100 protein-coding genes and 3 pseudogenes (2 of these 103 cut by a window edge) are annotated in these 113,894 nt (G+C 65.9%); 42 read left to right on the top strand and 61 right to left on the bottom strand.

All coding sequences use genetic code 11. The annotated features are described in order from the left end of the window. Nucleotides 1-1,310, top strand: the 3' end of a protein-coding gene (locus OU995_RS02935; RefSeq protein ID WP_267833867.1) for an indolepyruvate ferredoxin oxidoreductase family protein. Its footprint begins 2,248 nt before the window's first position; only the last 1,310 of its 3,558 coding nucleotides appear in the window; the start codon falls outside the window, past its left edge; it ends in the stop codon at nucleotides 1,308-1,310. A 275-nt stretch (nucleotides 1,311-1,585) separates the two neighbouring features. Continuing rightward, a complete protein-coding gene (locus tag OU995_RS02940) occupies nucleotides 1,586-2,515 on the top strand; it encodes a DUF2167 domain-containing protein (RefSeq protein WP_267836158.1) in 930 nt (309 codons plus the stop codon). A gap of 53 nt (nucleotides 2,516-2,568) precedes the next feature. Here OU995_RS02940 and OU995_RS02945 read toward each other — a convergent pair whose 3' ends face one another. From OU995_RS02945 to OU995_RS02970, 6 genes are all read right to left on the bottom strand, one after another. After that, a complete protein-coding gene (locus tag OU995_RS02945) occupies nucleotides 2,569-4,284 on the bottom strand; it encodes an inorganic triphosphatase (RefSeq protein WP_267833869.1) in 1,716 nt (571 codons plus the stop codon). Then, on the bottom strand, nucleotides 4,281-6,050 hold the full coding sequence (locus OU995_RS02950; RefSeq protein WP_267833870.1) for an alkaline phosphatase D family protein: 1,770 nt from the start codon (nucleotides 6,048-6,050) through the stop codon (nucleotides 4,281-4,283). Before OU995_RS02950 ends, OU995_RS02945 begins: the two co-directional genes overlap by 4 nt. Then, nucleotides 6,047-10,120, bottom strand: a complete 4,074-nt coding sequence (locus tag OU995_RS02955; RefSeq protein WP_267833872.1) for an alpha/beta fold hydrolase — start codon at nucleotides 10,118-10,120, stop codon at nucleotides 6,047-6,049. Before OU995_RS02955 ends, OU995_RS02950 begins: the two co-directional genes overlap by 4 nt. Then, nucleotides 10,080-11,879 carry a hybrid sensor histidine kinase/response regulator gene (locus OU995_RS02960; RefSeq protein WP_267833873.1) on the bottom strand — a complete coding sequence of 600 codons (1,800 nt, stop codon included), beginning with the start codon at nucleotides 11,877-11,879 and terminating at the stop codon, nucleotides 10,080-10,082. The genes OU995_RS02955 and OU995_RS02960 overlap by 41 nt, the downstream gene beginning before the upstream one ends. Before the next feature lie 145 nt (nucleotides 11,880-12,024). Next, nucleotides 12,025-14,451 carry a GGDEF domain-containing response regulator gene (locus OU995_RS02965; RefSeq protein ID WP_267833875.1) on the bottom strand — a complete coding sequence of 809 codons (2,427 nt, stop codon included), beginning with the start codon at nucleotides 14,449-14,451 and terminating at the stop codon, nucleotides 12,025-12,027. After that, nucleotides 14,444-16,054 carry a sensor histidine kinase gene (locus tag OU995_RS02970; protein WP_267833876.1) on the bottom strand — a complete coding sequence of 537 codons (1,611 nt, stop codon included), beginning with the start codon at nucleotides 16,052-16,054 and terminating at the stop codon, nucleotides 14,444-14,446. Before OU995_RS02970 ends, OU995_RS02965 begins: the two co-directional genes overlap by 8 nt. A gap of 1,097 nt (nucleotides 16,055-17,151) precedes the next feature. Here OU995_RS02970 and OU995_RS02975 point away from each other — a divergent pair. The 6 genes from OU995_RS02975 (at nucleotide 17,152) to OU995_RS03000 (ending at nucleotide 22,302) form a co-directional block, all read left to right on the top strand. Next, on the top strand, nucleotides 17,152-17,712 hold the full coding sequence (locus OU995_RS02975; RefSeq protein WP_267833877.1) for a cytochrome b: 561 nt from the start codon (nucleotides 17,152-17,154) through the stop codon (nucleotides 17,710-17,712). A gap of 207 nt (nucleotides 17,713-17,919) precedes the next feature. Then, nucleotides 17,920-18,498 carry a YceI family protein gene (locus OU995_RS02980; RefSeq protein ID WP_420714866.1) on the top strand — a complete coding sequence of 193 codons (579 nt, stop codon included), beginning with the start codon at nucleotides 17,920-17,922 and terminating at the stop codon, nucleotides 18,496-18,498. An 83-nt stretch (nucleotides 18,499-18,581) separates the two neighbouring features. Continuing rightward, nucleotides 18,582-19,151: a YceI family protein gene (locus OU995_RS02985; protein ID WP_267833879.1), complete on the top strand. Its 570-nt coding sequence runs from the start codon at nucleotides 18,582-18,584 to the stop codon at nucleotides 19,149-19,151. Nucleotides 19,152-19,431: 280 nt separating this feature from the next. Then, the gene (locus tag OU995_RS02990) at nucleotides 19,432-20,967 is read left to right on the top strand and encodes a histidine kinase (protein ID WP_267833880.1); all 1,536 of its coding nucleotides are present in this window, start codon (nucleotides 19,432-19,434) and stop codon (nucleotides 20,965-20,967) included. Beyond that, a complete protein-coding gene (locus OU995_RS02995) occupies nucleotides 20,964-21,407 on the top strand; it encodes a hypothetical protein (protein ID WP_267833881.1) in 444 nt (147 codons plus the stop codon). The genes OU995_RS02990 and OU995_RS02995 overlap by 4 nt, the downstream gene beginning before the upstream one ends. A gap of 73 nt (nucleotides 21,408-21,480) precedes the next feature. Further along, nucleotides 21,481-22,302, top strand: a complete 822-nt coding sequence (locus OU995_RS03000; RefSeq protein WP_267833882.1) for a LytR/AlgR family response regulator transcription factor — start codon at nucleotides 21,481-21,483, stop codon at nucleotides 22,300-22,302. A gap of 70 nt (nucleotides 22,303-22,372) precedes the next feature. On the opposite strand, the gene OU995_RS03005 is transcribed toward OU995_RS03000, so the two are convergent. The 3 genes from OU995_RS03005 to OU995_RS03015 form a co-directional block, all read right to left on the bottom strand. Continuing rightward, complete coding sequence (locus OU995_RS03005) at nucleotides 22,373-25,039, bottom strand: hypothetical protein (protein ID WP_267833883.1); 2,667 nt, start codon at nucleotides 25,037-25,039, stop codon at nucleotides 22,373-22,375. Beyond that, nucleotides 25,036-25,734, bottom strand: a complete 699-nt coding sequence (locus tag OU995_RS03010) for a lysoplasmalogenase (RefSeq protein WP_267833885.1) — start codon at nucleotides 25,732-25,734, stop codon at nucleotides 25,036-25,038. Before OU995_RS03010 ends, OU995_RS03005 begins: the two co-directional genes overlap by 4 nt. 328 nt (nucleotides 25,735-26,062) lie before the next feature. Next, nucleotides 26,063-28,120, bottom strand: coding sequence for an ATP-dependent helicase (locus OU995_RS03015; RefSeq protein WP_267833886.1), 2,058 nt, complete (start codon nucleotides 28,118-28,120; stop codon nucleotides 26,063-26,065). A gap of 71 nt (nucleotides 28,121-28,191) precedes the next feature. Between OU995_RS03015 and OU995_RS03020 the strand changes: the two genes are divergently transcribed. After that, nucleotides 28,192-28,566 (top strand): DUF1304 domain-containing protein, encoded by a 375-nt coding sequence (locus OU995_RS03020; RefSeq protein WP_420714800.1) that lies wholly within the window; start codon nucleotides 28,192-28,194, stop codon nucleotides 28,564-28,566. Nucleotides 28,567-28,618: 52 nt separating this feature from the next. On the opposite strand, the gene OU995_RS03025 is transcribed toward OU995_RS03020, so the two are convergent. The 3 genes from OU995_RS03025 to OU995_RS03035 all read right to left on the bottom strand — a co-directional run bounded on the left by OU995_RS03025 (nucleotide 28,619) and on the right by OU995_RS03035 (nucleotide 31,291). After that, nucleotides 28,619-29,458, bottom strand: coding sequence for a substrate-binding periplasmic protein (locus OU995_RS03025; protein ID WP_267833888.1), 840 nt, complete (start codon nucleotides 29,456-29,458; stop codon nucleotides 28,619-28,621). 29 nt (nucleotides 29,459-29,487) lie between these two features. After that, nucleotides 29,488-29,937 carry a hypothetical protein gene (locus OU995_RS03030; RefSeq protein ID WP_267833890.1) on the bottom strand — a complete coding sequence of 150 codons (450 nt, stop codon included), beginning with the start codon at nucleotides 29,935-29,937 and terminating at the stop codon, nucleotides 29,488-29,490. A gap of 259 nt (nucleotides 29,938-30,196) precedes the next feature. Further along, a complete protein-coding gene (locus OU995_RS03035) occupies nucleotides 30,197-31,291 on the bottom strand; it encodes a hypothetical protein (protein WP_267833892.1) in 1,095 nt (364 codons plus the stop codon). Nucleotides 31,292-31,325: 34 nt separating this feature from the next. On the opposite strand from OU995_RS03035, the gene OU995_RS03040 reads away from it, so the two are divergent. Further along, nucleotides 31,326-33,983, top strand: coding sequence for an alpha/beta hydrolase family protein (locus OU995_RS03040; protein WP_267833893.1), 2,658 nt, complete (start codon nucleotides 31,326-31,328; stop codon nucleotides 33,981-33,983). A 17-nt stretch (nucleotides 33,984-34,000) separates the two neighbouring features. Here the strand turns inward: OU995_RS03040 and OU995_RS03045 are convergent, their stop codons facing one another. Beyond that, the gene (locus OU995_RS03045) at nucleotides 34,001-34,918 is read right to left on the bottom strand and encodes a neutral zinc metallopeptidase (RefSeq protein ID WP_267833894.1); all 918 of its coding nucleotides are present in this window, start codon (nucleotides 34,916-34,918) and stop codon (nucleotides 34,001-34,003) included. An 81-nt stretch (nucleotides 34,919-34,999) separates the two neighbouring features. Further along, complete coding sequence (locus OU995_RS03050) at nucleotides 35,000-37,168, bottom strand: sensor histidine kinase (RefSeq protein ID WP_267833895.1); 2,169 nt, start codon at nucleotides 37,166-37,168, stop codon at nucleotides 35,000-35,002. A gap of 139 nt (nucleotides 37,169-37,307) precedes the next feature. Here OU995_RS03050 and OU995_RS03055 point away from each other — a divergent pair, with 139 nt between their 5' ends. Together OU995_RS03055 and OU995_RS03060 are read left to right on the top strand one after the other, a co-directional pair. Next, on the top strand, nucleotides 37,308-37,949 hold the full coding sequence (locus OU995_RS03055; protein WP_267833896.1) for a helix-turn-helix domain-containing protein: 642 nt from the start codon (nucleotides 37,308-37,310) through the stop codon (nucleotides 37,947-37,949). Between the two features lie 14 nt (nucleotides 37,950-37,963). Beyond that, nucleotides 37,964-38,707 carry a response regulator gene (locus OU995_RS03060; RefSeq protein ID WP_267833898.1) on the top strand — a complete coding sequence of 248 codons (744 nt, stop codon included), beginning with the start codon at nucleotides 37,964-37,966 and terminating at the stop codon, nucleotides 38,705-38,707. 128 nt (nucleotides 38,708-38,835) lie between these two features. Here the strand turns inward: OU995_RS03060 and OU995_RS03065 are convergent, their stop codons facing one another. Beyond that, nucleotides 38,836-39,171, bottom strand: a complete 336-nt coding sequence (locus OU995_RS03065; RefSeq protein ID WP_267833899.1) for a YrhB domain-containing protein — start codon at nucleotides 39,169-39,171, stop codon at nucleotides 38,836-38,838. Between the two features lie 192 nt (nucleotides 39,172-39,363). Between OU995_RS03065 and OU995_RS03070 the strand changes: the two genes are divergently transcribed. From OU995_RS03070 to OU995_RS03135, 14 genes are all read left to right on the top strand, one after another. Continuing rightward, entirely contained in the window at nucleotides 39,364-39,738 is a 375-nt protein-coding gene (locus OU995_RS03070) for a hypothetical protein (RefSeq protein ID WP_267833900.1), read from the top strand. Nucleotides 39,739-40,307: 569 nt separating this feature from the next. Beyond that, a complete protein-coding gene (locus OU995_RS03075; protein WP_267833902.1) occupies nucleotides 40,308-40,595 on the top strand; it encodes a DUF2695 domain-containing protein in 288 nt (95 codons plus the stop codon). Between the two features lie 786 nt (nucleotides 40,596-41,381). After that, entirely contained in the window at nucleotides 41,382-41,726 is a 345-nt protein-coding gene (locus OU995_RS03080) for a hypothetical protein (protein WP_267833903.1), read from the top strand. A gap of 267 nt (nucleotides 41,727-41,993) precedes the next feature. Beyond that, on the top strand, nucleotides 41,994-42,920 hold the full coding sequence (locus tag OU995_RS03085; protein WP_267833904.1) for a LysR family transcriptional regulator: 927 nt from the start codon (nucleotides 41,994-41,996) through the stop codon (nucleotides 42,918-42,920). 117 nt (nucleotides 42,921-43,037) lie between these two features. Next, nucleotides 43,038-44,048, top strand: coding sequence for a TRAP transporter substrate-binding protein DctP (gene dctP / locus OU995_RS03090; RefSeq protein WP_267833905.1), 1,011 nt, complete (start codon nucleotides 43,038-43,040; stop codon nucleotides 44,046-44,048). Nucleotides 44,049-44,055: 7 nt separating this feature from the next. Next, on the top strand, nucleotides 44,056-44,625 hold the full coding sequence (locus OU995_RS03095; RefSeq protein WP_267833907.1) for a TRAP transporter small permease: 570 nt from the start codon (nucleotides 44,056-44,058) through the stop codon (nucleotides 44,623-44,625). Next, nucleotides 44,622-45,983, top strand: coding sequence for a TRAP transporter large permease (locus OU995_RS03100; protein ID WP_267833909.1), 1,362 nt, complete (start codon nucleotides 44,622-44,624; stop codon nucleotides 45,981-45,983). The genes OU995_RS03095 and OU995_RS03100 overlap by 4 nt, the downstream gene beginning before the upstream one ends. Before the next feature lie 10 nt (nucleotides 45,984-45,993). Then, nucleotides 45,994-47,664, top strand: a complete 1,671-nt coding sequence (gene mdcA, locus OU995_RS03105; protein WP_267833910.1) for a malonate decarboxylase subunit alpha — start codon at nucleotides 45,994-45,996, stop codon at nucleotides 47,662-47,664. Between the two features lie 11 nt (nucleotides 47,665-47,675). Further along, on the top strand, nucleotides 47,676-47,990 hold the full coding sequence (mdcC, locus tag OU995_RS03110; protein WP_267833911.1) for a malonate decarboxylase acyl carrier protein: 315 nt from the start codon (nucleotides 47,676-47,678) through the stop codon (nucleotides 47,988-47,990). Further along, nucleotides 47,987-48,847, top strand: coding sequence for a biotin-independent malonate decarboxylase subunit beta (locus OU995_RS03115; RefSeq protein WP_267833913.1), 861 nt, complete (start codon nucleotides 47,987-47,989; stop codon nucleotides 48,845-48,847). The genes mdcC and OU995_RS03115 overlap by 4 nt, the downstream gene beginning before the upstream one ends. Continuing rightward, the gene (locus OU995_RS03120; protein WP_267833914.1) at nucleotides 48,847-49,548 is read left to right on the top strand and encodes a biotin-independent malonate decarboxylase subunit gamma; all 702 of its coding nucleotides are present in this window, start codon (nucleotides 48,847-48,849) and stop codon (nucleotides 49,546-49,548) included. Before OU995_RS03115 ends, OU995_RS03120 begins: the two co-directional genes overlap by 1 nt. 3 nt (nucleotides 49,549-49,551) lie before the next feature. Beyond that, entirely contained in the window at nucleotides 49,552-50,220 is a 669-nt protein-coding gene (gene mdcG / locus OU995_RS03125) for a malonate decarboxylase holo-[acyl-carrier-protein] synthase (protein WP_267833915.1), read from the top strand. Further along, a complete protein-coding gene (locus OU995_RS03130; protein WP_267833917.1) occupies nucleotides 50,217-51,053 on the top strand; it encodes a triphosphoribosyl-dephospho-CoA synthase in 837 nt (278 codons plus the stop codon). Before mdcG ends, OU995_RS03130 begins: the two co-directional genes overlap by 4 nt. Then, entirely contained in the window at nucleotides 51,054-51,965 is a 912-nt protein-coding gene (locus OU995_RS03135) for an acyltransferase domain-containing protein (RefSeq protein ID WP_267833918.1), read from the top strand. It begins immediately after the preceding gene. 90 nt (nucleotides 51,966-52,055) lie between these two features. On the opposite strand, the pseudogene OU995_RS27415 reads toward OU995_RS03135, so the two are convergent. Next, nucleotides 52,056-52,115: pseudogene (locus OU995_RS27415) on the bottom strand (hypothetical protein); the annotation flags it as partial. A gap of 123 nt (nucleotides 52,116-52,238) precedes the next feature. On the opposite strand from OU995_RS27415, the gene OU995_RS03145 reads away from it, so the two are divergent. Continuing rightward, complete coding sequence (locus OU995_RS03145; RefSeq protein ID WP_267836159.1) at nucleotides 52,239-52,826, top strand: peroxiredoxin-like family protein; 588 nt, start codon at nucleotides 52,239-52,241, stop codon at nucleotides 52,824-52,826. 889 nt (nucleotides 52,827-53,715) lie between these two features. Here the strand turns inward: OU995_RS03145 and OU995_RS03150 are convergent. Beyond that, nucleotides 53,716-54,799 (bottom strand): annotated as a pseudogene (locus OU995_RS03150) (integron integrase). Nucleotides 54,800-55,021: 222 nt separating this feature from the next. On the opposite strand from OU995_RS03150, the gene OU995_RS03155 reads away from it, so the two are divergent. Further along, nucleotides 55,022-55,423: a hypothetical protein gene (locus OU995_RS03155; protein ID WP_267833920.1), complete on the top strand. Its 402-nt coding sequence runs from the start codon at nucleotides 55,022-55,024 to the stop codon at nucleotides 55,421-55,423. Nucleotides 55,424-56,050: 627 nt separating this feature from the next. On the opposite strand, the gene OU995_RS03160 is transcribed toward OU995_RS03155, so the two are convergent. Continuing rightward, complete coding sequence (locus OU995_RS03160) at nucleotides 56,051-56,386, bottom strand: hypothetical protein (RefSeq protein WP_267833921.1); 336 nt, start codon at nucleotides 56,384-56,386, stop codon at nucleotides 56,051-56,053. A gap of 85 nt (nucleotides 56,387-56,471) precedes the next feature. Continuing rightward, nucleotides 56,472-56,762 carry a hypothetical protein gene (locus OU995_RS03165; protein ID WP_267833923.1) on the bottom strand — a complete coding sequence of 97 codons (291 nt, stop codon included), beginning with the start codon at nucleotides 56,760-56,762 and terminating at the stop codon, nucleotides 56,472-56,474. Between the two features lie 229 nt (nucleotides 56,763-56,991). Between OU995_RS03165 and OU995_RS03170 the strand changes: the two genes are divergently transcribed. Continuing rightward, complete coding sequence (locus OU995_RS03170; protein WP_267833925.1) at nucleotides 56,992-57,240, top strand: hypothetical protein; 249 nt, start codon at nucleotides 56,992-56,994, stop codon at nucleotides 57,238-57,240. A gap of 127 nt (nucleotides 57,241-57,367) precedes the next feature. Here OU995_RS03170 and OU995_RS03175 read toward each other — a convergent pair whose 3' ends face one another. Then, a complete protein-coding gene (locus tag OU995_RS03175; RefSeq protein ID WP_324288695.1) occupies nucleotides 57,368-58,924 on the bottom strand; it encodes a DUF4124 domain-containing protein in 1,557 nt (518 codons plus the stop codon). Between the two features lie 181 nt (nucleotides 58,925-59,105). Beyond that, nucleotides 59,106-60,135 (bottom strand): annotated as a pseudogene (locus tag OU995_RS03180) (integron integrase). A gap of 180 nt (nucleotides 60,136-60,315) precedes the next feature. Between OU995_RS03180 and OU995_RS03185 the strand changes: the two are divergent. The 3 genes from OU995_RS03185 (at nucleotide 60,316) to OU995_RS03195 (ending at nucleotide 62,566) form a co-directional block, all read left to right on the top strand. Then, nucleotides 60,316-60,813 (top strand): YfbM family protein, encoded by a 498-nt coding sequence (locus OU995_RS03185; protein WP_267833926.1) that lies wholly within the window; start codon nucleotides 60,316-60,318, stop codon nucleotides 60,811-60,813. A 522-nt stretch (nucleotides 60,814-61,335) separates the two neighbouring features. Beyond that, on the top strand, nucleotides 61,336-61,689 hold the full coding sequence (locus tag OU995_RS03190; protein WP_267833927.1) for a DUF6794 domain-containing protein: 354 nt from the start codon (nucleotides 61,336-61,338) through the stop codon (nucleotides 61,687-61,689). Between the two features lie 508 nt (nucleotides 61,690-62,197). Next, nucleotides 62,198-62,566 (top strand): DUF2199 domain-containing protein, encoded by a 369-nt coding sequence (locus OU995_RS03195; RefSeq protein ID WP_267833928.1) that lies wholly within the window; start codon nucleotides 62,198-62,200, stop codon nucleotides 62,564-62,566. Between the two features lie 110 nt (nucleotides 62,567-62,676). Here the strand turns inward: OU995_RS03195 and istB are convergent, their stop codons facing one another. Together istB and istA are read right to left on the bottom strand one after the other, a co-directional pair. Continuing rightward, a complete protein-coding gene (gene istB / locus OU995_RS03200; protein WP_267830737.1) occupies nucleotides 62,677-63,414 on the bottom strand; it encodes an IS21-like element helper ATPase IstB in 738 nt (245 codons plus the stop codon). Between the two features lie 14 nt (nucleotides 63,415-63,428). Next, nucleotides 63,429-64,979 (bottom strand): IS21 family transposase, encoded by a 1,551-nt coding sequence (istA, locus tag OU995_RS03205; RefSeq protein ID WP_267836161.1) that lies wholly within the window; start codon nucleotides 64,977-64,979, stop codon nucleotides 63,429-63,431. Between the two features lie 122 nt (nucleotides 64,980-65,101). Here istA and OU995_RS27535 point away from each other — a divergent pair, with 122 nt between their 5' ends. Then, complete coding sequence (locus tag OU995_RS27535; RefSeq protein ID WP_420714867.1) at nucleotides 65,102-65,326, top strand: DUF2199 domain-containing protein; 225 nt, start codon at nucleotides 65,102-65,104, stop codon at nucleotides 65,324-65,326. 110 nt (nucleotides 65,327-65,436) lie between these two features. Here OU995_RS27535 and OU995_RS03210 read toward each other — a convergent pair whose 3' ends face one another. The 3 genes from OU995_RS03210 to hemE form a co-directional block, all read right to left on the bottom strand. Then, complete coding sequence (locus OU995_RS03210) at nucleotides 65,437-65,883, bottom strand: DMP19 family protein (RefSeq protein WP_267833929.1); 447 nt, start codon at nucleotides 65,881-65,883, stop codon at nucleotides 65,437-65,439. A gap of 241 nt (nucleotides 65,884-66,124) precedes the next feature. Beyond that, on the bottom strand, nucleotides 66,125-68,227 hold the full coding sequence (locus OU995_RS03215) for a primosomal protein N' (RefSeq protein ID WP_267833930.1): 2,103 nt from the start codon (nucleotides 68,225-68,227) through the stop codon (nucleotides 66,125-66,127). Between the two features lie 409 nt (nucleotides 68,228-68,636). Next, entirely contained in the window at nucleotides 68,637-69,728 is a 1,092-nt protein-coding gene (hemE, locus tag OU995_RS03220) for a uroporphyrinogen decarboxylase (protein ID WP_267833932.1), read from the bottom strand. 273 nt (nucleotides 69,729-70,001) lie between these two features. On the opposite strand from hemE, the gene OU995_RS03225 reads away from it, so the two are divergent. From OU995_RS03225 to OU995_RS03235, 3 genes are read left to right on the top strand one after another with little or no spacing between them, the layout of a single operon-like run. Then, nucleotides 70,002-70,685, top strand: coding sequence for a LemA family protein (locus tag OU995_RS03225; RefSeq protein ID WP_267836162.1), 684 nt, complete (start codon nucleotides 70,002-70,004; stop codon nucleotides 70,683-70,685). A 10-nt stretch (nucleotides 70,686-70,695) separates the two neighbouring features. After that, complete coding sequence (locus tag OU995_RS03230) at nucleotides 70,696-71,817, top strand: TPM domain-containing protein (protein ID WP_267833933.1); 1,122 nt, start codon at nucleotides 70,696-70,698, stop codon at nucleotides 71,815-71,817. Then, nucleotides 71,717-72,208, top strand: coding sequence for a TPM domain-containing protein (locus tag OU995_RS03235; RefSeq protein ID WP_267833935.1), 492 nt, complete (start codon nucleotides 71,717-71,719; stop codon nucleotides 72,206-72,208). The genes OU995_RS03230 and OU995_RS03235 overlap by 101 nt, the downstream gene beginning before the upstream one ends. 49 nt (nucleotides 72,209-72,257) lie before the next feature. On the opposite strand, the gene ppk2 is transcribed toward OU995_RS03235, so the two are convergent. From ppk2 to OU995_RS03340, 21 genes are all read right to left on the bottom strand, one after another. Continuing rightward, entirely contained in the window at nucleotides 72,258-73,256 is a 999-nt protein-coding gene (gene ppk2, locus OU995_RS03240) for a polyphosphate kinase 2 (RefSeq protein ID WP_267833936.1), read from the bottom strand. Between the two features lie 62 nt (nucleotides 73,257-73,318). Continuing rightward, nucleotides 73,319-74,164, bottom strand: coding sequence for a D-hexose-6-phosphate mutarotase (locus OU995_RS03245; RefSeq protein WP_267833937.1), 846 nt, complete (start codon nucleotides 74,162-74,164; stop codon nucleotides 73,319-73,321). Nucleotides 74,165-74,233: 69 nt separating this feature from the next. Continuing rightward, nucleotides 74,234-74,929 (bottom strand): DUF799 domain-containing protein, encoded by a 696-nt coding sequence (locus OU995_RS03250; protein ID WP_267833941.1) that lies wholly within the window; start codon nucleotides 74,927-74,929, stop codon nucleotides 74,234-74,236. Nucleotides 74,930-74,955: 26 nt separating this feature from the next. Beyond that, nucleotides 74,956-75,417, bottom strand: coding sequence for a DUF4810 domain-containing protein (locus OU995_RS03255; protein WP_267833942.1), 462 nt, complete (start codon nucleotides 75,415-75,417; stop codon nucleotides 74,956-74,958). A gap of 10 nt (nucleotides 75,418-75,427) precedes the next feature. Beyond that, nucleotides 75,428-76,108: a CsgG/HfaB family protein gene (locus OU995_RS03260; protein ID WP_267833943.1), complete on the bottom strand. Its 681-nt coding sequence runs from the start codon at nucleotides 76,106-76,108 to the stop codon at nucleotides 75,428-75,430. Between the two features lie 267 nt (nucleotides 76,109-76,375). Then, complete coding sequence (locus OU995_RS03265) at nucleotides 76,376-76,804, bottom strand: F0F1 ATP synthase subunit epsilon (RefSeq protein WP_267833944.1); 429 nt, start codon at nucleotides 76,802-76,804, stop codon at nucleotides 76,376-76,378. Between the two features lie 183 nt (nucleotides 76,805-76,987). Then, nucleotides 76,988-78,400, bottom strand: coding sequence for a F0F1 ATP synthase subunit beta (gene atpD / locus OU995_RS03270; protein ID WP_058933484.1), 1,413 nt, complete (start codon nucleotides 78,398-78,400; stop codon nucleotides 76,988-76,990). A 51-nt stretch (nucleotides 78,401-78,451) separates the two neighbouring features. After that, nucleotides 78,452-79,327, bottom strand: coding sequence for a F0F1 ATP synthase subunit gamma (atpG, locus tag OU995_RS03275; protein WP_267833945.1), 876 nt, complete (start codon nucleotides 79,325-79,327; stop codon nucleotides 78,452-78,454). A 154-nt stretch (nucleotides 79,328-79,481) separates the two neighbouring features. Further along, nucleotides 79,482-81,035 carry a F0F1 ATP synthase subunit alpha gene (gene atpA / locus OU995_RS03280; RefSeq protein ID WP_267833946.1) on the bottom strand — a complete coding sequence of 518 codons (1,554 nt, stop codon included), beginning with the start codon at nucleotides 81,033-81,035 and terminating at the stop codon, nucleotides 79,482-79,484. A gap of 91 nt (nucleotides 81,036-81,126) precedes the next feature. Next, nucleotides 81,127-81,660 (bottom strand): F0F1 ATP synthase subunit delta, encoded by a 534-nt coding sequence (locus OU995_RS03285; RefSeq protein ID WP_267833947.1) that lies wholly within the window; start codon nucleotides 81,658-81,660, stop codon nucleotides 81,127-81,129. 2 nt (nucleotides 81,661-81,662) lie between these two features. Then, nucleotides 81,663-82,133, bottom strand: coding sequence for a F0F1 ATP synthase subunit B (locus tag OU995_RS03290; RefSeq protein WP_267833948.1), 471 nt, complete (start codon nucleotides 82,131-82,133; stop codon nucleotides 81,663-81,665). 37 nt (nucleotides 82,134-82,170) lie between these two features. Beyond that, nucleotides 82,171-82,419: a F0F1 ATP synthase subunit C gene (gene atpE, locus OU995_RS03295; RefSeq protein WP_058933479.1), complete on the bottom strand. Its 249-nt coding sequence runs from the start codon at nucleotides 82,417-82,419 to the stop codon at nucleotides 82,171-82,173. A gap of 83 nt (nucleotides 82,420-82,502) precedes the next feature. Continuing rightward, the gene (atpB, locus tag OU995_RS03300) at nucleotides 82,503-83,381 is read right to left on the bottom strand and encodes a F0F1 ATP synthase subunit A (protein ID WP_267833952.1); all 879 of its coding nucleotides are present in this window, start codon (nucleotides 83,379-83,381) and stop codon (nucleotides 82,503-82,505) included. Nucleotides 83,382-83,397: 16 nt separating this feature from the next. Next, nucleotides 83,398-83,907, bottom strand: a complete 510-nt coding sequence (locus OU995_RS03305) for an ATP synthase subunit I (protein WP_267833953.1) — start codon at nucleotides 83,905-83,907, stop codon at nucleotides 83,398-83,400. Nucleotides 83,908-84,297: 390 nt separating this feature from the next. Continuing rightward, entirely contained in the window at nucleotides 84,298-85,236 is a 939-nt protein-coding gene (locus OU995_RS03310; protein WP_267833954.1) for an SMP-30/gluconolactonase/LRE family protein, read from the bottom strand. 85 nt (nucleotides 85,237-85,321) lie between these two features. Then, nucleotides 85,322-85,813, bottom strand: a complete 492-nt coding sequence (locus tag OU995_RS03315) for a GNAT family N-acetyltransferase (RefSeq protein ID WP_267833955.1) — start codon at nucleotides 85,811-85,813, stop codon at nucleotides 85,322-85,324. Between the two features lie 93 nt (nucleotides 85,814-85,906). Continuing rightward, nucleotides 85,907-86,554, bottom strand: a complete 648-nt coding sequence (locus tag OU995_RS03320; protein ID WP_267833957.1) for a glutathione S-transferase family protein — start codon at nucleotides 86,552-86,554, stop codon at nucleotides 85,907-85,909. A 7-nt stretch (nucleotides 86,555-86,561) separates the two neighbouring features. Further along, a complete protein-coding gene (locus tag OU995_RS03325) occupies nucleotides 86,562-87,161 on the bottom strand; it encodes a VOC family protein (RefSeq protein WP_267833959.1) in 600 nt (199 codons plus the stop codon). A 4-nt stretch (nucleotides 87,162-87,165) separates the two neighbouring features. Further along, the gene (locus OU995_RS03330) at nucleotides 87,166-88,008 is read right to left on the bottom strand and encodes a PhzF family phenazine biosynthesis protein (protein ID WP_267833960.1); all 843 of its coding nucleotides are present in this window, start codon (nucleotides 88,006-88,008) and stop codon (nucleotides 87,166-87,168) included. A 4-nt stretch (nucleotides 88,009-88,012) separates the two neighbouring features. Then, nucleotides 88,013-88,516 carry a GNAT family N-acetyltransferase gene (locus tag OU995_RS03335; protein ID WP_267833961.1) on the bottom strand — a complete coding sequence of 168 codons (504 nt, stop codon included), beginning with the start codon at nucleotides 88,514-88,516 and terminating at the stop codon, nucleotides 88,013-88,015. Then, nucleotides 88,513-89,724, bottom strand: a complete 1,212-nt coding sequence (locus tag OU995_RS03340) for a PLP-dependent aminotransferase family protein (RefSeq protein WP_267833963.1) — start codon at nucleotides 89,722-89,724, stop codon at nucleotides 88,513-88,515. Before OU995_RS03340 ends, OU995_RS03335 begins: the two co-directional genes overlap by 4 nt. 115 nt (nucleotides 89,725-89,839) lie before the next feature. Between OU995_RS03340 and OU995_RS03345 the strand changes: the two genes are divergently transcribed. Both OU995_RS03345 and OU995_RS03350 read left to right on the top strand, forming a co-directional pair. After that, a complete protein-coding gene (locus tag OU995_RS03345) occupies nucleotides 89,840-91,294 on the top strand; it encodes a PLP-dependent aminotransferase family protein (protein ID WP_267833964.1) in 1,455 nt (484 codons plus the stop codon). 63 nt (nucleotides 91,295-91,357) lie between these two features. After that, nucleotides 91,358-92,143, top strand: a complete 786-nt coding sequence (locus OU995_RS03350) for a fumarylacetoacetate hydrolase family protein (protein ID WP_267833966.1) — start codon at nucleotides 91,358-91,360, stop codon at nucleotides 92,141-92,143. A gap of 61 nt (nucleotides 92,144-92,204) precedes the next feature. Here the strand turns inward: OU995_RS03350 and OU995_RS03355 are convergent, their stop codons facing one another. Genes OU995_RS03355 through OU995_RS03365 form a run of 3 tightly spaced genes read right to left on the bottom strand, consistent with a single transcriptional unit; the run spans nucleotide 92,205 to nucleotide 95,863 of the window. Then, nucleotides 92,205-94,079, bottom strand: coding sequence for an ATP-binding cassette domain-containing protein (locus tag OU995_RS03355; RefSeq protein WP_267833969.1), 1,875 nt, complete (start codon nucleotides 94,077-94,079; stop codon nucleotides 92,205-92,207). A gap of 45 nt (nucleotides 94,080-94,124) precedes the next feature. Continuing rightward, on the bottom strand, nucleotides 94,125-95,138 hold the full coding sequence (locus OU995_RS03360) for a Bug family tripartite tricarboxylate transporter substrate binding protein (RefSeq protein WP_267833970.1): 1,014 nt from the start codon (nucleotides 95,136-95,138) through the stop codon (nucleotides 94,125-94,127). Nucleotides 95,139-95,185: 47 nt separating this feature from the next. Then, nucleotides 95,186-95,863, bottom strand: a complete 678-nt coding sequence (locus OU995_RS03365) for a MarR family winged helix-turn-helix transcriptional regulator (RefSeq protein WP_267833972.1) — start codon at nucleotides 95,861-95,863, stop codon at nucleotides 95,186-95,188. Between the two features lie 75 nt (nucleotides 95,864-95,938). Here OU995_RS03365 and OU995_RS03370 point away from each other — a divergent pair, with 75 nt between their 5' ends. Further along, a complete protein-coding gene (locus OU995_RS03370; RefSeq protein WP_267833973.1) occupies nucleotides 95,939-97,300 on the top strand; it encodes a flavin-dependent oxidoreductase in 1,362 nt (453 codons plus the stop codon). 42 nt (nucleotides 97,301-97,342) lie between these two features. On the opposite strand, the gene fghA is transcribed toward OU995_RS03370, so the two are convergent. From fghA to OU995_RS03390, 4 genes are all read right to left on the bottom strand, one after another. Then, on the bottom strand, nucleotides 97,343-98,203 hold the full coding sequence (gene fghA / locus OU995_RS03375; protein ID WP_267833974.1) for an S-formylglutathione hydrolase: 861 nt from the start codon (nucleotides 98,201-98,203) through the stop codon (nucleotides 97,343-97,345). A gap of 19 nt (nucleotides 98,204-98,222) precedes the next feature. Then, a complete protein-coding gene (gene gshB, locus OU995_RS03380) occupies nucleotides 98,223-99,212 on the bottom strand; it encodes a glutathione synthase (RefSeq protein ID WP_267833975.1) in 990 nt (329 codons plus the stop codon). A gap of 17 nt (nucleotides 99,213-99,229) precedes the next feature. Further along, nucleotides 99,230-100,393: a benzoate/H(+) symporter BenE family transporter gene (locus OU995_RS03385; protein WP_267836163.1), complete on the bottom strand. Its 1,164-nt coding sequence runs from the start codon at nucleotides 100,391-100,393 to the stop codon at nucleotides 99,230-99,232. 82 nt (nucleotides 100,394-100,475) lie between these two features. Continuing rightward, nucleotides 100,476-102,344, bottom strand: coding sequence for a potassium transporter Kup (locus OU995_RS03390; RefSeq protein ID WP_267836164.1), 1,869 nt, complete (start codon nucleotides 102,342-102,344; stop codon nucleotides 100,476-100,478). A 262-nt stretch (nucleotides 102,345-102,606) separates the two neighbouring features. On the opposite strand from OU995_RS03390, the gene OU995_RS03395 reads away from it, so the two are divergent. The 3 genes from OU995_RS03395 to OU995_RS03405 all read left to right on the top strand — a co-directional run bounded on the left by OU995_RS03395 (nucleotide 102,607) and on the right by OU995_RS03405 (nucleotide 105,816). Continuing rightward, nucleotides 102,607-103,590: a LysR substrate-binding domain-containing protein gene (locus tag OU995_RS03395; RefSeq protein ID WP_267833976.1), complete on the top strand. Its 984-nt coding sequence runs from the start codon at nucleotides 102,607-102,609 to the stop codon at nucleotides 103,588-103,590. Nucleotides 103,591-103,656: 66 nt separating this feature from the next. After that, nucleotides 103,657-104,706 carry a hypothetical protein gene (locus OU995_RS03400; protein WP_267833977.1) on the top strand — a complete coding sequence of 350 codons (1,050 nt, stop codon included), beginning with the start codon at nucleotides 103,657-103,659 and terminating at the stop codon, nucleotides 104,704-104,706. A gap of 66 nt (nucleotides 104,707-104,772) precedes the next feature. Beyond that, complete coding sequence (locus tag OU995_RS03405; protein ID WP_267833978.1) at nucleotides 104,773-105,816, top strand: hypothetical protein; 1,044 nt, start codon at nucleotides 104,773-104,775, stop codon at nucleotides 105,814-105,816. Here OU995_RS03405 and gshA read toward each other — a convergent pair. From gshA to OU995_RS03440, 7 genes are all read right to left on the bottom strand, one after another. After that, a complete protein-coding gene (gene gshA / locus OU995_RS03410; protein WP_267833979.1) occupies nucleotides 105,807-107,102 on the bottom strand; it encodes a glutamate--cysteine ligase in 1,296 nt (431 codons plus the stop codon). The genes OU995_RS03405 and gshA overlap by 10 nt on opposite strands. A gap of 292 nt (nucleotides 107,103-107,394) precedes the next feature. Continuing rightward, entirely contained in the window at nucleotides 107,395-108,939 is a 1,545-nt protein-coding gene (locus OU995_RS03415; protein WP_267833980.1) for an ammonium transporter, read from the bottom strand. 81 nt (nucleotides 108,940-109,020) lie between these two features. Continuing rightward, entirely contained in the window at nucleotides 109,021-109,359 is a 339-nt protein-coding gene (gene glnK, locus OU995_RS03420; protein WP_267833982.1) for a P-II family nitrogen regulator, read from the bottom strand. Between the two features lie 38 nt (nucleotides 109,360-109,397). Beyond that, nucleotides 109,398-110,105 (bottom strand): TorF family putative porin, encoded by a 708-nt coding sequence (locus OU995_RS03425; RefSeq protein ID WP_267833983.1) that lies wholly within the window; start codon nucleotides 110,103-110,105, stop codon nucleotides 109,398-109,400. 345 nt (nucleotides 110,106-110,450) lie between these two features. Continuing rightward, on the bottom strand, nucleotides 110,451-110,759 hold the full coding sequence (locus tag OU995_RS03430; protein WP_257720738.1) for an HU family DNA-binding protein: 309 nt from the start codon (nucleotides 110,757-110,759) through the stop codon (nucleotides 110,451-110,453). Nucleotides 110,760-110,955: 196 nt separating this feature from the next. Then, nucleotides 110,956-112,143, bottom strand: a complete 1,188-nt coding sequence (locus OU995_RS03435; protein WP_267833984.1) for a vWA domain-containing protein — start codon at nucleotides 112,141-112,143, stop codon at nucleotides 110,956-110,958. After that, nucleotides 112,140-113,894, bottom strand: partial view of a DUF5682 family protein gene (locus OU995_RS03440; protein WP_267833985.1) — the 3' portion only. It continues 627 nt past the right edge of the window; 1,755 of the gene's 2,382 nt are visible here — the last part of the coding sequence; its start codon lies off the right edge, out of view; it ends in the stop codon at nucleotides 112,140-112,142. The genes OU995_RS03435 and OU995_RS03440 overlap by 4 nt, the downstream gene beginning before the upstream one ends.

Genomic DNA, 113,894 nt, shown 5'->3' on the forward strand with positions numbered 1-113,894 from the left:
CCAATGCCGAGAAGGCCTGGGGCATTGTGGTGGCCGGGGTGGGGGGCACCGGTGTGATCACCATCGGCCAGTTGCTGGGCATGGCGGCGCATCTGGAAGGCAAGGGCGTCATCACGCAGGATGCGGCCGGCCTGGCGCAGAAGGGCGGTGCCACCTGGAGCCACATCCAGATCGCCAACAGCCCGTCGGCCATCTACTGCACCAAGGTCGGCACGGCCGAAGCGGACCTGGTGATCGCCTGCGACTCCATCGTCGCAGCCAACAAGAGCACGCTGGCGGTGATGCGCGAAGGCCGCAGCTACGTGGCGCTCAACACCCACGGCTCGCCCACCGCCACCCTGGTCAACAACCCGGACTGGAGCTTCCCCGGCGGCGCCTGCGAAGCCGCAATCGCCAAGGCGGTTGGCCAGGAGCATCTGGGCATGTTCGACGCCGAAGAAGTGGCCGTGAAGCTGCTGGGCGATTCGCTCTACACCAACCCGCTGATGCTGGGCTATGCCTGGCAGAAGGGCCGTGTGCCGCTGAGCCATGCCGCACTGATGCGTGCCATCGAGCTGAACGGCGTGCAGATCGACAACAACAAGGCCGCGTTTGAATGGGGCCGTCGCTGCGCGCATGACCTGGCCGCCGTGCGTTCGCTCTATGCCACGCAGCAGGTCATCCAGATCGTCAAGCGTCAGGGCGTGGAAGAGCTGCTGAACCGCCGGGTGGAGTTCCTGACGGACTATCAGAACGCCGCTTATGCTGCGGACTATCGCGCCTTCGTCGAGCGGGTGCGCGCGGTGGAAGCACCGCTGGGCAGCACCCGGCTGACCGAAGCGGTGGCGCGCTACCTTTTCAAACTGATGGCCTACAAGGACGAATACGAGGTCGCCCGTCTGCACACCGACCCGAAATTCCTGCAAAAGATCCAGGCCCAGTTCGAAGGTGATTACAAGGTGGTGCATCACCTGGCCCCGCCCCTGTTCGCCAAGAAGGACGCACAGGGCCAGCCGGTGAAGTCCGCATTTGGCGGCTGGGTCCGCCCCGCCATGCGGGTGCTGGCCCGGTTGAAGGGCCTGCGGGGCACCGCCTTCGATCCGTTTGGCCGCACCGAAGAGCGCCGCACCGAGCGCCAGTTGATCCAGGACTACCGCGCCAGCATCGAGGCCATCCTGGCCAAGGGGCTGACTGCAGAACGCCTGCCGCTGGCGGTGGACATTGCCCGGCTGCCGGAAGACATCCGCGGGTATGGCCACGTCAAGGACCGCCACCTGGCCGCCGTGCGCACCCGCTGGGCGCAGCTCAGCGCGCAGTGGAGGGCTCAGTAAGCCCCAAGCCCGGATCGCTCCACAGGCCCCAGCGCCGGCATCACCCTTCCACTGGAGCTTCGGCTCCACCCTGGACCGTGGCGCCGCCGCTGCACCTGTGCGATTGCCCCCACCTGCGCATCCCTCTCAAGGGGGGCGGTGCGGAAGTTCCTCAGAGAACTTCAGGCTGCACTCACTAGACTCTCGCCCTTCGGCCCGCTAGAGAGGCCGGTTTTCGGGAGGGATTCATGAGTCACCACATCTGGCGCGGCATCACCCGCGCGCTTCAGCAGCACATGGGCCTGGGCCAGCACCTTGGCCTCCATGCCGGCCGCATCGCTTCGGCTGCCCTGCTCGGCGCCTGCCTGCTCGGCACGTCGGCCCAGGTCCGGGCCCAAACGCCGGAGTCGCCCGCCCAGACAGAGGCCAAGACCGCTTGGGAAGAGGCCGGCAAGGCAGCGGTCAACGGTCCGCATGATGTGAAGCTGGCCAACCAGGCCACCCTGCATCTGTCCGAAGGCAAGGTGTTCATTCCCCAGCAGCAGGCGGCACGGTTGCTGCGGGTCATGGGCAACCCCGGCGACTATGCCGACCTGCAAGGTCTGGTGATGCCGCGTGGCGATGAAAACTGGATGGCCATCGTGCGGTACGAGAAGTCCGGCTACATCAAGGACGACGACGCCAAGAACTGGAACGCTGACGACCTGCTCAAGAGCTACCGCGAGGGCACCGAAGAGGCCAACCAGGAGCGCAGCAAGATGGGTGTGACGCCGATTGAAATCGTCGGCTGGGCCGAGCAGCCGCACTACACCGCCAGCAAGCATCAACTGGTCTGGGCCATGAGCACCCGCGACAAGGGCGCCCCCGCCGACCAGCCGCAAGGTGTCAACTACAACACCTACGCGCTGGGCCGTGAAGGGTATGTCAGCCTGAATCTGGTGACGGGTCTGAAGGATCTGCCCAAGGACAAGGTCGAGGCACAGAACATGCTGTCGGCCCTGGAATTCGACGAGGGCAAGCGCTACCAGGACTTCAACGCCTCGACCGACCATGTGGCGGAATACGGCCTGGCAGCGCTGGTGCTGGGCGCAGGCGCGAAGAAGCTGGGCCTGCTGGCGATCATCGGCGCCTTTGTTGTCAAGTTCGCCAAGCTGTTCATCCTGGCTGCGGTGGGTTTTGGCGCCGCCATCCTGAAGTTCTTCCGGCGCGACAAGTCAGGCGCCTGAGCGTTTGAGGCCCGAGGCGCACAGGCCGTGCATCGGCCTGTGGGTGGTGGATCTCAGCGCTTCAGGCGCTTCACGCGCCGACGCATCCGCGTCAGCGCCTCATTGCGCAAGGGGGTGAGCCAGCCCAGCTCGAACGCGGCGCGGGCCGCTTCACCGGCGGCCCCGGCCGCCACGGCGCGCACCAGCGAGGCGCGGGCCTGCGCCAGGCCCACTTCCAGGTCATTCAGTTCCCCGAGCGGTTTCTGCACCTCCTGCACCCGGGCCAATTGCCTGGCCACCCGTCGGGGAAGCTCCACCCGCGCAGCCTGGGCCTTGCTGCTCTTGTGGCCCTTGCCGCTGTGGGGAGCCGCTGACCGCGCCTCGCTCTCACGGCCTCCGCCCTGCAACTGGGCCGTCATCTCCAGCGCCATCTTCCAGCGACGCAAACGGCGCCGCAGGTGGTGGCGCCCTTCCACATCCAGCTTGTCGAAACGGCGGGCAAGATGCAAGGCCTTGTCGCCCATCTGTTCCACCACGCTCAGCACCGCTTCAGCGGGCGCCTGCGACGGCCAGCCGCGCACCAGCCAGGCGACGATGGAGAGCATCCAGTCCTGCCAGAGCGGCTCGGCCAGCAGTTGCCCCGGGGTGGGGCCGTCGACGGCAGCGGGGAGGACCGGTGTGGCGTCGGGCCGCGTTGGCATCGGCGCCTGCTGCCAGGCCCGCTCCAGATCCCTTCGCCAGCCGGCCAGTGCCTGGGCATCGGCATCACGCGCGGCAGTGAGCAGACGGCCCAGCTGCCGTGCGCCTTCACCGAGGCTGCGCAGGGCCAGGAGGTCCTCGTCCGTCACCGTCACCGCAACCGCCTCCACCTCCGCACCGGGCCCGCCCACGACGGCGTGATCCGGTTCACCGTGGGGAGCGGCCCCGCCACGGTCCGTCTGCACGGCCGCCACCAGCAGGTCCGCACCGACGCGCAGCCGGCGAAGCGCCACCCGCAGTTGATGCAGGTGCTCGGGCTGATGGATGCCGGTGATGATCTGCGAGGCATTGCCCAGCAGCGGCTCCACCACCGACTGCAGCAGCGTGGTCAGGGCCTGCGCCTGGGTCTGACCGGCACGCCAGGACGCCGGGCCACTGGCCTGCGCCGGGGCTGCGGCCTCACCACGGGCCAGCAGATCACCGCGCAGCGCCTTGGTACGCAGTTCCAGCGTGAGACCGAACCGATGCAAGGCCCATTCGCGGGCCACTTCCAGCACGGCCCGGGGATCGCCCTGCTTCAGCTCGATCTCCAGTTCCGACACCGGGGTGCGCCGTTCTTCCGGAAATTCCCCCGCCAGCAGCGCCCCCTGGTCCAGCGCCAGTTCCACGTCGCCAAACGGGGTGGAGAACGCGCGGCTGAGCCGTTCGATGTCGGTGCGGAACAGCGCCTGCAAGGTGGGGGATCCGAGCCGGTCCAGCAAAACCTGCAACGCCTGGCCGGCCGGATGGTCGGCATGGCGGCCCAGATCCAGCACCGGCGCATCCCCCGCCACCGGCACGTTGTGCTCCAGGCGGGTCATGCCGTCCGGCGCCGCCCCCTTGAGCGTTTGCACCCAGGTGTCGCCTTCCAGACGCAGCCGCAGCGCAAAGCCAGCGCGGGCCAGGTCGCGGGTGGGGGTGTCGAAATAACTGGCGCGCAGCCGCTCGCGGTGAGCCCCAGCACCCGGGGCGTCCTCCTCCCCGTTCACCCAGCGGTGCACGGCGGCCCATTGCGACGGAGGGATCTGGAAGCGGAGTTCGATTTCTTTCATGGCGACGGCAGTGTCGCATGGCCGCTCTGGAGGTCTTTGGCGAGCCCCAGCCGCAGCCGCGCGCACGGGCTTGGCCGGTCCGCCCCGGCCCCCGCTTCATGGAGAGGGTGATGCGCCCGATCAAACCAGAGATGCAGCTCGCCACCCACCACCGACATCACGGCGGTGCCATCCCCCGGATGGTCCTGCCAGGCGCTGACTTCACAGCGCAAGCGGCGCCCTTGGGGGCCGTTGAACTCGAACACCTCGGGCGCGGCCAGCTCTTCCATCGCCGTCACGGCAAACGGCCAGGGTGCATACAGCGCCGAGCTGTGGATGGAATGCACCTCCACCACGTCGTTCTGCTCGCCGTGCCGGCCCGAGGGGTCACCACGGCCGCCGTCGCTGTCCACGGGTGAGATCCGTGCGCTGATCCAGCCGGAACGGTGCTCATCACCAGACAGAAAGACCAGTCCATCCGCCCGCTGCGCCCAGATCGCACCGAGCAGTTCATGCAGGCTGTGCGGATATCCGTCCCACGCGTCGGAGCGCAGGCAGCTCGCCGCATGCTCGGCCGTGGTGCGGCGGCGCGGCAGCGGCAGCGAGCCACACAGCATGAAGCGCGGACGGCCCCGGCTGCGGTCCAGCCATTCGGCAAACGCATCCCGTTGCGCCTCACTCCACAAACGGGCCTGAGACCAGTTGGCCGCACGCCGGGCCTGCCGTTCGCAACGAGCATCCGCCACAAAGAAGGCGCCGCCCAACCACTCGAACTCATGCCAGAGGCAGCGCGGTCCGCCGGTCCGGGGGCCGGCCTCCCATCGGTGGTCCCAGGCCGCCTGCCGGGCAGCTTCGAACCAGGGCCCCACCCCGTCACGGTCCGGCTCCCAGTTGTCGACAATCTCGTGGTCATCCACGCTGTGCACCACACGCCCGACCGAAGGGGGCAAGTGCTTCACCGGCCCGGCCTTGAACTCGCCATAGGCACCGGCATACCGTTCAACACCACTGCGGGAATCGGCGATGCCGCCGCTGGCATCGGCGTAGATCTGGTCCCCCGCCAGCAGCAGCAGGGAGAGCTCCCGCCCGTCCGGATGGTGACGGGCCCAGCGATGCAGACGGGCCATGGACGCCAGGGCCGGGGCGGCCTGTGAAGGGTCGATGTCGCAGCCAGGGCTCACATCCAGCAGGCCGGGTGGGTATTGGCAGGCGGCCAGGGCCAGTGTCAGGTTCTGATGGGCAGCGGGCCGGGGGCTGGCCACGAAGGCCTGCCGCCATCGCTGGTACGGCAGGTCCAGCAGCTGCAGCAGCGCGCCTTCCAGCTGTGCCATCAGCTCGTCGCCGATCAGGGCGTGCATACAGCCTTGATGGAAGCCTTCGAGGGCCACCACTCGGGGCTCCAGGTACACGGCCAGCAGCAGCAGGCCCGGCCAGGGCGCTGGCAGCGCAGGATCAGCGTTGTGCGTGGCCACCGGGAACTGGTCCAGCGCCACACTGGTCCGCCAGGGATCACCCGGCCGGCCCCGGCCCGGCGGCACCCAGGGCTCCACCTGCAAGGCGCCCGGCAAGCGCTCATAGACATCCCCGCCATGCCAGGCCATCGGCACCCGCAGCAACCAATGCGGCCATCCCAGGTCCGGACGGAAGGCCGTGAGCAGCGGTACCCGGCCGGCCTGCGGAACGCCCTGCTCCACCCGGTGCCACGGGGCCTCGGCGCTGATCAGCAGTTGGGTCGTCGGCAGGCCAGGGCCGGCTTTTGATGGGGGCGCGCAAACATCCTGGCTCATGCGGTCTCCTCGGACATCGGATGGCTCACTGCAGCGGCCTGGGCCGGATGCACGGCGGGCGACGTCGGTTGGGCCAGAAACTCCAGCACCGCCGGAAACACACGGGTCTCGATGTCCCGGCCAATCAGGCAGTCCTGATGGCCATGGCCGGCGATGATGCGGTAGTGATAGCGCCCAGGCATGGCCTGGTCGTAATAGTCCTTGAGCAGCTCGGCACTTTCGGCGCTGCACAGACCGTTGTCCTCGCCATGCAGCGACAGCACGGGGAAGGCGCTCAGCAGGGCCAGGCTCTTGGCCAGGCTGTCGAGATAGAGGCTGGCGCCCTGCCAGTCGGTAATCTCATGGCAGCGGGCGAAATGCACCGCCTGCGCCACTGTGTCCATGTTGAGCGGGCCGAAGTGGTCATCGATGAAATCCAGCACCGGCTGCCCCACATTGGCCAGCGCGAAGTCCCGCCCGTAGAGCAGGTCCATCCGGTGGCGCGTGGCCGTCCAGGGCGTGCGGCGGATGCTGGGCGGCGGCGGATTCTCAAGATCAAATTCCGCGTCGGGATAGGGCAGGCTGGCCAGCAGCCGGTCCATCACCTGATCCATCAGCGTGGGCGGCCCTTCGGGACGGAAGGCAAACTCCTGCAGCGGCAGATAGGGCCTCAGGTACTGCATCAGGACGCCCCGCAGGCTGTTGGTGGGGGACATCACCATCAACGGGGTCACCTGGGAGATCACCAGCTTGCTGATGCGCGACACCAGTTGCCGACGCAGCCCGTAGAAGTGCTCCCACGGCTGCTCCCGCTCTTCCAGCAAGGCCATGTGCAGCATGACCGAGCCCATGCAGTGCGCAAAGAGGCAGAGCTGCTCCCGCCCGGTCTCACGCAGCACCCGGTCGACCGCCAGGGGGATGTCGTTGAACGCGGCCTCCTCGAAGGTCCAGGGCAGACGCGCGGTGGCCATGCCGGCGCTGGTGCGCATGTCCGCGATCCACACGTCATACCCCGCATCCCACAGGATCTTCGCCGGGCCCGGCTGCACCGCGTGGTGGGCAAAGGTGTTGCCGCTGGCACTGTAGCCATGCAGCATCAGGATCGGCATGCCACCGGGCCGGGCATATCGGGTCAGGCGCACCAGCACCGGCCGGTCATCGTCCGGCCCCGGCCGATGCCGCAGGTCCTCCCGCTGGCGGCCGGCATCGGCCCAGCGGCCGGTGGTCATCTCCAGCACGGCCGGGGTGGGCAAGCCTGGCACCGCCCCAGGCAGGCGGTCGATGTGCCGGTCCGGCGCCACATCCGGCTTGCGGAAGGTCCAGGCATGCAGGCCGATGGTCATGCGCGCGATGTAGGCCATCAAGGCACCCACATCTCGAATGGCGCTGGGGGAGTCCTGCGCCTGGCGGATGCGAAGCAGCGGCATGCGTTCGCGCGCCAGGTAGTGCAGGTCCAGCGACAGCACGATCTGCGACTGCCCGGGCGGGGGCAGCAGCCCCGCCACCGGCTCCATCACCAGGCGGCTCAGTTGCGTCCAGGGGTTGCCGCGCCGCGTGTAGCTGATGCGCTTGCGGCCGCGCAGTCTTGCACCGGCCAGACGGGCCGCCCAGTCCGGGAGCGGGAGATCATCCGCCACCTGCACGTCATACCGCATCAAGCGCACCTCGCCCGCATGGCCGGACAGGTGCCAGGCGTTGACGATGCGGGCCCACAACCCGGCCTTGGGATCGCCGGGTTTCTTGGGGGCACTGCGAGAGGACATCCAGTCCAAGCCGCCCTGCACCGCATCCCGAAAACCCCGGTTCATGAACCAGGCCGCGAGGCCGCGGGCATGGCGACGCAGCGAGCTGGAGGCCTCGCGCTGGAAGGGAACGAGGGTGGCTTCGGCCAGTGGCATGGACAGAATGGCGGCGCGCTCGCCTCGTTCCTGGTGCCACCACAACCGGCCGTCGCCGTCGCTCGGGCCGACCACTTCATAGTGGCCCGGTGAGGTTTCGCGGGCTTCATACAGGCGCAGGAAGCTGCCAGGTGCGGCCACCAGCTGACGCTGCGGCCCCGGGCGCAGCAGTTCCGTCAGCACCTTGGGCTGGTAGATGAAGCCCAGCTCCAGGTATTTCACCGCCGAGCCCGGCGCCCCCGGCCATTGCACGAAACCGCCCAGCCGTTCGCGCACCTCCACCACGGTGGGTGTTTCGGTCTGCGGTGATGGCGACGGCACCGCGCGGAACCGGGGCCGGAGGGGTTCCTGCCGGCACGGGCCGGCATCCGCATCCAGGCCCCACAGGCCGATCAAGCGGTCCAGCGCGCGCACTGCCAGGGCGGTGATGGTGAGCGCCGGATTGATGGCCAGCGAGCCGGGCACGATGGCGCCATCCAGCACCACCAGATCCTCGAACACGCCCTCGCCATGGCCATGAAACACCTGCCCCAGGTGGTTCACGACGCCGTCCGTGCCCCGGTCCCCCATGGCGCAGCCGCCCAGCGGATGGACGCTGATCATGGGGCCACGCGCATCGTTGAGCAGAAAGGCCATTTCCGGCGGCAGCAATTGCCACAGCGGATTGCGCAGCAGGCGTGCCTGGTCGCGCTGCAGCCGCCGCTCCACCCATTCGTGGCGCCGGGCAATGTCGGGCTCGGACTTCAGGCCGGGCCACACCACGCCCAGCACACCGGGCTCCTGACTGTGGGCCGGCAGTTGCAGCGTGCCGGTGCCGCTGTCCTTGCCAATGATCGCCAGCGGGAGATACCGCTCGGTCACCGTCGGACGCACCGCAAACGGGTCATCAAAATCGGCGCGTTCTTCATGGTCACCCGGATGGGCCCGACCCAGCGCATCCAGCGTGGCCGCCAAGGCAAAACTCTCTTCAAAGAGCGTGCGCAGAGCCCCGGGCACCGCCAGGTCTTCCACCACAAAGTCCGGCTCGCCTTGCATGACGGCGGTGATGGTGGGCCCCACCTGGCGGGCCGCATGGGGCTGCTGCTCATCGGCGACGGCATGCACCGGAGTGGACAGGCCCTGACCGACCGCAATCACATCCCCATTGCCGGAGAAGCGTTGCCCCAGCAGCCGCGACAAGCGCAGGCCGCGGCGCTGGGAGCGCATCAGGATTTCGGTGGACCCCAGGCTGCCAGCGGCCAGAATCACGCGCCGGGCCCGCACCACAAACGGGTCGCCCTGACGACGGCGCAGCAGCTCGTCGGTGTGCTGCACAAACACCTGCCAGCCGTCGCCGGGCACCTGCTCCAGATGCTCGACGCTGGCGCCACAGACCATCTCGGCGCCCGCGCGCCAGGCCTGCAGCAGCAGGCTGGTGTCCAGCGACTGCTTGGCTTCATGGTTGCAGCCGGTGGCGCAGTCTCCGCAGGCCACGCAGGCGCGGTGTTGCCAGTGGGCGGCGCCCTGCGGGCGCTCATCCATGGCCACCTGCAGACGAGCGGGCCGGGTGGCCGCACCGCCCAGCGCCTGAAGCGTCTGCAGCCGACGGGGCTGGTGGCCGTGCAGACGGAGGATGGTGTTGTCCCCGGCGCCATCCCGCACGCCCAGCAGCCGCTCGGCCCGGTCGAACCAGGGGCTCAGGTCTTCCTCCAGGAAAGGGCGCGGCCAGCCCGGCTCACGGAAGCGGCTGGCGTCCGGACGTTCCATGACGCCCGCATTGATGAGGGAGCCGCCACCCAGTCCGTTGGCGAGGGCCACACAGACATCCGGCCCCAGGCGCAGATCAAACAGGCCCTCACGTCGTCCGGTGGGTTCGCTGGCACCGGCCGTGGCCATGCGCACATGGCCCGCCAGGTCGGCAAAACGGCTGGGGAAGGCACCGGGCAGATATTCACGCCCCCGCTCCAGCACGACCACCGACAGCCGACGCCCCCGGGCATCACATCGACCGGCCAGCGCATGAGCGGCTGCCGCGCCGCCATAACCACTGCCGACGACCAGCACGTCCACCGTCGGAACCGTCCCCGCCTCTCCCGAAGTGACCCAGTCCTCCAGCGGACGGGACAGCCAGCGGGTGCCCAAGGGGCGGCCGGCCGGCGTGTGGGAATGATCTTCAGACTGGGTTGGCGGTGCCTCCCCGGACAGTGTGGCCATCTGCTACCTCCCTGCGCTGCCCGGCCAGTGCGGCCTGCATTGCGCTGATCAATTGTTCTTCGCTCACAGGCTTGTGCAACAGGGTCAGCCCGGCCTCATGCGCTTCCCGCAACCGCTCCGGCGCGGTGTCGCCGCTCACCAGCAGGGCGGGCAGCCCGGGGAACGCGCTGCGCAGCGAGCGTACGGCGGAGATGCCGTCTTCGCCACCCCTTAAACGGAAATCCGTCAACAACAGGTCGGGCGGATGGCCCATGCTCTTCAGCAGGCCTTCCCGGGTGGAGCCGGCCACCAGCACCTGGCAGCCATGGGCCATCAGCAGCGCATGCATGGCCACCCGCACCGGTTCTTCGTCGTCGATGACCAGCACCCGGATCGGCGGCAGCGACCCGCCCTTGCGGGCTTCCTGGCCCGGCTGGATCTCGGCCGGGTCGGCCGCCGTCACATTCAGCATGAAGCTGGACCCTTGGCCGGGCACGGAGCGCAGCGCCAGATGCAGGTCCAGCAGGTCCACCAGACGGGTGACGATGGACAAGCCCAGGCCCAGTCCCTTGGCGCGGTCCCGTTCGGGGTTGCCGACCTGGTAGAACTCTTCAAAGATGCGCGACTGCTCGTGATCCGGAATGCCCATGCCGGTGTCACGCACCGACAGGCGCCACAGCCCTTCGTCCTGGCCCCGGCTCACCTCCACCGACACTTCGCCACGCTGGGTGTATTTGATGGCGTTGTCGATCAGGTTGCGCACCACCCGTTCCAGCAACACCGGGTCGCTTTCGACGCAGGCATCCGGCGGGCAGTCCAGGCGCAGCATCAGGTGCTTGCGCTGAGCGGCCGGCTGGAATTCGCGCTGCAGGCGGGACAGCCAGGGCTGCAGGGCAAACACCTGGTTGTTCACCGGCACCACCTGGGCATCCAGCTTGGAGATGTCCAGCAGCGCATCCATCTGGGAGGACAGCGACTGCAGCGCCAGATTCATCTGCGTGACGATGACCGTCCCCTCGTCATCCAGCGGCCGTTTGGCCAGCGCCGCGCCGAAAAGCGACAGGGTGTGCATCGGCTGGCGCAGGTCATGGCTGGCAGATGCGAGGAAGCGGGTCTTGGCCGCCATGGCCGATTCGGCCTGCGAAAGCGCCTGACGCAACTGCTGGTTGTTCTTGATCTGCTGCTGACGGATGAGCACCGATTCCGCAAAGACGCGGTAGGTGTCCTTGGCCAGACTGATCAGGATGACGGCGTAAAAGACGATCAGCGCGGCCAGCAGCACATTCAGCCAGCGGTCCTCGGCCGCCACGCCGCCCAGCCCCCAGGCCAGCGCATTGGCGACCGTCACCGGCCAGAGGAAAGCCTGGAACACCAACCGGTGACCGGCCGTGGTGGCCACGGCGCCGGCACACAGGCCCAGCAGCACGATGGTCTGCACGGTGCGCTGGAAGTCGGTCAGCCAGGGGGCCACACCCAGGGACGTGGCAAACACCGTCCCGTTGAGCAGGCTCAGGCCCACCGCCCAGTTCAGCCGGTGCTGCAGCGGCTCCTCATGCATGTCCGGCAAACGGCCGAGCATCCACCAGCGCAGCGCCAGCACCGCATACACCGCCGCCAGCCAGCCAAAGGCCAGCCCGGCGGGCACCACCGAGGTGCTCATCGCCGCCAGCGCCAGCGCGGCCAGACCCACCGGGTAGGGCACCCGGCGCCCCTGCTTGGCGATCAGCCGCAGCAGTTCCAGGTCGACGCTGGACTGCGCGCCGCTACGTTCGGCCGGCATGGTGGAGATGGGCAGTTCCTGGCCACTGCCTCACATAAATTTTCATACCGACTGCAATTTTTGGTAATGCTTGTCTAGGGCCGGCAATATATCGTGTGCTTGAGTTGGACCCAAGGACATTCCCGACCAATCTACGTTGCCGGCCTCACGGCGGCGCACCGGAGCGTGACAGGAGCACGGCGAATGCGTCGGCGGACATGGGCTGGTGGAAGAAATACCCCTGGGCATCCATGTCGGCCAGGGACAACAACCATTGCTGCTGATCAAGGGTTTCCACCCCCTCGGCCGTGATGCCCAGGTTCAGACCGCTGGCCAGGGCCACGATGCTGCGCACCACCGCCTGGGCCGACCCTTCCGGCGCCTGGCCATTGATGAAGCTGCGGTCGATTTTCAGCCGGTCCATCGGCAAGGCAATCAGCTGGGCCAGGGAGGAAAAACCCGTGCCGAAGTCATCCAGTGACAGGCGCACGCCCAGCGCCCGCAGCCGGTGCAGCGCCTGTTCGGTGGACACTTCCTGCGCGATCAGGGATTCGGTCAGCTCCAGTTCCAGCAGCCCGGCCGGGAATCGATGGCGCATGAGTGTCTGCGCCACGCGGTTGGGCATGTCGTCCTGATCGAACTGGCGGACCGACACATTCACCGCCACCCGCAGCTCCTCCAGCCCCTGGGCCCGCCAGGCCGCCGCCTGGGCCACCGCCTCGTCCAGGACCCATGCGCCAATGGCCGTGATCAGGCCCGTGTCCTCAGCCACCGGAATAAAACGCGACGGCGGCACGTCTCCCATCTCCGGATGGATCCAGCGCAGCAGCACCTCGGCCCCGACCATGCGTCCGCTGCGCAGGTCCACCACCGGCTGCCAGGCCAGGCAGAACTGCTTCTGCTCCAGCGCCACCCGCAGGCCCTGCTCCAGCTTCAGCCGATGGCTGGCCACATCCGCCATGGCCGATTCAAACACCACCGCACGGCAGCGGCCACGCGCCTTGGCCTGGTACATGGCCGCATCCGCCGCCCGCAGCAGGGTGTGAGGGTTGTCTACATGGAGCGGATACAGCGCCACCCCCATGCTGGCGGTGATCAACACCGATTGAAGGATCGGACCTTGGGGCCCGCTCAGTTCCAGCGTGACCGGCCGGGCGACGGCCGCCAGCAGCTTCCCTGCGATCTGCAGGGCGATGTCCTCCCGGGCCGTCTGCCGCAACAGCACCACGAATTCGTCGCCGCCCAGCCGCACCGCCACGTCGTCCTTGCGCAGCAGGCTGCGGACGCGGGTGGACACCTGCTTGAGCAGATCGTCACCCGCATCATGGCCCAGCGTGTCGTTGATCGTTTTGAAGCCGTCCAGGTCCATGAAGAACAGCGCCACCGGCCCGTCGATCCCCTGCAAGGCCTGCTGAAGAAGCGCCCGGTTGCCCAGGCCGGTCAGCGCGTCATGCATGGCCTGGTGATGCAGCGCATGCTGCGCCTGGCGGATCTCGCTGATGTCGGCAAAGCTCAGCACGTGATGGCTGGCCCGCCCGTCCTCATCCACCACCGCCGCAAAATGCTGCAAGGCCGGAAAATAGCTGCCATCGCGGCGGCGGCAGGTGACTTCACCGTGCCATTGGCGTGTGTCAGCTTCCCGCACCGCATCGCCCTGGCGGCGGGCAAACAGGAACTCGTCGGGTTGATGGCCGATGACCTCCTGCACGCTCCAGCCGGTGAGCTGGGCAAAAGCGCTGTTGCAGCTCAGCACCCGCTGGTCCCCGTCCAGGAAAAGAATGGCCTCGTCGGTGGCATCAAAAGCCACCGACGCCTGGCGCAGGCGGTTTTCTCGCTCCACCCGCTCACTGACATCCCGCACCATGCCGATGACCAGGCCCTCCGGTTCGAAATGCCGGGCATGGATCTCCAGCCACCGGGCGGGCTCGCCGTCGGAGGTCCAGGCGCAGGTGATGTCCACCGGTGTGCCCACCTGCAGCAGCGCCTGCAGCGCGGCCTGGCCCCGGGCATCCAGCCCGAGGCTCAACTCCATCAGGCTTGCGGCGCGGGTGAGCGACAGCAGTTCCGGCACCGCTTCCTGGCCCACCCAGCGCAGGTGGTGGCCGGACTGATCCGCCCGCAGCTCCAGCACGGCCAGCCGGGCCGATTCCAGCGCGAGGCGCAGGCGCCGCTCGCCCTCCTCCGTCTTGCGTTCCACCGCCCGCCGCACCATCGCCATCCGGACGGTGGCGTTGAGTTCGCGCAGTTCGTAGGGTTTGAGCAAATAGCCGTAGGGGGCCGCCTCAGCGGCTCGTTTCAGGGTTTCCGGCTCGCCATAGGCGCTGAGGAAGATGACAGGGACTGCCAGCATCTCCCGCAGCTTGCGCGCGGCACTGATGCCGTCGCTGCCACGGTCCAGGTGAATGTCCATCAGCACCAGGTCCGGCTCGGTATGCCGCGCCAGCCTCAGCGCGTCCGGCTCGTTGGAGGCGATGCCCACCACCTCATAACCCAGTTCTTCCAACCCGGCTCGCAGGTCCAGGGCCACGATTCGTTCGTCTTCCACGATCTGGATACGCACCGATCGTTCAGCCTTGATCGCTGATTCATGCATGAGGGTCTCCCGTGCCGTCGTCCAGCCCGTCCCGGGGCCAGCTCAGGCGGGCACAGGTGCCGCCACACCGCTCGATCGAAAACCGCGCGCCACATTGACCCGCCAACAGCGGCAGCAGCTGGAACCCCAGGCTGCGGGCTGCGGAGACATCGATGCCGTCCGGCAGCCCCACACCGTCATCGGCCACCTCCAACCAGGGCAGCGGCTCACGCGGGCCGGTGGTGCCGCCATCCAACAGGCCTTCGGTACGACCGCCCAGCCGCACGCTGATGGAGCCGTTGCGCCCGTCCGGAAACGCATGCTTGATGGCATTGGTCACCAGCTCGGTCACCACCAGGCCGCAGGGAATGGCGTGGGAGAGGTCCATGCGCCAGGGATGCCCGGCCGGCACCTCCACCGCCAGTTGGATCTGCTCGCTGGCCCCCAGGAAGGTGTGGCGCAGCAGGTGCACCAGCTGCCGCAGGTAAGGTCCCATGTCGAGCGCATTGAAATCCGAGCGCTCGTACAGCAGTTGGTGCATCAGCGCCATGGAATGCACGCGGCTCTGGCTGTCCCGCAAGGCGTCCTTCACCTGCTCGTCGGCATGTCGGGCCTGCAGGTTCAGCAGGCTGGAAATGACCTGGAGGTTGTTCTTGACGCGGTGGTGGACCTCATTGAGCAGCGCGGTTTTTTCTGTCAGGGCCCGTTCGATCTGGTCCTGGGTGGCTCGCCGTTCGGTCACATCGTTGATGGTGACCAGCACCTGCTGGCCGTCCGAATCCGGCAGGGGATTCAGGCCGATCTCCACCGAGAACTCGCTACCGTCGCGGCGCAGGGCATACAGCTCCTGGCGCTCGGCCATGTAGCGCAGCGACGGCTGCCGCATGAAGCTGCGCACCAGCCCGTGATGGCCGGTGCGCTGCCGCTGCGGCACCAGTTCATGCACGGACAGCCCGGTCAGTTCGTCCTTGGTGTAGCCGAACATGCGGGCCATGCTTTCATTGGCCAGGGCAATACGCCCATCGGCATCGATCAGGCCCATGCCCACGGTGGCGCCTTCAAAGGCGCGGCGGAAGCGGTCTTCACTGCGGGCCAGCGCCCGCTCGCTATTGCGCCGCGCGCTGATGTCCATGCCCGAGGCGATGAGATGGGTGACCAGGCCCTGGTCGTCCACCAGCGGCGCGAGCATGAAGTCCACATCCATGCGGCTGTCGCCAGCCATGCGGGCCACGACGTCGCGCCGCACGGTGTCCCCGCTGGCCACGCGCAGGACCGCGTCCTCCATCCAGTGGACCAGCAAGGGATCGTGAGTCCACCAGGCGGTCTGCCAGAAGGGGCGGCCGATGACATCGTCCTTGCTGAGGCCCCCGGCCTCCAGCGGTGCACGGTTGGTTTCGATGACACGGCCATCCGGCAGCAGCACCCCGACAAACACAAACAGGTTGTCCAACACCTGCCGCAAGCGCGACGCGTTGTCCTGTTCCAGCTCCTGGATGGCCGACAACGCGGACACGGCGGTCAGGGTGACCGAACTTGCATGGCCAGACATCGGACCTCCCTGGCTGGCCAGCGATGCGCCGGCCGGTGAGCCTGTCTTCTCGAATCCATCGATTCTCAGCATCATCTGCAATGCAGGGCTGCTTTGCAATGGCTCTTGAATCCATCATCCAGTGCCACTCATTGCATTGGAATTGCAATGCCATCCACTTCATGACAGTGACGGAAGCTTCACTGGTGCCGGGCCCACCAGAAAGGCTGGGATGGCTGGCCCGTTATACAAGCCGCAGACTCCCCTGTCATCGCTTGAATCAACGACAGAAAGCAGCGGAATTCCCGACGGGCCGCCGAAGATGAACACGGGATGAATACAGGGTGAGAGGGGACCGGGGCCGGCTCGGCATCGTCAGCCGCGTCTCCCGAGGCAGCTGATAGAAGCGATAAGACCGAATCGGCAATGTAGATAAAACTATGCCGACCCCCTCGGCCCCAACGGGCTCCGGCAGGTCGGCATAGCACTCCTCCCCTTGATCACAACGCTGAGGTCCAGGCAGCGCGCGATCGGAATTCAGTATGCGCAGCCAATTCGAGACGAACCATCCCCCTCAAGGGGGAATGAAATGAAATGGCCTTTGCGGCGGTCACCCGCCATTGGTGCAAGTGTGGTGTGAGTGTGGTGCGAGTGAATCCATACGGGGTCGCGTGAGCGGCGAATCAGGGCATGGAAGGCACCGGGGAGCGCGCAAGGATTGAACCGGCGGGAAGCATCACCCCGGACAAAGCTGCCCGGCGGCTGGGGTCAGGCCGTGCCTGGACACCCGTCGCCCTGGCCACCGTCCAAGCCCGTCAGGCTCCACCCCGATGCAGCCCGGCCCCTCCGGCCGGCCGCAGAAGGTCCCCAAGACCTCCCGCTGCAAGTCAATCGGGACAGCGCTATGCTTCGCGCCAATGTGTCCGGCCCTCGGAAGGCAAGGATTGCTGCGCGCACTTTCATGGCTTCAACCGTCTCCGTCCGTCCCCTTCATGTCGGCCCTCTGAAGCAGCCGAGCCCGTGGCATTCAAATCCACTGAACAATGGCCTCAGTTCCGATGAACCGAAGCGGCCCGCCCAGGCAGGACACTGCGGGTCATGCACCCAGGAGGGCAGCCCGATGTCAATGACGACCATCAACATTGCATCCAGCCTCAGCCCCACCCTCGCACTTCACTTCAAGACATCCAGCCATGACCACCGCCCGCCCTTCCTACCGGCCCGCCAAGCTCCGCTATGACGGCTTTGCCATGCTGCTGCACTGGGTGCTGGCCGTGGCCATCATCGGTGCCTTCAGCGTCGGGTTGTACATGACCGATCTACCGTTCTCGCCCACCCGGCTCAAGCTGTACAACTGGCACAAGTGGGCCGGGGTGACCATTCTGGCGCTGTCCGCCCTGCGCCTGCTGTGGCGCCTGATCAACCGCCCGCCGGCCGACCTGCCGATGCCGGCCTGGCAGGCCCGTGCGGCCCATCTGGTGCACGGCCTCCTGTATGTGGCTTTCTTCGCCGTGCCGCTGAGCGGCTGGGCCTACAGCTCGGCCGCCGGCTTCCCGGTGGTGTGGTTCGGTGTGTTGCCGCTGCCCAATCTGGTGGAAGCGGACAAGGCGCTGGCCCACACGCTCAAGGAAGTCCATGAACTGCTGGCCTATGGCCTGGCGGCCCTGGTGCTGGCCCACCTGGGCGCGGTGGTCAAGCATGTGGTGCTGGACCGCGACGGCCTGCTCAAGCGCATGTTGCCAGGCCGTGGCTGACCCCGTCCGGCCAAGTTCCCAGCCAGCTTCCCAGCCACGTCCCCCAGCCTTCTCCCAAGACACCCCAACATTCCCAAGAGGTCTTTCATGAATGCACAACTGAATTCGGGTCTGTCCGCCCGTGTGGCGTCCCGCCTGACCACTTCCCTGTCCGTCACGGCCCTGTCGCTGGTCAGCGCCGCCCTGATGTTGTCCGCCGCCCCGGTGATGGCCCAGTCCAAGCCGGCCGCCAAGGCCGCTGCCAGCGCCGCAGCGCCCAGCACGGCTCCGGCCACTGCACCGGCCGCCGCCAAGCTGGTGCCGACCGGCAGCGACATCACCTTCACCTTCAAGCAGATGGGTGTGCCGGTGGACGGCCACTTCAAGCGCTTTGATGCCCAGTTGGCCTTTGACCCGAAGAAGCCGGAAACCGGCAAGGTGTCGCTGGCCATCGACCTGTCGGCCGCCACGCTGGGAGATCCGGCCTTTGACGCCGAACTGTTGAAGCCGGAATGGTTCAACACCAAGAAGGTGCCGCAGGCCACCTTCCAGTCCACCTCCATCAAGGCGCTGGGCGGCGGCAAGTTCGAAGCCGCTGGCAAGCTGAGCATCAAGGGCCAGGTCCGTGATGTCGTGGTGCCGGTGACGCTGGCCCAGGCCGGCGGCACCACCACCGCCACCGGCGTGGTCGCCATCAAGCGGCTGGACTACAACATCGGCGACGGCGAATGGAAGGACACCTCCATGGTCGCCAACGACGTGCAGGTGAAGTTCAAGCTGGCCTTCACCGGCGTGGCACCGCTCTGAGTCCGCAGCCCCTGCGCTGAGGCCTCAACGGTCCCCTCCCCCCGATTTCATTTCCCCACCAACCCGTTCAACAACGACGCATCATGAAAAAAGCACTGATCCTCGCTTCCCTGCTGGCCCTGGGCGCTGCTGCTCACGCAGAAACCGCCACCTACCAGATCGACCCGACCCACACCTACGCCACCTTCGAAATCCTGCACTTCGGCACCTCGACCAACCGTGCCCGTTTTGAGAAGAAGGAAGGCACCGTGCAGTTCGACCGCGCGGGCAAGACCGGCAAGGTGGACATCACCTTTGACATGACCGGCATCAGCAGCGGTTCCACCGCCTTCGACAAGCACCTGTCGGGCAAGGACTTCTTCGACGTGGCCAGCTTCCCGAGCGCCAAGTTCGTCGGCGACAAGTTCAGCTTCAACGGCGACAAGGTCACCACCGTGGGCGGCACGCTGACCCTGAAGGGCAAGACCGCTCCGGTGACCCTGAAGGCCACCAACTTCAACTGCTACCAGAACCCCATGCTCAAGCGTGAAGTCTGCGGTGGCGACTTCGAAACCGTGATCGACCGCACGCAATGGGGCATCGACTACGGCCTGGCCTACGGCTTCTCCAAGGAAGTCAAGATCATCATCCAGGTCGAAGCCGTCAAGCAGTAAGACGCAGGGCTGACCGGCGGGTCCGGTTGGCCTGACCCCGGCCGCTTGAACAGCACCCGCCGCTGCGGCGGTTCATGCGGCTCAGGCTGCCCCCTTCCGACGCCCCGGTCTCCCCGGGGCGTCGGCGTTTGTGGCCGGCCAGGTCCCGGTGGTGGCCGCTTTGTCGCGGATCTCTGCAGTTCATGCCGTCGGCCTCACCGTATGTCGCTGCTGCAGGCCGGGGCCCCTAGGACTTGCGTACAGTGCGAAGCATCAGACAGGTCCTCCCATGAACGCCCCGATGCCCGCCTCCCTCACAGCCACCCAACGGTGGCAGCAGTTCTCGCGTAATGCCGAGCAGGGCTTCCATGCCTACGCCAGCTGGCTGGTTTCCATCACCTGGAGGCGGTTTGTGGTGTTGTCGGTGCTGCTGGTCCTGGGCGCCAATGTGCTGCAGGGCATCCCGCCCTTCTCCTTCAGCTGGCGGGTGGCCGAGGACGCCAGCGATGACAGCCCCCGCCGGATCGCCAAACCCGCCAAGCCTGCAAAGCCCGAAAAGCCCGCCAAGCAGGAAAAGCCCAGCACCAGCGACGACAGCAGCACCGCGCACCCCAGGTCTGGGTCCGATTCCGCCTCACCGGCCAGCGGTGCGGGAAGCGCCCCCTCCAGCAGCCATGACGACAGCCGCGACACCAAGGGCGAAGAGGGGCTGCGCTATGAGATCCAGATCGACAGCCGCGGCGTGCGCATCATGCCGCGCAGCAGCCCATCGGCGGCGGCTTCCAGCGCCTCGGCGGCGGCCAGCAGCAGCGCCGCCATCGACAACCCGAATGATCTTCCGTCGGTAGACATCCGCATTCCCAACAAGGAACAGCGCGAAGCCGTGCGGGAAGCCGTGGAGGACGCCCGCAGGGCCCTGCAGGAAGCCGCCGAAGACGCCCGGCAGGCCCAGGCCGATGCGGAAGAAGCCCGCCGCGAACTGGAGCAGGCCAGGGAAAACGCCAGCGAGGCCGTCCAGGAGGCCATGGAGCCCAAGGTCCGTTACCGCCGTGTGCATCTGGGCGATTTTCTGGACAAGCTGGCGGTGATCATTGTGCTGGCCTCCGCCCTGATCAAGGCCACCTACAAGGGCCGCATCCAGGCCGAAGCCAAGGCTGCCCAGGCCACCGAAACCGCCGAGGCGGAATCGCTGCGCCGCCAGGTGGTGGAGGCCCGCATGGCCGCCATGCAGGCCCAGGTGGAGCCGCACTTCCTGTTCAACACGCTGGCCTCCATCGACCATCTGATTGAAACCGACCCGCCCCGGGCCTCGCAGATGCAGCGCAACCTCATCGCCCTGCTGCGTGCCTCCATGCCCACCATGCGGGAGGCCAATGCCAACGGCGGTGTGCGTGAACTGGGCCGCGAGATGGCGGTGATCCGCCCCTATCTCGACATCCTGCAGATGCGCATGGAAGAACGGCTGCAGCCCGAGATCCAGGTGCCGGACGGCCTGCTGTCGGCCGAGTTCCCCCCGATGATGATCCAGGGCCTGGTGGAAAACGCCATCAAGCATGGCCTGGAACCCAAGGCCGAAGGCGGCAGCCTGAAGATCAAGGCCGAGGTGGTGCACGGCAAGCTGTCCGTCACCGTGGCCGACACGGGCCTGGGCTTTGGCCGCGCCGCGACCTCCGGCACCGGTGTGGGCCTGGCCAACATCCGCGAGCGGCTGTCGCTGCTGTATGGGAAGGCGGCCAGCGTCACCGTGGCCGAGAACCAGCCCAGCGGCACCGTCGTCACCATCACGGTCCCCTACAAGACCGCTCATTCTCATCAGGAACAAGGAGTGCATGCATGAAGACCTTCTTCAAGACGATGCTGGTCCTCGGACTGCTCATGGTGCTGGCCTCGATGGCGATCAGCCTGGTGGCCTTCGGCGCGCTGAGCGATGCGCCGGGCGTGCATATCCAGATCAATGGGGACGACTGGAGCGCCGCGTCCATGGGCGCCGGTGATCTGTTGGGCGCCTTCCTGGCCCTGGTGGTCTGCGGGCTGGTGCTGTGTGTGGTGGTGCCGCTGCTGCTCTTGCTGGGCATCGGGCTGCCGCTGCTGATCTTTGCCGGCCTGCTGGTGATCGGTCTGGCCGCCGTGCTGGGTGCGGGCGCGGTGCTGGGCTCGCCCATGCTGCTGATTGTGCTGATCGTCTGGCTGCTGGTGCGGGATCGCTCGCCGCGAGCCCGCCGGCAGGCGCGCCATGCGGGCCACAGCCCGTCGCCCGAGCCGACTCTGCCGGCCTGATCGGCCTGCTGAGCCGCCCAGGCTGGTAGTGCCCCGCTGTCGGCCCCCACAGACCTGCCCTAACATTCCCGCCATGAGCACTATCACCGCCCCCCGCGCCGTCCTGGCCGACGATGAACGGCTGATGCGCGAGCAATTGCGCAGCCGGATTGCCGAAGTCTGGCCGGAGCTGCAGATCGTCGGCGAAGCCAAGAACGGCCTGGAGGCCGTGGAGCTGACCCGGGAACTCAAGCCCGACCTGGTGTTTCTGGATATCCGCATGCCGGGCCTGACCGGCGTGGAAGCCGCCCGGCAGATCGCCCAGCTCCCCGACGACGATGAATGGGTGATGCCTGAAATCGTCTTCATCACCGCTTACGACCAATATGCGGTGGAGGCCTTTGAGCAGGGCGCCTGCGACTACGTGCTGAAGCCGGCCGAACGGGACCGCCTGGCGGTGACGGTGGAACGCATCCGCAAGCGGCTGGCCCAGCGCAGTGGCGAGGCGGAGCCGGAGGGCCCGTCCCCGGGCACGCTGCAGCAGCTGCTGCACAAGCTCTCCGCCCGCATCAATCCGCAGTCGGCTCCGCGTTATCTGCAGTGGATCCAGGCCTCGGTCGGCCAGACCATCCAGATGATTCCGGTGGAAGAGGTGCTGTTCTTCATCAGCGACGAGAAATACACCCGGGTGCAGACGCCCACGGTGGAGGCGCTGATCCGCAAGCCGATCAAGGAACTGGTGGACGAACTGGACCCGGCCGTGTTCTGGCAGATTCACCGGTCCACGCTGGTGAATGTGAAGGCCATCAACGGCATCACCCGCGATTTCCGTGGCCGCCAGTTGGTGGGGGTGCGCGGGCTGGACGAGAAGCTGGAAGTCAGCCGCAGCTACACCCACCTGTTCAAGGGCATGTAACGCTGCGGGGTGCGGCGGGACGCTGCCGGTCTAGGGCCTGTGAGCACGACGCGACCCCTTGTCGTAGTGCTCAAAGGTCCTGGTGTGCTGTCCCGAACCGGGACGGCAGATACGACCGGCGCGGCGGGGTGGGCCGGCGGTCGTCGTGCTCATGGTCATCACCGGCGAAGCGGGTTTCCAGCGCTTCCTCCTCATCCGGCTCCTCGCCCTTCTTCAGCTTCCTCGACGGCGTACGCAAGCCCAGGGCCAAGGCCAGCATCGCGTAGAACAGGAAGCCGATGCGGGGCGCATCAATGAGGCTGTCAAACAGGCCCACGATCACAAACCCCGCCAGCGCGCCGGCCGCAGCCGGCGCCAGCGGATGCCGGCGAGCCGCGCCCAGCGTGCAACGCCACAGGGCACTGGCCAGCAGCCCGCACCACAGCGCCAGGCCGAGCACGCCCTGCTCGAACAGCACATGCAAGGGCAGGCTCTTTTCATGGAAGGGCATGTGGATGCGATCGCTGGAGAAGAACCAGCGGGCCATGCCCTGGCTGAAGTCGCCATTGCGCAGCAGCGGGCCATGCTGGCTGTCGCTGATGTCGACGGAGCGCAGTTCCACCAGGGACCCGCGCCAGTTCAAGGCCACCGCCGCCGTGAGTTGCCGGGGGGCCCAGCGGCTGCCGCCGAAGTCGTCCGGTGCCTTGCCCAGGGGCAGACGCACCACCTGCCAGGCGCCGCCCTGCGGCTCGACCTCCACCTGACGGTCCACACAGCGCAGCGGGTAGAGCAGGTGCTTCTCGCACACCTCCACCCGCACCTGCGTGTGCTGGCGGGTGCGCAGCACCACGGCAGCCGCCACATCACCGCCGACCGCCGCCACCCGCTGGCTCAGGCGATACATCTCGCCCGTGCCCATGGTGTGCAGGCCGCTGGTGAGCGTCACCGTGGGATACGGCACTGCCGCAAAACCCGCGCTGTCGAGCGCCCCCGGCACCAGGTCGGTGGCCGGTGCGTTCCAGCGGTGGTCCCCCACACGTGCTTCAAAGGGCCCATGGTTGGCGAAACTGGCGGGGAACCGCCCGGTCCCCTGCCCCAGCAGCCAGGCATCCATGCCTTTGAGCAGCCCCAGGCTCATCGCCCAATGGTCCAGGCGGCCTTCCAGGTCCTGCTGTCCGGTCGAGAGCCGCTGCCCGATGTAGCCGCCACCGCCCAGCGAGGCCACCACGCCACACACCAGCAGGCAGGCCGTCCACAGCATGCCGCGCACGCGCCAGCCGGCCTCACGCACCGTGTCTGCGGGGCGCACCGGCCATTGCATCGCCAGCCAGGCCACCGACAGCAACAGCAGCACCGCGCCGGTGCCCAACAGGTCCTTCTTGCCGCCGCTCCATTGGGCCGCCACCAGCCAGGTGGCCGCGACCGAGCACAGCCAGCCCGTCTTCACCAGCAGGGCCTGCCCGGGACGGGAGACCCCTCGGCGCCAGATCCAGCACATGGTCAGGGTCGGCAGCAGCACCAGCAGATCGAGACCGTAGGAGAGCTTGGGGATCAGGTCAATCGCGAATGCGCCCACGGCAGCCAGGACCAGCGCCGCCAGCAAGGCCAGTCCCAGGAGCGTGCGCTGCTGGGCCACCGGCCACGAGGCCCGGCGAGGCGGCATGGCCACCCAGACGCCGACACTGGCCAGCAGCGCCATCAGCGCGCGGTAGCCGCCAGCCGCAAATAGAACCCAGGCCGCCACCGCCACGCCCGCCAGCACCACCAGGGTGGAACGCAGCGGCAAGGCGGCATCACCTGGCAGCCAGCCAGCGGTGGCCGATGTCTCGTCCGGTTGACCCTGGCGGCGCTGTACCGACCACAACAACGCACACAGCGCCAGGCCGAATGGGACCGCCAGATAAACGCCCCGGGAGAAGGTGGTCAGGCAGGCATAAAAGCCCAGCAGCAGCACCAGCAGTGCAGCGCCGAAACGCCAGGGCCTGCGCTCCCGCAGCATCCACAGCAGCGCCATCGGCATGCTCAAGGCGAGGCAGCCATCCAGGGCCGCGCCGCCCACATGCATCTCCCAGAACCAGGAGGTGGTGCGGTAGTCGGTGGAGAAGTCCAGCAGCCCGGTATAGACCCAGCGCTCCCACACCGCACCGGCTGCAGCAAAGATCAACACCAGCACCCAGGCGCCGCGGCTCAACCGCTGCACGGCCGCCGGCCGCAGGTCTGCCGCCCGCTGCCACAACGGCAACAGCAGCAGTACCAGGCCCAGGCTCTTGCCCAGGCGCAGGCTGTTCATCGATTCCTGATACCCCTGGTAATAGCCGAACTGCAGCCCTCCCGCATGGTCCACCCCGCGCCAGATCGAAATCAGCATCGACAGCGTGAACACCGCCAGCAGCACACCCACGGCCGAGCGCCAGCGCAAGGTGCGGTAGCGCCACGGCACGGGCCGGCGTGTGGGTTCGGTGATGGCCAGGGCCATGTAACCGCCGGTGGCAATGGCCAGGACCAGCAGGTCGAGTTCTTCAAAGCTGATCCAGCCCGTCCACGGGGCCAGGCCGATCAGCGGCACCAGGGCCGGCAGCAGCATGGGCAGGACTTGCCAGCCCAGGAAGCCCAATGCGGCCACCATGGACCAGAGCGTGAGCATCCACTGCGGCTCGATCGGATAGTGGCGGACCAGGGTCACGCCCAGCGCGCCGCAGCCCAGAGAGGCGAACAGCGCCAGGATTGCGGAAGGCCGCAAGGGAATCATGAAGTTCATGCGGCGCTCGATTCGGCTGGACTACCCAGGCTTTGGGCCATGCACCATTGTGCCGGCCAATAGCTGGCCAGCACCCACAGGCTGGCCTGATCCACCGGACCGGCAAACCTGTCGATGGCCAGCATGGCGTCAGAAAACACAAACAGGGTCCCGCCCCAGGCGGCCCAACGGGCGCGGAGTTCCTCGGGATGGCGCACGCTGTGGCGCCACCAGGCCCAGGCTTGCGAGGCCATGATGGCCAAAGCGGCCACATAGACCACCACCGGCATCTGCAGCGCCGCAGGCACAAAGGCCCACAGACGGCCCAGCACCACCGCCGCCACGGTTCCAAACAGCAGGAACGGCCAGCGGACGGCGCCCAGCCGCGCCCGGCTGCAAAAGCCGACGACATAACAGACATGGGCCGCGAGGAAGCTCAGCAGCCCGGGCAGAAAGCCCGACTCGGGCCAGAGCAGCGCCACATCGCCTGCCAGCGAGCACAGCAGGCCAGCCCGCAACCAGCGCGCCAGGGCTGGCTGCGCCGCGCCACGACGCCAGGCGTGCCAGACGATCAGCGCCGTGGTGAGCGGCTTGAAGACGAAGCCCCAGCCAGCCGGCACCTGCGGCGGCTGGGAGAGGGCCAGGATGGCCAGAGCGGCACTGACCAGGGTCAGTAAGGGAAGACTGAGGGAAGTCCGTTGGACGGCGGCTGTCATGTGAACATTTTGCCGTCGGTCCTTCACAATCACCTTGGTGACATTCCTGGACTCTGTCAGCTATTACAGATTGATCCGGACTCTCGTGAAACGCTGACGAAACGCCGGGGAACGGCCGAGGGAGCGGCCGGGGAAACGCCTGACCCCCACAGCCGGGCGGTCGGACGGCCTCCCTGGTGCCGTTTTGGGCTGATTCAACCCACTTCGCCCCGAAGTGTCGCGGGCAGACCAACCCGCCCGCTCTGTTGGAAAATCGCCACCGGCGTGTGGCGCTCAGGCACCTGCGAAACGCGCGGCCCCACCGTCGATGGCTGCAGGGGCCGTGCCCTCAATCCTTGGCGTTCGCCGCAGCCGCCGCCGACGCCGCTGCCTTGGCGGCCAGTTGCTCGCGCATGCGTTTGAGCTTTTCGCGCGGGTCTTCCTTGATGCCGCTTTCGTGCAGTTTCATCTCGGCGATGAAGCGGCTGGGCACACCAATCACCGTCTCGCGGTTCTTCTTGCGCCGGCGCAGGGTGCTGACGGCCAGGGTGCGCCGGGCGCGGGTGATGCCCACATACATGAGGCGGCGCTCTTCTTCCACACGCGCGGGCGTCATGTCTTCATCTTCCGACTTGAAGGGCAGCAGCCCTTCATTCACACCGGCCAGGATGACATGCGGCCATTCCAGGCCCTTGGAGGCATGCAGGGTGGTGAGCACCACCTGGTCCTGCTCTTCCTTGCGCTCGGCCAGTGACAGGATGACGCTGATGGTCTGCGCCACTTCCAGCAGGGATTGGCGCGGGCTTTCCGTGGTGATGCCGCCCTCCGTGGAAATCTCGCCGCCGCAGCGCTTGGCCACCCAGTCCACAAAGTCCAGCACATTGCCCCAGCGGGCCGCCGCCACCTTCTCGTTCTCTTCGTTGTCCAGCAGGTGCTGCTCGTAGCCGATGTCCTTGAGCCATTCCAGCATCAGCGCCTTGCCCTCTTCCGCGCCGATGGTGTGCCGTGCGCGGTATTCCAGGTCGACGATGTAGCGGCCGAATTCGTGCAGGCCATGCAGCGCCTTGCTGGAGAGCGTGGCCTTGAGGGATTCAGCAAACAGCGACTCGAACATCGAGAGCTTCCACTTGGCGGAGAAGTCGCTCAGATGGCCCAGCGTCTGGTGGCCGATGCCGCGCTTGGGGGTGGTGACCGCGCGCAGGAAGGCCGGGTCGTCGTCCTGGTTCACCAGCAGCCGCAGCCAGGCACAGAGGTCCTTGATCTCGGATTTGTCGAAGAAGCTCTGCCCGCCGGAGACCTTGTAAGGGATCTCGGCACGCCGCAGCGCCTGTTCAAACACCCGCGCTTGATGGTTGGCCCGGTAGAGGATGGCGAAGTCCGAGAACTGGGCCGTGGGATGCTGCGCACGCAAGGACTGGATCCGCGCGACAGCCCGCTCCGCTTCATGTTCCTCGCCGTCGGCCTCGACCAGCACGATCGGGTCCCCCTCGCCAAACTCACTCCACAAGGTCTTGGGGAAGAGCTTGGGGTTGCTCCCGATCACATTGTTGGCCGCCCGCAGGATGGCGCTGGTGGAGCGGTAGTTCTGCTCCAGCGGAATGACCTTGAGCTGGGGAAAGTCCACCGGCAGCTTCTTCAGGTTCTCGATGGTGGCGCCACGCCAGCCGTAGATGCTCTGGTCATCGTCCCCCACCGCCGTGAACATGGCGCGTTCGCCCACCAGGCACTTGAGCAGTTCGTACTGCACGGCATTGGTGTCCTGGTATTCGTCCACCAGCACATAGCGCAGCGTCTCCTGCCACTTGCCGCGGGCTTCTTCGTTGGTCTGCAGCAGCTTGAGCGGCAGGCCGATAAGGTCGTCGAAATCCACGGCCTGGTAAGCCGTCAACCGTTCCTGATAGCGCTGCATCACCACCGCCGCCGCACGCTCCATGTCGTCCTTGGCATAGGCCAGCGCCTGCTGCGGGCTGAGGTTCTGGTTCTTCCACAAGGAGATGGTCCATTGCCAGCTCTTGGCCGTGGCCGCATCCGTGGTGCCGCCCGCATCCCGCAGCACCGACAGCACATCATCCGAGTCCAGGATGGAGAACTGTTCCTTCAGCCCCAGGTGCCGGCCGTCTTCCCGCAGGATGCGCACGCCCAGCGAGTGGAACGTGGAAATCACCAGCTCCTGCCCCGCCTTGTTGCCCACCATGTGCCGCGCACGCTCCCGCATTTCCTGCGAGGCCTTGTTGGTGAAGGTGATGGCAGCAATGTTCTTCGGCCGGTAGCCCTCCGACAGCAGCTTGGCAATCTTCTGGGTGATCACCCGCGTCTTGCCCGAGCCCGCTCCGGCAATCACCAGGCAAGGGCCGGCCAGATGGTGCACGGCAGCCAGCTGGGCAGGGTTGAGCAGGAACTCGGACATGGTGGAATTCAGGGGGAAGGAACTTCAGCGGGCCAGGGATGATAGCGGGGGGTAAAGTGCGGAGCATGAACGTGACCATCCTTCTTGCCAATGTCGTCACCGGTCTGGTGGCTTTGATCCATGTCTACATCCTGGTGCTGGAGATGTTTCTCTGGACCACGCCCAAGGGGCGCAAGGCCTTTGGGCTGACGCCGGAATTCGCTCAGGCGTCGAAGGTGCTGGCCGCCAACCAGGGGCTCTACAACGGCTTCCTGGCAGCGGGGCTGATCTGGGGTCTGCTGCTGGGGGCGTCCGGCTTGCCGGTCAAGCTGTTCTTCCTGGGCTGCGTGCTGGTCGCCGGCTTGTATGGGGCCGCCACCGCCAGCCGCAAGATCCTCTTCATCCAGGCCCTGCCGGCGGCGGTGGGTCTGCTGTTGTTCGGGCTGGGCAGCACGCTGGCGGGTTGAGGTTGAAGTGCAGGCGGTGGGCTCTGGCCGACCGCTGCAGGGCCATTGCCGCTTAATCCGGTAGCGCCACTCCGCGTCTTGCGGCCATGCGGGCCAGTTCGCCGCTGGCCCGCAGGCGCTGCATGCCTGCGTCCACCACCACCTGCCATCCAGCACCGGCGGCATCATTGCTGAACGCAAAATGACCGCGCATCCGCGCAAACGGTGGGTGGCAAAGCTGCACGGCATCGGCGAGGCCCAGTTCCTGAATCACCGGGTCTGAATTGCGCTGGTTGGCAGCAATCAGATCCAGCCGCCCCAGTTGCAGCATGCGCAGGGCGGTGGAGAGATCCCGCACCACCGTGACATTGAGCAGTCGTCGCGCTTCCTCAAAGCGGTCCCCGTAGACCCAGCCCTGCACCGCCCCGATCTGCAGGTTGCGCACGGCAGCGAAGTCGTCCCGCCAGAGTTCCCGCTCACGCTGCCGGGCATAAAACACCAAGGCATCTTCGTAAAACGGCTGGCGTGAGAACCGCATGCGAAGTTCGCGCTCGCGAGTGCGGTAGGGACCCACCAGGATCTGCGCCGGCCCATGCTCGATCATGGCCTGGGCCCGCAGCCAGGGATAGAACTCATAAGACGGCGTAAAACCGGCCGGTGGGAGGATGGCGTCGAGGATGTCTACTGCGAGCCCTGTGGGCCGTGCATCGGTGCCGGGCGTGGTTCCGGACGTGGTGCCGGACGAATGGCCAGAGGACGTGCTGGATGCGGGCTCGAAGAGGCGGGCGAAGCGGGTACCGGCCACGAGCACGGTGCGCGACGCGCTTTTGGCCTCCTGCGCCCATCCGTCCACCGCCGACCATGCCAATGCCGGGACGGCAGTGAGCGGAAGGAGGTGGCGGCGGCGCAGCATGTGAGCGGATGATAGGGGCGCCGTATCGCTCACAGCAATGCCGCATCCGGGGCCGGAACGAGCAGAGCGTCACGCAAGGCGTCGCCCGGCCAGGGGATGCCGGTGGCCCCATGCACCGCAAAGGCCGCCCCCAGCACTTGCTGCACCTGCAGCAACTCCGCACCGCTGACATCCGCCCCCACCAGAAACACCCGACGGTCCCCGATGGCCTGCGACCGCAGCCCATACAGCCGCGGCTTGACCCGCATGCAGTAGCGGTCGGCCAGTTCCTGGCCCATCAGCGCGGGCAGTCGCATCAGGTAGTGGCCGGCCCGTCGGTCCTGCGCCCAGAAGCGCGGCAGCGGCCGACCTTCCCGGGCCGCCTCGGCACAGTGCGACAGCGCCTGCGCCACCCAGGGGGCGCAGCGATCGTCCTGCCGCGCGTCCCGGTCACAGCGAGCCCAGTCCCGGCCGGACATCGGTTTGATTTTGAACACCATGGATTTTCCTTCGTCGCGGCCGGGGGTCTGATCCATCAGCCCGGCCACCTTGATCGCTGGAGACCGGGCCCATGACAGGCCTCGATCCATCAGGAAAATCGTAGGTTCAGGGATGCACCTCGCGCAATTCGCTACAAGAGGTGGATCGACTGCCTGTCAGCACTAGCAGGAATAAGGCAGTCAACACCAATCCGACAAGGTGTCTCACGACAACTTAGAGGGTTCAACAGGGGTCCGAAAGAGCCCCTGCGGCGGCGAATCAGTGGGTTCGCATCAGCAACCAGACCAGCAGCACCGCCACCGCCAGCACAGCAACCAGGCCGGCGATGCGCTCGGCCCAGGACGTGCCGGGTGGCTTGAGCGCGGGGGGCGGTTCCGGGGCCAGCGGCATGGAGGATGAGGGGCGGGCGCCCGAGCCTGGCAGCGGCACAACGATGCGGCTCATTCCTCCGGGATGCGGCGACGCCGTGTCGGCCAGCCAGTCGCTGACAGCGCGGGCCAGCGCGGCCCGGTCCGGGAAGGTGTGGCCGTCGGTCATGGCCCGGTCGAGCAACCGGTCCAGGCTTTCGCGATGCGCCGCCGACAGCGACAGCCACGACTGCAGCGACGCCACCGGCGTGGCCGCCGCCTCGATGGCCACGCTGTCCACCCGCCCGTCGGGCAGGCCGTCCTTGCGAGGCAGGCGTCCGTTGATCAGCAGGCCGAGCAGTCGGCCCAGGGCATGGGCCTCGCTGCGTGCATCCGGGCGGGCCCCCTGGCGCTGGCGCGGGTCCGCCAGCGGCTCGGCCGCGCGCACCAGCGTGGCGGGTGCTTCGGACCCCCTGGGCGCCAGGCCCTGGCCCAGCCAGCACAGTTGCTGGGTGGGGCTGAGCCACAACATGCCGGGGTCCAGTTCATGCAGCACCAGCCCGTGCGCCTGCGCCGCATCCAGCAGGGTCACCAGCTCCAGCAGCAGCTCCATGCGTCGTCGCAGCGGCAAGGCCATCGCCACGCGCATCAGCGGGGCGCCTTCCATGGCGGGCACCACCAGATAGGGGCTGCCCGACGGGCTCAGCCCGCAATCCATCGGCGCCCCCCAGCCGGGAACTGTCAGCCGGGCCAGGGCATCTGAATCCTCGGCGAATCGCATGAGCACCGCCTGGGCATCCGCCTCGCTGCGGTAAACAAGGGCCAGGCCCGCTTCCCCCGCCGCCAGGGCATGTTCCACCCGGAACCAGTGGCCGGAACCGACCTCAAACAGCGGCGCCGTCACCCGCCAGACGCCCAGGCGTTCGCCCACGGCCGGCAGGGCCGCAGCCATGCGCGAGGCGGGGTCCGGCGGCACAGCCCGGGAATGTGGGGTGGGGTCGGTCATGGGCAGGGATCCTAGCGCAGCGATACTTGAGGGCATGCCCCCGTTTCGGGGCCTGCCGCCGCCCTTGCGGGCTGGCGCCGACTGCCATCGCTATCGTCTGGTCATGCTGCCGTTGCCTTGCCTGCATCTTCGCGCCCCCTCTCCCGCCCCGAAGGACGGTGCCCGCCTGCTCCGATGGCCCCTGCCCGGCTGGCCGAGGCGTCTGGTGGTGTCGGCCCTGAAGAGGCTATCGACGCTCTCTGCACTGCTGGCCCTCAGCATCGGCCCCGCCGCTGCACAGGCGGCGCCCTCCACCTACAAACAGCCATCGCCAGCCATCCGGGAGCTGCTGGATGCACCGCTGCCCCCCCGCTTGCTGCCCTCACCGGACCGGCAGTCGGTAGCGCTGATCGAGCAACGCCGCTACACGCCGCTGGAGGAACTGGCGCGCCCGGTGATGCGCCTGGCCGGTGCCCGCTTCGACCCACGCAGCGCCACGCCGCAGAACATCGTGGGCATCCTGCATCTGAAGCTGCGCCCCTTGCTGGAACCGGATGCGGTGGAACGGGTGGTGGAGCTGCCGGCCGGGGGCTTGTGGCACAGTTTTGCCTGGGCCCCGGACGGCCAGCGCTTTGTGCTGGCGCGCCGCACCGAGACCGGCGACGAGTTGTGGGCCGGTGCCACGAGCAACGGCCAGCTCTGGCGCATCTACAACGTGCGGCTGAACAATTCGATCGACCCGGACGATCTGGCCTGGCTGAGCGCCCGCGAAGTGGTGGTGCTGACGGTGCCGGACCAGCGCGGCACCCCGCCCTCCCGCCAGCAGACCGGGCCGGTGATCCAGGAAAACCACGGCAAGGCATCACCCGAGCGGACCTATCCGGACCTGCTGCGCAACCCCGCCGATGAAGACACCTTCGAGTACTACGCCCGCTCCCAGCTGACGCTGGTCGACATCTCCACCGGGCAGAGCCGCGACCTGGACAAGCCCGGGCTGTTCACCAGTATTTCGGCGGTGGGCAACGGCCAGGCGCTGCTGACCGAACGGGTGAGCCGCCCCTTCAGCTACAGCCTGACCTTCGATGACTTCCCGACCGTGGTGGAGATCCGCCAGCGCGACGGCAAGCTCATCCGCGAACTGGCCCGCATGCCGCTGAAGCAGGGCGTGGCCATCGACGGTGCGCTGCCTGGTCCGCGGGTGTTTTATGCCTCCCCCACCAAAGATGCAGCGGTCTACTGGGTGGAAGCGCTGGATGGCGGCAATCCGGCCGCCAAGGCCGCCTTCCGGGACCGGGTGATGCGGCTGGACCCGCCCTACACCGGCGAGCCGTTTGAGGTGCAGCGCATGCCCTACCGCTTTACCCGGCTGCGCTTCCTGGACGACGGACAGCATGCCTTGCTGACCGAAGAGGACCGCAGCCGGGGCTGGACCCGCACCTACCTGCTGCCCTTGCGCGGCACCCAGAGCCGGCCGCTTTTTGAGCATTCGGTGCGGGAGCGCTACCGGCATCCGGGCGTGCCGCTGATGCGCACGCTGCCCAACGGACAGCAGGCGGTGCAGACCCTGGGCGGCGACCTGCTGCTGGTGGGCCAGGGCGCCAGCCCGCGCGGGGATCGCCCCTTCCTGGACAAGATCTCCCTGCGCGACCTGAGCGTGCAGCGTTTGTTCCAATCCGCCGACGGGGTGTATGAGCTGCCGCTGGCCGTGCTGGACGACAAGCGCCTGCTGACCCAGCGCGAGGCCGAGCATGAGCCGCCAAACCTGCTGCTGCGGGAGGCCGGCAACAGCACGGGGGGTGGCAATCGCGTGGTGGCCCTGACGCGACTGAAGGACCCCACACCGCAGCTGAAGGCCGTGCGCCGCGAACTGGTGACCTTCAAGCGCAGCGACGGCGTGGAGCTGTCGTTCTGGATGTACCTGCCGCCCGACCTGAAGGAGGGTGAAAAGCGCCCGGCCCTGGTGTGGGCTTACCCACTGGAATTCAACGACGCCGCCCTGGCCAGCCAGCTCAGCGGGTCCCCGGGCCGGTACATGAGCTTTTCCTCCATCAGCCCGCTCAACCTGCTGATGGATGGGTATGTGGTGCTGATGGACGCCACCATGCCGGTGGTGGGAGATGCCCGCACGATGAATGACAACTTCATCGAGCAAATGACCATGAATGCGCGGGCCGTCCTGGACAAGGCAGAAGAGTTGGGCGCGGTGGACCCGCGCCGGGTGGCCATCGGCGGCCACAGCTACGGCGCCTTCATGACGGCCAACCTGCTGGCGCATACGCGGCTCTTCCGCTGCGGCATTGCCCGCAGCGGGGCCTACAACCGCACGCTGACGCCCTTTGGTTTCCAGAGCGAGCGCCGGTCCCTGTGGGACGCCAAGGACGTCTATCTCAAGCTTTCACCGCTGCTGTTTGCGCAGCAGATCAAGGAGCCGCTGCTGCTGATCCACGGCGAGGCGGACAACAATTCCGGCACCTTCCCGGCGCAGAGCGAGCGGCTGTACCAGGCCATGGCCGGCCTGGGCGGCACGGTGCGGTATGTGCTGCTGCCGTATGAGGCCCACGGCTATGCGGCGCGGGAATCCGCCGGGCAGGTGCAGTGGGAGATGAGCCAGTGGCTCAAGGGCTGCGTGGGCGACCCCAGGCCCGGCGTGGCCGGCAGCGTTGCAGTGCAGGCAGAAGACCGGGCGTCGGTGGCCAAGGGCGGTACGCGCTGAGGTCTGGCTTCTCCCCGTCAGAGCGACCGCGTCTGGAAGGTGTCGCAGTCGCGGATGCTGCCCTGCGCCAGCCCCCGCTTGAACCAGCGCTGACGCTGCTCACTGGTGCCATGGGTGAAGCTCTCCGGCACCACATCACCACCGGACCGGCGTTGCAGCGTGTCGTCGCCGATCTGCGACGCCGCATTCAGTGCTTCGTCGATGTCGCCCGCCTCCAGCCAGCCCTTGGACTGCTGTGAGTGATAGGCCCACACCCCCGCCAGGCAGTCCGCCTGCAGTTCCACCCGCACGCTGGTGGCATTGGCTTCGCGCTCGGACTGGCGGCGACGCAGCGCATCCACCTTGTCGGTCACACCCAGCAGGTGCTGCACATGGTGGCCCACCTCGTGGGCGATCACATACGCCTGCGCAAAGTCGCCGGGGGCGCCCAGCCGTTCCCGCAGGGTGCGATAGAAGCTCAGGTCGATGTAGACCTTGCTGTCGCCAGGGCAGTAGAAGGGCCCCATGGACGACGCCCCTCGGCCGCACGCCGTCTGGATGCGGCCGGGGAACAGCACCAGTCGAGGCGGCTGATAGGCCTGACCCGCCGCCTGGAACAGCCGGCTCCAGACGTCCTCGGTATCGGCCAGCACGATGGAGACGAACTTGGCGCCCGCGTCCTGCGGGTGGGCGGCCGGTCCTGTCGTCCCTGCAGGGTTGGCCGGGTGGGTGCGGCTGTGCTGCGGCGCCGGCGACCCATGGCCACCGCTGGTCAGCCCCAGCAGGGTCATCGGATTGATGCCGAAGATCCAGCCCGCCACCAGCGCAATCACCACGCCGCCCAGGCTGAGCCCGCCGCCGATGGAGAAACCGCCCCCGCCCCCGCCCCCGCCGCCGCCGTCACTGCCGCGCATGTCTTCAACGTTGTCGCTTTCGCGCTGTCCTTCCCACTTCATCGTGCACTCCTGGACCGGGCCGAAGGGCCGGCACATTGATTCATCCGCCGCGGCCAGGGCAGCGATCGTGCCTGACAACGGTCACGCGATTGTGGCGTGACCGGCCCCCGGCGGCGGCAACACCAGATGGAATTCCGCACCGCCCCCCGGGCGGTTGGCCGCATAGAGGCGTCCGCCATGCAGATCCACGATGCGGCGGCTGATGGCCAGGCCCAGCCCGGTGCCGCCCGAGCCGTCCTTGGTGGCGCTGGACTGCACAAACGGGTCGAAGATCCGGTCCAGCTCATCGGCTGGAATGCCCGGTCCTCGGTCGGCGACGCAGAGATGCAGATCCTGCGAGGAGGCGTCCACCCAGCCGGTGATGTCGATGGTGGAGCCCGGCGGCGAGAACTTGATGGCGTTGGCCAACAGGTTGCGCAAGGTCTGCTGCAGGCGCACCGGGTCCACCCGGACCGGCAGCGGCTGCGGCATCTGCTGCGCCAGCTCCAAATAGCGATTCACCCACAGCGGCTCCAGTTCATGCGCCACATCGCGGACCAATTCCCGCAGGTCCGCCGGTACCAGCTCAAAAGCGCCGAGCGAACTCTCCAGCTTGGACACGTCCAGCAGGTTGTTGACCATGGACAGCATGCGCTGCCCGGATGCATGAATGTCTTCGAACATCGCCTGCAGCCGGGCCGTCTCGCGGCTGCGGCCCATGCCAAGTTCGGAGAACCCGAGAATCGACTGCAGCGGCGTGCGCAGCTCATGGCCGATGTTGGCCAGGAATTCGGTTTTCAGCCGTGAGGCTTCCTGCGCCGCATCGCGGGCCTCTCGTGCCAACCGTTCGGCACGGGCATGTTCGGTGACATCCACCGCGCTGCCCGCATAGCCGTCCTGGCCACTGTCCCGCTGCAAGGGCACGATGGCAATCAGATAACGGCGCGGTTCACCGTCGCCGTTGCGCAAGGTGGCTTCGACGCTGCGGGGGCCGTCCTCGGCCGGCTGGAACAACGCATCGATGGCGGCACGGTCGCCGGGCTCCGCCAGTTCGGACAGACAGCGGCCCAGCGCATCGTTCACCTGGCCGCGATGCAGCGTGGTCCAGCGGGCATTCACGAAGGTGATGCGGCCGTCCCGGTCGGTGCGGAAGATCAGTTCCTGCACACTGCGCAGCAGCACCCGAAGGTCCCGCTCCCGCTCGGCCAACTGGGCATGCGCCTGCTGCAGCGCGTCCAAGGCATCCGCCCGCGCCTGCAGGCTGCGCCGCACGATGATGGTGGAGGCAGTGATGAGACACAGGGCCAGCACACCGGTCATCACCGGCCCCCACAGCCCGGCCCGCCAAGGCCCCAGCACCTCCGCCTGCGACTGCTCCACCGCCACCACCAAGCCGCGCCGGGGCGAGGTGCGGTAGCTCACCAGCAGATCACCGGGCAAGGCGCCGAAGCCGGCATAGCTGCCGTTGTCAGCCCCCGCCTGCAGCCGCGCAAACACCGGATGGCCTGCCATCGACTGCCCCGGCATCTGCGGCAAGGTGTCCAGGCCCGCGAGCAACTGGCCGGAACGCGAGGCCAGCCAGACCGCGCTGTTGCTCAGCGGTAGCGCCTGTTGCTGGATCTGGGCCAGCGCTTCCGGATTGATCAACGCCAGCACCCAGCCGGGCGCCTGGGGCTCGGATGGGTGCGGCGCCGGAGACGCCTTCCCGCCGGGCAGTGATGCAGGCATGCGCAGCAGCAAGGGCAGCATGTTCACCGACGCCGGGCGGACGGTACCGCCGTGAACCAGATCCGCCAGCGTGCGGCCGGGCTGGAGCGCCTGCAGCCGATCCTGCCCGGGCGGGGGCTGCCGGTCCAGGCGCTGCATGGGCACCACCAGGCCCACCTCCTCCGCATTGGTACTCACCAGCACCCGCCCGCGCGCATCCAGCACGGCGATGCTGCGCAAAAAGGGCAGACCGACCAGCACGTGATTCATCTGCGCCACCCAGAACGCCTCGGCTTCACGAGGGTGACGCGGGTCGGCCGCCAGCGCGTCACCCAGGGCATGCAGCGTGACGGACACACTGGCCACGGTACGGGAGGCATCCGCCTCCAGCACCTGTGCCAGCAACACCCCGCGCGAAGTGGCCTCCTCCAGCGCCGCCTGCCGATGCCCCAGCACCGGCACCGCCACGGCCACCACCGAAGCAACGGCCAGCACCGCCCCGGCCACCAGCGTGGCGGTGCGGAGGCGTTGCAGCGATCGGACGGCAGGGGCCGGCTGGGTCATTCCAAAGTTCCGGTGGCCCTTGACTGTATCGCCCAAGAAGATCGCCTATCGAACTGTTCCCGTCCAAATATCATTTTTAGCGCTTATAAATCGGAACTGTACCTCTCTACCTAGGGAGAAGATTCGGCAAAATCGGCTCATGATTGCTATTGCACGCCCCCCGGAAGATTTGCAAGAGGACTTCAGCACCCGTGAAGTGGCTCAGCGATTGGGCATGGCCGTGCGGTCAGTCCAGTTAATGGTGGACCGCGGCGAATTGCAGGCCTGGCGCACGCCGGGCGGCCACCGCCGAATTCTGCGCAGTTCCCTGGATGCCTGGCTGACGGGCCGGGGGCTGGCCCCGACCAAGGGCGGCGAGACGCCCACGCCGGCCGAGGCACAGCGCAAGCTGCGGGTGCTGCTGATTGAGGACTCGGTCCACTATCAAAATCTTGTGGCCTTGCTGATTGCGCAGGAGTTTCCGGAGCTGGAACTGCACACGGCGAACGACGGCATCGGTGGCCTGGTGATGTATGGGCAATTGCAGCCGGACGTGCTGCTGGTGGACATTCTGCTGCCCGGCATCGATGGCGCGGCACTGGTGACCAGCCTGCGCTCGCAGCCGCTGTTTGCCCATTGTGAACTCATCTTTATCACCGCCCTGGATGACCAGCAGCGCGAGCCTTATGCGTTTGCACTGGCCAACCTGCCGGTGATCCACAAGCCCCGACTGGTGGCCGAGTTGCCACCGCTGCTGGCAGCCTCGTTGCAGCGACTGGGCTCCGCCGCCAATCCAGCCTGACGATGGGCGGGCGCTTGCGGGTCCTGTTGGTGGAGGATGACCCCTCGCTCCAGCGTTTTGTGGCCATGGCCCTGGAAGACGAAGACGTTCGGCTGCAGGGCTGCACTTCGGTGGATGAAGCGCTGCTTTCGCTGGCGACGCAGGCGTTTGATCTGGTGATCTCCGACCTGATGCTGCCCGGGCGGCATGGCAATGAACTGCTGGCGACGCTGAGTGAGCGCCCGGAACTTCGCGGGCAGGCGATGCTGGCTGTGTTCAGCGCGGGGTTGAATGGGCAGGTGAGGCAGCAACTGGAAGGTTTGGGCGTGAGCCGCTTTCTGGTGAAGCCCTGCTCCTTGGCAGATCTGCGGGCCTGTGTGCAGGATGCGCGGACGCTGAGGGATACCGCCAGCCCGGTGGCACCGGCAGAGGACAGCGCACGCGCGACCGCGTCGGTGCATCAAACGGCCGTGGAAGAATTCTTTGGCGGCAATGCCGGGCTTTATCAGGCATTTTTGGCGCGGTGCCGCGCGCAGTTCCCGCAGGACATTGCGCGAGGGCGTGACGCCGCGCGATTGGGCCAGCATCAACCCCTGAGGCATCTGGCGCACAGCCTGAAGAGCGTGCTGCAGACGCTGGGGTATCCGGATGCGGCAGCGCTGGCGCGGGAATTGGAAGACTTGGCGCAGCAGGCTGGGGAACGGCAGGATGTGGACAGCACAGCCGCCATTCAGGACCGGTGGCTTCGGCTGGAGGCGGAGTTGAGTCGGTTGATTTAAGTTCGCGGAGCTCGGGGGGAGTCGCCCGTTAGCGGGAGGCTGATGGGGCGAGAGGTTGAGCGGGCATTGGCTCGAGAACGCCGATCAGGGGCTGGATTGGATGACGGTTTCAGGCTGGGAGCAGCGACCTACAGCGGACGGCGAACACCGGCACGATATTCACTGAGGTAGTGCTCGATCGGCATGGCGGAGCCAGTGCCATAAAGCTTGCCTTCGTGCCGATCCACGATCAAAGGTGAATTTCCCGCTAGCGAGCAAAGGAAGTCGCCGGTCTCTGCGAACTCCTTGGAGTTGTAAAAATAAACCCAGCCAAAGTCGTGCTCTTCCACCTTGAGCACCACAAGCTGATGGGGCGGGCGATCCCTATTCTCCGGGAGTGCAGCCCCTAGCTGGTCCATCGCCTGCTCCATACCGCGCAAATGGGCGGACAAGGTCGCGTCTGCGGTCTGTTGAGTGATGCTCATACGGCGGGATTTTCCATCCTGGCGAGCCAAAGTTGGATCGGGCTGGGCCGCACCGTGAGCGTGGCCCAGTATGTCTGCGTCGCTGCGAAGGCGAAGTTCGGCTAAAGGCTGGGAGCGGTCGTCGCCCATCGCAGGGAATTCCACCAGTCCAACTGGGCGGCGCGCCTTCAGGTTCTAGGCAAGAATCGGCGAATGGACGACCACGATTCAGTCCGCGCGAAAGTAGCGCAGATATTCATAGAAGCCTTTGGAGAGCGGGCTGCGCTGTTCAGAGGCGGAATTCCAGCCCGCGCCGCCAACGACAAACTTGGCGTTGCGCTGGCGGACGAACTGGACCCGCTAGTGGCGGATGAGGTCGCGTTTCATCTGGTTGACTGGGAGACCGACGCCGCGTTTCTGGTCGCGCTCATGCTGTTTCCCGAACGGTTCACGTCGGCGGAGCTTCAAGCAGCGGTCGATATGTTCCTGGTGCATGTTCCCGCTCACGTTCAGGCGGCAGCTCGCTTGGCCGGCTATGAGGTGCCGAATACTTTCTCTGCAGGCGGGGCCGATGGTGTTGGGCATTAGGTCCCACACATCTGGGAGCAACTCTCAGAGCCACACTGGACGAGAGCTGGAGCTGATGCTGGCAGGGGCAAGGCCCCTTGCCGCGTTTTGTGCTGAGGCAGACTCGTTGCCCTGGAAAGAACGAATTCCTGAGGAGGCATTCGCGGCGTACGTCGCGGCAGCTTCGGATGAACGACCGAGTCCAGTCAACAAGGGCACGGCCGGTATGCGGGGCTGTAATGCAGATATCGAATGCGCTAACCGCCCTGTTCGAACAGCTTGGTAGCCTGCAAAGACGGCAATCGCACGACCAACGGCGGACGCAGGGTTTTGCGGGGTGGCAAGAGGCCAGAAAGCAATGGCAGCATACGACCTACCAGGGACCAATACGGCCACCAAAGCGACATGAAACAGAGTCCAGAAACGACCTGGAAATAATGCCGTACAAATATAAAGACGAACCGCCAAAAAGCGGGGGCTGCACAAGCACTTGAAGGTCTACCGCCCTGCGATGTGAGGGAGACAGCTCCGATGTTATGCGGCAGCTTCTGTCGCCCTTTGACACGTTGAGCGGTCAGAGGAAAAGTCAAATGGAATCGAGCGACCGCGATTTGAAGAAGAACTGGAAGTTGCAGCAGCGCCAACTTGCGCGCGCGGCTTTTCCCGTTGCCGATCAACTCCTCGAATCACTATTTGACTCCGTCGAATCAAATGTGGATGTCCACGGCTGCGATCACTCGCTGCGCTTCACGACGCAATGGATCAGTGAGCATGAGCAGCCCGAGCAACCAATTCTTGAGTGGCTCGCGGCCCATGGCGGTCATTGCGATTGCGAGGTGGTCACCAATGCTGCTGATCACTGGGAGCAGAACTGCTAATGGAAACTGCCGCCCACCATTTCATTGATCGGACCTGCGCCAGCAACGCTGGCTGGTTCGCTGAATGCACCCGTTAGGCATCACAGTGAAGCGCATCCTTGCAGCCTTTCTAGCCACCCTGGCTTGGAACTTGGCAAGCGCTGCTGAGACGCGGCCAACCGGCGCCAATTGCGACCTCGCGCAGCCACCCGCAGAGTCTGGGGAGGAAGGCGGGCACGGCTTTGTCCTTCTCGTCTTTCCGCGAACCGGCGACATCGGCCCCAAGTACTCCGGTTGTCAGACGGTGTTTGTTACCGGTCGGAGCCAGGGCACCCGCTTCGCTTGGGTCGTGGAAGTGTCTCGCGGTGAGCCGATCCGCTTGTGGTCTGCCAGTAGCGAAATGCAAGCGGTTCTTCAATGCCGATACATGAATCGCCAACTTCAGCGGGGAAGTCCAGACGTCTGCCCGCCCGTGGAATCGCTACTGATGCCCACCCAGCCTGCCGGGTGCTTGACCGGAAAGTCTGCGGGTGCGAAATGCGACTACGACGTGGAGTGACGCCCAAGCTTTCATTCCACTGGATGACCTTCTTCCGCCGGTGAATTCAAAGTCAGACCAAGCATTCACACTTTCCCACCCACTCCAACCTTTCGAAGATGAATTCAAAGCTTTCTCTGCTCGCACTCCTTGCGCTGACCGGCTGCGCAAGTTTCTCGCCATCTATCCCAGACACGTACAAAGGTCCTGTCGCGTCGGTCGCAGACACTGGGAGGCAGGAGGACGGAACCAAGGGGCAGTTCTTCGTCTTGACTGAGATCGACGGCCGCTCCATCGAAAACTCGCTGCATGAGACTCGGGTGGCCAGTTCTGGCAAAGGCCTCGCGCTCACCTCGCGGTTTACGACCCGCAATGTCCCAGCCACGGCGCTGAAGGTCAAGCTGATCGGCACGCATCAGACCGCAGCCCCCATCCAGGAGATGGTCGGCAGAGCGGCGGGAACCTTCTTCAGCGTGGATGGAATCGTGGACTTCAAGCCTGTTGAGGGCAAGAACTACATTGTCACGGGAGAGTTGAAGAAGGAGCGCTCCTGCGTCTGGATCCAGGAAGACGGAACCGGGCAGCCTGCTACAGAGAAGGTGTGCTCCAAGTAACCTCAGGCGTGGCCGAACCCTTCGCTCAATCGGCGCGCCAACGTTGAAGGTCGGCCTTCCGGCGTCGAGTTCAAGGAAGTCAGGGACCGCAGTCGTGTCAATGCGGTCTCATGCGCGCTACTGACCGATTCAGACTGACGCGACACTTCGTCTATGAAAGGGTCAGGACTGCTGGTGCAGAGAGCGATTCACCGCCCTCCGGGCGGGGTCGCTCGCAACGGAATTAGCGCCCGGCCGCCTCATCCGCCAACGCTAAGATCCCCCCTTATGGTCGCCCGCATCGACGAAGAGATTACCTTCCGCAAACTGGAGATCCTGCTGGCTTTCTTGGAGGCTGGCAGTCTGGCTCGAGCGGCGGAAGCATTGGGCGTCAGCGCAGTCAGCGTCCACCGCGCCCTCCATTCTCTTGAAACAGGCACGCGCTGCAGTTTGTTCCGTCTGGAAGGACGCAATCTTCAGCCCAACGATGCCGCACATGCCCTGGCCGACGTCGCCCGCGAGGTGCTGCAGACGATGGCGCAAGGCATCCGATCCACGCGGGAGATCGCAGGTTATGCGGCTGACCGCATCCGCATCGGATCGCTTTACTCACTCACCAGCGGTACCGTCCCGGCTCTGATCATGGCGCTCCGCCTGCGCAAGCCCGACATTCAAACCGAGCTGGTGCTGGGTTCCAACCATGAGTTGTTGCGCAAGCTGCGCGAAGGTGAATTGGACGCGGCGGTCATGGGGCAGCCCGAGGGTGCCGCAGACATTGAGTCGCAATTGTTGTTTGAGGACGAGATCTTCTTTGCTGCACCTGTGGATTCGTCGTACGCGGCGCAGTCCCAGATCGACCTGGCGCAGTGCAGCGACGAACGATTCGTGTCGCTCAACGAAGGTTACGTCACCTATGACCGCTTCCGGGACGCCTTCCGCGTCGCTGGCTTCGAGCCCAACGTGGTGATGACGACCAATGACATCTTTTCGCTGATGAACCTGGTCGGCGGCCGCATCGGCTGCACCCTGTTGCCGGGCCGGACCCGCAGCGTGCTGCCGCGCAGCGTGTGTCTCGTGCCGCTCCTGCCCGAGTTCCAGATGCGGCAGAAGATCAGCGTCAGTTTTCTGCGCACCCGCGAGCGCGACCCCAACCTGCTGTCGCTGCTGGCCGCCTGCCGGAGCTACTCGGCTGAACACACAGCGGCTCAGGGTTAACCCACGATCTTTGCGGCCAGCGTAATGGTCGCCGATGGAGGTTGATTGATCGTCCCGGACGGCGCTTTGACACTGCGCCGCATACCGCCACCACAAGGCGGACCCCGGAGACAAGCCATGAACCTCACCCGCCGCCAGTGGCTGGCCGCCACCGCTGCCGCCAGTTGCCTGCCCGCCGCCCAGGCCCAGGCCGGCTCGCTCAAGATCTCGCACCAGTTCCCGAGCGGATCGCTCACCGAGGGCGACTTCCGCGACCGCCTCTGCCGCCGGTTCGCCGCCGAGGTGGAGAAGCGCACCAGCGGCGCCTTGAAGGCTTCGGTCTACCCAGGCTCTTCTCTGATGAAGACCAACGCCCAGTTCTCCGCGATGCGCAAGGGCGCGCTGGACATGAGCCTCGTGCCGCTCTCCTACGCGGGGGGCGAAGTCGCCGAGACCAATGCCGGCCTGATGCCCGCCTTGGTACCCAGTTATGAGCAGGGCGCAGCCTGGAAGACCGCTGAAGTGGGCAAGCTGCTGTCCAAGGTACTGGATGACAAGGGCGTCATCATCGTCAGCTGGGTCTGGCAGGCCGGCGGCGTCGCCAGCCGCGCCCGGCCGCTCGTCACGCCCGACGACGCGAAGGGACTGAAGGTCCGCGGCGGCAGCCGCGAGATGGACATGATGCTCAAGACTGCGGGCGCCTCCGTCATCACGCTGCCATCCAACGAAATCTACGCCGCCATGCAGACCGGCGCCATGGACGCCGCCATGACGTCCTCCACGAGCTTCATGTCCTTCAAGCTGGAGGAGATCGCCAAGCACCTGACCTCCGGTCGCCAGCGTACCTATTGGTTCATGTTGGAGCCGCTGATGATCTCCAAGGAGGTTTTCAGCAAGCTGCCGAAGGCCCAGCAGGACATCATCATGGCCGTCGGGGCCGAGATGGAGGTCTTCGCACGGGACGCCGCCAAGGCGGACGACCAGGCGGCCGCCACCATCTACGCCAAGGCAGGCGCCAAGGTCTACGACATGGACGAACCCACGCTCAAGAAGTGGCAGGCCATCGCGCGCGACACCGCGTGGAAGGATTTCGGCGAGAAGAACGACTCCTGCGCCGCCATCCTCAAGGCCGCCCAAAAACTGCTCTGAGGCCGCGATGAGCCACGGTTTTGAACTCAAGCCGGCAGTGGCCGGCATCGACCCCCACACACCCGCCGTGCTGATGCCGGTGGCCCGCCTGCTGCACTGGGTCAATCACGCGATGGTGGTGCTGGGCATGCTGGCCTTGCTGATCGCCTCCTGCGTCCTGACCTACAGCGTGGTCTCGCGCTACGTCATGAAGGCCTCCACCGACTGGCAGGACGAGGCTGCGGTGTTCTGCCTGGTCGGTGCCACCTTCATGTGCGGCGCCTTCGTGCAGCAGTTACGGGGCCACGTGGGCATCGAGGCGGTCGCCAGCCTGATGCCGCGCGCCGTGAACCAGCTGCGCCTGATGCTGGTCGACCTGCTGTGCACCGCCTTCTGCGGCTTCTTTGCATGGAAGTCCTGGACGCTCTTCCACGAGGCCTGGGCCGAAGGGCAGACGACCTCCTCCTCCTGGGCGCCGCCGCTGTGGATTCCCTACGGCCTGATGGCCGCTGGCATGACACTGCTCACGCTGCAGCTGCTCGTGCAGCTGACCGCCCGACTGAACGGGCTCTTCAAACCGCAAGGAGGCGCACGATGAGCATGCTCGTCCTCGGAACGCTGTTCGGCATCGTCACGTTGTTGTTCATGTTCTCCGGCGCGCCGATCGCCTTCGCGCTCGGCAGCGTCGCCACCCTCTTCATGGCCTTCTTCATGCCTGCCTCCGCGCTGGACACGGTCACGCAGAACGTCTATGAGGAAATGGCCAGTATCACGCTGCTGTCCATTCCCCTGTTCATCCTGAAGGGGGCGGCCATTGGCAAGTCGCGTGCCGGCCAGGACCTGTACGCCGCCATGCATGTGTGGATGGGCCGCATCCCCGGTGGCCTGGGCATTGCCAACGTGTTCGCCTGCGCCCTCTTCGCGGCCATGGCCGGCTCCAGCCCGGCCACCTGCTCGGCCATCGGCAGCGCCGGTATCCCGGAGATGCGCAAGCGCGGCTACTCGCCGGGATTTGCGGCCGGCATCATCGCTGCGGGCGGCACCCTGGGCATCCTGCTGCCGCCGTCCATCACGATGATCCTGTACGCAGTGGCGGCTGAGCAGTCGCTCGGGCGGTTGTTCCTCGCGGGCATCATGCCCGGCGTGCTGCTGGTGGTGCTGTTTGCGGTGTACGCCGCGCTGCGTTACCGCAAGGAGCATGCGCTGGCTGAAGCGGAATACCAGCGCAGCGGGGCAGCCTCCGCGCTGCTCGCCCAGGAGACCTTCACCAGCCGCCAGAAGTTCGAGATGCTGCCGCGCGTGGTGCCTTTTGTGCTGCTGCTGATCGGCGTGATGGTGGCGCTGTATGGCGGCTTCGCCACGCCCTCCGAGACGGCGGGCCTGGGCGCCCTGCTGGCGCTGCTGCTGATCGCCACCATCTACGGCGTCTGGCGGCCCCGCGACGTGGCGCCCATCCTCACCTCCACGCTGAAGGAGTCGACGATGCTGATGTTCATCATCGGCATGTCGCTGCTGTTCTCCTACGTGATGAGTTATCTGCACATCAGCCAGGCGGCCGCCGAGTGGATCGTGGGCATGCATCTGTCCAAGTGGGTGCTGCTGGCTGCGGTGCTGTTGATGGTCATCCTGCTCGGCTTCTTCCTGCCGCCGGTCAGCATCATCCTGATGACCGCGCCCATCATCCTGCCGCCGCTCAAGGCTGCGGGGTTCGATCTGATCTGGTTCGGCATCCTGATGACGATCGTGATGGAGACAGGCCTCATCCACCCGCCGGTCGGCCTGAACATCTTCGTCATCAAGAACATCGCGCCCGACATCGAGTTGCGCGACATCATCTGGGGCGTGCTACCGTTCGTCGTGCTGATGCTGCTTGCAGTGCTCTTGATCTGCATCTTCCCTGGCATCGCCACCGGCCTGCCGAACGCCGTCATGGGTGCGCTGGCAGCCGCGCATTGAGGAGCCGCCAATGAACGCCCCCGCCTGGAACCTGCGCGACCGCGAACGGCGCGAGCGCCTCGCCCGCGCCGCCACCGCGCTCGGCGCCCGCCTGCGCGGCCGACATGTGGCCACCGACGCCGCCGTCGCCCTGCTCGAAGCGGTACTGCAACCCGGCGACCGCGTCTGCCTCGAGGGCAACAACCAGAAGCAGGCCGACTTCCTTGCCGACACGCTGACGCAGCTGGACGTGCAGCGCGTACACGACCTGCACATGGTGCAATCAGTGCTGGCGCTGCCGGCCCACCTGGACGTGTTCGAGAGCGGCATCGCCCGGCGGCTGGACTTCTCCTTCTCCGGCCCGCAGGGCGCCCGGCTGGCGCGGCTGGTCAGCAGTGGCGGCATCGAGATCGGCGCCATCCACACCTACCTGGAGCTGTTCGCCCGCTACTTCGTTGACCTCACGCCCAAGGTCGCACTCGTGGCCGCCCAGGCGGCTGACCGCCACGGCAACCTCTACACCGGGCCCAACACCGAAGACACACCCGCCATCGTCGAGGCCACGGCCTTCTCGGGCGGCATCGTCATCGCCCAGGTGAACGAGGTGTTAGACACCCTGCCCCGCATCGACATCCCCGCCGACTGGGTGGACTTCGTCGTGCCGGCGCCGCGCCCCAACCTGATCGAGCCTCTCTTCACCCGCGACCCGGCGCAGATCAGCGAGATCCAGGTGCTGATGGCCATGATGGCCATCAAGGGCATCTACGCCGAGTACGGCGTGCAGCGCCTGAACCACGGCATCGGTTTCGACACGGCCGCCATTGAGCTGCTGCTGCCCACCTACGGCGAGTCGCTCGGCCTGAAGGGCCGCATCTGCCAGCACTGGGCGCTGAACCCGCATCCTGCGCTCATCCCGGCCATCGAGGCGGGTTGGGTGCAGTCCGTGCATTCCTTCGGTTCGGAGCTTGGCATGGAGGACTACATCCGTGCCCGCTCCGACGTGTTCTTCACCGGCGCCGACGGCAGCCTGCGCAGCAACCGCGCCTTCTGCCAGGCCGCAGGCCACTACGCCTGCGACCTGTTCATCGGATCCACGCTGCAGATGGACCTGCAGGGCAACAGCTCCACCGCCACACTGGGCCGCATCACCGGCTTCGGCGGTGCGCCCAACATGGGCGCCGACGCCCGCGGCCGCCGCCACGCCAGCCCCGCCTGGCTCAAGGCGGGCGGCGAGGCTCGCGCAGGCCGGGGGGGTGCGGCTGGCACGCCCCGCGGCCAAAAGCTTGTTGTGCAGATGGTCGAAACCTTCCGTGAGCACATGCAGCCTGCCTTCGTTGAACGACTGGATGCGTGGACGCTGCAGGAGCAGGCCGGCATGGCGCTGCCGCCGATCATGATCTACGGCGAGGACGTGAGCCACGTGCTCACCGAGGAAGGCATTGCCAATCTGCTGCTGTGCCGCACCGACGAAGAGCGGGAGCAGGCCATTCGCGGCGTGTCGGGCTACACGGCCGTGGGCCTGGCGCGGGACGCCCGCATGGTGGAGAACCTGCGTGACCGCGGCGTCATCCGCCGCCCGGCCGACCTCGGCATCGACCCGCGCGATGCGAACCGCAATCTGCTCGCCGCCCGCAGCATGCGCGACCTCGTGCGTGCCTCCGGCGGCCTGTACGCGCCCCCGAAGCGCTTTCGCAACTGGTGAGGACCCGCGCCATGCAACCCGGTCTCGAAACCCTGGACTACACCTTCCCCGGCACTCGCCCGGCCGGCAGCTTTGTGCCCGTGCTGGTGGGCGTGGTCGGATCCGGCAACCTGGAGGTGCTGCTGGAACCTGTGGCCGGCAACGACTGCCGCATTCACGTCGAGACCTCGGCGCGCGGCTTCGGCGCGATCTGGGCCGCGGTCGTGCGCGACTTCCACGCCCGCCATGCGCTGGCCGGTGTGCAGGTGTCCATCCACGACATGGGCGCCACGCCCGCAGTCGTCAGCCTGCGGCTTGATCAGGCCGTAGAGGAGCTCCAGCCATGATCTCTTTTGCCGAATGCAGTGCGCGCGAGCGCCTGGCCCTGCTGCTGGACGCGCACAGCTTCCACGAGTGGTTGCCCCCGGCACTCAAGCTCACCAGCCCGCACCTGGCCCAGTTGGGCGTGCCGTCCTCGTTCGACGACGGCGTGGCCATCGGGCGCGCCACGCTGGCGGGCCGGCCGGTTTTCGTGGCCGCGCAGGAAGGGCAGTTCATGGGCGGCGGCGTGGGCGAGGTCCACGGCGCCAAACTCGTCGGGCTGCTGCAGCGCGCGCTGCGCGACCGGCCCGATGCGGTGTTGATGCTGGCCGAGTCCGGTGGCGTGCGGCTGCACGAGGCCAATGCCGGGCTGATTGCCGTGTCGGAGGTGATGCGCGCGCTGCTAGACGTGCGCGCAGCAGGCATCCCGGTCGTGGTGCTCATCGGCGGCACGGGCGGCTGCTTCGGCGGCATGGGCATCGTGGCGCGCTGTGCGGACCACATCGTCATGAGCGACATCGGCCGGCTGGCCATGTCGGGCCCCGAGGTCATTGAGGCCTCGCATGGCGTGGAGGAGTTCGACAGCCGCGACCGCGCGCTGGTGTGGCGCACCACCGGCGGCAAGCACCGCTGGCTCACTGGCGATTGCGACGTGCTGGTGGAGGACGATGTGGCTGCCTTCCGCGATGCTGCCATCGCGGCACTTGACCTCAGCCGGCCTGTGACGCTGGAACGGCTGGAGGCCGAACACGCCCTGCTCGCCGCACGGCTGGGCTTTGACGGCGCCGAGGCGCTGGACCTCTGGGCCTCCCTCGGCCTGCCCGGCGCCGCCCGCATCCCCGACCTTGACGTGGCGGACGTGACCGCCCTGGGAGCCCGCTGATGGACTGGCAGAACCTGGCCACTCAGCTCTTCGGTGCTGACCATGGCATTCGCCGCGACGGCGACTTCCTGCACGGCGACGTGACGTTCGACGGCGAACCGATCACCGTCCTCGGCACGACCGAGCATGCCCCCATCGGCGTGCAGCTAGCGCTGGCGCAGGCTCGCGTGGTGCTGGACACCCTCGCGCGCCACCCCGGCCGATCCATCCTGCTGCTGATCGACACCCAAGGCCAGCAGCTGCGCCGCCGTGACGAGCTGCTCGGCATCAACCGCGCGATGGCTCATCTGGGCATGTGCCTGGACCTGGCTCGCCGTCGCGGACACCGCGTCCTTGGTCTTGTGTACGACCAGGCGCTCTCAGGCGGCTTCATCACGTCGGGCCTCATCGCGGATGCGTGCGACGCCTTGCCGGAGGCCGAGATCCGCGTCATGCGGTTACCGGCGATGGCGCGTGTCACGAAGCTGCCGGAGTCACTGCTGGCCGAGCTATCCGAGGCCAACCCGGTGTTCGCACCAGGTGTGGGCAACTATGTCGCGATGGGCGGCGTGCGCCGCTTGTGGGAAGGCGACTTCCAGGCAGCCTTGCGCGAGGCGCTCGCCCATGCCCCGACAGTGGACCAGCGCGCCGCCGACGGTGCGGCGCGTGGCGGCCGGCGTCACGCCGCTGCGGTGATCGAGCTTGTCCTGCAGGCGGGCTGAATAATGGTTCCGCTGCACCGACACCAGATCGCGTGGCTGTCCGACGACGGCTGGCGACGGGTGCTGGGACGATGCTGGGAGGGTGATGCCCAGGAGTGCGTGGAGCACTGGGCCAAGCGCAGGCTGCCCTTGGTCGTGACGCGACAGCCCGAGTATCTGAGTGAGGGCTGCCTGGCTTTGGGCCTGAGCGCGCCGGCTCGCTGGTCGCGGCGACGACTCATGCTGCAGGTGCCGAGGTCGGAAGTCGCCTACTTCGACGAATTCCCGTTGCTGGATCGGATCGCTCCGCAACTCCCCGGAACGGCGCGTGCCAGCGCCATCGCCCTGGCGGAGGCCTTGGCGCGTGAGGGCATCACCACCCGCGCCTACGGCAGCTTCGGCTGGCAGGCGATGACTGGGCTGGCTTACGCACGCGCCGGATCGGATCTGGATCTGTGGATGAACGTGAGCGGGACGGCCGAGGCCGACGCGGCAGTCACCTGTCTGGCGGGGTGGAGCGGCTCTGTAAGGCTCGACGGAGAGCTTGTCTTTCCCGGTGAAGGCGCTGTCGCCTGGCGCGAATGGCAGGCGTGGCGTGAAGGGCGCACCCGTGGCTTGCTCGTCAAGCGCCTGCATGGGGTCGCCACCGTGCAGACCATGAATGCCTTTGACCGTCAGCCGGAGGACGCATGAAGGCGCAGGCAGCCCTTGCTCCCGAAGCACTGACAGCGCAAGACATCGGACGCGCTGCCGTGCTGTCGCTCTATGAAGAGCTGGCGCTGTCGCCCAAGCCGGGGCTGGTCACGCTGACCTGTCGCGGCAGCCACGACGATATGGATGCGAAGACGTTCATGCGCAGCATTCTTGCGCTGCGCAGCTATTTCGTGAGCATCGCGGCGCTGGGTGCCGTTGGCGCCCCCTTCGATGCGCTGGAGCGCTGCGGCATCGCCGCCGAGGCCCGCATGCTCGTCGCGACCGGCGGCGTCAACACGCACCGCGGCGCCATCTTCATGCTCGGCTTGCTATGCGCGGCAGCGGGTGCCGTCGGGCGACGTGTGTCGCCTGCGGAGTTGCGTGCCACGCTCCGCATGCGTTGGGGTGACGCCCTATCCAAGCGGGCAGAGCGGCCTTCCTTGCTGCCGGGCGGCATGGCCGCGCAACGGTACCAGTTGCGCAGCGCCTCTGCCGAGGCGGCGCTCGGCTTTCCAACGCTGTTCGAGACTGCTGCGCCTTCGTTGCGCGACGGGCTGGCTCGTGGGCTCAGCCGTACACAGGCTCAATTGAACACGCTATTCACCACCATGGCGGTTCTGGATGACAGCAACCTGGCGCATCGCGGCGGTCTGGCGGGATTGCGTCATGCGCAGGAAGCGGCGCGCGAATTTCTCGCAGCAGGCGGTGCAGGACGCCCTGATGGGCCAGCAGCAGCCGCTGCGATTGGCGGGGAGTTCATGCGCCGACGTCTCTCGCCGGGCGGGTCTGCCGACACACTGGCGGCCGCCTGCTGGCTACAGCGCATGGGTTGAATGAGCCTCGGCCTTCTCTTTCCCGGCCAGGGCGCACAACACGCCCAGATGCTGTCGTGGCTGGAGGACACAACAGCGGCGGCACCCGCGCTGGCGTCACTGTTGAAGCAAATAGGCCCTGACTGGCGAGCGCGTGCCGCTGATCCGCAATGGCTTCATGCCAATTCGATTGCGCAGCCGCTGTTGACGGGTGTGAGTCTGGCCGCGTGGCAGGCGGTGGCTGGACATTTGCCAACACCGGTCGCGATAGCAGGCTATAGCGTCGGTGAAATCGCAGCGTTCTCGGCGGCTGGGGTGTACGACCTGGACACCGCGCTGGACCTGGCGGCTCGGCGCGCCGAAGCCATGAATGCCGCTGCGCAGGGCCATCATGGCGGACTACTGTCGGTGCAGGGACCTTCTGCGGAAACACTCGCGGCCGCTGACGCCGAGCTGAAGCTGGCCATCCGTATCAGCACGGAACACGTGATCGTCGGTGGTCCGACTTCCGAGCTGCACAGCGCTGCCGCGCGCTGGACAGCCGCTGGCTTGCGCTGCAAACAGTTGCCGATTGCAGTGGCTTCGCATACGCCATGGATGACGGATGCAGCGCACGCTTTCGCCGGACACCTCGCCACGCTGGCGCTCAAGCCACCGACGGTTGCGCTGATCAGCAACCTCACCGGCATGCCCAGCAGGCAACTGCCGGTGCTGACATCCGCCCTCTCAGGCCAGATCGCCGCCACGGTCCGCTGGGACGATTGTCTCGACAGCCTCGCCGAGCGAGGCGTGCGCTGCGTGCTTGAAGTGGGTGCAGGGAGCACGTTGACCACGATGTGGCGTGATCGCTACCCCGATATTCCCGCACGGTCGGCGGACGAATTTCGTAGCGCCACCGGGCTTGTGGACTGGGTGTTGCAGCGCCTGGCATAAAGGGCAGCTCGCGTCGTTCGATTGAGCAAGCGCGCCCAGCCTGCGCTTCAGCCCAGCAATCTGCTTGCTCACGGCACTCTGCGTCGCTTGGGTCTCGCGGGCGACCGCCAAGAAGCTGCAGCTTTCGACCACCCGCACGAAGGCCTGCATCGCGGCCAGATCGGTCGATCTTCGCGGAGCGTTTCTATGGAAAATCACAAGACATTGGCCGATCAACTGGCCGATTACAAGGCCGGTTTCAAGCAGCGCGTGGCGCCAGAACGCGTGGCGATGATGGAGGCCGCAACCGCGGACCTGCGTGCCAGCGGTATCCAGGCCCGCGCGCTGCAGGTGGGGGCCCGCGTGCCAGACCTGACGCTGCCAGACGCCATGAACCACCCGGTCCGACTCTCCGATCTGTGGCGCCGCGGTCCTCTGGTGCTGATCTTCTACAGGGGCGGCTGGTGCCCGTACTGCAATCTGGAACTTCGTGCGTGGAACGAGCATCTGCCATCGCTGAAGCACATGGGAGCACAACTCGTGGCAGTGTCCCCACAGACTCCCGACAATTCGTTGTCGACGTCACAGAAGAACGAACTGGCCTACACGGTTCTAAGCGATTCCGAGTTGCGAGCATCCGAGGCTTTTGGCGTGGCCTTCGAGTTGCCCCCACAGCTGATCGAGCTGTACAACCGCGTGGGCAACGACCTGCCAGTGCTCAACGGCAATGGCCGCTGGGTGTTGCCGGTTCCCGCGACCTACGTCATCGACCGCGAAGGCCGCGTGATATTCGCTCATATCGAGGCGGACTATCGGGAACGCGCGGAACCCGTGCTGGTGCTCGATGCAGTGGCACTTGCGCACGACGCGAGCTTCAATTGAACATGGTCGATGCACTGCCGACCTTGCTGAAAACGCGGGAGTGCCGGGATCAAGGCACTCTTGCGTATTGCGTCGATCGGCTCCGTGCTGCTTCGGTTCGATGAGCGTCTGCTCGCGACGAAGTCGGGGGCAGTACCGGGTCACCTGCGACATTGGGAGGCTGCATCGTGGTCGCGCCACCGAATGTCTCTTCATGGCCGACGGCCGCCGCTCCGGGTTGGAAGCTCGACCGTCTGCACCCGCTGCAAAGCGGCCCTCCATGGCGGGTGGCCGCTTCAGGCTGGAAGCGGGCAACGCGAACTAGCTCGGATTGGTCTCGCGGAACTGCGCCAAAACTTCCTTGGCCAACCATCCAAGCGATGCACCGGTTCCCGGAACGTGCTTCGCGACGACCGTTTGCTCCGTGACATCCGTGACGTTTGAGTCTTGCAGGATTCCAGAGCCTTGGAGGAGCCGCTCGCCAAAGGCCTCGTCTGCCACAAACTTCAGGAAACTTCCCGAGGCTGTTAGCCACGTGCCATAGTGAACCCAGCAACCTTGGTCGGGAACGGAGCGAAGTTCAATCAGGATTCCATCTCGGGCACCCAAGCCGCGACTGGCGAGCAGCGCTCGCAGCCACTCGAACCGTTCTGGCTGCGTCGCGAACGAGCGTGCGATGGCTACGATTTCGCCACGCCGGTCTCCAACCTGTATGTGTGTGTTCCGTTGCCGTCCCATACGTGCAATCCGCGCAGACCATCGATTGAGTTCGCCGGTAGCCTACCCGAAATCCCTCGCCCACATCCTTCCGATAGTCGCCGACAGCGAGCATTGTGAGCACTGTGCCGATTGCCGCCTACGCTGCCTTGCTGACGCACAGATTCCGCAGCTTCAGGCTGAGAGCGGTCGCTCACCAACGACTGCTTTGCGGCTCCTCAGCTCCAGGCAGCGAGTCCAGGGGGCTGCGCACGGACTGCCGCCCATCCATGAGCACATGGGTGTAGATCATGCTCGTCGCCACATCGGCGTGCCCGAGCAACTCCTGCACGGTGCGGGTGTCGCAACCCGCCTGAAGCAGATGGGTCGCAAAACAGTGCCGCAGCGTGTGAGGCGTGGCGGGCTTGTCGATGCCTGCGGCCTGAACCGCGCGCTTAAACGCCCGCTGAAAGGTCTCGTCGTCGAGATGGTGCCGGCGAACGACGCCGCTGCGGGGATCGGCGGAATGATGGTCTTGAGGGAAGACCCAGAACCATCCCCAGCTGGCACCGGCCTGCGGGTATTTACGCTCAAGAGCATGCGGCAACTCCACCCCCGCATGCCCTGACTCCACATCGGCCGCCCAAACCTGGCGAACCCGGCCCAATTGCTCTCGCAACGGCAATACCAAGGATTGGGGCAGCATCACCACCCGATCCTTGCCGCCCTTGCCCTGACGCACGCAGATCGCGCGTTGCGCGAAGTCGATGTCCTTGACCCACAGGCACAAGGCCTCGGCGACGCGCAACCCCGTGCCGTACAGCAGTCGCGCCAGCAATTGATGCTCGCCCCGCAGGCTGGCAAGCACCGCCAACATCTCTTCGACGCTGAGCTTCGACGCTGAGCACCACCGGCAGGCGCCGCTTGGGCACCGGGCGGCCGATCTCCTGCATCCAGGGCAACTGCAGCCCCAGCACCTTGCCGTAAAGGAACAGGAGTGCAGACAAGGCTCGGCGATGGCTAGACGGAGACAGCCCTCGGTCGGATGCCAGATAGGTCAGGAAGGCCTCGACCTCGGAGCCTCCCATCTGCGCCGGATGGCGCAGGCCGTGGAACCGGTTGAAGCCTCGAAACCAGTACAAGTACGCCTGCTCGGTCCGTCGGCTGTAGTGCAACATCCGAACGCGCTCATGCAACTGGTCGAGCAGCCTAACGGCACGCAACGGCGGTAAATTGACAGGGGTGGTCGGGCGCAAAGCCGCGCGAGGGATGGCTGGGCGTACGACGGCAGGCAGCATGGCAGCCTCCACTTGGCGGTGCCGCGAACCGGCCAAGCAAGTTTGTAACGGATGCGGCTTGTGGTCTGAAATTCAGTGCTGTATGAATGAACAGTCAAATGGGATGAAAGTCCAGTCTCGACAAGCACTTGGATCGCGAGCGGGGCGACCCGTTACTGCGTGGCCTGCCGTGATAGGCCGCGCCGCCCGGCGGTCTACAACACGTTGAGCAGAAGGAATGGCATGAGCTGCGATCACTCCGTCTGGTTTCCCCACAAGCGCCTGTCGAATGCTGAGGCAGGAGCGCTTCATTTGGCACTCTGCGAAGGTGATACCTCTGGAGTCCGTGATCACCCTGCCGTCGACGCGTTCTATGTGGAGCTTGTCGCCAAGCATCCGGAAATCGACGACATCGCCGACGATCAAGTGGATGACCAAGACCTTTGCCCATGGAGCATCGCCTTTGATCGCTCGGGCGGCCACATCATCATGTGCTGCGTTTGGTCGAAGGCGGACTACGTCAGCGCGTTGCTCAGGTCGTTAGCGGCGAAGCACCGTCTGGCGCTATATGACCCCCAGTCCGAGCGAGTTCAGTACCCAGGCGATGGGATGACCGAATCTGAGCCATGGTGGAAGCTGTGGTGACGCCTCTGCCCAACCTGTCGCTACAGCGGACGGCTTCGCCCCCCGCTGAGCTTTCACGTTATGCCTCTTAGTACTGTCGCCATTGCACCCGCGCTGGTTGTCCCAAGTGAATCGGACATCGCTACCTTGCGGTTCGACGGCTAGAGCCTCTCCATAGTGGTTGCTCGCGAACAACTTTCGGGTGATCGGTTTCGGGGCCTTCGGATAGCGTTCCAAGCAGTCCAGGGCTTCCGCCTTCTCGATGAAGTGGACCTTGCACAATACTGGGCAGCCCCTGGTTTTGTGCGAGGTCATCATGTGCTGCTCGTTAAATCGGGGGGGTGGAGTGCCGAGGAGAATCTGAGGCAGGGCCACGAAGTTCGGCGTCGCGAATGGCTCGTGGTGACCGGAAACCACTGCCTGAGCGTCTTCGCAAGCGAAGACGCTCAAATTGACGAGGGCGCCTACGATGCCGAGGCATAACCATTCATTGCAGTGGACGCATTCGGCGCCCGCTGAAAAAGTGGCCCCGGCATTGCCGAGGCCTCAACATCTCATCGCGGTTTGACGTGCTGCATGCTCAGGGAGGGAAGAGCATGGAGCGTAAAGGCTCGGGTCGGATTCAAGACCGACGCTACCGAGCCGAAGTCAGAGAGGAGTTCGGTCGAAGACGAGGATCTGCTCGCCGAACTCGGCGACTGACTTCTCTTTAATCGAGTCCATCGCCATGCCGAGCTCAACGAGATCGTTCCCATAGTCGGCCTGGATGTCTTCGTCGGTGGTCGTGTTGCAGATGGTCCGCCACTTCTCTTTCAGCTCGGCCATCGCCAGTGGCACCAGCCTAGCCTCCCACTCCAGCAGCTCAACGGTTACCTTGCTCATACCTGCGACCCTTGCTTGTAAAACACTCTGGTGAGCGTATCCCACGAGGATGGCGCCACCGACCAAGTTGAGCTTCAGCAGTGCTCGGATCAGCTCACGCATGACGCGTCCCAATGGCGATGCTTATCTCTGTAGGTCGAGGCTTAATCTGTACAGGAAGCTGGCGCCGCAGGACCGCTTCAGGCTGTTAGCTGACGTTGACGCAACGCGTCGTGCGCCAAATGGCTTCGAACAGCCCGGCGGAGATGGCGCTCACAGTGCCGAATTCCACCTGCGACGCCTCCAACTCATCCCACTGTCCTTCAGGTAACACACCAAATGTGTCTGCGGCATGCTCACGGTCGTATCGCAATGCAGTTCCGTCTGCCCGGACCTCGACATAGCGGAGCCAATGACCGTCAGCCTCAATCTCCGAATAACAGAGGAACTCATCGATTCCCACGGTGTTTCCGCTGGAGCAGTAGAGGCGATAGAGCATGTGTGTGATGGCAATGACCGTGCGAGTGCTGACTGCGGCCGTGGATATAGGCCCTGCCCATCATGGTACGTCCGCTTCCGCTGCAAGGCCGTCCTTGCGACTCCCATTCATCCGTCTCGGATGCATTCCACGCCGCTGCGCTGCGGCTTCGTCTCCTGGCGCTGGAGGGGCTGGTCGTCGATGACGAAACTACATCCATCGACGCGACCAACCCCATGAGGAGATCGACATGACCCACCGCTTCCACCTCGAATCCGCCACGAGCCGCACCATCAAGGCGGTTGCTTTCGGCGCAGTCACCGCGGTGGTGATGGGGCTGGGTATCGCGCAAGTTGAAGGCCAACGCGAAGCACGCGCTCAGATCGTGACGCTGGACCCGGTGGTGATCACCGTGAAGCGCCAGCAACTGCCGACCGTCTACATCACCGGTAAGCGCGACACGTCGGCCGACGGCGTCCAAGTCGCCTCGGCGCTGTGATCCCCGACGGTTGCGCTGCATCGATGGGGATGTCCATCGGCTGATGCCAAAGGATCCATGCCCCAACAAGACGCCTGGCTCACGCCGGGCGTTGCTTTCAAGGGCAGCCTCAGCCGCCCGCTCTTGATCAAGCTTCCGTGGCCTTATAAGTCAGCCGCGCCTTGCGGGTGCTCAGGTCGTACGTCCAGATGTGGGTGACCGTGTTGTCGCGGATGTTGATGATGCTGACGATCGTTCCCTGAATGGCCACGGAGAGGCTGTCCAACCGCTCGTTTCCGCGGTCATAGACGCTGCCGAGGTCTGTGAGCTGATCGCGCAGCGCAAGCACCTCGTCCACCTCCCCTCGCTCATTGAAGACGAGCAGTTCCGCCGCGTTCGAAATGCCGACGTAACGGCCCGTACGCGAATCGTGGGCGAGCCCCGTCAAGTCCCGATTTCTCAGGGAGGTGGCCCCCAGCCATTCGCGGCGGCGCGTGTCGTAGCGATAGAAATAGCCTTCGCCGCCGAATGACACCAGGCTCAGCACCCCCTTTGTCTGATCCCAGGCCATTGCGGAGCCCCAGGACAGCGGCGGCAGCGACTTGGGGACCTCCACCTTCTGCTTCGGCCCGGAGAAACCCTTGGGGAGCCACACCAGATCGCCTCCGTTGCCGTCCAGCTCGTACGCCTCGGCGCCATCGTCGCGCACAGCTGCCGGTGCGCCCTTGCTCCGCGCCCAGACGCCGCCGCCACGCACGATGCCCGTGAATCGCTTGCCCTCACCTGGGCCAGTGTTGGTCCAGGGCAGCCGACGCCCGTCCACGCTCAGGAGCGCGAAGTTCATCTTCAGCGTGGTCGGCTGAGGCTTGGTGCCGACCAGGGTCAGCGAAGGATCAAGCACGAACGGTCCGCGCAGCGTGATCGTTCCCGGCATGCGATAGCTACCTCTCAAAGCCGTCACCTGCGTCACCCCATAGCGGACGTTCAGCCGGCGCATCAAGCTCCGGAACTTGATGTTGTCGGCTTCATAGGCATAGGGCACCTGATCCGTGACCACAGGCACCTGCGGCGGCCCGCTCACGACACTTTGATCTTCATACGAGCCCACGACGATCCCCAGCAGTCGGGTCCCCGGCTGAACCTGCACCTGCCAATGGGTCCCGTTGTAGCTGCTAAGGACCAACAGCACGGGACGTGCCGGATGGTCGACAACCACCTGCGTGGCTCTGGCGGTGAACTCGTAGGCCGAGACGACCAGTGTGTCCGCTTGAGCGCCCCATTGCGACATGTCGGTCGGCCCGCTGGCGGAAGCCGCCGATTGCGACGATCCCTGCGGTTTGAGCGCAGGCGCTGACATCACCGGCTTCGAATCGATCGTCCTGTTGTCGGACGGCGCGCTTCGTGTCTTCAAGCCGGAGGGCGCCGGCGCGCTTCCCAGCTCCGGCGAGATCAGACGAGGCGCCGCAGGCGAAGCTGCGGATCCATGGTGCGAATCAATCTCCAGCTTGCGGCTCGCATCCGTGTCGGCGCAAGGTTGCGACTGGTAGGCCACCGCGCCCTGGGCATTGGCGCATCGGTAGACGTTGGCGGATGCCAAGACGGGCAGACTCAGCCAAAGGCCGGCCACGAAGGCAGTGGTCGTTTTCAATGGAATGCCCTCCCTGGGCGAATCGGTTCTCGGAGGCGGAGCCATCTTTGCCCGCATTTTGCCCGCTGTCTCATGACTTCTTCGCAACGCGTTTGGGCGCCGGACTGCCGCGCAGACCCTTGGGACGAGGTAGCGCTTCACAGCACTGGGACGCTGTGCCACACGCTGGTATTCAAGCGACTTGGCTGAACAGGGCAAGTCTGTCTTGCGAGGTCCGCTTCAGGCTGATTGCTGTCGCTCACCAACGACTGCTTTGCGGCTCCTCAGCTCCAGGGAGCGAGTCCAGGGGGCTGCGCACGGCACTGCTGCCCATCCTGAGCACATGGGTGTAGATCATGCTCGTCGCCACATCGGCGTGCCCGAGCAACTCCTGCACGGTGCGGGTGTCGCAACCCGCCTGAAGCAGATGGGTCGCAAAACAGTGCCGCAGCGTGTGAGGCGTGGCGGGCTTGTCGATGCCTGCGGCCTGAACCGCGCGCTTAAACGCCCGCTAAAAGGTCTCGTCGTCGAGATGGTGCCGGCGAACGACGCCGCTGCGGGGATCGGCGGAATGATGGTCTTGAGGGAAGACCCAGAACCATCCCAGCTGGCACCGGCCTGCGGGTATTTGCGCTCAAGAGCATGCGGCAACTCCACCCCCGCATGCCCTGACTCCACATCGGCCGCCCAAACCTGGCGAACCCGGCCCAATTGCTCTCGCAACGGCAATACCAAGGATTGGGGCAGCATCACACCACCCGATCCTTGCCTCCCTTGCCCTGACGCACGTAGATCGCGCGTCGCGCGAAGTCGATGTCCTTGACCCGCAGGCACAAGGCCTCGGTGATGCGCAACCCCGTGCCGTACAGCAGTCGCGCCAGCAATTGATGCTCGCCCTGCAGTCTGGCAAGCACCGCCAACACCTCTTCGACGCTGAGCACGACCGGGAAGCGCCGCTTGGGCCCCGGGCAGCCGATCTCCTGCATCCAGGGCAACTGCAGCCCCAGCACCTTGCCGTAAAGGAACAGGAGTGCAGACAAGGCTCGGCGATGGCTAGACGGAGACAGCCCTCGGTCGGATGCCAGATAGGTCAGGAAGGCCTCGACCTCGGAGCCTCCCATCTGCGCCGGATGGCGCAGGCCGTGGAACCGGATGAAGGCTCGAAATCAGTACAAGTACGCCTGCTCGGTCCGCCGGCTGTAGTGCAACATCCGAACGGGTTCATGCAACTGGTCGAGCAGCCTAACGGCACGCAACGGCGGTAAATTGACAGGGGTGGTCGGGCGCAAAGCCGCACGAGGGATGGCTGGACGCACGACGGACAGTCAAATGGGATGAAAGTCCAGTCTCGACAAGCACTTGGATCGCGAGCGGGGCGACCCGTTACTGCGTGGCCTGCCGTGATAGGCCGCACCGCCCGGCGGTCTACAACACGTTAGCCACTTATCACACACAAGGGAGTCACTGCGATGGGAATGGTTGGTTGTTTCGCCGCCGTAAGTCCAGAAAGTTTGGGCGAGCTCAAAGACAACCCGGATGAAATCGAGAGCTATATCTACCCGAACGATGGCGAAGACGAACCGCCGAACTACCTCGACGTCGACAAAGCGTGGCACGGCATTCATTTCATGTTGACTGGTTCCGCCGACGGCGGAGAAGAGCCGCTTTCGTGGGCGGTTCTTGGCGGAGAGGAGGTCGGAGAGGATATGGGTTATGGTCCTGTCCGCCTTCTCACGCCTCAGCAAGTAAAAGCAGTTGCGGCTGCGTTAGCCGCTCTAAGCGAGGACGGTTTTCGAAGCAGGTTCGCGCCCCAGGAAATGGAAGCAGCCGGAATTTACCCCGATGTAATCTGGGTTCGCGACGGCCAAGAGGCACTTGATTACGTTCTAGAAAATTATCGACAACTGGTCGTGTTCTACTCGGAAGCGGCAGCGCGCGGCGACGGAGCGATTCTTTGGCTTTCCTGAAGCCAGCGGCTAACCCTACGGTCAACACGGACCGCCCAACAACTGCGCTGTTGGGTTCCCTACGCGCTGCGCGCTTCGGCGGCCGGTTACCTTCACGTTTTTCCGCTTGGAGGAAGGTTGCGCCGCCATGAACGTCTGCCCGAACTGCCACGCATCTCACGGCATTTCCGAGCTTCTGGTCCTGCTTTCTGGGTCGCTCTGGCCAGCAAGGTGCCGCATTTGCCGAACAAGCTTCTGTCCGGCGCCAGTACGGGGCGCTCTGTTCGCCGAGATTGCATTCTTTCCGTTCGGCTTGATGGCCTCCGCCGCTTCGTCAAGCGCGTGGGTCGTAGCGCTATTCGCCCTGGGGTTTTTTGTCGCTTGCATCGCGGTGCGTGCTTGGGCGCCATTGGTGGTCTTGCCACAACGGCGCGAGGGGCGAGTTCAGTGAGTCGGTCCGCTCAATGCGCGAATCGGCATAACCTTTCGCTTCAGCGGACGGCTCCGCCGCCCGCTGAGCGCGAATGTTAGCCTTCGAAGATTATGTCGCGCTTTATCGCCCCTGTGCTCGCATTACTCATTTCTGCACTTTGCTTCTCCGGAAGCGCAGGAGCAGAAGAACAGGAGTTGCCGCCTGAGAAGTGGCCGTTGACCGTGTCCGCGACTGTGAAAGACCTCTTAACTCGAATGTCGGCTGAATCCAAGGCTACGGTTAAGGACACGAAGAAGGAGGATTTGATCCTGTTCCATCATGGCTGGGGTACGGGCATTCGAAATTACTACGGCCTTTGGCGCGGCAATCAGAAACTCATCCAATCTGCCTGCGGGAAGCCGTGTCATCCGGATGATGCGTCAATGATCATCATCGAGGCCGTATGGGCGGAGCTGCAAAAATGATGGCGAACTAGGCGCTCGAGCCGATTCGCGTCGGTAAGCCGCCGCTCGCGGCTCAGCTTCAACGTTATGCCTCTTAGTACTGTCGCCATTGCACCCGCGCTGGTTGTCCCAAGTGGATCGGAAATCGCTACCTTGCGGTTCGACGGCCAGAGCCTCTCCATAGTGGTTGCTCGCGAACAACTTTCGGGTGGTCGGTCTCGGGGCCTTCGGATAGCGTTCCAAGCAGTCCAGGGCTTCCGCACAATACTGGGCAGCCCCTGGTTTTGTGCGAGGTCATCATGTGCTGCTCGTTAAATCGGGGGGTGGAGTGCCGAGGAGAATCTGAGGCAGGGCCACGAAGTTCGGCGTCGCGAATGGCTCGTGGTGACCGGAAACCGCTGCCTGAGCGTCTTCGCAAGCGAAGACCCTCAAATTGACGAGGGCGCCTACGATGCCTAGGCATAACCATTCATTGCAGTGGACGCATTCGGCGCCCGCTGAATTAAAACGTTAGCCCGCAAAACGGAACATGGCCATCTTCGCTTTCACCTGCACATGCTGCGGCAGGCTCCACGAAGGCTCGCCGAGCGTCGCTTACTCCAGTCCGTGGCATTACTCGCAATTGACCGATGACGAGAAGACTTCTCTGGCAAAGATCGACAGCGACTTATGCAGGATTTCCTCCGGCGACCAGACCGACTACTTCGTCCGGTGCGTCCTGGAGATTCCGATCCACGGCGTCGACGATCCATTTATTTGGGGCGTGTGGTCATCGCTGAGTGAGAAGAGTTTTCGGCGCTACGTCGAGACGTACAACGAGCCGGTCAACGGAGACGTGCGGATTTCAGCGATCCCGGACAGTCATTTCAGCGTGATGGCGGACAGCGTTTCAAACTGATCGCGGACAGTTTGGGCGCGCGCAAGTGCCTGGGTTGATGGTAGCTCAGGTGTCCGCGATCAGCCTGAACCGGGCTGGCGTGGACGGCCTTGGGTTGGTCGGTTTGATGCTCATGCCGGGTCCTGTTTCTTGCGCAGCGACTCGCCTTTGAGCGCGATCTTGTGGGCCGAGTGAACGATGCGGTCGAGGATGGCGTCAGCCAGGGTCGGATCGTCCAGCCACTCGTGCCAGCTGGAGACCGGCAACTGGCTGGTGATGAGAGTCGAGCGGCTGCCGACCCGGTCGTCGAGCAGCTCCAGCAGGTCGTTGCGGTCGGCCGCCGTGATCGGCGCAATGGCGAAGTCATCAATGACCAACAAGTCGATGCGCGCCAGTTGCGCCAGGCGCCGGCTGAAGGAACCATCGCCGTGCGCGACCCGGAGTTCCTCCAGCAAGCGAGGCGCCCGTGTGTACAGCACGGCGAATCCCTGGCGAGCCGCCTGCTGAGCCAGTGCGCATGCCAGCCAGGTCTTGCCGCAACCGGTGGCCCCGGTGAGCAGCACGTTGTGGCCGTGGCGCAGCCAGTCGCAGCCCGCCAGTTGGGTGATGAGGCTGCGATCCAGGCCGCGCGAGCCGCGCCAGTTGATGTCCTCGATGCAGGCGCTGCTGACCTTGAGTTTGGCGGCCTTGAGCAGCCGGGCCAGGCGTTTGCCGTCGCGCCAGTCAACCTCGCGCTGCACCAACATGGCCAGCCGCTCCTCGAAGGACAACTCGGCCGCCGCCGTGCGTATGGCGTCATCGGCCAGCGCGTTCACCATGCCGTCCAGGCGCAGGCCGCGCAGTTGATCCAGGGTATGTTCGTTGAGCAAGAGCTTCTCCTTCTTCAATGGTAGTAATCGGGGCCGCGCACGTTGTCGTGCAGCGGCAGGGCGGCTTGTGTGGCTGGAGCCGACGCGGCTTGCCGGTCCAGCCCGGTGGTGAGGATCGACTTGATGCTCTGATAGGTCGGTGAGCGGATCGCCATGGCGCGAACGCAGGCCGCTTCCAGCCGCTCATGGCCGAATCGCCGCGCCAAGCTCTGCAGGCCGAGGCAGGATCGGTAGCCCTGCTCGGGGTGCGGCCGGTGCTCCATCTGCCAGCGCACCACGGCGGCAGTGGCCTCGCCGATGCGCTCCCCCCAGGCCAGGAGCTTGGCCGGCGTCCATTCCCGGTGGGCGCGGTGCGAAGCGGGCATGTGCTCCGGTGCCGTCGTGTGGGCGCCACGCCGCTCGCTGTAGGCGTGCACGGCCACGCGTTGCTGACGGCTGAGGATCTCCACCGTGGTCGAGGTGACGCGCAACTCGACCTGCTCGCGCACCAGCCGGTGCGGCACGCTGTAGTAATGGCCATCGAGCTCGACGTGGTAGTCGATATTGACGCGGGCGCGTTTGAAGCGGGCGATGGGCATGCGGGCCGCCGGCAGCGGCTTGAGCACAGGTCGGTCCAGGGCCGCGAAGGCGCTGGCCCGGCAGCCGGGCAGCTTCTTGAACGGGCGTTGGTTCAGATCGACCAGCAAGACCCGGATGGCGGCGTTGAGCTCGGCCAGGGTGAAGAAGCGTCGATGCCGCAGCCGCGCCAGAATCCAGCGCTCGACGATCTGCACGCCAACCTCCACCTTGGGCTTGTCGCGGGGGTGAGCGGGCCGAGCCGGCAGCATCGCCACGTCATAGTGGTCGCAGAACTCCTCGACCAGGCGGCCGGGCGTGGTTTCGTACCGGTCCGGCCGGGCAATCAGGGCCCGAGCCTGGTCCGGCACGATCAGCCGGGGCACGCCACCCATGAACTCCAGTGCGTCCATGATGGCACCGACCCAGTCGGCGGCAGTCTGCGTCGGGGTGGCACAGGCAAAGGTGTAGTTCGAGGCGCCGAGCACGGCCACGAAGATCTGGGCGGCACTGATCTCGCCGGTGGCAGCGTCGATCAGCGGCACGGTCTGGCCGGCGTAGTCGATGAACAGACGCTCGCCGGCTGGGTGGACCTGGCGCATCGAGCGCTTGAGGCCGGTCACCCAGGTACGGTACTTCACGCAGAAGCTGGTGTACTTGTAGGCTTGCGAGCCGGCGTCGGCCAGGCTGCGCTGGTACTCCTCCCAGAGCAGTTGCAGGGTGACGCCGGGGCGCTTGAGTTCCTGGTGGACGAGGGCGAAGTCGGGTTCGAGCTGGGTGCTCGCACGCGGCACGGGCGGGCCGTACAGGCGGGCTTCCAGGGCAGCATCGTCCAAGGTCTGAGCGATGGCCCAATCCACTCTGGCGGCGCGGGCCTTCATGACGATGCTGTTGACGGTCGTCTTGGCGATGCCCAGAACGCGCGAGCACTCGCGCATGCTCAGGCCCGATTCCAGGTGCAGTCGAAGGGTTTGACGTAGTTGGCGCATGTGAATCCTGGGGGTGGGCATGAGGACCGAAAAATCGGTCAGCATGCCAACGGCTCAGGTCACTTGCGCGCGCCCGGGGTGTCCGGGATCAGATTGAAACGCTGTCCGCGTTCCGCTGAAATGGGTGGCCGCGATGGGCTGAAATACGCAGAGACGTATTCTTCGGCTACCTTTGCAATAACCTGCCAGGCTATCCCGACACGATCCCCCTTGCAGCGGACGTCCAAGTGCAGCTTGGCAATGAGCGCCCAAAGCTGCGTCTACATCACAGCAAGGCCGATGACCATCCACTCGTGTTGGACCAAATGCACGGCATCACGGTCGCGAGGGCGCAGGAGCTTGCCGAGCACGTCCACCGTGGGGGCTAAGCTTTCATCCCGGCGGACGCTATGCGGTGCCGCTGAATGCAGACGCCATTGCATCGGCAATGATCTTACGCGTCAGACTGAAGGGTGAGCAGATCGACAAAAGCTGGCACTCAATGTGAGCGTTGCGCGTCGCTCGGTGGGTAAAGGCCATGCACCTCTGCAATGCGCGACAGAAGCGCGCCGACGTCATTGGCCATGTCGTAAAACTCCTTGTCGAGCTGGTCAAGCCTTGCCACAACCGCTGCGTAGTCAGGCCGCTCCGTGGATGACGTGGCCATCAAGTGATAGCGCTCCATTTGGCCTGCGGGCACGTCGGACTCTCCAAACAGAACGTGCTTGGCTTCTTGAAGCAAGCCTTCGACGGAAGAGGCACCGAGTTCATTGAGCGCGGCAACGGTTTCAAGATATCGCTCGCCACTTGAGTTGGAAAAGAACTGATCAAAGCCGCCGTTGTGGACCTCTCCGCTCAGAACGTTCACGAGGTAGTACAGCTGGTCGCCTCTTGGGAGCGCATCAAAACCTCCGTCCTGCTTGTAGACGCGATCAACGAGCGACATCCAATATGTCCACTCTGGGGACGCCCGCCAAGCACGCTCCGCTTCGCGTTCCTGTTTTCGCTTCTCTGTTCTCTGCTCGATAGACAGCTGATTGCCGCGAACGCAGGGCAGGCAAAGGCCAGCATTTTTAGCTGCCGTATCGCGGTGGATCGAGTCCCCGCATCGAATGCAAATGAGCCGATTCATATATTTCCGGCGGTGTGCCGCTGAACAATCTCTCCTGCGGTGCACCGGCCCTGCGTCAAATCACCATCGGATCAATATCCACCGCCCAACGCAGCAGCCCCTTGTGCTGTTTCCGCAGCCCATGCAAGCAAGGCAGCCATTCCCTCAGGAAGCGCTGCAACTGCCCTCGGTGCCCGGCCTCAATCAGCATCTGAAACCGTTCCACATTGGCCACACGCGCCACCGCCATCGGCACCGGTGGATATAGCAGCAACCCCATGGCCAAGGGCGACTCCTGCGCCCTCGCCTGCGCCGCCTCCAGAAACTCCCGTGCCACCTCCACCGTGCGCCCCTCCGCCCGCACCAGCGCCAGATGCGCAAACGGCGGCAGGCCGGCGGACATGCGCTCGCCCAATTGGCTGCTCGCAAAGGCTTCATAGTCGTGCCGCTGCAGCGACTGATAAAGCGCATGGTCTGGATACCAGGTCTGCACCCACAGCTCGCTGGTGGACGCCTGAGCCGCATCCCGCCCGGCGCGTCCCCCCACCTGCATCAGCAACGAGAACAAGCGCTCCGGCGCCCGGAAGTCATTGCTGAACAGAGCACCGTCCGGATTCACTGCCGCCACCAGCGTGATGCGGCGGAAGTCATGCCCCTTGGCCACCATCTGGGTGCCCACCAGCACATCCACATCGCCGTCATGCACGGCACTGAGCTGGGCTTCCAGGCTGCCTTTGAGCCGCGTGGTGTCCGCATCAATGCGGGCGATACGGGCGCCCGGTAGCGCCTCCGCCAATTGCTCCTCCAGCCGCTCCGTGCCACGGCCCAGCGGGGCAATGTCCGGGTTGCCGCAGGAGGGGCAGGCGCGCGGCACCCGCTGCGAGACACCGCAATGGTGGCAGCGCAGCGTGCGGTCTTCGCGGTGGAACACCTGATGGGCACTGCAATGGGGGCAGTCACTTTTCCAGTTGCATTGGTCGCAATGCAGCACCGGGGCATAACCGCGCCGATTCAGGAACACCAGGCTCTGCTCGCCACGCGCCAGCCGCTTGCGCAACGCATCCAGCAGCGGCACTGACAAAGCCGTGGTCACGCCCTTCTTGCGCTCCAGCCGGTTCATGTCGAACAGGCGGACCTTGGGCAGTTCGCCGCCGCCGATACGTTCGGTCAGGTCGATACGCCGATAGCGCCCCGCCAGCGCATGCTGCCAGCTCTCCAGTGACGGTGTGGCCGAGCCCAGCAGCACCGGGATGCGTTCCAGATGACCTCGGTACACGGCGAGATCCCGGGCGGAATAACGGGCACCGTCCTGCTGTTTGTAGGAGGGGTCATGTTCTTCATCGACCACCACCAGCCCCAGGCGCGGCAGGGAAGCAAACACGGCCAGCCGGGTGCCCAGCACCAGCTGCGCCCGGCCCAGGTGGGCACTCAGCCAGTGGCGCAGGCGCTGGGCCGGTGTGAGCGCGCTATGCAGCGAAACGATGCTGTGCCCAGCGAAGCGCGCGGCAAAACGGGCTTCGAGCTGTGGCGTGAGGTTGATCTCCGGCACCAGCACCAGCACCTGCCGGCCCTGGGCCAACGCGTCTTCGGCGGCGCGCAGATAGATCTCGGTCTTGCCGCTACCGGTGAGCCCCCACAGCAGGGCTGGCGGCGGCGTGGCTTCGGCCGCCAGCGCGCGCACCGCGTCCAGCGCCGCCTGCTGTTGGGCCGTGAGGTCCGGGCGGACGGGCGCGCCATCATCAGGATGAGGGACGGTTTGTGCAGCGGCTTCGGCCTTGTCCAGTTTCTTCAGGCGGGCGGCCAGTTGTTTGGCGTCCAGCTCACGCAGTTGGGGCGGAAGCACGGCCAGCGCCAGTTCGCCCACGCTGCGCTGGTAGTAAGCCGCGGCAAAGTCCAGTAATCGGCGCCAGGGTGCCGACAGAGCCGGCAACGCGTCGAGAGCCTCCCCCACCGGACGCAGTTGGTCTTCGGGCAGCGCGTCTTCCGGCACATCCTGAGCCTTGGGTGGGTCCCAGACAATGCCCAAGGTGTTGCGTCGACCCAGGCCCACCTGCACCAGCGTGCCCGGCGTCAGGTCTTGCGGACCCAGGTAGTCCAGCGGCCCCGTCAGGCCGCTGTGCTGCGGCGCGTCCACGGCCACGCTCACCCGGCCCCAGCCCGAGGTGTCAGGCTCAGCCATCAGCCGCTCCGCCCCGCACCCACCCGGCCGTCATGCAGAAGTTCCTGAGAAAAACGCGCCAAGTCCATGATTTCCAAGCGTGCCCACAGAGGATTGCCATGCTGTGGATAACTTTGTGGGAAAAGCGCTGGCTTCTTTCCACAACCGTGGGCGAGCCCGCGACAGCGGGGAAACACCCGTTTTTCGGGCAAACTCCAATATCTGTTTTAAATCAATCACTTGCGTGCCCATCCGGGAAAATCCTAGCTGCAGGATGACCGGTGTGCTGCATTTCAGTGACATGCACGGATTTGGGGATAACTGTTGTCCAAGGTCCGGTCAATCTGGCCCGGTCGGAGAGGATCACCACGCCCGCCGCCCCCGATCCAGATGGCCCCGCAGGGCCCCCGGAGGGGCCTTCAGTGGAGCCTCAAACCGGCTGACGCAGCAACCGGGAGTGACGATGCACTTCGTCCACCAGCTCGGCCACATGGTCCGGCGGTGTGAACTGGCTGATCCCGTGGCCCAGGTTGAAGATGTGCCCACCCCACCCCCCGTCAGTGCGCTGCGGGCGGCCGAAGCTGTCCAGCACCGCACGGGCTTCTGCACGCACCACGTCCGGCGGCGCAAACAGCACATTCGGATCCAGGTTGCCCTGGAAGGCCACGCGGTCGTGCAGGCGCTGCCGAGCCTGGCCCAGATTCACCGTCCAGTCCAGGCCCACCACATCGGCGCCAGCGTTGCCGATCTCATCCAGCCACAGTCCACCGCCCTTGGTGAACAGCAGGCGCGGCACCTGGCGGCCTTCATGTTCCGTCTTGAGCTGCGCCAGGACACGGCGTGAGTAGTCCAGGCTGAAGCGCTGGAAGGCGCCATCGGCCAGCACCCCGCCCCAGGAATCAAACACCATCACCGCCTGGGCACCGGCCTCGATTTGCGCATTCAGATAAGCCGAGACAGCATCCGCATTGATGGACAGGATGCGGTGCATCAGATCCGGGCGCGCATACATCAGGCTCTTCACATGGCGGTAGTCGTCCGAACCGCCGCCCTCCACCATGTAGCAGGCCAGTGTCCACGGGCTGCCCGAGAAACCGATGAGGGGGACACGGCCGTTCAGGGCCTGGCGGATGGAGCTCACCGCATCAAACACGTACCGCAAGCGGTTCATGTCCGGCACCGCGAGTTCGGCCACAGCGGCTTCGTCCCGCACCTGTTTGGCGAACTTGGGGCCCTCCCCGGCCGCAAAGCTCAGGCCCAGGCCCATCGCGTCCGGCACGGTGAGGATGTCGCTGAACAGAATGGCGGCATCCAGCGGATAACGCTCCAGCGGCTGCAAGGTGACTTCGGTGGCGTAGTCCTTGTTGGTGGCCAAGCCCATGAAGCTGCCAGCCTTTTCGCGGGTGGCGCGGTACTCCGGCAGGTAGCGGCCCGCCTGGCGCATCAGCCAGACCGGCGTGTAGTCCGTGGGCTGGCGCAGGCATGCGCGCAGGAAGGTGTCGTTCTGAAGGGGGGCGCTCATGAACTGATTATCCAACGCCCCCGTGGGATACTGATTTGCGACAGGTCACAAGCCTGTCGATTGATGGAAGTGTCTTGAAATTCGCCAAGAGCCCTCGATATGCGGCAGCACCAGGAGGATTCATCCATGACCCCGTTGTCCACGTCTGTGTCTGATTCCGTGGCCGCTGCATCGTCCACGGCGGACGGCAGCCGTTCCACCCCCGCAGCCTCGGGCCGCACCACCCGTACGCGGGGTGTTGCCAGCGGGCTCGCCCGCGGCGTTGCAGGGGCTTTGGTGCTCAGCGCCCCGCTGCTGCTCAGCGGCTGCGGCTACAACGAATTCCAGAACCTGGATGAACAGGTGAATGCCAGTTGGTCGGAGGTGCTGAGCCAATATCAGCGCCGCAGCGACCTCATCCCCAACATCGTCAACACCGTCAAGGGCGAGGCCAACTTCGAGCAGGAAACGCTCACCCGCGTGGTGGAAGCCCGCGCCAAGGCCACCAGCATCCAGGTCACCCCGGAGCTGGCCAAAGACCCAGAAGCGCTCAAGCGCTTCCAGGCGGCGCAAGGCGAACTCTCCGGCGCGCTCAGCCGCCTGCTGGCGGTGAGCGAGGCGTATCCAACGCTGCAGTCCAACCAGGGCTTCCGCGACCTGCGGGTGCAGCTGGAAGGCACGGAAAACCGCATTACCGTGGCCCGCAATCGCTACATCAAGTCGGTGCAGGAGTACAACGGGCTGACACGACGCTTCCCGACCAACTTCACCGCCAAGGTGTTTGGTTATGAAGTGAAGCCCAACTTCACGGTGCAGAACGAAGCGGCGATCTCGGCCCCGCCGACCGTCAACTTCGACAAGCCCGCGACGACCGCACCGAATGCGGGGTCCACCGCTGCTCCGGCCGCCACTCCGGCGACACCCGCCTCCTCCCCCCTGAGCCTGCCGGCCCCGGGCGCCGCTCCGGCCTCGCGCTAAGGCCAGCGGCATGCGGCAGCGCCTGCTTCCCGTGTCTGATGGGCAAGTGCCGTGGTTCTCGCTGTGGCTGGCGGCCGTGGTGCTGATGCTGGGCCTGGGGTCCACCTTCACGGTGCGGGCCCAGGACGTGTTGCCGGTCCCGGCACTGTCGGGTCGGGTCATGGACCAGACCTCCACACTGACCGAGCCCCAGCGGCAGGCACTGGACCGCAAACTGGCGGCGTTTGAGCAGGAGGCCGGGCCGCAGATCGTGGTGTTGATGGTGCCCACGACCGCGCCGGAAGACATCGCCGCGTATGCACAGCGGGTGGGTGACCAGTGGAAGATCGGTCGGCGTGAGGTCGGTGACGGCCTGCTGATCGTGGTGGCCAAACAGGACCGGCGCATCAACATCCAGACGGCCAAAGCGCTGGAAGGGGCCGTGCCGGACCTCGCCGCCCGCCAGATCATTGAACGCGACATCACTCCGGCCTTCCGCGCCGGTGACTATGCGGGCGGGCTGAACCGTGCGGTGGACTCGCTGCAGGCGCGCATCCGGGGGGAACACCTGCCGACACCGGCGCCGCGTGAACGTTCGGCGGCGCACAGTGGGGGCAGTGGAAGCGGCGGCTTCGGTTTGGGTGGCGCGGCCATGCTTTTCTTCATCGGTGTACCGGTGGCGGGTGCGCTTCTCACCGCGATCTTCGGGCGCAAGCTTGGCAGCCTGGCCACCGGCGGTGGCGCCGGGGCGCTGGGCTGGTTGGCCAGTGGCAGCGTGCTGCTGGGGATCGGCGCCGGGCTGGCTTCGCTGGTGCTGGTCGGTTTGCTGGGCATTGGTGCCACCCGCCGACGCAGCAGCGCCCAAGGCATCAGGGGAAGCACCCCCGGTGTGTTCATTCCCCCGGTGATCTGGGGGAGCGGCGGCGGGGGTGGTGGCAGCTGGGGGGCGGCGGCGACGGCGGCGGGTTTTCGTCCGGCGGCGGCGGTGACTTCGGCGGCGGTGGCGCCTCGGGAGATTGGTGATGGGCCAGGCACATCTCTCCAATCGCCTTGTGCGGCTGTGCCGTCATCGGCTTTGGGACGAAGCGGATGCGCATCGTGCTTTGCCCGCCGAAGCCTTGCGGCGGCTGGCCGCGCGTGTGGCCGAGAGTGAACAGCGCCATGGCGGTGAGATCCGCGTCTGTGTGGAAGCCAGTCTGCCGCTGAGTTATTTGTGGCGGCGCGCATCGGCCCGGGAACGGGCCGTCACCTTGTTCGGCAAGCTGCGGGTGTGGGACACCGAGCAGAACAATGGCGTGCTGATTTATCTGCTGCTGGCGGAACATGCCATCGAGATCGTGGCGGACCGCGGGCTCAATCAGCGAGTGAGCGCGGAACAGTGGCACACGGTCATCGGCAGTCTGCGCGAAGCGCTGCAGGCGGGCCGGTTCGAAGATGGACTGGTGGCAGCCATCGGCCAGGTGGAACAACTGCTGGCACACCAGTTCCCCACCAACGGCGCGCCTCCGCGCAATGAGTTGCCGAACGCGGTGGTGGTGCTTTAGGGCAGCACTCTGAGCAGCAGGAGTCACGGGCCCTGCGGGAAGCCCAGGCTCACGCCATGGGCGGGAACGGGGGCAGCGGTTTGGGCTTCGCCTTGAAGCGCTCCCGCTGCGGCTCGTGTCCGAGCAGCGGGAACTCAAACTGTTGATCCGGCACCGAGACATCGGGCAGGTGGTCCAGCAGATGGCGGATCAGGGTGAGCCGACCACGCCGTTGATCATTGAAATCCACCAGCGTCCACGGCGTATGTTGGTTGTGGGTCGCCTTGAGCATGCGGTCCCGTGCCCGGCCGTAGTCCTCGTAATGTTCGCGCGCCTGCAGATCGATGGGAGACAGCTTCCACTGCTTGAGCGGATCTTCCGCCCGCTCGGCAAAGCGTTGCTCCTGATGCGCCTGATCCACCGTCAGCCAGTACTTGAACAGCAGCACGCCGTCGTCCACCAGCAGGCGCTCGAAGATGGGCACCTGCGCCAGGAAGGCCTTGGTCTGCTCCGGGCTGCAGAAGCCCATCACCGTTTCCACACCCGCGCGGTTGTACCAACTGCGGTCGAAGAGCACGAGTTCACCGGCGGTGGGGAGGTGGGCGACGTAACGCTGGAAGTACCACTGCCCCTGCTCCCGTTCGCTGGGTTTGGGCAGCGCCACGGTGCGGCATTGGCGGGGGTTCAGGGTTTCAGAGATGGCGTTGATGACGCCGCCCTTCCCGGCCGTGTCGCGCCCTTCCACGATCACCAGGACACGACGGCCGGTCCGCTGTAGCCAGCGCGCCATGTTGTTGAGCTCGACCTGCAGCGACTCCAGCAGGTCCAGGTAGTCGGACTTGGCGAGCTTGTTGTCGGTGGGTTCGGCTTTGCCGTCGCCGTCGCGGTCGCCGTTGCCCTTGGCTTTGCGGCTGCCATTGGCTTTGCCTTCGGGGCCGGCTCTGCCGTTGGACTTCGCCCGCGCGTTGACCCGGTCCTGGGTATCGATGGGTTTGCCAGCGCGACGGCGATCGTCGGGTTGACCGTCCTGCTGACTGTCCTGCTTAGGGTCCTTCTTGTCCTTGCCCATGCGGTCCATCTCCTGGAGGTGATGGGCACAGACTAACGGATTCAGGACGGCCGCGCCCTGGCTTACTCCAGTTCCAGCACCTGCATCGCGGCCCAGCTCTCCCCCGGCGCCAGCGTCACGGGTTGCAGCACTTGCGCGGCTTCCACGCACAGCATCTGGCGGTAGCCGTCGGCCGGCATGTCGCTGAAAGCCGTGCCCTTCACCTCTCCTGGGTTCCACACCACCACATCCGAGAAGCCTTGCTGGCTGATGCGCACGCGGCGGTCGGTATCGCGCAGGATCAGGTCGTCCTTCAGGTCCTGGTAGATGCGGTCCAGCTCGCTGCCATCCAGGCGCAGCAGATCTTCGTGTTGGGTGCTGGCGCGGTTCTCGGCCGAGTCCCAATACGCGAGACCGGACAAACCTTGCAGCGATGCGCTCAAGGCGCTTTGCAGGCGCAGATAGGTGTGCAGCGCGGCGGCAAAGGACAACGGCGCCTCCCCCCGGTTTTCACAGGCCAGCTCCATTTCCAGCGCACGGCCGCTGATGCGGATGCTGATCTCCGCCTCGAACTGATGCGGCCAGACCATGCGGGTGGCGCCGTCGTCGCTCAGGCGGAGCACGGCCAGGGCGTCGTCCTTGCCCGATTCGGCACTGACCAGCTGCCAGGGCTTGTTGCGGGCAAAACCATGCTTTTGCAGGGGGCCTCGCGCATTGAATTGCGGAAAGATCACCGGCACGCCGCCCCGGATGGCCTGTCCGGTGGCGAAGGCGCTGGTGGGGGAGAGATACAGCTGCTCCTCTCCACCGGCGGGCACCCAGGACACCAGGTGCGCACCATGCAGCAGCAGCGTGGCACGGGCACCATCGGGCGCAACGAGTTCAAGGGCTTCGAGACCGTGGGAGCGGGTGACGGGAATGGAGCTCATGGCGACTTCTGGCAACTTCACAAATAAAAAACCCACCGGAGCCCGGTGGGTTTGCGGCCGGTTGAGGGCTTATTTTCGTTCAGTCACCGGCTTGCGGGGACCCGGCAGCACACCATTGGTCGCCCGGTCGCTCAGCAGACGCTCGCTGGCAATGCCGGCCACCTGATAGCTACGGTCGTTCAGGCTGTTGGCGATCTGTTCGACCAGCGCCTTCACCAGCAGCGCCAAGACACCTGAGTTGTTGTTGTTGTTCTCCTCAGCCGTGGACGCGCTGGCCCGGCCGTCCCAGAGCTGCGTGCCGGTGCGCAGGTCCACCAGACGGGCTTCGATCTCCACCACCGCCTCGGCGCTCACCACTTTGTAGGTGGAGCCGTAACGCTTGACGGTGACGTAGAGCCCCGCATCCGCGCCGAAGATGTCGCGCAGCTTGGCCCGGTCAATCGACTGTGCGTCCACGGCGTTGTCGATGCCGTTGGTGCGCAGCGTCTCATCCACCAGTGAAACCGGCAGCACGTAATAGCCGGATTCCGCCAGCGGCAGGGTCAGCGTGGACAGCACCGCATACGACGCGCCCACGTCCGGTGTGTCATTCACCGGAGGGAGGATCAGCACCGACGCCGGCTTGGCGGCCTTGAAGGCGGTGTAGTCGTAGGGCGTGGCCTCATGGTGGGCGCAGGCGGTGAGTGCAGCCAGCACGGCGGCCGCGCCACCCAGGCGCAGCCCACGGCGGAGTGCGGGAGACAGGAAACGTTGGGTCAGGGTCATGGCGGGGGGCTCCTGATGCGCCGGGCTCATCGGGCACCGGCCGCAGGAGCGGTAACGGTGGCTGCAGGGGGGGGGGCAGTGGCGGAGGCTGCCGCGCCAGGCTGGGTGGCGGCACTGCGCTTCTTCAGCAGCAGATCCACATACGCCGCCGACTCGGGGAACAGCGCACGCTCGGCTTCCAGATGCGCACGGGCGGCGTTGTCATTGCCAACCTTGGCATACAGCAGCGCCAGATGGCCGTGCAGGCCCGGAGGCGAGGCCTCGTTGGCCGCCTTGTTTTTCACCAGTTGGGCTTCCAGCTTGTTGATCTGTTCGCCAGCGTTGGCGCCCGAGGCCTTGAAGTACTCGTACAGATTGGACTGGTAGCCGTTCCACTGATAGAGCGGCTTGGGCGGCTGGGCGCAGGCGGTGAAAAGTCCACACAGGGCGGCCACCACAAACATGGCTCCGCGACGGCCAGTCGCCTGGCCGGTGAATGCTGATGTCATTGCGGGGTCCTTAGCGAGCCTGCGGCTTCCAGGCGCCGCTGTCCACGCCTTGCACCAGGTTGTTCACGGCTTCACGGATGGCCAGGTCCAGCACCTTGCCGTTGAGCGTGGCGTCATAGCTGGCGGTACCCCCAAAGCCGACGACTTCACGGGTGGAGAGCGTGTACTCACCAGCGCCTTGCACTGAATACACCACCTCGGAGGTCTGGCTGTTGACCACGTTCAGCGTGACCTTGGCATAAGCCACCTGGGTCTTGCCGCGGCCCAGCACGCCGAAGAGCTGCTGGTCACCAACTTCTTTGCGGCCAAATTCAGTCACCGCGCCGGTCACCAGGAAATCAGCACCCTTGATGTTCAGTGCGCCGGCCTTGAACTTGGCTTCCTGCTGGGCTTCTTCGAGGTTGTCGCGGTCCAGGACATTAAAGCGGTTGGTCTGCTGCAGATGCGCCACCAGGATCGACTTGGACTGGCTGCCCAGGCGGTCCACTGCGTCCGCGAACATGCCGCGCATGTAGCTGGAGCGGTTGTCGAACTTGCCCACAGCGATGGGGGCGCGGGGGCCTTGATAAGCGGCCGGTGCGGACGTGGGTCGCGGCACGTCGATGGTGCGCGATTGTTCGGTGGCACAGGCAGACAGTGCGGCAACGGCCAGGGCAAGGGTGGCGCGACGCGTCCAGATGGTCTTCAACATGAAACTCCCTCAAATACGGCAATGACCTCCAGGATGGAGGCGGGCGGCGCAGCAGCTTCAGCATGCATCAAGGATGCTGGCTGACGCCCCGCGTGGGAACTGTACCGTTGCGCCACGAACTCTATCGCGCGGCCGGTAAATTCATTGACCGGCTACATGTGAACCAGTGCATGAAAAACGGCAGGGCCACGCAAGACGTGGCACCTGCCGTTGGAGGTGCGGCCGACCGTGGTCGTCACCACAGTGGCGCCGGGAGCCGGTGACGGCTCAGCGCTTGCCGCGGAATTTCCGCAGCGCGGCGATTTGCGCGGCCATGGCCGCGAATTCGCTTTGTGCCTTGGCGAAGTCGATATCGCTCTTGGCGTCTTTCATGGCGTCCTCGGCGGCCTTCTTGGCGGCTTCGGCGCGGGCCTCGTCCAGGTCTTTACCGCGGATGGCGGTATCGGCCAGCACGGTGACCATGTCGGGCTGCACTTCCAGCAGGCCGCCGGCCACGAAGACGAATTCTTCTTCGTTGGTATCGGCGCGCTGGATGCGCACGGCGCCCGGCTTGATGCGGGTGATCAGCGGGGTGTGCTTGGGCAGGATGCCCAGCTCACCGCCCTCGCCCGGGAGCGCCACGAACTTGGCCTCGCCCGAGAAGATCTGCTCTTCTGCCGAGACCACATTCACGTGGATCGTTGCTTGGCTTGCCATAAGGTTTCCAATCTATAAGTCCCCGGTGCGCCCCCAAACGTCGGCGCAGCCGAGTCCCAGAGCGTGCCCACCGAGGGAAAAAGATTCAGAAAGCAAGCAGACGGTGCGAGGGTTAGGCGCTGCGCGGAGCCGGACTGGTGTCCGGCGAGCACAGCAACGACGCCCTCGCGCCGTATGCGCCGCTTACTGGATCTTTTTCGCTTTTTCGAAGGCTTCGTCGATGGTCCCGACCATGTAGAACGCCTGCTCCGGCAGGTGATCGCACTCGCCGTTGACGATCATCTTGAAGCCGCGGATGGTTTCCTTCAGGGGCACGTACTTGCCGGGTGCGCCGGTGAACACTTCGGCCACGTGGAACGGCTGCGACAGGAAGCGCTGGATCTTCCGGGCGCGAGCCACGGCCAGCTTGTCTTCCGGCGACAGTTCGTCCATGCCCAGGATGGCGATGATGTCGCGCAGTTCCTTGTAGCGCTGCAGCACGGACTGCACGGCACGGGTGGTGCTGTAGTGCTCTTCGCCGATCACGTTCGGGTCGATCTGACGCGAGGTCGAGTCCAGCGGGTCCACAGCGGGGTAGATCCCCAGCGAAGCGATGTCACGCGACAGCACGACGGTGGCGTCCAAGTGGGCGAAGGTCGTGGCAGGCGACGGGTCGGTCAAGTCATCGGCAGGCACGTACACGGCCTGGATGGAGGTGATCGAACCGACCTTGGTGGACGTGATCCGCTCTTGCAGACGGCCCATTTCTTCTGCCAGCGTCGGCTGATAGCCCACGGCGGAAGGCATACGGCCCAGCAGTGCGGACACTTCAGTACCGGCCAGGGTGTAGCGGTAGATGTTGTCCACGAAGAACAGCACGTCACGGCCTTCGTCACGGAAGGCTTCGGCCATGGTCAGACCGGTCAGTGCCACGCGCAGACGGTTGCCTGGAGGCTCGTTCATCTGGCCGTACACCATGGCGACCTTCGACTTGCTCAGGTCCTCCTGGTTCACCACGCCAGCGTCCGACATTTCATGATAGAAGTCGTTGCCCTCGCGGGTACGCTCGCCCACACCAGCAAACACCGACAGACCCGAGTGAGCCTTGGCGATGTTGTTGATCAGCTCCATCATGTTCACGGTCTTGCCCACGCCGGCGCCACCGAACAGACCCACCTTGCCGCCCTTGGCGAACGGGCAGATCAGGTCGATCACCTTGATGCCGGTTTCCAGCAGCTCTTGCGACGGGCTCAGCTCGTCGTAGGCCGGGGCCTTGCGGTGGATGGCCGCCGTCTGAGCGTTGGACACATCGCCGCGCTCGTCGATCGGGTTGCCCAGCACGTCCATGATGCGGCCCAGGGTGGCCTGGCCCACCGGGACCTTGATCATGTCGCCGGTGTTGTAGACCTCGGTTCCGCGGCGCAGGCCGTCGGAAGAACCCAGGGCAATGGTACGGACCACGCCGTCGCCCAGCTGCTGCTGCACTTCCAGCGTCAGGGCCGAGCCTTCCATCTTGAGGGCGTCGAACACCTTCGGCATCTGGTCACGCGGGAACTCCACGTCCACCACGGCGCCGATGCACTGAACGATCTTGCCCACCGATTGAGTGTTAGCCATTTCTTCGTTCCTTCAATTCAAATCTATGCGTTGCCTGCGCGCTTGCGCCGGTCAACCGCTGATGGCGGCGGCGCCGCTGACGATTTCCGACAGTTCCTTCGTGATCGCGGCCTGGCGGGTCTTGTTGTAGACCAGCTTCAGCTCACCAATCAGGGTGCCGGCATTGTCGGTAGCGGCCTTCATGGCCACCATGCGGGCCGATTGCTCGGACGCCATGTTCTCGGCCACGGCCTGATAGACCAGGGCTTCGGTGTAGCGCACCAGCAGCTCGTTGATGACCGTCGGGGCGTCCGGCTCGTAGAGGTAGTCCCATGCGTGACCGGCGGCATCCGTCTCCAGCGACTCGGGGCTCAGGGGCAGCAACTGCAGCACCACCGGCTCCTGCTTCATCGTGTTGACGAAGCGCGTGTAGCAGAGATAGACCGCCGACAGCTTGCCTTCCGCGTAAGCGTCCAGCAGCGTCTTCACCGGGCCGACGAGGCGCTCCAGCTGCGGGGCGTCGCCCAGCTGCGTGGCATGCGCAACGACCTTGGCGCCGATGCGGTTCATGAAACCAAGACCCTTGTTGCCGATCGCGACCACTTCTGACTTCTGGCCAGCCGCCTCAAGCTCCTTCAGCTTGTTGGTGGTGGCGCGAAGCAGGTTGGTGTTGAGACCGCCGCACAGGCCCTTGTCAGTCGTGACCACCACGAAGCCCGCCGTCTTGGCGTCCGGGTTCGCCACCATGAACGGGTGACGGTACTCCGGATTGGCCTTGGACAGGTTGGCCGCAATATTGCCGACCTTCTCGGCATACGGACGGGCCGCACGCATCCGGTCCTGCGCCTTGCGCATTTTCGAAGCGGCGACCATTTCCATGGCCTTGGTGATCTTCTTGGTGTTTTCGACCGACTTGATCTTGCCGCGAATTTCCTTGCCTGCTGCCATGATTTCTCCTTTCAGTTCCCCGACAAGGCCGCATTGCTACGGCTGGAGCGCCCAGCGCTCCCCTTGAGACGGTGCCCCTGGGGCTGGCGAGGCCAGGCCCGGAGGGACACCCCCTGGCAGGGGAGGTGCGAAGCGCGTCGGGGGTGGGTCATGTTCAGGCGAAAGACTTCTTGAAGGAAGTGATCGCTGCGTTCAGTTCGGCTTCCGCGTCCTTGTCCATGGCCTTCGTGTCTTCCAGCTTCTGCAGCAGGGCGGCATGAGAGGTCTTCAGGAACTGGTGCAGACCGTGTTCGAACGCCAGGACCTTCTTGACTTCGATGTCGTCCATGAAGCCCTTGTTGGCGGCGTACAGCGACGCGCCCATCAGGCTGATGGACAGCGGCGAGTACTGGGCCTGCTTCAGCAGTTCGGTCACGCGGGCACCACGGTCCAGCTGCTTGCGGGTCGCGGCGTCCAGGTCCGACGCGAACTGGGCAAAAGCGGCCAGTTCACGGTACTGGGCCAGGTCGGTACGGATACCGCCGGACAGCGACTTGATCAGCTTGGTCTGGGCAGCGCCACCGACGCGCGACACCGAAATACCGGCGTTAATCGCGGGGCGGATACCCGCGTTGAACAGGTTGGTTTCCAGGAAGATCTGGCCGTCGGTGATCGAGATCACGTTGGTCGGCACAAAAGCGGACACGTCACCCGCCTGGGTTTCAATGATCGGCAGTGCCGTCAGCGAACCCGTCTTGCCCTTGACCTCACCCTTGGTGAAGGCTTCCACGTAGTCGGCGTTCACGCGGGCTGCGCGTTCCAGCAGGCGGCTGTGGAGATAGAACACGTCGCCGGGGAAGGCTTCGCGGCCCGGAGGACGACGCAGCAGCAGCGACACCTGGCGATAAGCCACGGCCTGCTTGGACAGATCGTCATAAACGATCAGGGCGTCCTGGCCACGGTCACGGAAGTATTCGCCCATCGTGCAGCCGGAGTAGGCCGACACGTATTGCATGGCGGCGGATTCCGAAGCCGAAGCGGCCACCACGATGGTGTATTCCATCGCGCCAGCTTGTTCCAGAGCGCGCACCACGTTCTTGATCGACGAAGCCTTCTGGCCGATCGCAACGTAGACGCAGGTCATGTTCTGACCCTTCTGGTTGATGATCGCGTCGATGGCCACGGCGGTCTTGCCGGTCTGGCGGTCGCCGATGATCAGCTCGCGCTGGCCACGGCCGACGGGCACCATCGAGTCGATGGACTTCAGACCGGTCTGCACCGGCTGGTCCACGGACTGACGGGCGATCACGCCCGGAGCGACCTTTTCGATCACGTCCGTCATCTTGGCGTTGATCGGGCCCTTGCCGTCGATCGGCTGGCCCAGGGCGTTCACCACACGGCCAATCAGTTCGGGGCCGACCGGCACTTCGAGAATGCGGCCCGTGCACTTCACGGTGTCGCCTTCACTGATGTGCTCGTAGGCACCCAGAATCACGGCACCCACGGAGTCGCGCTCAAGGTTCAGCGCCAGGCCGAAGGTCTGGCTGCCGTCAGCGGCAGCCGGGAACTCCAGCATTTCGCCTTGCATCACGTCGGACAGGCCGTGCACGCGCACGATGCCGTCCGACACGGACACCACGGTGCCCTGGTTGCGGACGTCGGTCGAAGCGCCCAGGCCTTCGATGCGGCTCTTGATGAGTTCGGAAATTTCAGCAGGATTCAGTTGCATTGCTTGCTCCCATCGGCATCCTGCCGAAGCAGGACACCAGGGTGAATCGGGGGGATCTTGGCAGTCGGGCTGTCCGTCTGAGGCCGGAGCCTCAGGCGGTCAGCGCCACTTTCATGCGTTCCAGACGGGCCTTCACCGAGGTGTCCAGCACCTCGTCGCCGACCACCACTCGGATACCGCCGATCAGGCCAGGCTCCAGCTCAACGTGGGCTTGCAGCTTGCGACCGAAACGCTTCTCCAGCATCCCCACCACATCGGCCAGCTGCGCTGGTTCGATGGGGTAGGCGCTGTAGATGTGCGCATCGGCCACGCCGGCAGCCGCGTTGGCCAGTTCGTGGAACTGCTGGACCATCGCCGGCAGCGCCGCCAGACGGCCGTTGGCGATGACTTCGCGCACGAAGTTCTGCACGCCCGGGAGCAGTGTCAGCTTCGCGGCCGAAGCCATCACCTGGTAGACCTGGTCGGGACTGACCTTGGGGTCCTCGGCGAACTGGCGCAGGGCGCCGTCCTGGGCGACCAGGGCCAGCGCGGAGAGTTGCTCCTGCCAAGCCTTGGTGTCCTGTTGAGAGGCCACCTGGTACAGCGCCTCGGCGTAGGGACGGGCAATGGTTGCGAGTTCAGCCATGATTACAGCTCCGTCTTCAGACGGTTCAGCAATTCGGCATGCACGCTGGCATTGACCTCGCGCTGCAGGATCTGTTCAGCACCCTTGACGGCCAGTGCAGCCACCTGCTCGCGCAGGGCCTCACGGGCACGCACCGACTGCTGTTCGGCTTCCGCCTTGGCAGCAGCGATGATCTTGGCAGCTTCGTCTTCCGCGCGCTTCTTCGCCTCTTCCACGATGCTGGCGCCGCGCTTTTCAGCGTCGGACAGCAGCTTGGTGGTTTCGGTGCGAGTCTGGGCCAGTTGCTCGTCGACCTTCTTGTTGGCCGAGGCCAGTTCGGCCTTGGCCTGGTCTGCGGCAGCGAGGCCGGCGCGGATCTTGTCCGCACGCTCGTCCAAGGCCTTCACGATCGGCGGCCAAATGAACCGCATCGTGACGAACACGAGGATGAAGAACGGGATCCACTGAATGAACAGGCTAGCGTTGATATTCACGGCACGATCCTTTCAGTCGTGAAAGGTTCGAGGGGAATTAGCGCAGAACGAACGGATTGGCGAAGGCGAACAGCAGAGCGATAGCAACGCCGATCAGGAAGGCGGCGTCGATCAGGCCGGCCAGAATGAACATCTTGGTTTGCAGTTCGTTCATCAGCTCGGGTTGACGAGCCGACGACTCCAGGAACTTGCCGCCCATCAGCGCGATGCCGATGGAAGCGCCGATCGCGCCCAGACCAACGATGATGCCGCAAGCCAGAGCGACCAGACCGAGGATGTTTTCCATGTTTTGCTCCTGAGAGAGTTAGTTTGAAAGAAAAAGGAAAGGGAACTGAGAGAACTTCGAAATGAGCTGCCGGGTCCGCCGGATCAGTGCGCGTCGTGCGCCTGACCCAGGTAGATCAGCGTCAGCATCATGAAAATGAAGGCCTGCAGCGTGATCACGAGGATGTGGAACAGCGTCCAGACCGTGCCAGCGAGAACGTGGCCGATGGCCAGTCCGATGCCGGTGCCGGTCAGGGCCCAACCGCCGCCCATCAGGGCGATCAGCATGAACACGAGTTCGCCGGCAAACATGTTGCCGAACAGTCGCATGCCATGAGACACCGTCTTGGCGATGAACTCGATGATCTGCATGGCGAAGTTGAAGGGGTAGAGGGCCCAGTGATCACCGAACGGGGCGGCGATCAGCTCATGGCCCCAGCCACCCAGGCCCTTGATCTTGATGCTGTAGAAGAAGCACAGCAGCAGGATCAAGGTGGACATGCCCAGCGTGGTGGACAGGTCGGCGGTCGGCACCACCCGCAGGTAGGCATGGTGCGCATCATGGCCGGTGGAGGCGACATAACCGGTCCAGGCGGACGGCAGCGCGTCCACCGGCAGCATGTCCATGGCATTCATGAAGAAGATCCAAACGAACACGGTCAGCGCCAGCGGGCCGATGAAGGCACGGCTCTTTTCGTTGTGGATGAGGGACTTGGCCTGGTTGTCGACCATCTCGACCAGGATTTCGACCGCAGCCTGGAAGCGGCCCGGCACCCCGGCATGGGCCTTGCGTGCGGCCAACCACAGGAGGAACAACGCCGCGAGGCCAAGGACCGAGGTGAAGAGAAGCGAATCGAAATTGAAGACGCTGAAATCGACCGGGCCCACCTGCTTCGCGTTTTCGAACGAGAAGTTCTTTTGCCAGTGCTGCAAGTGGTGGGTGATGTATTCACCCGAAGTCGGCGCGTGTCCTTCTGCTGCCATGGTTGCTTTTCCGTCGCTATTTTCTGATTCGACCCTGCCGAAGCAAGGCCAGCCAATTTGCCTTCAGGCACACCACCAGGGCTGTCAGCAGGGCTGGCCAGCTCAAGGCGGGGTACCGCAAGACGACCGCCACCAACATGGCGACCGCCAACAACATTTTGATCAGCTCCCACACCATGAACGAAAGCACCGCAGTGCCCGGATTCATGGCAGGACGCCGTGTGGTTCCCCACGCCATCAAGGCGCTGGGCACCACGACCGAGGCGGCACCCCAAAGTGCCGACCAGGCCTTGCTGCCTTGCTGGGTCAACAACCCCCACAAAGCCACCGCCACCAGGCCCGCCACCACCTGCCAGCCCAGGATCACCCAGGGCGACAAGACGGGAAGCCGCGCCCGAAGGGCCGCCGCTTCTTCCGCAGAGAGGGGCTTGAAAGCCTGTTCGCCGTCCGCATCTTCATCAGCTTGGAAGCCTGGGGGCAGATCGCTACCCCGCCGACTTCCACTGCTGCCCACACCGCTTCTCATCCGCTATCCGTTCGATCCACGTTCAGTACACATTCGCTAAGCATTTGAACGCGTCATTTGAACGCGTCATTTGAACGCAACTTGTACGAACCACTCGAACGCACCATTCGAACGCACCACTTGCACGAACGACTTGTACGAGCCACCTGTACGAACCACCTGTACGAGCCACTCGAATGAATCGCGTCCGACGGCCAGCAACTGACTCGGCGCATCCGGCAAATCCGCGAGATTATATGTGGTTTGTCCTTACGGCCCCTTAACAGAGCAAGCCATGCGTCATCGCGCACCAACTTGACAGGGCGTGCGATCCGCGACTAGGGGTGCTGGGTGATGCTGGGTGATGCGGGGTGATGCTGCCCAGGGGCGCAGGGCCGCCCTCGGCAGCCTTCAGTCCAGCCGCGCGAAGTGCACCGGCAGGCCCGCCACCGGTACACGCAGCTTCAGCACACAGCCCGCCCAGGGCTGAGCGGCCAACTCCTCGGTGCTGCGCTTTTCTCGTGCAGTGGTCACAAAGATTGTGCGCAGGTCTGCACCGCCAAAGGTCGGCATGGTGGCGCAACGCACTGGCAGCTCGATGGTCTGCAGCCGCTCGCCCGAAGGAGAAAAGCGCAACAACTGCTGCCCTTCCATCATGGCGATCCAATAGCAGCCCTCCACATCCACAGCGGCACCGTCGGGCCGGCCGCCGTAAGTCGAGAGCGGCTGGCCTTCGGCCCGCACCGGGAAACTCAGAAAAGGGCGACGTTCGCCCAGGCTGCCGGTTTTTTGATCGAAGTCGAACTGATAAACCTCATGGGCCTTGGTGTCGGCCCAATACATCGTGCCGCCGTCCGGACTCCAGGCGAGTCCATTGGACGAGGTGATGCCGTCCTGCATCACTTCGAAGCGGCCATTGCGCCAGCAGTACAGCGCGGAATGCGGCTGCCGGGCATCGTCGATGGTGCCCACCCAGAGCCGGCCTTGCGCGTCGGCCTTGCCGTCATTGAAGCGGCGTTGGGTGGCGTCATACGGAGCATCGGCCAACTGCATATACGCGCCGCCGTCCGGGTCGAAGCGCCACAGGCCGTTGCGTTGCGCAATCAGCAGCCCGCCGGACTCCAGCGGCGCGATGCAGCCCGGCTCGCTGTTCAGGTCCCAGCGTTGCGGCGCCGCATCACCTTCCGACCAGCGGAACAGCGCATGCCCTGGAATGTCCAGGTAATACAGCCGCTGCTCACGCGGATGCCAGAACGGCGACTCCCCCAGCAGCGCCGGCGTCAGCGAAGCCGGTTCAATCTGGACAGCGCCCGAGGCGGGCAACGAGGAGGATGCGTGGGAGGTGACCATGCCGCGATGCTAAGGCGGAAACCGCGCGAAACCGGCGCGCGCGCACGAAATCACTGCGCGGTCCCAGATCCGGAGGTCACCGGGCTCAGTCCAGCTCCACCTTCAGGTAGTGCGCGCCGGCAATCGGGTTGTAGTAGTACGGGGGAATCTCGGTGAAACCGAGGCTTTCATAGAGGTCGCGAGCCGCCTCCATGTCATCCAGCGTGTCCAGCAGCATGTTGGAGTAGCCCGCCGAGGTGGCGCGGTCGATCAGCGCATGGGCCAGTGTGCGGCCCAGGCCAAAGCGCCTGAAGGCGGGCCGCACATACAGCCGCTTCATTTCACAGGCGTTGGCATAGTCGCTGTCCGCCAGCGGACGAAAGCCGCCGCAACCAGCCACCTGGCCGTCGACCAGGGCCAGCAGCAGCGTGCCTTGCGGCTCGGCATACTCACCAGGCAGCGAGCGCAGTTCCTCATCGAAGTGCTGGAAGTCCAGATCGATGTTGAGGCTCTGGCCGTACTCGTGAAGGATCTGCCGGGCCTGCTCCCACATTGCAGGAGAGTCCGGACAGAGGATGGCGATCTCAGGAGTGTCCACGGCTTTAGTTTATCCAGGCCTGGGCGATCGCGGCATGATTGACCTCTCTAGGCGACAGATGCGCCGCGATCACAGCGGATGGCCGCTGCTGCCTCAGGGCCCGGCGTCGCGCCCATGCTGGACAAAACCGGTCCGGTCGCACAGGCGCTGGTAATACGCCTCCACCGCAGGCAAGTCGGCATGCTCGATGGGCGCCGCCCGCCAGCGGTGGGTGGCCAGGCCCAGCACCACATCGGCCAGGGTGAAGTCCGCCCCCAGCACCCAGGGCCCGCCACTGCGCTGCAACTGGCCTTCCAGAATCCCCATGTGGCGATTCCAGCTGGCCACGCCCGCCGCCTGCTGAGCCGCATCCTGGTGCGCGGGGCTCTGGCGGACCAGCCCCATGAAGGCATAACGCCAGCTGTTGTTCAGCTCACCGGCCTGCCAGTCCATCCACATCTCCACCTGTGCGCGGCGTTGCGGGTCGGCCGGCAGCAGATCGGTCCGATGTTCCCGCATCGCGAGATAGCGGCAGATGGCATTGCTTTCCCACATGGAGAAAGCCGAGGCCGGGCCCGGGCCCCCGCCTTCCACCAGCACCGGCATCATCTGATTCGGGTTGAGCTGGCGAAACGCGTCGCTGCTCACATCCACATCCTCGCGCTTGAGCGGCAGGTCCAGCTCCACGCCGGTCCACAGCACCTTGCGGACGTTGATGGAGCCAGCGCGTCCCAGCACGCAAATCGGAAGCTCACGTGCCATGCGGCCCTCAGTCGAGCGTGGCTTCGATGGCGCTCAAGGCCACCTCGCCCTTGGGGGTGGAGAGCGTCGCACTCAGGCCGTCACGCGCCTCAAAGGTCTGCAACTGCACACCGCTGTCGGGCAGCTTGTCGGTGGGATGGCCGGTGCCGCTCCATTCAATCGGCGTCGGCAGCCCCTCCTTGCGCAGGCGGCGGCCGTCTTCCCGCAGCGCCAGGCGCCAGCGCATGTCGCCGCGCGAGCCTTCCACCGGCTGGCCGGCGTCCACCCCTTCGCCTTGCCAATACGCCAGTGCGGCCTCCAGGTTGGGCACCCGGGCCACCCAGTGCAGCAGCCCCGGGCCTTCCTTCAGCTTCGCCTGCACGGCGGGCTGGTCCAGATCGAACCAGCGGGCCCGTGCCGGCTTGGGTGCCGACGGGTCGATGGCAATGATCTCGAGATAGCAGCGCGGGTAGTTCGGGGCGCTGATGTTCAACAGCAGATTGTGCGTCCCCATCCAGGCGTGCTGACCGCCCGGTTGAGGCGAGACGCCCAGGACCTGTTCGCACCACAGGCGCCCCTCCTCCAGGGTGCTCGCGGCAATGACAAGATGATCGACTTCCATGCTCATGGTTTCACAACCTCACCTGACCGTGGACCAATGGCGTCACATCACCGCCTATCCAGCAATGCGCACCCTCCCTCGCCACATGGATTCGACCGGCACGCCCCAGGGCGGCGCCCTGGGCGGCCACATAGCAGTCAGGCGCCAGACCGGCGCCTTGAAGCCATAGTGCCAGACCTGCGTTGAGGCTGCCGGTGACCGGGTCTTCCGGCACCCCCAGCGTCGGCACAAAAGCCCTGACCTCGAATTGTTGCGGCGAACCTGGAGGATAAGCGCCAACGACGCCCAACTTCAGCCCCCGCATCACATTGAAGTCGGGGTTCAGTTGCAGTACAGCGTCCGCTGACGCCAACCGGGCGGCCATCCATCCGGGGCCGTTGTCCACCCAGACGAGGTCCAGCAAGGCGTCCGCCTCCAGATGCAGGGATTGCATCACCTGTTCCCGCAGGGCCGGTTCCTGCACCGGCCCGGAGCGGCGCAGGGGCGGGGCGGCAAAGGCCAGGCGGCCGTTCTCCCGTCGCACCCGCACCAGCCCGATGCCGCACTCCTGCACCACCTCGCCCGGCTGTTTCGGGTCACCACCACTGGCCAGCCAGGCATGGGCCGAACCCAGCGTGGGATGGCCCGCAAAAGGCAGTTCGCCACCGGGGGTGAAGATACGGACCCGGTAGTCCGCCGCCGGATCGGTGGGCGGCAGCAGGAAGGTGGTTTCGGAGAGATTGGTCCAGCGCGCAAAAGCCGCCATCTGCGACTCGCCAAGGCCGGCGCCATCCACCACCACTGCCAGCGGGTTGCCTTTCAGGGGCTCGCGGGTGAATACGTCCACCTGGACAAATCGGCGCAATTCACTCAAGGGTTCACCTCTGGGTTTGATAGAGCCCCGGCCGCACGATCTCCATGCCGCGCTCCGGTGCGGCCAAGGGCTGGAAGCCATGGCGAAGATACAGCGCATGCGCGTCGCGTGTGAACAGCGCAAACCTGCGCAGGCCCTGCAAAGCGCGGTGGGCCATCACCCGGCCGATGAGCCAGTCGCCCAGCCCCTGGCCCCGCCAGGACGGCAGCACAAACACGTCGCACAAATAAGCGAAGGTGGCCCGGTCCGAGATCACCCGTGCATAAGCGGCCACGCTGCCGTCCGGATGACGGGCAATCAGATTGAGCGAGCCTTCCATGGCACGGCGCATCAGGTCGAGCGGAATGCCTTCCGCCCAGTAGCTGCGGCTGATTTCGCCATGGACCGCGAGCAGGTCCTGCTCGGTCCAGGCCTCATCCAGCACCGGGGCAAAAGGCACGGTGAGCGGCTTCATGTTCACCGCGCCGGCCTGGCTCTGCGCGCTGACCGGCCGCGCCGCGTCGCTCAAGGCGTGGGCGCATCGGCCAGGGCCAATGCCTCGTGCAGCACCCGGGCCAGCTTCTCCACGCCTTCGCGGATCAGCGCGGGTGTGAGCGTGACGAAGGACAGACGCAGCGTGCGTGGGTCCGGCTGGTGGGCATAGAACGCCGCTCCCGGCACATACGCCACCCCGGCGTCCACCGCGCGCGGCAGCAGGGCCATGGCATCCAGCCCCTCGGGCAGGCGGATCCAGAAGAACATGCCCCCTTCGGGGCTGCGCCATTCGCAGCCTTCCGGCAGATGCTGGCGCAGCGCGTCGGCCATCGCGTCGCGATTGGCCTTGTAGAGCGCACGGATGCGGGGCACGTGGGTGTCCAGGAAGCCATCCTTGATGACCTCATGCACCACGCGCTGGTTGAAGCCCGGCGTGTGCAGGTCGGCGGCCTGCTTGGCCTGCAGCAGCTTGGGATAAAGCTCCGATGGCGCCACGATGTAGCCCAGACGGAAGCCCGGCGTCAGCACCTTGGAGAAGGAACCCAGATAGAGGCTGCCTTCCGGCCACAGGGCGCTCAGGGACTGGGGCGGCGGCTGGTCGAACCAGAGGTCGCCATAAGGGTTGTCTTCCACCACCGGCACACCGGCGCGGCGGGAGGCTTCCATCACCGCCTCGCGGCGGGCCTGGCTCATCACCCGGCCGGTGGGGTTTTGATAGTTGGGCAGCAAATAGCTGAAACGCGTGCCCGGCGCATCATGCGGCAGCGCCTCGATGGCCGAGGGCAGCGGGCCTTGTTCGTCACTGTCCAGGCTGGCGAACAGCGGCTCGTAGGGCGTGAACGCCTGCAGGGCGCCGAGGTAGGTGGGCGTTTCCACCGCCACCGGGGCACCAGCATCACACAGCAGCTTGCCCACCAGATCCAGGCCCTGCTGGGACCCGCTGGTGATCAGCACCTGGTCCGGTGTGGCGCGCAGGCCAAGTGCGCCCACCCGTTGGGCCACCCATTCGCGCAGCGGTGCATACCCTTCGCTGGCGGCGTATTGCAGGGCTTCCTTGGATTGATGGGTCAGCACCCGGTCACATGCAGCACGGATGGCTTCGACGGGGAAGGTGTCCGCAGAGGGCAGACCACCGGCCATGGACAACACGCCCGGCTTTTCAGTGACCTTGAGGATCTCACGGATGATGGACGGGTTCATGCGGGCGGCACGGCGGGCCTGCGTCCAGGGGCTGCGGTTCATGGAATGTCTCCGACGTCAAAGCTGGCGCCATGGGCGCCGCGAACACCAAGTCTAGTGGCCCGGACCAGCACAGAACCAATACACTTGTCCACATCAGTGCTTCATCTGTATTGGCATGGATACCAGCACAGCCTCACCGCCCGCCCTCCCGGCGCCGCCGGTCTTGTCCCGCAACGCCAGCGAACCGCTGGCCCAGCAACTGGCGCAGCGCTTTGCGGCCCGTATCCATCAGCGCTTGCTGCTGCCCGGGGCCCGGCTGCCGTCGGTGCGAGACTGTGCGCGGCACCACGGCGTGAGCCCGTACACGGTGGTGGCGGCCTACGACCAGTTGCTGGCGCAGGGCCTGCTGGAAGCGCGCAAGAAGCGTGGGTTTTTCGTTCGCGAAACCCGGCCACAGCCGGCGCGGCTGCCGTCGGCCAGTCCGGCGCCGTCCGGATCCCCCCTGCCCCAGCCGGTGGATGCGAGTGCGCTCATCCGCGGCATGTTCCAGGCGGACGCCCGGCGCTCGCCGGGGCTGGGCACCCTGCCGGCCGAATGGCTGGACCTGCCGCTGCTGCAAGCCACCTTGCGCCGCCTGGCCAGCCAGGCGGACGATGCGCTGCTCTCCGGCTATGGGGACCCGCTGGGAGACCTGCGCCTGCGTGAGGCACTCTCGCTGCGGCTGCTGGACCTGTCGGTGCAGGCCGCACCCTCGCAGATCATGAGCACGGTGGGCGCCACCCATGGGCTGGATCTGATCACCCGGGCCTTCCTCAAGCCCGGGGATGCGGTGCTGGTGGACGATCCGGGATGGGCCATCGAATATGCGCGGCTGTCGCAGGCCGGTATGCGCTTGCTGCCGGTGCCGCGTGGCGACCTGGGGCCGGACCTGGCGGTGATGCGACGGCTGGTGGCGGAGCATCGGCCCCGCATGTATGTGACCGTGTCGGTGCTGCACAACCCGACGGGCGCCACATTGAGCCTGTCCAGCGCCCATCAGATCCTGCGGATCGCGCATGAAGCCGATCTGCTGATCGTGGAAGACGACACCTACGCCTTTTTTGCCCCCAACCATGCGCCCCGGCTTGCGGCGCTGGATCAACTGCAGCGCACGCTGTATGTGTCCGGGTTCTCGAAGATGCTGTCGCCGTCCTGGCGGGTGGGCTTTGTGGCGGCCAGTCCGGACCGGATCGCACAGCTCACCGAACTGAAGCTGCTGGCCTCGCTCACCACCAGCCCGCTGATGGACCGGGCGGTGGCTCTGTGCCTGGAGCAAGGCCTGCTGCGGCGGCATGCCGAACGGGTCTCGGTCCGGCTGGAGACGGCCCGCCAGCGTTGCGCCCGGTTGGTGGAAGAAGCGGGGCTGCGCTTCACCGCACCGCCGGCCGGCCTGTTTGGCTGGGTGGACGTGGGCGTGGATACCGAGCGCCTGGCTCAGCCGATGATGGACCAGGGCTGGCTGATTGCGCCCGGCATTCTCTTCAGCCCGACCCGTCAACCGGGCACGCTGATGCGCATCAACTTCGCCACCTCGCAGGATGCGCGCTTCTGGCAGGCGCTTGTGGCCACGGTGGAACGGCTGAGGCGATAAGCGATAAGCGATCAGCGATATGGCGTCCCCTCGAATCGCTGCGCGTGCCCCTAAGATCGGCCCATGAACGCTGACGCTCCCTCACACGCCGCCGCCCTGGGCCAGGCCCTGGCAGACGCCTGGACCCGCAGCCAGGCCCTCAACGAGCGCGACTGGTCGCTGCCCGACGAAGCCGCTGCATATGCGGCACAGGAGGTTCTGGCCCGCACCCTGGACTGGACCGCACGTGGTCGCCCACAGTTCTGGAAATGCGGCGGCGGGTCTCGCACCGCGCCGCTGGGCCAGTCGCCGCTGGCCCCCCACGGTGTGCGCGAAGTGCGCGGGCTGCGCAACGGCGGCGATTTCAGCGACCTGCGTCTGTTCGGCGCCGAAGCGGAGATTGCACTGCGCCTGGGTCGGGATGTCACGCCAGAGATGGCGGCGGCACTGGCCCCCGGCGAGACCGGCGACCTCATCGATGCGATGTGTGTGGCGGTGGAATGGTTGAACTCGCGGTGGGCCGGCGCCATGAAGGCGGACCCGCTGCTGCGCTTGGCCGACGCACAGTCCCACGGCGCCCTGGCCCTGGGCCCGTGGCAGCGCTGGGACCCGACCCGCGACTGGCGCCAGCAACCCTGCGAGCTGCAGGTGGGTGATGCAGCCCCGCTGGCCGGCATCGGCGGGCACGGCCTGGACGACCCGGGCTGGACGGTGGCGCACTGGCTGAAGGTGGCCACCCGCGGCGGGCAGACGCTGTCGGCTGGCAGTGTGGTGACCACGGGGGCCTGGCGCGTCGCCCTGGATCTGCCGCCCGGCACCACGGTGACCGCGCGCTACGACGGCCTGGGCAGCCTCACCGTCCGCAACTGAACCCGCGCAGGCGGGAGGCTCCTTCGAGCGCCCGCCCTGCCCCTTCTCTGCCCGGCTCAGCTCACTTCGCTTCCAGCACTTCCCAGCGCTCCATCAGCGCCAGCAGCTCGTCATCAATCTCGGCCACCCGCTGGGTCACTTCGTTGATGCGGGCCGCGCCCTGCGCATACAGGTCGGTGCCATTGAGCAGCGCATGCAGATGGGCCTGCTCCGTTTCCAGCGCGGCAATGCGCCCAGGCAGTTCTTCCAGCTCGCGCTGCTCTTTGTAGCTGAGCTTGCGCTTGGTCGCGACCACCGGGGCCGGCGCGGGTGCCGGCGCGGGCACAGGTGCAGCGGTGGCCGGGGCCTGACGCGCACGCAGTTCGGCCGCGCGGCGGGACTGGGTCAGCCAATCCTCGATGCCGCCTTCGTATTCACGCCAGAAGCCATCGCCTTCGCTCACGATGGTGGAGGTCACCACGTTGTCCAGGAAGCGGCGGTCATGGCTCACCAGGAAGACGGTGCCGTCATAGTCGGCCAACAGCTCTTCCAGCAGCTCCAGGGTTTCGATGTCCAGGTCGTTGGTCGGTTCGTCCAGCACCAGCACGTTGGCGGGGCGGGCAAACAGGCGCGCCAGCAACAGCCGGTTGCGCTCGCCGCCGGACAGGCTGGACACGGGTGACTCGGCGCGTGCGGGCGAGAAGAGGAAGTCGCTGAGATAGCTCTTCACATGCTTGCGCTGCGAGCCGATCTCGATCCATTCGCTGCCCGGGCTGATGGTGTCGGCCAGGGTGGCCTGCAGGTTCAACGCATCCCGCATCTGGTCGAAATACGCCACCGTCAGCCGGCTGCCCATGCGCACCGTGCCGCCATCCGGGGCCAGTTCGCCCAGGATCATCTTCAGCAGCGTGGTCTTGCCGGCGCCGTTGGGGCCGACCAGGCCGATCTTGTCGCCGCGCAGGATGGTGGCGGAGAACTCGCGGACGATGTCCCGGTCTCCATAACGCTTGCTGACCTTTTCCAGCTCCGCCACGATCTTGCCGCTGGATTCGCCAGTGGCCACATCCAGCCGCACCTTGCCCTGCACGTCACGCCGGGCCTGACGGTCCTGGCGCATCTGCTGCAGCCGCTGCACACGGGCCACGCTGCGGGTCCGGCGGGCTTCCACGCCCTTGCGGATCCACACCTCTTCCTGCGCCAGCAGCTTGTCGAAGCGGGCGTTGACCAAGGCCTCGTTCTCCAGCTCATAGGCCTTGGCGGCCTGGAAGGCGGCGAAGTTGCCGGGGTAGCCGCGCAGTTGGCCACGGTCCAGCTCCACGATGCGGTTGGCGACGTTGTCCAGGAAGGCGCGGTCGTGGGTGATCAACAGCAACGAGCCTTTGAAGCTGGTCAGCAGCTCTTCCAGCCAGCGGATGGCGTCCAGATCCAGGTGGTTGGTGGGTTCGTCCAGCAGCAGCACATCCGGCTGGGCCACCAGTGCACGGGCCAGGGCCACCCGCTTCTTCAGCCCGCCGGACAGCTCCCCCACCCGACGCTGGGCGTCCAGGCCCAGGCGGTGGAGCGTTTCTTCCACCCGCTGTTCCCAGTTCCAGGCGCCGATCTGCTCGATGCGTTCCTGCACCCATCCCAGATCGTCGTTCTCATCATGGGCCTCATACCGGGCGCGCAGGCTCTTGGCCTCCGCCACGCCCTCGCTCACCACATCAAAGATGCTGGCTTCCGGCCGCAGCTCGGGTTCCTGCGGCACATAGACGCTGGTCAGGCCTTGCTGCAGTTGCAGCAGGCCGTCGTCCAGCTTCTCGATGCCGGCCAGGACCTTGAGCATCGAGGACTTGCCGGTGCCGTTGCGGCCAATGAGGCCGACGCGTTCGCCGGTTTCCAGCGCGAAGTTCGCCCCGTCCAGCAGAGGGACGTGGCCAAAGGCCAGGTGGGCATTGGTGAGGGAGAGGACAGCCATGGCGCGATTGTCCCTGATCGCGCCGCTCCCCCCGGCGCGCGGGCGTCAGTCGTCCGAAGAAAAGCCGGAGGCCTGCACGATGGGCCCCCAGGTGGCGCGCTCGGTGGCCAGCCGCCGTGCATAGTCCGCCGGCGCCATCGTCAGCGGTTCGAAGCCCAGCTTGGCCAGCCCCTCCACCACCTGTTTTTCGCGCAGCGCCACCCGCGCCAGGTCAAACACCTTGTCCACCACCGCAGCCGGTGTGCGGGGCGGCAGGAACAGGCCATAAGTCTCCACGCCGAGGATGCCGGCAAAGCCCTGCTCTCCGAAGGTGGGCACCTCCGGCACAAAGCGGGAGCGCTGCCGATCGGTCACGCCGAGGATGCGGATGCGGCCGCTGGCCAGGTGCGGCAGGAAGTCGCCCAGGATGAAGCAGCCGGAGGCGATCTGGCCGCCCATCAGGTCCTGCAGGCCGGGCGCAGCGCCCCGGTACGGCACATGGGTGAGCTTCATGCCGGCGGCACGCTGGAACTGGTCACCCAGGAAATGCGGCATGGCCCCGGCGGCCGGTGAGGCATAGGCGGCTTGCTCCGGACGGGCCTTGGCCCAGGTCACAAAGTCGCCCAGTGTCTTCACCGATGCGGGCACCATCGGCCCGACCCCGAAGCCGCAGGTGGCATTGGCAATCGGCGACACCGGAATCACATCACTCTCCGGCTTGTAGGCCAGCTTGCGGTAGACATGGGGGTAGATGGTGAACATCGACGACGGGCTCATCAGCAGAGTGCCGCCATCGGCCGGGGCATCCTTGAGCGCCACCACCGCCAGCCGGCCACCGGCACCGACCCGCTGTTCCACCAGCACCGTCTCGGACAGCCGGCCGCGCCAGGCCTCGGCCACGCGGCGCGCACTGACGTCCACCGAGCCGCCGGCCGGAAAACCGACCAGGATGCGCGGCATGGCTGTCTGCGCTCGCAATGTGCCGAAGGGGCCGCTGAGCCCCGCCAGTGCGGCACCGAGTGCCCCCAGCCATCGTCCAGCATGGTGACCGGCCTCTCGCCGGTTGAGAGAGTCCTTCATCGCCTTGTCTCCTGTCGTGCGCCTGTGACCGGCGCTGTGTTGGGAATCTATGTCGTGCGGGGCGGGCGAGGCGGGCGGCTACTTGGGCGCGTGGGGCGCGTGGGGCGCGTGCCGCTCCTGCCGCTCGTCGGGAGTCTGGCCTGACGGCTCAGGTCGGCCACCTCCGCCAATCGTTCCAGGGCCTGTTTGAGCGGGGCCCCTCCCTTGGCCAGCGCTGCCAGCAGCGCCTGGTCATGGGCCTGCACCTGACGCTCCAGCGTGGCCAGCATGCGTCGGCCCGGGCTGGTGATGTGCAGACCCCAGCGGCGGGCATCGGTGGGGTCGTCGCGGCGCTCCACCCATCCCCGCCCGGTCAGCCAGTCGGTCAGGCGCAAGGCGCCGCTGCGGTGCAGCCCCATGGCTTCGGCCAACACGCCCTGGCGCATGCCGGGGTTGCGGCCCACCAGCACCAGTGCGGCAAAACGCTGCGGGCTGACGTCGGCACCGGCGGTGGCGCGGTGGAAGTCCAGATAAAGGGCATTCTGGGCGCGGCGCAGCGCATAACCGAGCAGGTCGTCCAGCAGGCCGTAATCCAGCCCCGGCACCCGTACCAGGGGCGCTTCCGGGGCTTCGTGTACAGACGCGGAGGTTGGCGCGGGCGCTGGCGGATGTGCATGTGCGGGCGCCGGCGCAGAGGCCGGCCCCCGGGTGCGACCCGGGGAGCGCGGGCGAGCGGAGGAGTCCATGGGCTCAGCTTAGATACTGTTGCGTACTGCAACTATGTCGCTTACCCTGAGCCGCAAAGAACCACGGAGACAAACATGGACATCCTGATCGCTGGCGGCGGCATCGGTGGCCTGAGCGCGGCGCTGGCGCTGCAGCAGGACGGCCATCGGGTACGGGTCTGCGAATCCGCCGCAACGCTCAAGCCGCTCGGCGTCGGCATCAACCTGCTGCCGCATGCGGTGGGCGTGCTGGACAAGCTGGGGCTCATGCCCTTGCTGCAGTCCATGGCGGTGCCGACGTCGGCGCTGGTCTTTGCCAACCGTCACGGTCAGGCCTTGTACCGGGACGCGCGTGGCCTGGCCGGTGGCTACAGCCATCCCCAATTCAGCATCCATCGCGGCGAGTTCCAGATGGCCCTGTGGCGCACCGCCGAAGCCCGGCTCGGCGCGGACTGGCTGCACTGCGGGGAGCGCATCACCGGTGCGCGGCAGGACAAGGGCCAGGTGATTGCAGAGATCGAAAGCGCCGACGGCCAACGCAGCGAACGGCGGGCCGATCTGCTGATTGCCGCCGATGGCATCCACTCCGCCGTGCGCCGCCAGTTCCATCCCGACGAAGGCCCTCCCCGCTGGAACGGCATGATGATGTGGCGCGGTACCACGCTGGCGGCCCCGTTCCTGGACGGACGCACCATGGTGCAGGCGGGCCATCGCCGGGCCAAGTTCGTGGTGTACCCCATTGCGGCACCGCGTCCGGACGGGTTGCAGCTCATCAACTGGATCTGTGATCGCCGTCTGCGCGAAGACGGCCTGGGCGGCGGGCTGACCGCCCCGGGCCGGGAGGACTGGAGCAAGCCGGGCCGGGTGGAAGATCTGCTGCCCACCTTTGGCAGCTGGCGCTTCGACTGGCTGGACGTGCCGGGCGTGATCCAGGGCGCTCAGCAGTTGCTGGAATGGCCGATGGTGGACCGCGATCCCCTTCCGCGCTGGCGGCAGGGCCGCATCACGCTGCTGGGCGATGCCGCGCATCCGATGTATCCCATCGGCTCGAATGGCGCGACCCAGGCCATCATGGATGCCCAGGCGATTGCGCGGGCGCTGCGGGCGCAAGGGCTGCACGAAACGCGGGGCGGCGACAACAGCAACGGCACCGGCATCACCCCCGCCAGCAGAAGCGATCTCGATGCCCGCCTTGAAACCGCCCTCGCCGCCTATGAAGACGAGCGTCGTCCCCTGTGTGCCCGCATCGTCGAGATGAACCGCCAGGAAGGTCTGGACTACATCCTGGACATGGTCGAGGAACGCGCGCCGGACGGCTTCGAGCGTCTGGAGGACGTGATCGACCCCGTCGAGGTGGACGCCTTTGTGCGCCGCTACAAGGCGGCGGCCGGGCATCAGCAGCATCAGCAGCAGACTCGGGAGGGCCTGGCGGCGGACGGCCCCCGGCGGGCCTCCTGAAGCCATGACCCTCCGGAGGCACGACAGCCCCCCGGGCCGGCGTCAGCGCCCCTGCAGCCCCATCTCCCGCGCGTGGTGCGTGAGATGGTCGTCAATCACCGTGGCGATGAAGTAGTAGCCATGGTCGTAGCCGTCATGCCGGCGCAGGAACAGGTCCTGACCGACCATGGCGCAGGCGGATTCCAGCGCTTCGGGATACAGCTGCTCCACCAGGAACTTGTCCGCCAGCCCCTGGTCCACCAGCACGCCGCCGGGATAAGGGGCGCTGGCCTGACGGGCCATCAGCGCGCTGGCGTCGTGGGCCGGCCAGGCATCGCGGTCGGCGCCCAGATACCCGGTGAAGGCCTTCACCCCCCAGGGGCAGCGGCTGGGCGCGGCAATCGGTGCAATCGCTGACAGGGACACAAACGCGCCGGGGTGACGCAGCGCCAGTGTCAGTGCGCCATGGCCGCCCATGGAATGGCCGCTGATCCCCGTGTGGGCAGCGTCCAGCCCCAGCTCGGCCTGCACCTGCGGAATCAGCTCCTTCATCAGGTAGCTCTCCATGCGGAAGTGCTGGGCCCACGGGGCCTGTGTCGCATCCAGATAAAAACCGGCGCCCACACCGAAGTCCCAGGCGTCGGTGGCCCCCGGCAAGGCGGTCACCGCATCACCGCGCGGGCTGGTGTCCGGCATCAGCAGGGCCAGGCCGAGTTCCGCCGCGCGCCGCTGGGCCCCGGCCTTCATGGTGAAGGTTTCTTCGGTGCAGGTCAGCCCCGCCAGAAACACCAGCAGGCCTTTGGCTCCGCTCGGTGGCACAAACAGCGCGTAGCGCATCGGCAGGCCGATCTCCCGCGACAGGTGGCGATGAAACCGCTGCACGCCGCCGAAGGCGCCATGCTCGCTCAACAGTTCTGCATTCATGGGAGAGATTCCGTTGGGTTCACACGCGGGCGGCCGCTGCCACGCCACGCTCCAGGGCATCCAGGAAGGTGGCGCCCACATCAAAACCGGTCTGCTCCATGATTTCCTGGAAGCAGGTGGGGCTGGTGACGTTGATCTCGGTCATCTTGTCCCCGATCACATCCAGGCCCACCAGCAGCAGGCCGCGCTGGGCCAGCACCGGCGCCAGGGCTTCGGCAATGCGGCGGTCACTGTCGCTCAGCGGCTGGGCCACGCCTTTGCCGCCTGCGGCCAGGTTGCCGCGGACTTCGCTGCCCTGCGGAATGCGGGCCAGGCAATACGGCACCGGCTGGCCACCAATCAGCAGAATGCGCTTGTCGCCCTGCGCGATCTCCGGCACAAAACGCTGCACCATCACCGTCTGGGCGCCGTGCTTGTTGAGCGTCTCGATAATGCTGCCCAGGTTCAAGCCATCGGCCTTCACGCGATAGATGCCCATGCCGCCCATGCCGTCCAGCGGCTTGAGGATGATGTCCTGATGCTCGGCATGAAAGGCGCGGATGGCCGCATCCGAACGGGTCACCAGCGTGGGCGAGATGAACTGGGGGAACTCCAGAATCGCCAGCTTTTCGGGATGGTCCCGCAGGGCCGAAGGTTGGTTGAAGACCTGGGCGCCTTCCCGCTCGGCCTGTTCCAGCAAATGGGTGGCGTAGAAGAATTCCGAGTCGAAAGGCGGGTCCTTGCGCATCAGCACTGCCTCCACATCGGCCAGCGCCAGGGGGCGCTCCTCCGCGATGGCATGCCAGACGTCCAGCCGGGTACCGGCCTGGCTGCTGATGGCCTCGGGCGTGAGCGCCAGACGGCGCGCCCGCTGCGCGGTAACCCGGCCGCCGCTGACCCACAGCAGGTCCGGCACTTCGCAGGCCCAGACCTCATGGCCGCGGCGCGCGGCCTCGCGCATCATGGCGAAGGTCGAGTCCTTGTAGGTGTTGAAGGTCGACAGCGGATCGGCGACAAACAGAATCTTCATGGGGAGTTCCGGAAAAATCAGCGTTGCCTGAAGTGTTGCACCATCAGAGAGACCGCACCGGCCACTACCCCCCAGAACGCCGACCCGATGCCCAGCAGGCTGAGCCCGGAGAGGGTGACGAGGAAGGTGAGCATGGCTGCATCGCGATGCTTCTCTTCCTTCAGCGCGGCGGAGAGCCCGCCCGCGATGGTGCCCAGCAGGGCCAGCCCGGCCACCGCACTCACCAGCTCGCGTGGGAAGGCCTGCAGCAGGCCGACCACCGCCCCACCGGCCAGGCCGATGAGGATGTAGAACACGCCGGCCATCACCGACGCCATATAACGCCGCGCCGGGTCTTCATGGGCCTCCCGGCCCATGCAGATGGCCGCAGTGATGGCCGCGAGGTTGAAGGCATAGCCGCCAAACGGCGCGAAAACCATGGTTGCCACACCGGTGGCAGCCACGCTGGCCGACACCGGCGTCTGGTAGCCGGAGGCCCGTTGGGCCGCCACACCAGGCAGGTTCTGCGAGGCCATGGTCACCAGGAACAGCGGCAATGCCACCCCGATCAGCGTGGTCACCGTGAAACGGGGCGTCGTCCAGACCGGCACGGCCCAGTCCCACACCACGGCCTGGAGGTGCAGGCGGCCCTGCAGAGCGGCCACCACCACGCCCGCCAGCAGCACCGTGGGGGTGGCATAACGCGGCCACCAGCGCCGCCCGATCAGATAGGCCACGGCCATGGCCACCACCAGCAGCGGCGCTGTGCGGGTGGCCAACACGGCATCCAGGCCGAAGCGGGCCAGCACGCCGGCCAGCAGCGCAGAAGCAATGGCGATGGGAATGCGGTCCATGATGCGCTCGAACCACCGGGTGGCGCCGGCCACGGTGATCAGCACGCCGCAGACGATGAAAGCGCCGATGGCTTCGTCCATCTTCACGCCGGACGTGGCCGCCAGCAGCGCCGCGCCGGGGGTGGACCAGGCGGTGAGCACCGGCTGGCGGGTCCAGAGTGACAGGCCCAGGCTGGTCAGCCCCATGCCCAGGCCCAGGGCCCAGATCCAGGAGCTGGTCTGGGCCGCCGTGGCCCCCAGTTGCTGGGTGGCCTGGAAGATGATCGCCACCGAACTGGTGAAGCCCACCAGCACGGCTACAAAACCGGCCACGGTGGCGGAGAGGGACAGGTCTTTCAAGGCACGCATCATGGTGCCCCAAGCATAACCAGGGTGGTGGGCCCGGCGCCGAAGCGCCGTGCGAGTTCAAGTGCTTGTGCGAGCCGCGCCGTCAGATTTCGACCTTGGACCCCAACTCGACGATCCGGTTGGTGGGCAGGTGGAGGAAGTCCGCCGCTGCCGCCGCGTTGCGGTGCATGCTGGCAAACAGCTTCTCGCGCCACAGAGCCATGCCGGAGCCGATGGTCGGGATGACGATGTCCCGCGACAGGAAGTAGCTCGTTTCCATCTCGTCCAGATGGACACCACGCTCCTCCAGCAGGCGCAGCGCTTCCGGCACGTCCGGTTCATTCTTGAAACCGAAGTGCAGCGTCACCTGCCAGCAGTCGTTCTCCAGGCTTTCAACCTCCACACGCTTCTCGAAGCCGATCCACGGCACCTCGTGATGGCGCACGCTCACAAACAGGTTTTGCTCGTGCAGCACCTTGTTGTGCTTGAGGTTGTGCAGCAACGCATTCGGCGTGGTGCCCTGCTCGGCCGACAGGAACACCGCCGTGCCCACCACGCGGGTCGGTGGGTTGATGAACACGGCTTCCAGGAAGCTCTTGAGGTCGATGGCGTCTTCACGCAATTTGTCCGACAGCAGACGACGCCCCTGCTTCCAGGTGAGCATCAGCGTGAACATGCCCACGCCAATCAGCAGCGGGAACCACCCCCCATGGGCCACCTTGAGCAGGTTGGAGGCCAGGAAGGTGGCATCGATGACAAAGAACACGCCGGTGGCGCTGATGCACAGCGCCAGCGGATAACCCCAGCCATAACGGATGACAAAGAAGGTCATCACCGTGGTGATGGTCATGTCGATGGTCACCGCCACGCCATAGGCCCCGGCCAGCTTGCTGGACGAGCCGAAGAAAGCCACCGCCACCACCACAAACGCAAACAGACCCCAGTTCACGAAGGGCACGTAGATCTGACCGATGTCCCGCACCGAGGTGTGCAGGATGCGCATGCGCGGCAGCAGGCCCAGTTGCACGGCCTGCTTGGTCACCGAGAAGGCGGCAGTGATCAGCGCCTGGGAGGCCACGATGGCCGCCAGCGTGGCCAGCGCAAACAGCGGAATCTCGGCCCAGGAGGGCGCAATCAGATAGAACGGGTTCTTGATGGCTTCCGGCCGGTCCAGCAGCAGCGCGCCCTGGCCGAAATAGTTCAGCACCAGGGCCGGCATGACAAAGCCATACCAGGCGATGCGGATCGGTCTCTTGCCGAAATGGCCCAGGTCGGCATACAGCGCTTCGCCACCGGTCACCACCAGCACCACCGCGCCCAGGGCCACAAATGCCACCCATCCATAGTGCAGGCAGAACTCCAGCGCATACAGCGGATTGATGGCCGTCAGCACATGCGGGTTGCTGTAGATCTGCGGAATGCCCAGGGCCGCCAGTGCGGTGAACCAGACCAGCATCACCGGGCCGAAGGCCTTGCCGACGCCGCTGGTGCCAAAGCGCTGCACCGAGAACAAGCCCGCCAGCACCACCAGGGTGACGGGCACGATGGCGTTGTCGTACTCAGGGAAATAGACGTCGATGCCTTCCACCGCACCCAGCACGGTCATGGCCGGGGTGATGACCGCGTCTCCGAAGAAGATGGCAGTGCCGAACAGCCCCACCAGCATCAGGCCGCGTCGCAGATTGGGCTTCTCCCGCACGGCGGTGGTGGCCAACGCCAGCATGGCAATCAGACCGCCCTCGCCGTTGTTGTCGGCGCGCAGGATCAGCAGCACATACTTCAGGGACACGACGATGGTCATCGTCCAGAAGAGCAGCGACAGGACGCCCAGGATGTTGTCGTGCGTCAGGGGCACGTGGCCGCCGTGGAACACTTCCTTCAGGGCATACAGCGGGCTGGTGCCGATGTCCCCGTACACAACCCCCAAAGCGCCGATGGTCAGGCCTGCCAGGGCGGATGGCGAGCGGGCCACTTGGTGTGAACTCACAAAGTCGCTCGCGACCGTTTTCAAGGGTCGCGAAAAGTCGAAAGTGCGTATTGTGTGCTTCTATTTGTGCAGCGCAACACCCCCACTGACTTGACAAGCCACAGCCCCCTCCCCTTGGGGGCAGGGTTGTCGCACAGAGACCCCTGGGGAAGTGAGGCAGATTTGGCGTGGGCGGTCAGCGGATCACACACCGTAAAACCCGTTGAACCGCTTTGCGGGTACGCTTGCGCACCCTTTACAGACCGCCATGATCGACCAGCCCCCTACGCCCGAGGCCGCCGAGCAATTCATCGTGCGCCGCATGAGCCTGCGGCATGCACGGGTGCTGATTGCACTGCATGACACCGGCAACGCCAGCCATGCGGCCGAAGTGCTGCATGTCACCCAGCCGGCCGTCAGCAAGACGCTGGCGGAGCTGGAGCAGGGGCTGGGCCAGATGTTGTTCTTGCGCAAGGGTCGGCATATGTACATCACGCCGGTCGGCCGGCGCCTGCTGACCCTGGCCCGCAAGATTGAGGCGGACCTGCACCGGGCCGCCGGTGAAGTGGCGTCCATGGTGCGAGGTGCCACCGGTGAACTGCGCATCGGGGCCACCAATGCAGCCCTGGCGCGGCTGCTGCCCCGGGCGGTGTCGGCCCTCAAGCGGGAATCGCCGCAAGTCACTGTGAGCGTGCGCACACATGCCTTGCGCTCCCTGTTTGAAGACCTGCTGGCAGGCCAGCTGGATCTGGTCATCGCGCGGGTGATGCCGCAGGACGAACCGCTGGGCCTGCAACGAATGGCGCTGCTGCAGCAGCCGGAGCGGCTGGCCATCAGTGCCCACCATCCGCTGGCCGGGCAGGCCTCGCTCAGTTGGGAAACCCTCAGCCGACAGCGCTGGATCTGGCACATGCCCGCCACCCGGACCCGCATGCTGGTGGACCGGCTCTGGCAGGCCAAGGGGCTGCCGCTGCCCAGCGACCTGATCGAAAACGGCGACCTGATGCTGTCGCTCAACATGATGCGCGAAATGCCGCTGCTGGCGGTGATGCCCCATGACGTGGCCGTGGATGCCGAGCGCCAGGGCATCGTGAAGTTGCTGCCGCACGACGTTGACTTGGGCCTGGGCGCCCTGTCGGTCTGGCATCTGCCGGATGCCCCCAGCGAATCGCTGGACCGCTTCAAGTTGCTGCTGCTGGAGGCCGCCATTGAGGTGCAGCTGCCGACGGCCGAAGGTCGCAGCGCAGCCTGAACCCTGCCTCGGGTGTCCACGACTGACCTGCGCGGGGCTGTCCCGCGCTGCAGTTGGAGATTGCCCATGATGCGAGCCTTGTGTCTCGGCCCCTTGAACCCCTTGTCCTGCTGCGTGTCTGCAGAAGACGCTCCGGCCCAACAGCAGAGCTGGGAAACCGCCCATCAGGTGTTCCTGCGGCGGATGCTTCGTGATGCGCGGCAGGGGACGGTGCGAAGCTGGCAATCCGCCCAGTTCTGTACCGGTGAAGGTGACAGCGACAGTGACATCGCGATGCCGGGCGCCCATTCCAGCGTGCTGAAAGGTGTCCTGTCCCTCGCCCCCGATTTCACGCATCACGGCCTGGAGGTCCCGCGCGGGCCCCAACTCCTGGCCCTGGCATCCCCGGAACACAAGGACCGACCCCTGGCCGAACTGGTCAATCTACTGATGAAACGCGGTGTCGGCCATCTGCTGGTGTTGGGGCGCGTGTCGAATGATGCGATGCGGGTGGACCGGGGGAACCAGCCTCTCAGTCACCTCACCGCCGTCAACGACATCCCCATCCTGCTCAGGACTTCGACGGCCCAGCCTATGGGCCAGTGCCTGGCTAGCGAGCTGACCCTCATCACGGGCCAGTCGAACGAACCGCCAACGCCCAATGCGATACTGCCGCGCCAGTCGCATGTGCTCCAGATGTTGCGGGTGCCGCTGGAAGAACCGGCGCTTCTGACCCCCGAAGAGTTGCGCACGACCGTCACCTGGGCCCGCGCCCGGATGAAAGATGGGGCGCCCTTGGCCATCATCGCGCGAGACACGCCGCCACGCGATCAGGCACGGGATGGCCGCACGCAACCGCTGCTGGCCATGACAGGACAGCTGGCGCTGGTGTTCAGCCTTCTGCGTCAGCAGGAGGCGTCAACTGGCGACACGGGGAACTGGGCCGCGCGGCAGCAGCAGCTGTTGACCGAAGCAGCCACTGAACTGCATGGGTTGAACCCCGGGTATCTGGGCACGGAGCGCCACCTCAGTGCCGTGTTGGCCGCGCACACGGACCTCTCCGACATCACGCGCTCCCGTCACTGCTTGCCCAGGCCGCCCATGTCCGCGTCCGGCGCGACGACCAGCGAAGCCTGAACCCCGCCCATCGCGCCCACGACTGACCAGCGCGGGGTCGTCCCGTGCTCGCAGAAATGATCACCCATGATGCATGGTCTGTCCCTCCGACACCTGAATCCCTTTGCCCGCTGCACGTCCAGCGCAGATCACCGCCCGCCGCAGCCCGAATGGCAGACCACTCACCAGAAAGCGGCGCGGCAGATCCTGAGACAGGCCCCGCAACTGCCGGTGCAGTCCAGGCTCGCGTCGCAGTTCTCCATGGAAGGGGCGCAAGCTCCAGGCCGCAACAGCCAGGTGTTGAAGGATTCGTTGTGCCTGCGTCCTGAGCTGAACGCCAATGGAGAACCGGTGCCGGTCGGCCCCCAGTTGCTGGCGCTGAGCTCCCCGGAGAACCACCTGGCCCGGCTCGCCGAGCTGGTCCATCTGCTGAAGGATCGAGACGTCCATCATCTCCTGGTGCTGGGCAAGATCTCCACGGCGGCGCTGAAGCCCGATGACTATGTCCGGCCCACCTCCAGCAGCTACGACGTGAACGGGCAACAGATGGTGCTCACCACGTCCATGCCACAGTGGCAGGACGGTCTTCAGACCCGCACGCTTTCACTTCGTGTGGACAGCGAGGGTCAGCGAGGGGCGGCAGGCTTGGAGGCCAACGGGCCGAAGGGACCATCGCGTCATCTGCTGACCCTCGTGGAAGTCGAGCCTACCGAAGCGGGATTGCTGAGCCCGGATGACCTGAAGCAGATTTGCGACTGGAGCCAGAAGACGATCTCGCGCGGCGAGCCGCTGGCCATCGTCGCGCGCGAGTTTCCTGAGGATGAGGGACGTCGAAACAGCGGCGCTGCCAACCCGCTGCTGATCATGACGGGCCAACTCGCCCTGACGATGAGCCTGCGGCGGGAGCTGGACGCCGGCTCAGCGCCCGGGCAGCGCCGGACGCCGGATCGGCAAGAACAGCCGCTGGCCCGCGCCGCTGCCGAGCTTCATCGGCGCCTTCCGTCCTACCTGGGCAACGAGAAACACCTGAGTGCCGTGCTGGCGGCCTGCGAGTCCCCGTCAGGGAGCGTGCAGAGCCTTCGCCCCCGCGTGCAGTTCAAGGACCACGCGGTGACCACCAGTCAGACGTAATCCTCCGCTTCCGGATCCGTCGCTTCCAGCTCATAGCTCGCCGCCAGCATGGCCAGGCGGGCAATGACGCCATACATGTAGAAGCGATTGGGGGCGCTGACCCCGGGCTTCTCGCCCGGGGCCGGAAGATGCGACGAGTGCGCAAAGGCGAGCGGCACATAGCTGGAGCCCGGCGCGTTGAGGTTCTCATCCTCGCCGCGGTCGGCATGCACCCGGTAGAAGCCGCCCACCACATAGCGGTCCATCATGTAGACCACAGGCTCGGCCACGGCGTCATGCATGCGTTCGTGGGTGACCACGCCTTCCTGCACCAGCACCTGCGACACCGCCTGACCGTCCTTGATGACGCTCATCTTGTTGCGGGCGCGGCGGCCCAGGTCGTCCAGGTCCTTCGCGTCACGCACGGTCATGATGCCCATGCCGTAGGTGCCGGCATCGGGCTTCACCACCACAAAAGGCTTTTCCTGGATGCCGTATTCCTTGTACTTGCGGCGGGTCTTGGTGAGCACGTTGTCCACCTGCGCCTGCAGCGCATCCAGGCCCTGGCCGGTGCTGAAGTCCAGATCACCCACCGCCACCGACTGCGGATAGATCAACCACGGGTCCATGCCCAGCAACTTGGCGAATTTCTTGGCCACTTCCTCATAAGCGCGGAAGTGCTGGCTCTTGCGCCGCAAGGCCCAGCCCGCATGCAGCGGTGGCAGCAGGTATTGCTCATGCAGATGGGTGAGCACGTCCGGGATGCCCGCCGACAAGTCATTGTTCAGCAGGATGGTGCAGGGGTCGAAGTCCTTCAGGCCCAGACGCGAGCGCTGGCGGATCAGCGGCTCCAGCGTGAGGCTGGTGCCGTCCGGCAGCGGCAGCGCGGTGGGCTCCTTGATGCTGTCGTCCAGCGTGCCCAGGCGCACATTCAGCCCGGCCATGCTGAAGATGCGGATCAGCGTCTGCACATTGGTCAGGTAGAAGCTGTTGCGGGTGTGCTTCTCCGGAATCAGCAGCAGGTTCTTGGCTTCCGGGCAGATCTTCTCGATGGCGGCCATGGCGGCCTGCACCGCCAGCGGCAGCATCTCCGGCGTGAGATTGTTGAAACCGCCAGGGAACAGGTTGGTGTCCACCGGCGCCAGCTTGAAGCCGGCATTGCGCAGGTCCACCGAACTGTAGAAGGGAGGGGTGTGCTCCATCCACTCGAGCCGGAACCAGCGCTCGATGGCCGGCATGGACTCGAGCACGCGCTGTTCCAGCTCGTTGATGGGACCGGTCAGGGCGGTGATGAGGTGAGGGACCATGATGGGCGGGACGCTGGACAGCCGGTGGTGATGTGATTCTAGGGAAGCTTTGACGGGCCGCAGACCCCTCCCCGGGCTACGACAGGTGGGGGTGGCTCCCCCAAAGGCAAGGGGCGGTCCCGCTGGCCCCAGCGAGACCAGGGGCGGCAATCGCCCACGGCGCCAGCCGCGAGCCCAGTGGCGCGGAGGGGCAAAAAAAAGCCGCCCCGAGGGGCGGCTGGTCGTCAAGCACGGGGGCAACCCGCAGGCTCAACCGTTCATTGCAGGAACTCTGTACGGGATCACGGATGGATCACTTGTGATAGGCGGTCTCACCATGCGAGGTGATGTCCAGACCTTCGCGTTCGTCTTCTTCCGAGACACGCAGGCCGATCACCAGGTCCACCAGCTTGAAGGCCACCACCGACACCACACCCGACCAGATCACGGTCACACCCACGGCCTTGGCTTGGGTCCACACCTGTGCGGCGATGGAATAGGCGTCCCCGGTCACCATGGAGACGGTCACCCAGTCGCCGACGGCGCTCGGGCCCCCCAGGTTGGGCGAATTGAAGACACCGGTCAGCAGGGCACCGACGATACCGCCCACGCCGTGCACGCCGAACACATCCAGCGAGTCATCCGCGCCCAGCAGCTTCTTCAGGCCGGACACGCCCCACAGGCAGACGAAACCAGCGATGAAACCGATGATCAGGGCACCGCCCACACCCACGTTGCCAGCGGCCGGGGTGATGGCCACCAGACCCGCCACCGCACCGGAGGCTGCGCCCAGCATCGAGGCCTTGCCCTTGAACATCGCTTCACCCAGGCTCCAGGCCAGCACGGCGGCGGCCGTGGCCACCAGCGTGTTGATGAAGGCCAGCGCCGCGAAGCCGTTGGCTTCCAGGGCAGAACCTGCGTTGAAACCGAACCAGCCCACCCACAGCAGCGAAGCACCCACCATGGTCAGCGTCAGGCTGTGCGGGGTGAAGGCTTCCTTGCCGTAGCCGATGCGCTTGCCCACCATGTAGGCACCCACCAGGCCCGCAACGGCGGCGTTGATGTGCACGACGGTACCGCCAGCGAAGTCCAGCGCGCCCCACTGCCACAACATGCCGGCCTTGCTGTTCATTTCATCGACCACAGCCGCCGAGGTGTAGGCATCCGGGCCCATCCAGAACCAGACCATGTGCGCAATCGGCGCATAGCTGAAGGTGAACCACAGGACCATGAAGGCCAGCACGGCGCTGAACTTGATGCGTTCGGCGAAGGCACCCACGATCAGGCAGCAGGTGATGCCGGCGAAAGTGGCCTGGAAGGCGGCAAACACGATTTCCGGGATCACCACGCCCTTGCTGAAGGTGGCAGCGTTGGCGAAGGTGCCGGCGGCGTTGTCCCAGATGCCCTTCATGAGAATCCGGTCAAAACCACCGATGAACTTGTTGCCCTCGGTGAATGCAATGCTGTAGCCGTACAGGGCCCACAGCACGATGATCAGCGAGAAGGTCACCATGACCTGCATCAGCACCGACAGCATGTTCTTGCTGCGGACCAGGCCACCGTAGAACAAGGCCAGACCGGGGACGGTCATCAGGATCACCAGCAGGGTGGACACCATCATCCAGGTGGTGTCGCCCTTGTTGGGCACCGGCGCGGGCGCGGCAGCGGCGGAGGCTGCATCAGCAGGCGCGGAAGCGGCCGGTGCCACGGCGGCTGCAGCCGGAGCGGCTGCGGGGGCAGCGGCTTCTGCAGAAGCGGTGGCCGCAGGCGCGGAGGCCGCGTCCTGCGCCATGGCCGCAGGCGCCAGGCTGGTCAGGGCTGCCGTGGCCAGGGCCAGGCAGGCAAGCAGTTTCTTCATGTCGGACTCTCTCAATGTGGAGGGACTCGTGACGGCGCCTTCAGCGCTGTCGTGGGACGTGAGGGGATGTAAAACGGGGGCTCAGAGGGCGTCCTGGCCGGTCTCGCCGGTGCGGATGCGGATGACCTGGTCGAGCGGCGACACGAAGATCTTTCCATCACCGATCTTGCCGGTACGAGCGGCGTTCTCGATGGCTTCGATGACCTGCTCCACCACGCCTTCCGACACGGCGGCTTCGATCTTCACCTTGGGCAGGAAGTCCACCACGTACTCGGCGCCACGATAGAGCTCGGTGTGGCCCTTCTGGCGGCCGAAGCCTTTGACTTCGGTCACGGTCAGCCCCTGCACCCCAATGGCACTCAGCGCTTCGCGCACTTCATCCAGCTTGAACGGCTTGATGACGGCGGTAATCAGTTTCATGGCTCTCTCTCCTCGAAATCAGACGCTGGCGGTGGTGTTCAGAACACCTTTTTGACGGAGACCACCAGGCCGTTCTTACCCAGGTCCTTGCCTTTGCCGCCGATGTAGGCATCGGTGCTGGTGGCCACAACAGCGGCGCCCCAGGTGAAGCCTTGCCAATCCTTGTTCACCGTCAGCGAATAGTCGGTGTAGGAAAAGTCGCCGCTGTTCTTGACCTTCTGGTGGCCCACATGCGGCACCAGGGAGAAGCCGCCGCCGACATCAAAGGTGGCGCTCAGGTCCAGGTAGCCGCTCTGCTTGGAGTCGGCAAAACCGAAGAGGTTGGACACCGAGTGCGAATACTTCAGCGTGGCCGGGCCGAAGGTCACGGCGCCATACAGCTCGTTGGTGTTGGCGCTGGTGGCCAGCTTGTTGCTGGGGTAGTTGTAGCGGAGGAAGCCCACATCGATGGTCACGTCCTTGGCCACTTCGGTCTTGTAGCCCAGGTAGGTATCGATTTCGATATCGCCGTCGCCGCCGGAATCCTTGACCCACTTGATGGTCGAGGCCCAGGCACCGATGTAGAAGCCGCTGGCGTGGGCGTAATCGATGCCGCCTTGCAGGGCGGGCTTCAGGCGGGTCTGGGAAAGACCGCGATAGCGGTAGTCGGACGTGACGCTGAGGTTGTAGGAGAGGTCATCGGCCAACACCGGCAGGGCGGTGGCAGTAAGGGCGGCGGCGGCGATGACGGCGAGAATGGGCTTCATGCGGGCTCCTGATACTTGTGAGGGGACGGTCTCCGAATCCGTAGCAGGCTTTGCAGCTTTTGTGCCAGCCCCATTCCGGCTCATCACGCCACGAGGCGTTTCAAAAGCTGCCCCGACATGCGCCATTTCGCACCAATCCAGTGCGTTTTGTGGCTTGTGGTTAACCCTTGTGCCGCCCCAAGGGGGTGCCCAATGTGTCAGAGGGCCGTGGCGGGGGCCGCCCATGAATGTGACCGCCCATCAAAAACGCCCGCTCAGGGCGGGCTGCACACAAAACGCCCGCGCAGGACGGGCTGCAAATAAAAACGCCCGCTCAAGGCGGGCGTTGGATCAAGCCAGGCTTGATTACTTGTTCACGGCGTCCTTCAGGGCCTTGCCCGGCGTGAACTTGGCCACCTTGGCGGCCGGGATCTCCAGCGCTTCGCCAGTGGCGGGGTTCTTGCCGGTACGGGCCGCACGGTCACCCACCTTGAAGGTGCCAAAGCCCACCAGAGCGATGGTGTCACCCTTGGCGAGGGCTTCGGTGATGGTCTCCAGGGTGGCGTCCAGCAGGGACGTGGCCACAACGCGGGTGACACCAGCCTTGGTGGCGATGCCTTCGATCAGTTCGCTTTTGTTCATCAGACTCTCAAAACAGACCCGGATCCGGGTGATCCGGGGGTCGCGATTATCGGGCCTGCGGCCCGGGCGGGGAAAAAGCGACTGTGTAGCACTTTCAGGGCTGAACTGGCGCACCTTCGCCACCCCAACTGCAACAAAACGTCCCCAAAACGGGCTGCAAAGCCGCAGAGCGACCGTTTTTGAGTGTTTTCGGCTCGTTTCAGGTCGATTCCGCGCGTTCTTGATGCGCTCACGGTGACCCCGTCTTGGCCGCCGTCACGATCCCCTGCCCGGCCGCCCAGGCATTGAGGTCATCCCGCCGGATGGCGGCCGCCATCAGCCCGGGGAACGCGTCCGGTGTGCAGGCAAATGACGGCACGCCCAATGCGGCCAGCTTGGCCGCCAGCGCATGGTCATACGACGGGGCGCCTTCGTCACTGAGCGCCAGCAAGGTCACGAACTGCACCCCACTGTCCACCAACTCGGACGCCCGGCGCAGCAACTGCTGCTCCACGCCCCCTTCATACAGATCGGAGATCAGCACAAAGATGGTGTTGCGCGGCTCGCGGATCTGAGACTGGCAATAAGCCACAGCCCCATTGATGTCGGTACCTCCGCCCAGCTGCACGCCAAACAGCAGGTCCACCGGGTCATTGAGCTGCTCGGTCATGTCCACCACGGCCGTGTCAAACACCACCAGCCGGGTACTGACCGACGGCAGCGACGCCATCACTGCCCCGAAGATGCTGGCATAGACCACCGAGTTGGCCATGGACCCGCTCTGGTCGATGCACAGCACCACCTCCCGCTGGGGCCGCCGTGCCTTGCGGCCGAAGCCGTGCAGGGTCTCCGGGATCACCGTGCGGTGGCTGGGCTGCCAGTGCCGCAGGTTGGCGCGGATGGTGCGGTGCCAGTCGATCTCCGCCAGCCGTGGCCGGCGGTTGCGCTGGCTGCGGTCCAGGGCGCCGGTGACGGCACTGCGCATCGGCTCGTCCAGCCGTTGCATCAAGGCCTCCACCACCTGCCGCACCACCTGGCGGGCCGTCTCCTTGGTGCCCGCCGGAATGACACCGGACAAGGCCATCAGGCTGGCCACCAGATGCACGTTCGGCTGGACGTTCTGCAGCATCTCCGGCTGCAGCAGCATGTCCCGCAGGTTCAGGCGCTCCAGCGCATCCTTTTGCAGCACCTGCACCACGCTGCTGGGGAAGTACTTGCGGATATCTCCCAGCCAACGGGCCACGCGCGGGGCCGAACCGCCCCGCCCGCCTCGCCGTTCGCCAGAGAGGCCCTGGCCTTGTTCGTCATACAAGGCGCTCAGGGCCTGATCCATCTCCTGCGCTTCGCCGCTCAAGCCGCCACAGCTGTCCTCGGCTTCGCCCCCCAGCACCAGACGCCAGCGGCGCAGGCGGTCGGCCTCTTCCACAGGTGCGGTCATGCCTGCACTCCCAACAACTGGCGCAACAGGGGCAACGGCAGCCTGGCGCGTGATTCATCCCAGGCGGGCGCCGCCGTGGCGGCCCCCACGGGTCCCTGGCGGGCCGCGCGCGCACCGAGGTCGCGTCGCTCGCCCTGTTCAAACGCGGCAAAGGTGCGACGCACCAGCGGCAGCACCCGCACAAAATGCTCCTCCGCCAGGCCCGCCAGCCACTGATCAACCAGCGGCCAGACGCCATCGTGATGCAGCAGCACCACCGCATTGCGGTTGAGGAAGCCGTCCAACCAGGCCGCCGCTTTCAGCGGCTCCGCGCCGCTGCTCAGGTGCAGCGACAGGGCGGTGCCTGCGTCGTCCGCCGTCAGCTCGCCTTCATCCAGCATCAGCCGCGCACACAGGCCTTGCAGCAACTCATGGGCCGTGGATCGATCGGCCAGCAGACGGATGGCGCGCCGCCACTGCTGGGCCGGCTCCCCCTGGCCCCCGGGGTCGCGCAGCTTGACGGCGGCATGAGCGGCCAACAGGTGCTCACGCATCTGCTCCGCCGCCGCATCGTCGATGGCGCTGCCCACCAGCGGCAGGCCGATGGCGGCCCGGATCACCAGGCCATCAAACACCTGCGCCACCAGCGACGCATCGGTCTGGCGGACATTGCCGTAACGGAACACATTGGCCAGCGGCGGCAAGGCGGCCATCAACTGATCGGCATCGCCGGTGTGGGCCGCGTGGTCCTGCAAGGCCCGCGAGGCCACCGCCACCGCCTCCGGCAGGTCCGCCAGCAGCACCTGGTCCACCAGCGACGCCAACGAGGCCAGGTCCGTCGCGGCGGCGCATTGTTCGGCCACCCGTGCCGTGGCCGCCGCCACCACCGAATGGCCGAAGCGGCTGGCCTCGATCAGGCGCACCGCGAATTCCGGCTGCCATTGCAGCGTCCACACTTCATGGAAGGTGCCGCGCGACGAGCGCCCCACACGGGCCAGCGAACCCCAGCTCACCGCCAGCAGTGCGAGGCGGTGCAGCAGATGGCTGCGGGCCAGGTCGTTGGGCTGGCGAAGATCCAGGTCCAGCGTCTTCTGGGTCGCTTCCGGTTTCAGCCGCAGCGATTTCTGAAGCTGTTCCAGATCGCGCTGCAAGGGCACCTTGGGCACGCTGGACGGCACCTGGCCGAGGCGGTCGCCGATGATGAGTTCCTCGCGGATGAAACCCAGCACCGACTCATCACCCAGGGTCATGACGGTGCGGGTGGCTTCGTGCAGTTCTTCCAGCCCCGGGGCGGGACGCTGCCGCAATGCCGCAAGGGTGTCAGCGAGGCGGGCGGCTTCGATCAAATGGGCGCTGGAGCAGTCCAGGTCACGTGCGCGCATCAGCCGGGCCACACGGGCCAACCAGCCCACTGCGCGCGATTGCGGGGGCTGCCCTGCCGCACCACCACTGCTGCGCCACAGATGTTCGTACCAGCCGGGGGAGTGGATGCCTGCGCCGTAGCCGCTCTGGAAGGCGAGGTGGCGATAGGTCCAGGGCACCCAGGTGCTGGCCACCTTGAGTTTGGGCAGGCCCTTGAGCAGGGTGGCATCCGCCTTGGCGGTCACCGGCGCCTTCAGGCCGCCCAGGTGCCAGGCGCCGCAGATCACGGCCACACGCTGGAAACCTTGCTTGCGGGCCGCTCGGATGCACTGGCGCATCCAGGCCTCGCGCAGGGCCTCCAGCCGCTGGCGCGCGGTGGGTGCCGGGTCGTCCTGGGGTGCGTCGGCTCG

This window comes from Roseateles sp. SL47 (genome assembly GCF_026625885.1).
Classification (GTDB): Bacteria; Pseudomonadota; Gammaproteobacteria; order Burkholderiales; family Burkholderiaceae_C; genus Roseateles.

What these genes read in the sequence shown, in the direction of transcription:
- glnK (WP_267833982.1), bottom strand. Translation starts at nt 109,359, where the DNA reads ATGAAACTGATTACCGCCGTCATCAAGCCGTTCAAGCTGGATGAAGTG.
- OU995_RS02955 (WP_267833872.1), bottom strand. Translation starts at nt 10,120, where the DNA reads ATGGCCACACTGTCCGGGGAGGCACCGCCAACCCAGTCTGAAGATCAT.
- atpG (WP_267833945.1), bottom strand. Translation starts at nt 79,327, where the DNA reads ATGGCAGCAGGCAAGGAAATTCGCGGCAAGATCAAGTCGGTCGAAAAC.
- OU995_RS03310 (WP_267833954.1), bottom strand. Translation starts at nt 85,236, where the DNA reads ATGGTCACCTCCCACGCATCCTCCTCGTTGCCCGCCTCGGGCGCTGTC.
- OU995_RS03345 (WP_267833964.1), top strand. Translation starts at nt 89,840, where the DNA reads ATGGATACCAGCACAGCCTCACCGCCCGCCCTCCCGGCGCCGCCGGTC.
- mdcC (WP_267833911.1), top strand. Translation starts at nt 47,676, where the DNA reads ATGCAACCCGGTCTCGAAACCCTGGACTACACCTTCCCCGGCACTCGC.
- OU995_RS03030 (WP_267833890.1), bottom strand. Translation starts at nt 29,937, where the DNA reads ATGGTGTTCAAAATCAAACCGATGTCCGGCCGGGACTGGGCTCGCTGT.
- OU995_RS03435 (WP_267833984.1), bottom strand. Translation starts at nt 112,143, where the DNA reads ATGACCGCACCTGTGGAAGAGGCCGACCGCCTGCGCCGCTGGCGTCTG.
- OU995_RS03175 (WP_324288695.1), bottom strand. Translation starts at nt 58,924, where the DNA reads ATGCGGGCAAAGATGGCTCCGCCTCCGAGAACCGATTCGCCCAGGGAG.
- gshB (WP_267833975.1), bottom strand. Translation starts at nt 99,212, where the DNA reads ATGAAGATTCTGTTTGTCGCCGATCCGCTGTCGACCTTCAACACCTAC.
- OU995_RS03400 (WP_267833977.1), top strand. Translation starts at nt 103,657, where the DNA reads ATGATGCGAGCCTTGTGTCTCGGCCCCTTGAACCCCTTGTCCTGCTGC.
- OU995_RS03355 (WP_267833969.1), bottom strand. Translation starts at nt 94,079, where the DNA reads ATGGCTGTCCTCTCCCTCACCAATGCCCACCTGGCCTTTGGCCACGTC.
- OU995_RS03035 (WP_267833892.1), bottom strand. Translation starts at nt 31,291, where the DNA reads ATGACCGACCCCACCCCACATTCCCGGGCTGTGCCGCCGGACCCCGCC.
- OU995_RS03265 (WP_267833944.1), bottom strand. Translation starts at nt 76,804, where the DNA reads ATGGCAAGCCAAGCAACGATCCACGTGAATGTGGTCTCGGCAGAAGAG.
- OU995_RS03325 (WP_267833959.1), bottom strand. Translation starts at nt 87,161, where the DNA reads ATGAGCATGGAAGTCGATCATCTTGTCATTGCCGCGAGCACCCTGGAG.
- istA (WP_267836161.1), bottom strand. Translation starts at nt 64,979, where the DNA reads ATGCCCACCCCCAGGATTCACATGCGCCAACTACGTCAAACCCTTCGA.
- OU995_RS03360 (WP_267833970.1), bottom strand. Translation starts at nt 95,138, where the DNA reads ATGAAGGACTCTCTCAACCGGCGAGAGGCCGGTCACCATGCTGGACGA.
- OU995_RS03010 (WP_267833885.1), bottom strand. Translation starts at nt 25,734, where the DNA reads ATGACAGCCGCCGTCCAACGGACTTCCCTCAGTCTTCCCTTACTGACC.
- atpB (WP_267833952.1), bottom strand. Translation starts at nt 83,381, where the DNA reads ATGGCAGCAGAAGGACACGCGCCGACTTCGGGTGAATACATCACCCAC.
- OU995_RS03195 (WP_267833928.1), top strand. Translation starts at nt 62,198, where the DNA reads ATGGCCATCTTCGCTTTCACCTGCACATGCTGCGGCAGGCTCCACGAA.
- OU995_RS02970 (WP_267833876.1), bottom strand. Translation starts at nt 16,054, where the DNA reads ATGATGCTGAGAATCGATGGATTCGAGAAGACAGGCTCACCGGCCGGC.
- OU995_RS03255 (WP_267833942.1), bottom strand. Translation starts at nt 75,417, where the DNA reads ATGACATCAGCATTCACCGGCCAGGCGACTGGCCGTCGCGGAGCCATG.
- OU995_RS03155 (WP_267833920.1), top strand. Translation starts at nt 55,022, where the DNA reads ATGAGCTGCGATCACTCCGTCTGGTTTCCCCACAAGCGCCTGTCGAAT.
- OU995_RS03065 (WP_267833899.1), bottom strand. Translation starts at nt 39,171, where the DNA reads ATGAGCATCACTCAACAGACCGCAGACGCGACCTTGTCCGCCCATTTG.
- OU995_RS02975 (WP_267833877.1), top strand. Translation starts at nt 17,152, where the DNA reads ATGACCACCGCCCGCCCTTCCTACCGGCCCGCCAAGCTCCGCTATGAC.
- OU995_RS02945 (WP_267833869.1), bottom strand. Translation starts at nt 4,284, where the DNA reads ATGAAAGAAATCGAACTCCGCTTCCAGATCCCTCCGTCGCAATGGGCC.
- OU995_RS02960 (WP_267833873.1), bottom strand. Translation starts at nt 11,879, where the DNA reads ATGCCGGCCGAACGTAGCGGCGCGCAGTCCAGCGTCGACCTGGAACTG.
- fghA (WP_267833974.1), bottom strand. Translation starts at nt 98,203, where the DNA reads ATGAATGCAGAACTGTTGAGCGAGCATGGCGCCTTCGGCGGCGTGCAG.
- OU995_RS03250 (WP_267833941.1), bottom strand. Translation starts at nt 74,929, where the DNA reads ATGACCCTGACCCAACGTTTCCTGTCTCCCGCACTCCGCCGTGGGCTG.
- OU995_RS03015 (WP_267833886.1), bottom strand. Translation starts at nt 28,120, where the DNA reads ATGTCCGAGTTCCTGCTCAACCCTGCCCAGCTGGCTGCCGTGCACCAT.
- OU995_RS03145 (WP_267836159.1), top strand. Translation starts at nt 52,239, where the DNA reads ATGGAGGCCGCAACCGCGGACCTGCGTGCCAGCGGTATCCAGGCCCGC.
- OU995_RS03130 (WP_267833917.1), top strand. Translation starts at nt 50,217, where the DNA reads ATGAAGGCGCAGGCAGCCCTTGCTCCCGAAGCACTGACAGCGCAAGAC.
- OU995_RS03025 (WP_267833888.1), bottom strand. Translation starts at nt 29,458, where the DNA reads ATGCTGCGCCGCCGCCACCTCCTTCCGCTCACTGCCGTCCCGGCATTG.
- OU995_RS02980 (WP_420714866.1), top strand. Translation starts at nt 17,920, where the DNA reads ATGGCCCAGTCCAAGCCGGCCGCCAAGGCCGCTGCCAGCGCCGCAGCG.
- OU995_RS02985 (WP_267833879.1), top strand. Translation starts at nt 18,582, where the DNA reads ATGAAAAAAGCACTGATCCTCGCTTCCCTGCTGGCCCTGGGCGCTGCT.
- OU995_RS03215 (WP_267833930.1), bottom strand. Translation starts at nt 68,227, where the DNA reads ATGGCTGAGCCTGACACCTCGGGCTGGGGCCGGGTGAGCGTGGCCGTG.
- OU995_RS03260 (WP_267833943.1), bottom strand. Translation starts at nt 76,108, where the DNA reads ATGTTGAAGACCATCTGGACGCGTCGCGCCACCCTTGCCCTGGCCGTT.
- OU995_RS03055 (WP_267833896.1), top strand. Translation starts at nt 37,308, where the DNA reads ATGATTGCTATTGCACGCCCCCCGGAAGATTTGCAAGAGGACTTCAGC.
- OU995_RS02950 (WP_267833870.1), bottom strand. Translation starts at nt 6,050, where the DNA reads ATGAGCCAGGATGTTTGCGCGCCCCCATCAAAAGCCGGCCCTGGCCTG.
- OU995_RS03005 (WP_267833883.1), bottom strand. Translation starts at nt 25,039, where the DNA reads ATGAACTTCATGATTCCCTTGCGGCCTTCCGCAATCCTGGCGCTGTTC.
- OU995_RS03100 (WP_267833909.1), top strand. Translation starts at nt 44,622, where the DNA reads ATGAGCATGCTCGTCCTCGGAACGCTGTTCGGCATCGTCACGTTGTTG.
- OU995_RS03245 (WP_267833937.1), bottom strand. Translation starts at nt 74,164, where the DNA reads ATGAGCTCCATTCCCGTCACCCGCTCCCACGGTCTCGAAGCCCTTGAA.
- OU995_RS03395 (WP_267833976.1), top strand. Translation starts at nt 102,607, where the DNA reads ATGATCGACCAGCCCCCTACGCCCGAGGCCGCCGAGCAATTCATCGTG.
- mdcA (WP_267833910.1), top strand. Translation starts at nt 45,994, where the DNA reads ATGAACGCCCCCGCCTGGAACCTGCGCGACCGCGAACGGCGCGAGCGC.
- OU995_RS03285 (WP_267833947.1), bottom strand. Translation starts at nt 81,660, where the DNA reads ATGGCTGAACTCGCAACCATTGCCCGTCCCTACGCCGAGGCGCTGTAC.
- OU995_RS03415 (WP_267833980.1), bottom strand. Translation starts at nt 108,939, where the DNA reads ATGAAGAAACTGCTTGCCTGCCTGGCCCTGGCCACGGCAGCCCTGACC.
- ppk2 (WP_267833936.1), bottom strand. Translation starts at nt 73,256, where the DNA reads ATGGGCAAGGACAAGAAGGACCCTAAGCAGGACAGTCAGCAGGACGGT.
- OU995_RS03385 (WP_267836163.1), bottom strand. Translation starts at nt 100,393, where the DNA reads ATGCGTGCCTTGAAAGACCTGTCCCTCTCCGCCACCGTGGCCGGTTTT.
- OU995_RS03405 (WP_267833978.1), top strand. Translation starts at nt 104,773, where the DNA reads ATGATGCATGGTCTGTCCCTCCGACACCTGAATCCCTTTGCCCGCTGC.
- OU995_RS03040 (WP_267833893.1), top strand. Translation starts at nt 31,326, where the DNA reads ATGCCCCCGTTTCGGGGCCTGCCGCCGCCCTTGCGGGCTGGCGCCGAC.
- atpE (WP_058933479.1), bottom strand. Translation starts at nt 82,419, where the DNA reads ATGGAAAACATCCTCGGTCTGGTCGCTCTGGCTTGCGGCATCATCGTT.
- OU995_RS02940 (WP_267836158.1), top strand. Translation starts at nt 1,586, where the DNA reads ATGGGCCTGGGCCAGCACCTTGGCCTCCATGCCGGCCGCATCGCTTCG.
- OU995_RS03045 (WP_267833894.1), bottom strand. Translation starts at nt 34,918, where the DNA reads ATGAAGTGGGAAGGACAGCGCGAAAGCGACAACGTTGAAGACATGCGC.
- hemE (WP_267833932.1), bottom strand. Translation starts at nt 69,728, where the DNA reads ATGAGCGCCCCCCTTCAGAACGACACCTTCCTGCGCGCATGCCTGCGC.
- dctP (WP_267833905.1), top strand. Translation starts at nt 43,038, where the DNA reads ATGAACCTCACCCGCCGCCAGTGGCTGGCCGCCACCGCTGCCGCCAGT.
- OU995_RS03000 (WP_267833882.1), top strand. Translation starts at nt 21,481, where the DNA reads ATGAGCACTATCACCGCCCCCCGCGCCGTCCTGGCCGACGATGAACGG.
- gshA (WP_267833979.1), bottom strand. Translation starts at nt 107,102, where the DNA reads ATGGTCCCTCACCTCATCACCGCCCTGACCGGTCCCATCAACGAGCTG.
- OU995_RS03340 (WP_267833963.1), bottom strand. Translation starts at nt 89,724, where the DNA reads ATGAACCGCAGCCCCTGGACGCAGGCCCGCCGTGCCGCCCGCATGAAC.
- OU995_RS03185 (WP_267833926.1), top strand. Translation starts at nt 60,316, where the DNA reads ATGGGAATGGTTGGTTGTTTCGCCGCCGTAAGTCCAGAAAGTTTGGGC.
- atpA (WP_267833946.1), bottom strand. Translation starts at nt 81,035, where the DNA reads ATGCAACTGAATCCTGCTGAAATTTCCGAACTCATCAAGAGCCGCATC.
- OU995_RS03050 (WP_267833895.1), bottom strand. Translation starts at nt 37,168, where the DNA reads ATGACCCAGCCGGCCCCTGCCGTCCGATCGCTGCAACGCCTCCGCACC.
- OU995_RS03170 (WP_267833925.1), top strand. Translation starts at nt 56,992, where the DNA reads ATGACCCACCGCTTCCACCTCGAATCCGCCACGAGCCGCACCATCAAG.
- OU995_RS03070 (WP_267833900.1), top strand. Translation starts at nt 39,364, where the DNA reads ATGGACGACCACGATTCAGTCCGCGCGAAAGTAGCGCAGATATTCATA.
- OU995_RS03210 (WP_267833929.1), bottom strand. Translation starts at nt 65,883, where the DNA reads ATGTCGCTCGTTGATCGCGTCTACAAGCAGGACGGAGGTTTTGATGCG.
- OU995_RS03165 (WP_267833923.1), bottom strand. Translation starts at nt 56,762, where the DNA reads ATGCTCTATCGCCTCTACTGCTCCAGCGGAAACACCGTGGGAATCGAT.
- mdcG (WP_267833915.1), top strand. Translation starts at nt 49,552, where the DNA reads ATGGTTCCGCTGCACCGACACCAGATCGCGTGGCTGTCCGACGACGGC.
- OU995_RS03115 (WP_267833913.1), top strand. Translation starts at nt 47,987, where the DNA reads ATGATCTCTTTTGCCGAATGCAGTGCGCGCGAGCGCCTGGCCCTGCTG.
- atpD (WP_058933484.1), bottom strand. Translation starts at nt 78,400, where the DNA reads ATGGCTAACACTCAATCGGTGGGCAAGATCGTTCAGTGCATCGGCGCC.
- OU995_RS03120 (WP_267833914.1), top strand. Translation starts at nt 48,847, where the DNA reads ATGGACTGGCAGAACCTGGCCACTCAGCTCTTCGGTGCTGACCATGGC.
- OU995_RS03370 (WP_267833973.1), top strand. Translation starts at nt 95,939, where the DNA reads ATGGACATCCTGATCGCTGGCGGCGGCATCGGTGGCCTGAGCGCGGCG.
- OU995_RS03135 (WP_267833918.1), top strand. Translation starts at nt 51,054, where the DNA reads ATGAGCCTCGGCCTTCTCTTTCCCGGCCAGGGCGCACAACACGCCCAG.
- OU995_RS03160 (WP_267833921.1), bottom strand. Translation starts at nt 56,386, where the DNA reads ATGCGTGAGCTGATCCGAGCACTGCTGAAGCTCAACTTGGTCGGTGGC.
- OU995_RS03085 (WP_267833904.1), top strand. Translation starts at nt 41,994, where the DNA reads ATGGTCGCCCGCATCGACGAAGAGATTACCTTCCGCAAACTGGAGATC.
- OU995_RS02965 (WP_267833875.1), bottom strand. Translation starts at nt 14,451, where the DNA reads ATGCATGAATCAGCGATCAAGGCTGAACGATCGGTGCGTATCCAGATC.
- OU995_RS02995 (WP_267833881.1), top strand. Translation starts at nt 20,964, where the DNA reads ATGAAGACCTTCTTCAAGACGATGCTGGTCCTCGGACTGCTCATGGTG.
- OU995_RS02990 (WP_267833880.1), top strand. Translation starts at nt 19,432, where the DNA reads ATGCCCGCCTCCCTCACAGCCACCCAACGGTGGCAGCAGTTCTCGCGT.
- OU995_RS03365 (WP_267833972.1), bottom strand. Translation starts at nt 95,863, where the DNA reads ATGGACTCCTCCGCTCGCCCGCGCTCCCCGGGTCGCACCCGGGGGCCG.
- OU995_RS03305 (WP_267833953.1), bottom strand. Translation starts at nt 83,907, where the DNA reads ATGAGAAGCGGTGTGGGCAGCAGTGGAAGTCGGCGGGGTAGCGATCTG.
- OU995_RS03425 (WP_267833983.1), bottom strand. Translation starts at nt 110,105, where the DNA reads ATGAAGCCCATTCTCGCCGTCATCGCCGCCGCCGCCCTTACTGCCACC.
- OU995_RS03230 (WP_267833933.1), top strand. Translation starts at nt 70,696, where the DNA reads ATGCGGCAGCGCCTGCTTCCCGTGTCTGATGGGCAAGTGCCGTGGTTC.
- OU995_RS03095 (WP_267833907.1), top strand. Translation starts at nt 44,056, where the DNA reads ATGAGCCACGGTTTTGAACTCAAGCCGGCAGTGGCCGGCATCGACCCC.
- OU995_RS03190 (WP_267833927.1), top strand. Translation starts at nt 61,336, where the DNA reads ATGTCGCGCTTTATCGCCCCTGTGCTCGCATTACTCATTTCTGCACTT.
- OU995_RS03075 (WP_267833902.1), top strand. Translation starts at nt 40,308, where the DNA reads ATGGAATCGAGCGACCGCGATTTGAAGAAGAACTGGAAGTTGCAGCAG.
- OU995_RS03320 (WP_267833957.1), bottom strand. Translation starts at nt 86,554, where the DNA reads ATGGCACGTGAGCTTCCGATTTGCGTGCTGGGACGCGCTGGCTCCATC.
- OU995_RS03350 (WP_267833966.1), top strand. Translation starts at nt 91,358, where the DNA reads ATGAACGCTGACGCTCCCTCACACGCCGCCGCCCTGGGCCAGGCCCTG.